The following is a 115343-nucleotide window of genomic DNA, read 5'->3' as shown; positions in this document are numbered from 1 at the left end:
ATTTATATTGTAGTTTATATATTATTCTCTACTTATCAGAATCGACTATTTTGAAATAAGTGAATGACCAGTCATTTCTTCTGGCTTTTCTAACTTCATCATATCTAAAACAGTCGGTGCTATATCAGATAATCTTCCTCCATCCAATAATTTTGCACTTTCAAATTCTTGACCAACTACAATAAATGGTACTGGATTAATAGAGTGAGCTGTTACAGTTTTTCCTGTTTCTGGGTCTAACATATATTCAGCATTTCCGTGGTCAGCAGTTATTATTGCACTTCCACCTAACTCTACTATTTTATCTACCAATTTTCCTACACAAGTGTCTACAGTTTCAACAGCCTTTACAGCCGCTTCTATACTTCCTGTGTGACCTACCATATCAGGATTTGCAAAGTTTAACACTATAAAGTCAAACTTATCTTCTCCTAATTTCTCTAAAGCTTTATCTGTCAATTCATATGCTGACATTTCTGGTTTTAAATCATAAGTTGCAACCTTTGGAGAAGGTATCAATAGTCTTTCTTCACCTTTATTTGGCTCTTCTACTCCACCATTGAAGAAGAAAGTTACATGTGCATACTTTTCAGTTTCAGCAGCTCTAAGTTGAGTTTTTCCATTTTTAGCTAGATACTCACCTAGAGTGTTGCTTAAAGATTGAGGTCCAAATGCTATATGCACGTTTTCTATAGTTATATCGTACTCTGTTAAACATACAAAGAAGTTTTTAATATCTTCTCTTTTAAATCCATCAAACTCTTCACAAACTAAAGCTCTAGTTATTTGTCTAGCTCTATCTGGTCTAAAGTTGAAGAATATAATTGAATCATTTTCCTTTATACTTCCAACTGCTTTATCATCTTTCATAATAACTGTTGGCATTATAAACTCATCATTTTTTCCATTGTCATAAGAGTTTTGAATAGCTTCCTCAATAGAAGTCGCTTTTTCACCAATACCTCTAACCATAGCATTGTATGCAAGCTCTACTCTTTCCCATCTCTTATCTCTATCCATAGCATAGTATCTACCAGAAACTGTAGCAAATTCTCCTACCCCAATTTCATCCATACTAGCTTGTACTTCTTTGGCATATTCTAACGCACTTTGAGGGTCAGTATCTCTACCATCAGTAAATGCATGAACATACACCTTTTCCACACCTTTATCTTTTGCCATTTTGATTATAGCCTTAAGATGGTCTATATGTGAATGTACTCCTCCATCAGACAAAAGTCCCATTACATGAAGAGAATGTTCTTTTGCATTATCCATAGCTTCACATAAAACTTTATTAGTAAAAAAGTCACCATCTTTTATAGATTTTGTTATTCTAGTTAAATCTTGATATACAATTCTACCTGCACCTATATTAGTGTGACCAACTTCTGAATTTCCCATTTGACCATCAGGTAGACCAACATCAAGACCACTAGCATTTATCAATGTGTTTGGATACTCTTTTTTTATTCTATCTAAATTAGGAGTTTTGGACTCAGCAATTGCATTTCCCTTAACACCCTTATTGTATCCAAATCCGTCCATAATAATTAAAGCAACTGGTTTTTTCATCATTTCACTCCTTAGAAATTAACAAGGTCTCGGTAGTCATTACTAGCTAAACTAGCTCCACCTACTAAAGCTCCATCTATATCACTTTGACCCATTATTTCGGCTACATTTGAAGGTTTAACACTTCCACCGTATTGTATTCTAACTTCATTAGCTAATTCTCCATATAATCCTCTTATAACTTCTCTTATATAAGATATAACGTCATTAGCATCTTCAGCAGTTGCAGTTTTACCAGTTCCAATAGCCCAGATTGGCTCATATGCAACAACTACTTTTGCTAAATCATCTTTAAGAACATTTTCTAAAGCTTTTTCAACTTGAACTTTACAAACATCTTTAGTTTTTCCAGCTTCTCTTTGCTCTAAAGTTTCTCCAACACATAGTATTGGGTCTATTTCTACTTCTAAAGCTTTTAAAACTTTTTTATTTACAGTTTCATCAGTTTCATTGAAGTATTGTCTTCTTTCTGAATGTCCTATTACAACATAGTCCATATCTATTTCTTTTAACATAAGAGGTGAAACTTCTCCTGTAAATGCTCCTTTTTCTTCAAAGTGCATATTTTGAGCACCTATCTTTATATTTGTACCCTTAGTAGCTTCTTTTAAATCCTTCAATAAAGTAAATGGGGCACATATAACAGCTTCTACTTTATCAGAGTTTATTTTATCTTTAACCTCATTTACAAATTCTAAAGCTTCTTTTATTGTTTTATGCATTTTCCAGTTTCCTGCAATTATAGGTTTTCTCATTTTACAATCTCCTCTATATATTAGTTTATTTATTATCTAATGCTGCAATACCTGGTAATTCTTTACCTTCTAAAAATTCTAGTGATGCTCCTCCACCTGTTGATACGTGAGTCATCTTATCACCAAATCCTAATTGATTAACTGCTGCTGCACTATCTCCACCACCAATTACAGTAGTTGCATCAGTTAACTCTGCCATAGCTCTAGCTACTGACAATGTACCATTTGCAAAGTTTTCAAATTCAAATACTCCCATTGGTCCATTCCATACTACAGTTTTTGATTCTTTTATAGTTTTTACAAAGTTTGCTATAGTCTTAGGTCCCATATCTAGTCCCATGTAATCTTCTTTTACATTAGCATCTTCTGTTACTATTGGAGTAGCATCTGGTGCAAAGTGGTCTGCCATAACAACGTCTACTGGTAATAATAAGTTAACACCCTTATTCTTAGCTTTTTCCATCATTTCTTTAGCATATTCAACTTTATCTATTTCAAGTAAAGAAGTTCCTACTTCATAACCCTGAGCTTTTAAGAATGTATAAGCCATTCCTCCACCTATTATTAGATTATCAACTTTTTCTAATAATTCGTTTATAACAGCTAATTTATCAGAAACTTTAGCTCCTCCAAGTATAGCTGTAAATGGTCTTACAGGGTTTGCAACAGCTTCTCCTAAGAATTTTAATTCTTTTTGAATTAAGTATCCACAAACTCTCTCTTGTAAGAACTCACCTGCACCAACTGTTGAGCAATGTGCTCTATGAGCAGTTCCAAACGCATCATTTACAAATATTTCAGCAAGTGATGCTAATTCTTTAGAGAAATTCTCTTCGTTTTTAGTTTCTTCTTTTCTATATCTAGTATTTTCTAATAATACTACATCTCCGTTTTCCATTTTTTCAGTTGCTTTCTTTGCATTTTCTCCTACAACATTATCATCTGCTGCAAATACAACTTCTTTTCCTAACATCTCAGATAATCTCTTTGCTACTGGTGCTAAAGATAAATCTGGCTTAGCTTCTCCTTTTGGCTTTCCTAAGTGAGAGCATAATATAACTTTTGCACCTTTAGAAATTAAATATTGAATAGTTGGTAAAGCTCCGTTCAATCTATTTTCATCAGTAATTACACCATCTTGTAATGGCACATTAAAGTCACATCTTACTAATACTTTTTTTCCGCACACATCAATATCTTCTATAGTTTTTTTGTTAAGCATTGACATAAATATCTCTCCTTTTAATAAAGTAATTTTTTATTGCCAAGTATAATATAGTACATACTTTTACCCTATTAAATATATCATATTATCATATTTTTATATATAGTATGTAACATTATTTAGATGTATTTTATATATTTTTTCTTAAAAAAAGTCCTGAGTCCGTAGTATTAAACTACAAACTCGGACTTTGTCAATCTACTTTTCTATTTTCTCAAAGCTGACTATTTTGCTACTTGTGCAAAGTATCCTAAAGTTCTTATTAATTGAGAAGTATAAGACATTTCATTATCATACCAAGAAACAACTTTAACTAATTGTTTTCCATCTACTTCCATAACTTTTGTTTGAGTAGCATCAAATAATGAACCGTAGCTTATTCCGATTATGTCAGAAGATACTAACATTTCTTCAGTATATCCGAAAGATTCGTTTGAAGCTTCTTTCATAGCTGCATTTATTTCTTCAACTGTAACATTTTTTCCTAATGTACAAACTAATTCAGTTATTGAACCAGTTACAACTGGTACTCTTTGTGCTGCCCCATCTAGTTTTCCTTTTAATGAAGGTATTACTAAACCAATTGCTTTTGCAGCTCCTGTAGTGTTTGGAACTATGTTTCCAGCAGCAGCTCTAGCTCTTCTTAAATCACCTTTTGGATGAGGACCATCTAAAGTATTTTGGTCATTAGTGTATGCATGTATAGTAGTCATTAATCCTTTTTCTATACCGTATTTGTCATTTAATACTTTTGCCATTGGAGCTAAACAGTTAGTAGTACAAGAAGCTCCTGATATAACTGTCTCAGAACCATCTAATATATCACTGTTTGTGTTGAATACTATTGTTTTTAAATCTCCAGTAGCTGGTGCAGATATAACAACTTTCTTAGCTCCTGCTTGTATATGAGCTTCAGCTTTATCTTTAGATGTAAAGAATCCTGTACATTCTAATACTATATCCACTCCTAATTCAGCCCATGGTAGGTCAGCAGGATTTCTTTCTGCTGTTACTTTTATTTCTTTTCCGTTTACTACAAAAGCACCTTCTTTAACTTCTATTTCTCCATTAAATCTTCCTTGAGCTGTATCATATTTAAATAAATGAGCTAACATTTTAGCGTCTGTTAAGTCGTTTATTGCAACAACTTCAAACTTATCTTGTTGCTCCATCATTTTTCTTAATGCTAATCTTCCTATTCTTCCAAATCCATTTATAGCTACTTTAACCATTTTCGCTACCTCCTATAAAGTAAATGTATGTTTTCTAGCTCTGTGCTAGTTCTTGACTTTTATAATAATGACAATATCTTATAAGCACTTTCTTCATCTGTTACAAGAACCATGTTTTTATGCATATTTGATATGGCTAATAAGGCTTCTACTTTTTCAGCCCCTGCAAAGATTGCAATAGTCTCTTTTACTTGTTTAACTGTCTCTAAATCAATTCCAACAGTATTTAATTTGTAAACTATTTCTCCATCTTTGTTGAAATAGTATCCAAATGCTTCTCCAACTGCATTTTTAGATAATATCTCATCAACCTTGTCTTCTGGAAGTTTTCTTCTCTTTGCCATGACATCTGCTCTACCTATACTAAAAACTAAAATGTCTGTTCTTTTAATATACTCCAAAGTTGTTTTAATCTCTGGCACTAGACTAAGAGTTTTCATTGCACTCTCATCCAACTCATCTGGTATATGTAAAAGTTTGCAATTAGAATGTAACTTCTTACTTATTGAAGCAACTATGCTATTAGACTGCATCTCTACATCAGTTCCCATACTTCCTCTAGCTGGAACTATTGTAGTATTTGGGTATCTCTTATCAGTTTTAATAACGTTTGAAAACTCCAACATAGTGCTTCCACCTGTTATTGAAACGATATCTCCATCTTTTAAAATACCTAAGAAATACTCGCATCCATATCTAGTTACATCTTTTAGTAAACTTCCATTTTCATCACAGCTTCCAGGAACTAGTATTACCTTTTTTATTCCAAGCTTTTCTCTGACTCTATCTTGTAACTTAGACAATCCCATGATGTCACTCATGATGTCCTTAAGTTTATCTAACAAATCAGAACCTTCTTTGGTGATAGTCATCCCAGATACAGCTACGTCTATAAGTCCTTGTTCTTTTAAAAACTCTGTTTCTGACCTGATTATTCTTTCACTAATTTCTAATACATTTGATAAGGTTCTTCTACCTATTGGTTCACTTAAAGATATTTGTCTTAAAATAGAGTATCTTCTTTCCATAAGTTCAATTGCCTGTGGAATCAATTTCTTTTGAATTTCTAATAAGTTCTTCATAACATACTCCTTATTGCTTTCCTTTCGGGACTTTTTTCGTCCCTAGTGTTTATTTAAGTCCCACAAGATAATTTTATTTTATAGGATTTGCGTATAGATTTCAATAGTTTTTCAAAAACTTTTTTATTTTTTTATTTTATAGAATATTTCTCCACCATTTTCAAATTACAGTATTTTTTCTTTTTATATAAGACTTTTTATATATATTTTTTTATATTTTTATTCTAATATTTTTTACTATAACTAATTCTATTTGTAGTTACTTTTACTTCTACTTACTTTTATTTCCAGCTAAGTATACTTCTATCTAAGATTTTTATTTATATCCTATGTGTTTTCCTTTTGTAATTATTAAATTTAATAATAGTTTATTTATCCAAACATTCTTCTTCTAATATTTAATTATTCTTTGCAAGCATTTATTTAATTATGTCTTCTAGTTTTTTAGCATTTTACAATATTTTAATGTTACCCAGTATTTAAATTCTCTTTAGTATTTTGATACTTTCCAAGTTTTAATGTTCTTTACAGGTCTAATATTCTTCAATATTTTAATGTTCTTTAATTTTTTAATATCTTCTAGCATTTTAATACTTTTCAATATCTTACTATTTTATTTCATAAAATTTTTAGCCCAATTCACATTCATCTTTTAATTAGCCTTTTCCCCTTACAATACTGATATTTGTCTTTTACTTATTAGTATTCTTTTCTCTTACTTGAAGATGGGATTCCTAATTCTTCACGATATTTGGCAACTGTCCTTCTTGCAACATTAATTCCTTTTTCTTTTAGTAACTTAGATATATGGTCATCACTTAAAGGTTTCTTTTTATTTTCGTCTTTTATTGTTTCCTTTATAATTTTTTTTATGCTTGTACTAGATGCCATTTCATTATTCTCAGTTTCAATAGCACTACTAAAAAAGTATCTAAATTCATATACTCCAAAAGGTGTTAGCATATATTTACCATTTACACCTCTACTTATAGTAGATTCATGGAATTCTAATTTTTCTGCTATGTCCTTCATTTTCAAAGGTTTTATATATTTTGTCCCTTTTCTCAAGAATTCATCTTGAGCTTTTACTATTTCTTCTGCAATCTTAAGTACTGTAGTTTTCCTACTCTCTATATTTTTCATAAGTCCTGTTGCTGAATTTAGTCTTTCTTTTATAAATTCTTTTGCACTTTCATCAGACTGTGAATTTTTTAATATGTCTTTATAATAATTATTGATTCTTATCTGATAAGAATCTTTTTCATTTAAATATACAATAAATTCATCATCAATTTTTTCTACAGTTACATCAGGTTGAATGTACACACTTTTTTCTACTGAACAAGTTCTTCCTGGCTTGGGGTCTAATGTCTTAATTATATTTATTAGTTCAACGCATTTTTGTAGTGACATATTGTACTTTTTACTTATCTCTTTGTATTTATTATTTGCAATTAGATTTAAGTCTTTTGTAACGATTTCCTCTAAAATTTCATTATATATTCCCAAACTAGCCATTTGAATCATCAAACATTCTGAAAGACTTCTTGCCCCTACTCCACTAGGTTCTAACTGCTGAACACTAATCAAACATTTTTCAAAAAGCTCTTCATCTATCTTTAAGGTATCAACAATTACTTTTTCCTCAGTTCTTAAATATCCATCCTCATCTAAACTATCAATTATATACTCACAGACTTCCAATTCTTTATCTGTAAGTTTATATAGGCTTATCTGAAATTTTAAATCCTCATATAAATTTGACGAATATTTAACTAAATTTTCTAGATTAACTTCATTATCAGGATTATAACTTATCTCTGTTCTATCTAAACGTCTTGACCTATCCATGTCTTTTATATACTCTTCCCAATTTATCTCCCCACTTTTCTCGACTTCAACTAATGGGTTATTCTCTGCTTCTCTTTTAATCTCTTCTTCTAACTCTAACTTACTCATATTTAATATTGATAATGATTGCTTAAGTTGTGTAGTCATTATTAGCTTCTGAGATTGAGTTAATTCTAGACTATTATTAAAATTCATTCTGCTCACCTCTCAATTTTATTAAACTTATTTTATAAAAGAAAAACCCTCCTGTATATGTATATTCTATCATTTAAAATATACCTTATGCAAAAGGGTTTTTTTTATTTACAATTTAATCTATTTTTTTATTTAATATTTCTTTTTTTTGTTACTTTTTTTTACTATATGGAGTATTTTGTAGTGGTAGTTCAGTTCTAAATTCTTTATCAAATACATAATAAGCATTTTGTACTGCTGGTGCAGTAGGAACTGTACAAATTTCTCCTACACCTTTTGCTCCATAAGCCAATAAATCTTTGTTCTTTTCAACTATTACAGCTTGTATTTCTGGTATATCTGTAGACTTAAATAAACCTAATGTACCAAACTTAGCTGTAGGAGCAGATTTCACTACTGGGTAATCCTCAGTTAGAGCATATCCAAGACCCATAACTACTCCACCTTCTATTTGACCCTCTAAACTGATTGGATTTATGGCTCTTCCAACGTCATGTGCTGCTACTACTTTTTCCAATTTTCCATTTTCATCCAGCATTACAACTTGTGTTGCATATCCATAAGCAACATGACTTACTGGATTTTCTTTGTCACAACCCATTTTATCTGTAATACTTTCATATTCTCCATAAAACTCTTCTCCCTCTAAATCAAGTAAAGTTTTGCCCGAGTCTAAAGCTTCTTTTAACTTATTTGACGCAACCTTAGTAGCTTCTCCCGTAAATACTGTCTGTCTTGAAGCCGTAGTATTACCAGAGTCTGGTGTTAAATGAGTATCTGGAACTTCATGCACTACATTTTCAGGAAGTAGGCTAGCAGTTTCACAAACTACTTGAGTCATAACAGTGCCAAGCCCTTGACCTATACAAGAAGCACTTGTTCTTATGTGAACCTTGCCATCTTTTATCACCAATCTACATCTTCCAACATCAGGTATACCAACTCCAACACCACTATTTTTCATAGCACAAGCTATACCTGCACGTGGATGCTTTTCATATTCTTCTTTCACAGCTTCTAGTGTCTCTGCCATTGCTGTTCCTTCATCTGCAAATTGACCATTTGGTAAAACTTGACCAGGTCTTATTGCATTTTTATATCTTATCTCCCAAGGTGATATTCCAACCATTTCAGCAAGTAAATTTAGATTACATTCTGTTGCAAAACAACTCTGTGTAACCCCAAAACCTCTAAACGCTCCTCCAGGAGGATTATTAGTATATACTGCTGTTCCTGTTATATCAATATCTTGATAGTTGTATGGCCCTGCTGCATGAGTACACAATCTTTGTAGTACTGGACCTCCAAGAGAGGCATATGCACCTGTATCAGATATTATTGTTGCTTTCATACCTGTTAAATATCCATTTTCATCACATGCTGTCGTAAATTCCATTTCTGTGGCATGTCGCTTTGGATGAACAATAATACTTTCTTTTCTTGTTAACTGTACTTTTACAAATCTCTTAGTATGGTATGCAAGTAAGGCTGCATGGTGTTGAACACTCATGTCTTCTTTTCCACCAAATCCTCCCCCTACTATTTTGTTTATAACTCTTACCTTCTCATGTGGTAACCCTAACATATCTGCACATTCATGTTGAGTAGCAAACACCCCTTGGTCTGTTGAATAGATTATCACTCCATCTTCTCCATAAGGACCAGCTACTGCACATTCAGGCTCTAAAAATGCGTGTTCTGTAGCAGGTGTAGTATATCTCTTAGTCACAACATATTTTGAATTTTCTATCTTTTCTTCAGCGTTTCCTCTTACTAAATGTTCCTTAACAAGTATATTACCTGTCTCATGTATTTTTGGAGCATCTTCTCTAAGTGCATCTGCTGTAGTACTTAATGGTGTTAATTCCTCATAATCCATCTTAACTAGCTTTTTTGCTTCTTCTAATGCTTCTCTAGTTTCTGCTGCTACTAAAACTATTCCATCTCCTAAGTATCTAGTTATCTCACCTTCTGGTATTAAAGTGTCCCAATCCTTCTTTAAATGACCTACTTTTATAGTTCCTGGAATATCTTTAGCTGTTAGAACTGCAACAACTCCTGGATAAGCTTTTGCTTCTTCTATATCTATTTTTTTAACTAAAGCTCTAGGATACTTAGCTCTAACTGCTGAACCATAAATCATACCCTCAATTCTCATATCATCTACATATTCAGAATATCCAAGTGCTTTACCTACTGCATCAACTCTAGGAAGATTTTCACCTACTAGACCTTTACAGTTTACTTTTGGTACATCTATATTTTCTCTAAAAATCTTTGCTGCTAAATCGACAGCTTTAATTATTTTTACATACCCTGTACATCTACATATATTACCTTTTAAAGCTTTCTTTATATCATCTTCAGTAGGATTATTATTAACGTCTATAAGTGCTTTTGAACTAATTACCATACCTGGAATACAAAATCCACATTGTACAGCTCCTTGACTAGCAAAAGAATATGCAAAAACATCTCTTTCTCTCTCTGATAATCCCTCTATAGTTGTTATGTTTTTCCCAGCTAATTTATCAGTTTTAAATACACATGCTTTAGTAGCTTTACCATCTATTATAACCATACATGTTCCACAAGCACCTTCTGAACATCCATTTTTAACTGAAGTTATATTCATATCTTCTCTAAGGAAGTCTAAAAGTTTTTTGCCTTCTTTTGCAACAACTTTCTCTCCATTTAATATAAATTCTACCATTCTCTAGCCCCCTTTGTTAGACGCCTATTTATATATCTTCCACTTGGAGTATTACAGATTAATTCTCCCTCTCTAACTACTTCTTTTCCTCTTAAATAAACATGTTCTATTTGACAATCCACTTCATACCCTTCATAAGGTGTATAATCTACATTTTGCAATTGTTTTTTTGCTTCTATTTTAGATTTTTTATTTGGATTTAAAACTAATATATCTGCATCACTACCTATTTCTATAGTTCCTTTATTAGGATACATTCCAAATAACTTTGCTGCATTAGTTGATGTTACTTCTACCATCTTATTGATAGATATTTTATTTTTACAGACTCCATATGTGTATAAAAGACTCATCCTGTGTTCTACACCTGGAGAACCATTTGGTATCTTACTGAAATCGTTTATTCCAAGTTCCTTTTGTCCCCTATAATTAAAAGAGCAATGGTCTGTTCCTATAGTATCTATTTGATTATCCGAAATAGCATTCCATAATATTTCATTATTTTCTTTATTTCTTAAAGGTGGTGACATTACATACTTAGCACTTTCAAATCCATCTAAATCATATAATTCATCATTTAATAGAAGGTATTGAGGACAAGTTTCAACTATTACATCCACACCCCTTTGCTTAGCTTTTAGAACCTCATCCAAAGATTCTTTGCAACTTAGATGAACAACATATACCTTAGAGTTTGCAACTTCGGCTATCTTCATAAGTCTTGAAGTAGCTTCTGCCTCCAGTATGGCTGGTCTAGTTAGTTGATGATATTTTGGAGATAAATTATTTTCTGCCTTTGCTTTATCCACAAGTTCACATATTATATCCCCATTTTCACAATGGAATCCAATAATTCCACCTATCTCCTCTGCTTTTCTCATGGCTTCAAATATTACACCATCATCAACTTGAAGGCTTCCTTTATACGCCATATACAATTTAAATGAAGATACTCCTTCTTTAACCATATCTTCCATTTCATTACAAACTGAGTCATTCCAGTCTGTTATAGCCATATGAAAGCCATAATCTGAATAGGATTTATCCTTAGCTTTTTCATGCCATTCTTCTAATCCTTCTTTTAAAGAGCATCCCTTAGCTTGTGTAGCAAAATCCAATATAGTAGTAGTTCCTCCAACTATAGCAGATTTTGTTCCTGTCTCAAAATTATCTGCTGTCTTAGTAACCCCTGTATCTAAGTCAAAGTGAGTGTGTGTATCTATACCTCCTGGTATAACATAAGAATCACTAACATCGACTATTTTATCATTTTCTTTTGATATATCAAGACCTATATCTACTATTTTTTCATCTTCTATTCTTACATCTGCACAGTAAGTTTTTTCACTTGTTACTACTTTCCCACCTTTTAAAACAATTCCCATATAGACTCCACCTTACTTGTAATGTATCAATTTATTTTATATGAAAAAATTAACTTAAAGTAATCTAGTTAGTTCACTTATACGTAGTAAATCTATATTAAGATTAAACCAATACCTAATTAAATTAATATTCAGCTAAACTAATATTTAGTTAAATCAATATAATAAAATTATTAACTTTAGACTGTATTATTAATGCATAATGTGTGTTTGTTTATCTGATATATTTTATTATCCTAATACCTATTACTCTAAGTTAATTACCAAAATTCTATATAATTATTACTCATTCATAGCTTCTACTTGATTGTAGCAGATGCTTAAAGCTCCTTTTGGACATCTAGTTACACATAATCCACATCCAAAACACTTGTCTGCATCTATGTTCAACTTATCTGTAACTTCTAAAGCTTCGTATACACAGCTTGTTACACATTGCTTACATTTGATACACTTATTATCATCCACAACTGGAGCTACTGAATGAGTTCTAAATCCTCTAGCTGCCATTTTCTTATGAGTTAATCCTTTTATTTCATTAACATCAGCATATCCATTTTCATCTAAAAATTCATTTAATTCTTTAGCAATTTTTCCATAGATAGAAGGCCCTTTAAGGATTGCTTCTGTACATACTTGAACAGCACTTGCTCCAGCCATCATCATTTCAGCTACATCCTTTCCACAAGTGATTCCGCCAACACCGATTATTGGTATATTTACAACTTGAGAAGCTTCGTATATACATCTTATTGCTAGAGGTCTTATTGGTGCACCTGATAACCATCCATATCCAGCTTTACTTCCCATTATAGGGTATCCCGTATTTACATCTATTGCCATACATGGTCCAAATGAGTTTATCATTACAAGCCCATCTGCTCCCGCTTCTTCAACAGCTTTTGCAATAGTTTGAATATCAGTATGAGGACTCATTTTCATAAATACTGGTACGTCTAAAACAGCTTTTGCAGCTTTTAAAGCATTTACTATTGGAGCAACATCTGTACCTACATAATGAGTAGATAATTCAACTGCATCTGCATAAGGTTTTACTAAAGGAGCAACCTCAGCTATTTGCTCTGCTGAATATCCCATACTTACTATTACTGGAAGTCCTGTTTCTTTTACTTTTTTGTATTCTTCCTCTATCCATTGCTCTTTTGGAAGCTCTGACCACAATTCTGTGTTTAAAAAACCACTATTAGTTTTTGCCATACATGGTCTTGGTACATCAGCTGGTAATACAGATATAGTTTTTGTACATATAGCTCCTGCTCCACCTTTTGCTGCCTCTTGACAGAGAGCACCATCTTTTGCTCCAGGACCTGCCGCTGTCATAATTGGGTTTAAAAATTCCATTCCATATAAATTAACTTTTAAATTAGCCATATTATTATTTCTCCCTTAAATTAAATATTTTTAATATTTAGATTGTATTCTTTTATTTGTGTTCATTATTTATTTACTTTTTTATATTATTTAAAATATAAGATAGTTTTGTTGAATTATTAATATCTCTGAATTATTTTTATTAATGTTTAATGACTTTTAATCAATATAGATTTTTACTTGTTTTATTTTTACTTTGCTTCTTCAACTTTATTATTTTTTTCTTTTTTAGAACCTAGTTCATTGAAGAATATGTTTAAAAGCACTGCTGATAAACTACCTGTTGTTATTCCACTATGGAATATTGTTTGTACCCAAGTTGGGAAATTATGATAGAAATCGGGATTTGTTAGTGGTATCATAGATAAACCAACACTAACTGCTACTATAACCCCATTTTTAGTTCCATCAAATTTCACTTTGCTTAAAGTTTTTACTCCTCCAACCATTACCATTCCAAACATTGCAAATCCTACGCCTCCAAGAACAGGCTTAGGTATTGCTCCTATTATTGCTGCAAATTTTGGTAAGAATCCAAGTACTAGCAATATAACCCCTGCATAAACTGCTATAAATCTTGACTTTATACCTGTAAGACCTACTATTCCTGTATTTTGACCGAATGGAGTTATTGGAAATGAATTGAATATTCCAGATAATGCTGTAGATATTCCATCTCCAAATAGACCTCTTTTAATATTTTTACCTGTTACTTCTTTGTCCACCATTTCATGAATAGCTATCATATTACCAACTGATTCTGTCATAAGTACTAACATAATCAAACACAATGATAGTATTGCAGATGGTTCAAATCTAGGCATTCCAAATTTTAAAGGGACATTTAAGTTAAGCCAACCAACTCCATTTACTGCACTAAAATCTGCCATTCCAACTGCCATGGAAAGTAGTGTACCAAGTACTATACCTACCAATATAGCTGTACTATTCCAAATTCCTTTTAAGAATTTAAATGAAAGTAAAGTTATTGCCAATACTGCTAAAGCTAATGCTAACGAGTTTGGTTCAACCGCTTCCAATTTGTTGTCAGTTATCCACTTTATCCCAACTGGAAATAGTGAAATACCTATTACCATAACAACTGTTCCAGTAACTACACTAGGGAAAAATCTTATTAGTTTTTCAAATACTGGAGCAAGTAGTATACAAAACAATCCAGCTACTAATACAGAGCCAAATACTGTCTGTATTGCAACTTGTGAATCACTATATGATGAGGCTATTGCTGTCATACCTGCTACAGCGGCAAAACTAGTTCCTTCTATTACTGGTATTTTAGCACCTACAATATTTCCTATACCAACACTTTGTATGAGTGTTCCTATACCTGCCATAAACAAGCAAGCATTTATTAAAAAAACAATACTAGCATGATCTAGTCGTGCAGCACTTCCTATCATCATAGGAACTGCTACTGCTCCTGCACACATTGCTAAAACGTGCTGTAGTGAAAATACCCAAGATTTGGATACAGGTAACCTTTCATCTACTGGAGCTATTTTAGGGCTTTTATCTTGAGACATTTTGGGTCTCCCTTCTATATTTAATTTAATATTCTATTCCGTATATTTTTTATTTATATACTTCATTTAAATTCCTATTTTTGTTTAAGCTCTGTTTTTAACATCTAAATTCTTGTTTCTTACTTGTATATTAATCTGAACCTCCCATGACTAAAGTCACAGGGTTCCTGCTTCATAGAATTTTGCATACTAAAATATGTCTTACTAATTCTCCACAGGCCATCCCCATAGTTCCTACGGTTCTTACATAAGTTATCTATTTTGAACTGTTATTAGTCTTAATCCTTCTTTTAATATATTTATACTTGCATTTATATCTCTATCGTGAGTTTCATTACAACTAGGACAAATCCATTCTCTTATATTTAAATCCTTAACTTCCTCGTTTTTATACCCACATTTATTGCATATTTGTGAACTTGCAAAGAATTTACCTACCTTTACAATTTGTCTACCATACCAATTAGCCTTGTATTCTAATTGACGAATAAATTCTGACCATGACACATCAGAAATTAAGCGAGATAGTTTACGATTTCTAATCATATTCTTTACTTGTAAATCTTCTATGCAAATAATATCGTTATCTTTTATTAGTTTAGTAGATAGTTTTTGTAGAAAATCATTTCTTTGATTAGCTATATGTTCTTGAAGTCTTGCAACTTTTAATCTTGCTTTATTTCTATTTAAACTACCGATTGTTTTTCTCGATAATTCTCTTTGTAATTTAGCAAGTTTGTTTAATGACTTCTTAAGATACTTAGGATTTTCTATAAATTCTCCACAACTTGAGATACAAAATTCTTTAATTCCTAAATCTAAACCTATCTGATTATTAGTATTTTCAAATGCTTCAATATCTACATCAGTACAGCATAATGATACATAATATCTACCACTTGGCTCTTTAGATATAGTGGCATTAAGTATTCTACCTTGAGGTACTTGTTTATCCCTTATCTTAACCATACCAAGTTTAGGTAGTTTTATATGTTGACCACAATACATAATGTTTCCATTTGTAAAGTTAGTTTTATATGAAAATCTATTAATTTTCTTTGATTTAAATTTAGGAAATCTTACTTTTTCTTTAAAGAATTTTTTATATGCATTATCTAAATCTTTTAAGGCGTTTTGTAGTGAAAATTTGTCAGGTTCTTTAAGCCACTTTAATTCTTTTTTTAAGTTGGTCAAATCAGAACTACACTGTTTATAAGTAAAAGTTTCTTTATCGTTTTTATAAACTTCTATTCTTTTAGCAAGATACTTATTATATACAAATCTACAACATCCAAAAGTTTTGTTAATTAACTCTTGCTGTTTTTTATTTGGATATATTCTAAACTTATAAGCTTTTTCCACTACTGCCACCTCACTTTACTTGTTTTTTCTGATTATTAATATATTTTCTTATATGCTCCTCTGTATTTTCTGATACAGTAGCAACGAAATAACTAGGATTCCAAAGATGTCTCCCCATAATACTGGATGTCTATATTTGACATACTATATGCATATCCTCTACCATGAGTAACTTCCATTTTTCATCACCTATCATAATATTAAAATATGCAATTACTTAAAACAAGTATTTTGAAGGTTTTTTATATTTATTTTTAAATAACATATATAAGAACCGTAAGTCTTAACTTTTATCATTTTTGAGGTTGTCGTTCACATAAGTTCGCTACTACCTATGCAGTTCTCTTATGAACTTCTTACACTTTCACGTAAGCACAGACTATATCTTATCCTTCGGCATTATCCGTTAAGGTCTACCCACTTCCACTACCAATAGCTTGTAGTGTACTTCCCTCAAGAGGAATAGTCGTTGAAGTTTCTCCTATTCGGAGCTTACCTGCTGATTGCCCATTTTAAAGTACTTAGGATTTAACCTTATACCATCTAACCAATTTTTTCTACTTTCGTAACTTTCACACTTAGGTTTATTTCATCCTTATGTTTTAGTTTGGTTAGCTTTAGGGGTTTTTAGCAATTCAAGTAGTATTGGATAGGTTCTATCCTATCTCTACATATAAGTTTCCCTATATGCTGACTATTTTAGCTACTAACTCATGACTAAAGTCACGAGTGTGCGTAGCTATTTTTTAATCAATTATTTAAATTCTATTCCATAGATTTTGACTTAATTCTCTACTTTTTGCTAGAATACTTTCTTCATCTATGTTTATTAACTTTCTATCTTTCATAAGTACTTTTCCATTTATAATAGTTGTATCTACGCTTCTTCCACTCATTCCAAAAATAGTGTGTCCCCCTATTGTATTTTCTGTCAATGGAGTATGTGGTATATAATCAACTACTATAACATCTGCATAAGCACCTTTTTTAAGTACTCCTAGGTCATTTTTATAATAAGCTTTAGCTATTTTTCTATTGTTATCAAATAACATTGTTTGTGATTCTTCAAATCCAACTCTTGGGTCTTTTAAGTGATGTTTGTGAATTATATTGGCAACTTTTAATGATTCAAACATATCGCTAGTATATCCATCAGTTCCTAATCCTACTGTAACTCCCCTTTTTAATAACTCTATTGCAGGAGAACATCCAACTGCATTTCCCATATTAGATTCTGGATTATGAACTACAAATGTATTTGTTTTATTTAAAAGACTGATTTCTTCTGCACTTATATATATACAATGAACTGCTATTGTTTTTTCTTTTAGTACTCCAAAATCATTGAATCTTTCTAAAACCCTTTTTCCATATTTATCTACATTATATTGTAAGTCTGCTAGTCCTTCAGCAACATGTACATGGTAACCTGTATCAAGACCAGCCATCTCTGAAGCACATTTATTTAATGTATCATCAGATAGTGTAAATGCAGCATGAAGCCCAAACATTCCTTTTATCATGTCTGTATCATCTTTTTGAGCGTATTTTATAAAGTTTACGTTTTCATTGATACCTTGTTGGATTGTATTTCCACCATCTCTATCAGACACTTCATAACAAAGACACGTTCTAATTCCCAAATCCTTTGCAACATCTGATATTGTAAACAAACTGCCTTCAATTGCATTTGGACTTGCATGATGGTCATAAACTGTTGTTACACCATTTTTTATACATTCTATATACGTTGCATATGCACTGTATTTTGTATCTTCCAGTGTAAGCTGTTTGTCAAGTCTCCACCATAAATTGTTTAGTATCTCTAAAAAGTTCTCAGAAGGTTTTCCTGGAACTGCCATTCCTCTAGCAAATGAGCTGTATATATGCATATGTGAATTTATTAGACCCGGCATGATTATTTTCTTGCCTGCATCTATAAATTCATGTACTGGATATTTAGCTTTCATTTCTTCTGTAGTACCTATATCTTCAATTAGATTATCATTTATTACTACACATCCATCTTCCATATAGGGATTTAAAGAATCTTGGCTTATTAGCCTCCCATTCCCCACTAAAATCATAAATTTATTCCTCCTTAAAGCTAAGATTTAATTTTTAAGTACTTTTCCTGCTTTAATTTTATTGTATTTTCCTTCTTCAACAACACAATTTCCATTTATAATTACATAATCTATACCTGTAGGGTACTGCATAGAGTTGATAAAATCATCACAACCACTAACTGTATCCTTGTCAAATATAACTATATCTGCAAAATATCCTTCTTTTAATTCGCCTCTATCTTTTATACTAAAGCTTGTAGCTGCCTTTTTAGTCATTTTATAAACAGCTTCTTCGATTGTTAGTACATTTAACTCTCTAACATATCTTCCTAGTATTTTAGGGAAAGAACCATAAGCTCTTGGATGTGGTTTACCTGCTAAAAGACCATCTGTACACACATTTTGCTCGTCTCTTTTCATGAATCCTATTATATGTTCTTCTAATCCATAGAAATCTACCATCCCAACTGCATTTTCTTCTTCTTTTAATAAATCAAACGTTGCATCTAATGGGTCTTTTCCTCTCATTTTTCCAATTTCTAATAAGCTCTTACCAATTGTATCTTTATTCTTTTCTGTTTTTACGCTTGTTACAAATATTTGGTCTATTCCAGCAAACTCTATAAAATTATCCCAGCCTTCTATTCCATTTGCTATATCTTTTTTCATTTTTGCTCTTTCGTTTTCATCACTTAATCTTTCTATTAACTTATCAGTTCCTCCAGAATGTGCCCAAGGAGGTAAAACTACTCCAAGCATTGTACTTCCTGCTGCATATGGATATTGGTCAAAAGATACTCTTATACCTTCTTTTTCTGCTTTTTCTAAAAGCTCTATAACTTGAGGTATATACTTCCAATTTGATTTACCACAAACCTTAAAGTGTGAAAAATGAACTTTTACTCCTGATTGTTTTCCAATTTCTATGATTTCTTCCATTGATGTTAAGATTGTATCTGCTTCACTTCTTTGGTGAACTACAAATACTCCATCGTATTTTGCTACAATCTTACACATTTCTATAATTTCTTCAGTCAATGAGTATGCACAAGGTATATATATAAGTCCAGTAGACAATCCTATAGCTCCTGCTTTTAGCTCTCTCTCTGTGATTTCACACATTTTTTGAATTTCTTCTTTAGTAGCAGGTCTATCTTCAAGTCCCATTGCTTCCATTCTAACGTTTCCATGAGGTACTAAATAAGTTTCATTTAAACCTACCCCATTCTTATCCATCATTTTTAGATAATTCTCTGTAGTTTCATATTTCCAATCAATTTCATCACTTTCACCATCTAGGCCTGCTAAATTTTTTCTCCAAGAAGATATATGTTCTTGAGGTAGAGGGGCCATAGATATACCATCTTGGCCCAACACTTCTGTTGTAATTCCCTGTCTAATCTTTACCTCATTATATGGATTGACTAAAATAACTAGGTCTGAATGGCTATGAGTATCTATGAAACCTGGACATATAACTCTACCTTTTGCATCTATAACTTTGTCAGCTTCTTCGTTTAAATCCTGTGATATTTTTAATATTTTCTCATCTTCTATTAAAATATCTCCTTCATATGCTGGTGTTTTATTTCCATCTACTATAAGCCCATGTTTTATTAAAGTTCTCACAAAACCATCTCCTAATTATTTTTTATAAACTGATTTTAATATACCATAGTATCCTTCTGCACCTTTAAATAATTGGTCTAATTCTATATACTCATCTATTGTATGAGCAAGATTTTCTTTAGAAGGACCAAATCCTATAGTTCTTATTCCGGCCTCACCTGCATAGTGGCTTCCATTTGTACAGAATGAGTATTGAGTTATTTCTGAATCTATTCCAGCTTCTTTTAATCCTTTATATGCTGCTTGAACAAATTCATCTTCTTCATCATATAACCAACCTGGGAAGAATCTTTCACTTTCTATAGTATTTCCTGTGTAACAATCAGCTTTTTCAATTGCATAAGAAACTTTTGCATTTAATTCTTTATCTTCTTTCATCATTTCATCTAACAGTGCTTGTATTGGAGCTAATACTCCTTCTCGTGTTTCTCCAACTAATAATCTTCTATCAAAAGTAGCTTTACAGTAATCTGGCACTACTGAAGCTCCTGGATATGGAGAAGATTTTATATCTGTTAAAACTAGTATTCCATCACCTAAAACTGGATGAGTTGGAGGTACTAATTGTTGTATCTTTTGGATTACATTAGCCATTTTATAAACTGCATTTACACCTTTTTCTGGATTAGCAGAGTGAGCTGGTTTACCAAAAGTCTCTACTACTATTTCTCCTCTACCCCTTTGACCAATTTTTAAATTTAATTCTGAAGATTCACCTATTACAACATAATCAGGTTGAACAGCCTTACTTATTTCTCTAGCTGAAACTCCTTCAAATATTTCTTCGTGAACAACACCTGCTACGTATAATTCACCTTCAAAATCTTTGTTAGTATCTTCTGCAAAGTATGAAACAGCCGCCATCATAGCACTTACTTGACCCTTCATATCAGAAGTTCCTCTACCATATATTTTACCATCTACTATTCTTCCTTCAAAAGGAGGAACGCTCCATTTACTTGCATCTGGAACTGGAACTGTGTCTATATGACCATCAAATAATATTTTTTTACCTGGTTTGTTTCCTTTTATACATCCTACTATATTTCCATATTTATCTCTTGACCAGCTATCAAAACCTAGCAAAGCAAAATTCTCTTCTATTGCTTTTACTACATTTTCTTCTTGACCTGAATAACTAGCATTTCTTATTAAATCTTGGCATACTTCAGTTAATTGTTTTTTTCTTATTTCATTTAACATTTTGATATTCCCCCATATAATTTTTAATTTGTTGACGTTTTACTTTGATATTTCACTTTTTTAATTTATTCATATTTCACTTAATCTATTGATTTTTTACTTCTTTATATTTTATTTATTAAACTTTTATTTAGACTTTATTTTAATTTTATTTAGTTTTTATTTTGAGTTTTTCATTTGCTTAAGTTTTTATTTTACTTATTAAGTTTTTATTTTACTTAAGTCTTTTATTTACTTTGGCACTCACCATTCCAAACTATATCTCTATATTTGTCAGGGTCAGTGTCTCCTTCTGTACTTATTAATAATACTTTAGAGTTCTCATCTAGCTTTAAAGCTTCTCTTAAATCTTTTAAATCTTCACTTTCAAGAATTGAAACTAATGCTCCAGTTGTAACTGCTCCAGATTCTCCAGATATTACTTTCTCATCTCCTCTTAAAGGATTTCCTAGTATTCTCATACCTTTAGCAGACACCCAGTCTGGTGCTGAAACGAATGCTGATGAATAATTTTTTAACACTTCAAACCCTATAGTATTTGGCTCTCCACAAGCAAGCCCTGCCATTATAGTTGGCATATCTCCTCCAACAAATCTTGGCTTTCCATCTCCTGCTTCTGCTGATTTATAGTAACAGTCAGCTTCATCAGCCTCTACTACTACTGTTATTGGGCATTCATCATATATTGAAGCAATATACCCTTGGACTGCACCAGCAAGTGAACCAACTCCTGCTTGCACAAATACGTGTGTTGGTCTATCTACTCCATATTCTTTTAATTGCTCTATAGCTTCTTTAGCCATAGTTCCATATCCTTGCATTATCCATGCTGGTATTTCTTCATATCCGTCCCATGCTGTATCTTGAACCATTACTCCATGGTCATCAGCTTCTGCATAATCATTAGCTAATCTTACTGCATCATCATAGTTTAAGTCTGTTATACTAGCATCTGCTCCTTCTCCTTTGATTTTATTTAATCTAAATTCAGAAGAACCTTTTGGCATTAATACAACAGATTTTTGACCTAATTTATTGGCTGTCCAAGCAACTCCTCTACCGTGATTTCCATCTGTAGCTGTAAAGAAAGTTATTTCTCCTAACTTTTCTTTTATTTCTTTTGAAGTTAATTTATCATATCCTAACTCCGATATATCTGTATCTAATCTTTGAGCTAGGTATCTACCCATAGAGTAAGAACCCCCTAAAACTTTAAATGCGTTTAATCCAAATCTATAAGACTCATCTTTAACATATATTCCGCTTACTCCTAGTGATTTTGCTAAGTTATCTAATCTAACTAAAGGAGTTTTTTCATATTGTGGAAAGCTCTCATGGAAAGCTTTAGCCTTTGCAATTTCTTCATCTTTTAAAAATTCAATCCCTTTTTCTTTTTCTTCTGATTTAGGTAAGTTATTTAATTTCCATTTTATTTCTCTCATTTATTTTATATTCCCCTTTCAAATTTTTCGGTGTCATTTTAATGTTTTATCTTTGTGTTTTAATAGTAAAGCAATTACTATGCCAATATTATTTATTCTAAAAACAATTTTTTTATGTTGGAATTACATATATTTATAAGATTTCTTTAAAATTTATAAATATTAAATATGAAAAGTAAGATTTATAAAAGAAAAAATTCTCATATTGGGAAATTTTTATCAATACGAGAATTATCAATTCGAGAAATCGTTTCTTTATTTTAATTTTTGCTTTGTTATGCTCTTATTCTTTATATGTCTACTATTTTGTCATATATCTTACTACTTTTATTTTCTATAATTGCTATTTCATTTTGTCAACGAATATAACGTCTTTATTTGCAAGTTCAAATTTACCGGATATACTTTGAATAGCTGGAAGAGTGTTTAAATATCCTTTTTCATTTAATACTAGTTCCACTAAATGCTTCTTTTGCATAGAAAAATTATCATTTTAGCTATATTTTAACATATAGTCAAATTTTTTTAAAATATATATAACATTACTTATTTGTATATTTTCATAAAAATACATAATCTTAATTATAAAAAATTCTTTTTATATCGCAATTAGCTTAATTATAATACACAAATAATAAAATAATGTGTTATTTGAAGTAAAAATAGACAACTCAAAGTTAATACCAGCAAATTAATTTAAAAATAAAAAAGGAGTATATTCTCATAAAACTCCTTTTTCTTTTATAGCTTATTTATCCAAGTAAATTGGAGGATATTTTAAACTCTTAAGTTTCTTAACATCCGTCAGTTCATGACCATCACTTGAGTCATATATTTGTAATAAAACCTTGTTTACGCGTAAAGCATAATAATCATCACTATAAAAGTATTGATATTCATATTGAGAATCATCCTTATAAAATACCTTATAAAGGATACCCTCGTAACTTGCCTTTTTTGCTTTTTCTTTTATAATTTTACTTATATTATCTTTTGAAACGCCCTGTTCTACCATGTATTTATTAATACTTTTTTCAGCTTCATTCCAAGGTTTAAAGTATTTATCATATACAAAAAATCCTGTAAATCCTATAATTAATACTAGTAAAACAACTCGATATTTTTTCATATAAACCTCCTTATTTTAATAAAAGTTACCATATTTAAATTCATTATAATGAACTTTAACTATGTTATAAATTTTCTAATACACTAAGACTTTGGAATATCGAAGTCATAGTTACAACTTAATTGTAAAGTTTTAATGTATTTTCCAGATTTATTAACTTGAACAACTTTAATCGGTATATAATTCTTATAAGGAAGTTCTACAATACCATCCTTTTTATTAAATGTTTTTTTAACTACATCAAAGAACTCTGTCTCTGTTAATTTAGTATTAGTTAATGACTTAAATATATTGTATATGGCTTTAACATATTTATCATTTTCAAACAATTCCATATTTTCCGGATATTCTTTAGCACACAGAATATATAGTGTTGCCTTACCTTTTTTATAGTCTTCGGACATAGAGTAATTTAAACTTTGAATAGATTTTGTAGGAGGATTTTCGAAGCCTCCTATAGATACTACAAAACTACCATCTGAAAATGAATTCGCAACTGTAAGACCACTATCTGTTATAGCTTTTGAAAACTTTTTAGATATATCTTGTCTAACCTTATAAACTCCTTCTATGGTGTTAATTTGTTTCGAATAATCTTCAAATAGTTTAGGTTCGTATTCTTCAGTTGCTTTAGTTTCAGTTTCAATTAAGTTTTTTGATGAATTAGGCATACATCCTGCCATTAAACATACACTTATACTCAAAACTAATATCATAGCTAATATAGATTTTTTTACTTTCATATACTTTCTTCCTCCATTATATCTCTACTTATCAAGTATTTATTAATTACTTACCATAGCACCTTCGTTTATGACTAATCATTCTGATAAATATCAGAAAACTTATAAATTCTTATACTATAAAAAATAAGGATGATATCTTCTGTTATTAAAAAGATATCATCCTTATTTTTTAGTATCAATATATATGACCCAACTAGTAGTTCAATCGACCCAACTGTCATTATTTTAGTTTAATGGTATGTATATGTTTAGTCCAAAGTTTCCTTATTTCATCTTTTAACATCTTCACTATTATTTTTAAGACTATCTATAACAAATATAATTATTTATATTATGATAGAACTTTTTTATCTTCTTTCTTACAAGTTAATATACCTTTTAGTATAATAAAACATATAAGTATTAATAAAACCAATAGTAACTTAGATATAAACTTCAGCATATTGTATTGCCAAGAAATTAAAAAAATTTCTTCTTTATTTAAATTATTGTTGATCTTCTTCCAATTTTCTATATAATGTAGCCAAACCTATACCCAAGTCTTTTGCTATTTTCTTCTTCGTCTTTGTATCTCTTCCGTATTTATTCAACAACTTATTTATATAAGTAAACTCTAATTCTTTAATTGAAAGTATCCTTTCTTGATTCTCTACTATCCCTCCAACTATATCATCTTCAAATATTATATTTATATCCTTATTTTTATAAATATTTCCATTAATATTATAATAGTTCAAAATATCTAATGGAAGCATATCTTTGTATATTATTCCATCATCTCCAACTAAATTCATCATATACTCAACTGCATTTTCCAGTTCTCTTATATTTCCCGGCCAATTATAGTTAATCAACATATTCATCACATTTTCTTCTATTTTATTCAATTGAATACCTAATTCTAAAGAATATTTAGAAGCAAACTTCATCATTATTGCTTCAATATCATCTTTTCTTTCCCTAAGAGGTGGCAAATTTATAGGAATTACATTTAATCTATAGTATAAATCATCTCTAAACTTACCCTCATTTACTAATTTCAATAAATTTTTATTTGTAGCAGCAATCACTCTTATATCTAAATCTATAAGTTTATTTGACCCAATTCTAGCAAATTTTCGCTCTTGTAAAACTCTAAGTAACTTTGCTTGTAGAGGCATTGACAAATCGCCCATTTCATCAAGAAATATAACGCCTTCATTTGCAAGTTCAAATTTACCTACTTTACCTCCACTATTAGCTCCACTAAATGCGCCCTTTATATAGCCAAATAATTCACTTTCAAGTAGGTTTTCTGGGATAGCGGCACAGTTTATAGCAATAAATGGCTTATTCCACCTACTACCTTCAGCATGTATGGCTCTAGCAATTAACTCTTTACCAGTCCCACTTTCTCCAGTTATAAGAACAGTTGAATTTGATTTCGCTAATTTCTTAGTTCTCTCTTTTACTTTTACCATTGCTTCTGAATTTCCAATTATAGAATCTATATCACTATTTCCCCATCCACTATTAACTTTTCCATGTCCTTTATGATTGATATATGTCTTATCAAATATTATTATTTTGTCATATTGATTTATATATGGATATACAGGAATTATTTTGGCATTTATATTATAAATCTTGTTATCAATATCAATTTCTAATAGTTCATGTCCATTTGAGGAGGATTCAACAGATACTATATTTACTATATTTTCTCTTATCTCTTTCTCAATATCCAATTTTTTTAAAGCAATATTGTTTATGTAAGATATTTTGCTATTTATGTCCAGTATTATAACGCCTTTTTCAACATTTTCAATTATTTCTATCATCATATCCATTTTTCTACTACTATTTTTTGACGCTTCATGTTCTTCTATCTTCATAGAAATTAAATCACATATATGATTGACAAATTTTAAATAATTATCTATTTTTTCACTTATTTCTATTTTTTTAGTTTTATCTGTACTAATAGCACCAATTACTCCTATAGTTCGATTATTATACTTTATTGGAACTGCTATTATTACTTTATTTAGGCATTTCATGTAATGGGAACATTCTATACAAAGCTGATTGTCGCATATATCCAATACGACTAATTCCTGACCTGTCTGTATAACTTTATCATAAATAAAGCCCTCTGTAACAACGCTTTCATTTATCTTTGATTTATATAGACCTGTGCCACTAATTCTTATTAATCTATCATCAACTATTTCAATATCTACATCTAACACACTAGCTACTGTTTCAGTGTATTTTATCATTTCTTGTTGAAATTCTTTTAATTTACTTAACATAGTCTCCCCCATTAGAATTTAATTTACCAAATTATCAGTTTAGCTATATTTTAACATATAGTCAATTTTAAAAATATATATAAAACATTACTTATTTATATATTTGCATTAAAACACATAATCTTAATTGTAAAAAGTTTGTTTCATATAATTATTACCTTAATTGTAATATACAGATAATAAAATAAATCACAATGCAATAATAAAATACAAAAAAGCTTTCCTCGTATAACAAATATATTTTTGACACAAAAATATACATTACATGAGAAAAGCTCAATAGTTAAATATTTAGATAGATTTTTATATAGACTTTTTAATATAAACTTTTTTAATTGTAGACTTTTTTTTATTAGTTTTTAATTTTCATTAGTTTTGTTATTGGTTTTATTGTTATAATACTTATAGTACTGCCATTGCTTCAATTTCTAAAACTGCATCTTTTGGTAATTGAGCAACTTGTACACATGATCTTGCTGGTGGATTTTCTTTAAAATATGTAGCATACACTTCATTAATATCATTAAAATCCTTTAAATCTTTTACAAATACTGTAGTCTTAAATATTTTATCCATACTTGTACCAGCTTGTTCTAATATTGCTTTTACATTATCTAAAGAAGCTTTTGTTGCTTCTTTTGGGTCAGATACTAACTCACCAGTCTTCATATCTATTGGAAGTTGACCTGATGTAGAAACTATATTTCCAACTTGAATCGCTTGAGAATATGGTCCAATTGCTCCTGGAGCTTTCTCTGTAGCTATTACTACTTTTGACATGACTTCACCTCCTATTATTAAGTTATATTTACAGGAAAATAAAATTTCCTAAACACCAATATCAATACGAACCTTTAGATTAAATTTAAAATCTAAAACTTCAAATAATCAATACTTAGATGATTATATTTATTTGTGCCCATGTTAACTTTTATTAAAGCAATTAACATGCCAAACTTTACCTATATATAAAATTTTGTGAAGTCATTCAAACTAGCCACATCTAAATATTTTTATAAAAAAACGCTTCAAAATTATTTTTCCGTAATGTCAATTTTTTTCTCATATCTAGAAATTTACCAACTTGAGAATTCTTGTTTTGAGAATTTATATGTTAAAACTAGTTTTTTAATCCTAAATTATCAAGTTATTATGTATGAAAGAACTATAGTTGACAATCCAACCACTATAAATAGTAAAACCTTTACCCAAACCTTATTTACTCTAGTTATCATAGAGCCTATTGAAAATATAATAGTTAAATATAATAGTAACCAAAAAATCATCAATACCCATCACCATTGCTGAGAACTCACAAATCCCTCTTTTAATAACCTTACTTCATAGCATTATTCTTCTCATAATAAATTTATAATCTATCAGTAAATTATTATGTTGATTACCTCTCAGCAACTTTCTCCTTTCCTATTTTTTAAATCTTTTATAGAATTGTATCATGTCTGAATGAATTTTCATACTATTAAGTCTCTTTTATAATAAAGTATTAGATCTCATTCTATGTCCAATAATGTAAGATTGTAGTTATTTTATTGATTTTAATAAATTTATTTAATATACTTATATTAATTATTTTTTATTAGGGGGATTTTTTAATATGGGTAAAAGTGAATTAACAGCAGAAACAACAAAGGAAATGTTAAAGATATTAAGTGGTAAAGATTATAATATTGCTTGTGATTTACATGAGCTTGGTAAATCATTAGATTGCAAAATTGAACCAAAGACAGGTGCTCGTTCTTACAAGATAGTATATTCCACTAAGAAACCAAAACGTAGCCTATTTACTATAGAATGTAACGAAAAAAATGGAGAGTTAAAGCAAATCTTTTTCATCTAAATACATATAAAGATGCTGTAGAAGAATGTTCTAAAACTATTAAGGAAAGTATCACTAAAACTCGTACTTGTAAAAAATGTAATTCAAAGTGTATTGGTGGTTCTTCATTTAAATTAGATGGAAAGTCTTACTTGACTTGTATAGGAAGTGGTCATTATTTTGCAAATATGGAAGAAATCGATTGGAAAAACTTAGAAAAATTAATTACTAAAGAAAATAATATTATGCAGGAATCTATATAGTTTTTAGGGTAACTGTTGAAATATATGAGTGATACTAGATATTTAAATAAATATTGTAAAATAAAAGTAGTGTCTCAAAATGAACTTTTTAGTTCTCGAGACACTTTTTTGTATGAAATCAAATATATTTTCATCATTTCAACAATGAAAAAAAGGCTTATCTCTATTTTGAGACAAACCCTTTATCATATACAAACATACTATGCCAACTTGCCCATTTCATATGCCTGTTTCATTGACTCACTTCCCTTAATATCACCTATGTGCCAAGCTCCTACACCATATACTATACCTTTTTCCTTAGAGCCATTTAAACATGATGTAAACCCTCTAAAACCTTCTATTGTTCTTTCCATATCATCCACATTATTGTCTGCTGCTGTGACAATAAAATAGAAATCTTTATCACAAATTTCAGTATATCTAGAACAAGTTCTATCAATCATAGTTTTCATTTGTGCATTCATAGTATAAAAATAAACTGGAGTTGCCAAAACAATCACGTCTGCTTCAATCATTTTTTCAAGAATTTCTCCCATATCATCCTTCTGTGGACAACTTGCTCCTTTTTCATAACAAGCACCACATCCAGTACAATAGTTAACATCTTTATCTTTTAAAAATATTTTCTCTACTTGATTTTTAGATTCTAACACTCCTTGCATAAATTGGTCACACAATAAATCAGAATTACCACCTTTTCTAGGACTAGCGGACACTATTAATACATTTTTACTCATAAGATACTTCCTCCAATTTTTTATTTATACTCTTGCCTAATGTCTTTTCTTTTTCAATAAGACCTTCTTCGTATCTATCAATCTTAAAATTTAATCGTTCCAAAGTTTTTTGCATTTCTTCCATTCTTTTCACTAGTTGATTTCGCTGTTCTATCAAAAGTTCTTTTCTCGCTTGGATAGTACTATTTCCTTGTTGAAACATAGCCACATATTCAATCAATGTCTCAATAGAAAGACCTGCTCTTCTCATACATTTTATAAAATTAATCCACTCACAATCTTTTTCTGTAAAAGACCTAATCCCACTTTTATTTCTACCTACAGGCGGTATCAGACCAATTCGTTCATAATATCGTAAAGTATCTGCTGAAAGTTCGTATTTTTTGCTAACTTCTGAAATCGTCATACATATATACCTCTCTTGATATTGTATAGATTAAAATATCATTAAATAATTTAAATAATATTCTATCGAAAGTGCTTATTTTGTTTATCTATAGTTAGTAACTTATCAAAATTATTGACTCTATTTATCTACAGTTAGTAAGCTATCAAAACTATTTACCTTATTTATCTACATATAATTATTTTTCAAAATTATTTATCCTGCTTATTTACAGCTACTAATTATTTTTCAAAGATTTCTGCCACATTCTTTAAGGCATCTATAATTTTAATATGTTGTGGGCAACTTTCCTCACATTGTTTACATCCAATACAATCTGATGCTTTACCATAAGTCTTAGTATAGTTATTATAGTAAACCATCTGTGTTGAAAATCCAGCATTAATAGCTTGTTTTTCTGAATTATACAATGCAAAATAGTTTGGAATAGCAATATTTTTTGGACATCCTTCTACACAATACTGACATGCAGTACATGGAACTGCAATTGATTCATTGATAATTTCTACAGCTTTGTCTATAACATCATATTCTTCTTTTATGAATGGTTTAAAATTTTGCATATATCCTGTATTATCTAACAATTGTTCCATATTTGACATTCCACTTAATACCATCATAACATTGTCTTTACTTGCTGCAAAACGGATTGCCCAAGATGGTATTGACATATCTTCATTATAGCCACTCAATAACTTCTCTGCCTTTTCTGGTATCTTTGCAAGTGTGCCTCCTTTTACTGGCTCCATAACAATTACAGGTTTATTGTGCTTCTCTGCTATCTCATAGCATTTTCTAGATTGTATACTTTCATTATCCCAGTCTAAATAGTTAATCTGTAATTGGACAAAGTCTACTTCTGGATGCTCAGTCAAGACTTTATCTAATAATTCTGCACTATCATGAAAAGAAAAGCCAATATTCTTTATTTTTCCTTCTTTTTTCTTTTCTTCAATAAATTTAAAGCTATCAAATTTTTTGGCTACCTCATAATGTGATACACCTATATTGTGCAAAAGATAATAATCAAAATAATCTACACCACACTTTTCTAACTGTTCATTAAAAATAGTCTCTTGTTCTTCTTTTTTCTTTAAAACCATTAATGGTAGTTTTGTAGCTACAGTAAAACTATCTCTTTTGTGTCTCTTTACTAAAGATTCTCTCAACGCTATCTCACTTTTTCCCATATGATATACATAAGCTGTATCAAAATATGTAAACCCTCTCTCTAAAAAAGTATCAACCATTTTATTTAAATATTCCATATCAATAGTTGTAACATCATTTTCATCTTTTACTGGTAAACGCATTAATCCAAAACCTAATTTTTTTGCTTCCATTTTCTTACTTCCCCCTTTAAGTATTCTCTATTTTAACTTATGCTTCTAAATACTTATAAATTTTCTATAATTATACTTTACTACTTAGAGTTAACTTTAAGTCAATAGTTTTTTTATTTTTTAGTTAAATACTCTAAAGATTTATCTATTATTCATTAATTATCTAGTTCATAGTCCCTCATATATTTTTGTTAGAGTTTAAAGAATAAGCTATTTGTAATATTTTAACCTTGTAAGATTAGTATATCAATTGAACGTTACTAATTTCAATTAATACACGCTTTTATTTCTTATATATAGCATTCTAAATTAAATATATATAGTAAAAATGCCCTTAAAATCTATTTATTTAGATTTTAAAGACATTCCCTTTATTTTTAGGCTATATTTAGCAACTAATTCACATATAACATAGAGTATAACAACTATTCTTAAGTGAAAAATATTCATTTTTCATAGTATAGATTTAGATGTATGTCATTAATTGGATATAATTTTACCATCATTAATAGTTATAATATTATCAGCACTCTCAGCTATTTCATTATTATGAGTTATCATAACTAATGTCTGTTTATATTCATTAACACAAAACTTTAATACATCCATTACTTCTCTAGTTGTTTTACCATCTAAATTTCCAGTCGGTTCATCCGCTAATATTACTGAAGGCTTATTTGCAAGTGCTCTAGCAATTGCAACCCTTTGCTGTTGTCCCCCTGATAATTCATTGGGGAATTTCTTGATTTGCGACTTAAGACCTAATTTAATTATTAAATTTTCCATATATTCCTTATCTATCTTTTCACCACTAAGTGAAATAGGCAGTATTATATTTTCATAAACATTTATAACTGGTATTAGATTAAAACTTTGAAATATAAACCCAAATTCTTTACTTCTTATCTTCGACAGTTTATCATCATTTAAAGTATATAAATCTAAATTATCCATAAGTACTTTACCTGAAGTAGGTTTATCAAGCCCTGCCATACAATGAAGTAGTGTACTCTTTCCAGAACCGCTTTGACCAACTATAGCTCTGAAACTCCCATGCCTAAAGGCATGGGGTTCTTAGGTACTACATGAATTTCTATAATACTCTCAGTTACAATAAATCATAACCTACAACATATTATCACTAATCATATTCCCTAAGACTTTTATTAACAAAGTATCTGTTGACACCATTAACGTTAATATTAGGCTCGTTTCTCAACCTATATAGTTTTTATATCCCCATACTAGATATTAATTTATAACCATTTAATTTTAATTTCTTTAATCTACTTATTTCTTTATCATGTAATATTTTAAAGTTATCATACGTGTTAATACATAATTCTCTGTTGATTGATTTTAAATCTTCATTAACATTCATTATTAAAAATGCAGAATAACAATCTCTTTGAATATCCATACTATTATTCCATCTATCCCTTAATTCCTTCTTATTGTACTCATCTAAAAAGTGATTATATTGACTAGCTCTACATTTAGCAGTATCTATTTTATATAGTTTTTCACCATTATATTTTAACTTATTGTCTAACATAGTCAAAAACATTGATGGTGCTTTATTTGCTAATGATTTTCCAAAACGTTTCTTCTTATTGATTCTACCAGTCTTTTCATTAATAGTAGTATTCTTTACTCTAGCTTGAAGTCTTTTATAACTCATCGTTTCAACATAAAACTTATTACCTAAATTTAATAATTTGTTAATTAGCACATAATGGTCTTGCTTTCTTATTTCAGTTTGCTTTCTATATAGCTCTTTTCTTAGTGTTTTTAATTTAATATAGTGATTACTAAATATCCACCTATCTCTATTTCCTTGTTTTATAGTACCATTATCATTGAATTTATTAGGATTGGTTGCACGTTTACTTCTATCCATTTTACGTTGAATTAATTTTAATTGCCTATCTATATTATTAACATTAGGAGCTAACTCCAATAGCTTAACATCATATTTACTAGATATGGCTATAGTTTGAGTTCCAATATCTATACCTACATTACCCAAACCAATTTGCCCTTTTATTTTTCCTTGAGTGGTTGTTTTTTTAGGTGGAACTCCTTCTAAGACTAATTGTACATACCATTTAATTTTACCCTTAATTTCTTTTTTAAGTATTCTACAATATTTTATTCTATCTTGAATTGCTCTTTGAGCATAGTTGTCGTTATTCTTTATTATTACTGGAATAGCCATCTTATTAAATTTAATAACACCATCTTTATAACTAATTCCAGTTGAATTTTGTTTTCCTTCTATTGATGTTAATTCATTATATCTAATATAATTAACCTGTTTAGCTTGATGATATATATACTTACTAAAAGCATTAAAACATCTTGTGGATATTTTCTGAGATATAGCAGAATTTAATTTATAATATTTACAAATAGGTTTAACAAAATTATGAAGTGAATACTCTGTCAAATTATATTTCTTAGTAATATCATTAAATATTTTATTTCTATCTTTACCCTTATATTTACAATTTGCTTGATACTCCTTAGATTCTATCATGTGGTTATACCTTTTAAATAGTTCTGATAAACATGAATTATATACTTTTCTATACTTATCAAAAGTATTACATATAATATCTTCTTGAAACTTTTCTGTCTTTAATTGTAATGTTAATATATAATTTGACATAATATTCACCTCACTTTCTAATATCTTGTTTTCTGATTTTCTACATATTTTTTAATAGTTTCACTACATACATTTTCTGCTGTAGATACAAAATAACTTCTAGTCCATAAACTAGGCATTTTTGATAATTCAATAAATTCTTCTCTTAATATTTTACTTGTATAACCTTTTATATTTTGCATTATATCAGAAGGACTTAAAGTTGGAAGACTATTAAAAAACATATGTGTATGGTCTTTATCACATTCTATTGCAATAATTTCAATATCCATCTGCTTACACTTATTTTTAACCAATGTTTTAAATCTATCTTCTAAACCTTCTATATTAAATACTTTTCTTCTATATCTAGGACAGAATACAAAATGATAATTAATTAGACTAACAGTTGTTTGAGTTCTTCTATATTTATTTTCCATATATTTATATTAACATTATATGTGTATGTGTCAATACCTTTTATACACTATTTGTGCTATCCATCCCACACCTAAAGGAGTGGGCTTTCCGCACTATGTTGTAATATATTTAGATTGTCTATAGAATTTATCATTAATATTACACTTGAACTAACAGAATCCACACCTATTAATATCATCCAGTATACTAAACTTATTACTAAACTTTTTAATACTGTCGATTTATAATTATATAAATAAAATATATATCCACCAATCATCCCAATAAACAATTTAATATTTGAATTTACACCTGCAATAGTTAATACTGTTGTAATTACAATAAGAGTAGCAATTAAGCTATTTATAATTGTATTATTTTTTCTATGTTCACTAAATTCATCTAATATAAGCTTATAAACCCCCCATTCTACCGTTGTAGATATTACTGTAACTATATTCCAAAACAAAGCTTTATCTAACATATAATATCTCCTAATACATTAGCTAATTTAATTTTAAAATCCTTAATTTTACTCCTACTAACTGGAATTTCTGCATTATTAACTAAAACTACATTCTGTTTTATGTATTGTATATGATTCATATTAACTAAATAACTTTTATGACATCTATAAAATTTACAATTATGCTCATTTAATTCTTTTTCAATTTTAGATAAACTATTTTTTATATCATAGCTTTGATCTATTGTATGAATAGTTATATCTTTATCTCTAACTTCAATATAAGTGATACTATCTATTGAAATTTTATACACTATACCTTTATTTTGAATAATTAAATTATTTTCGTTTCTTTTAGAGATATCTTCTACACATGAAAGAACATGCTTCTTTAATTCATTAAATTCAATTGGTTTTATTAAATACCTATAAGCTCTGACCTCATAACCGTCTTGTATATAATCTACTACTGCTGTTGTAAATATTATCTCTGAATTACAATCAACTTCTCTAATCCTTCTTGCTATATCCATACCTGAAAGCTTATCCATTTCTATATCTAAAAAAAATATATGTGTATCTTCTGGATAATTTTCAATTAAATCTTCCCCACAATTAAATGTTATAATTTCAAATTGCTTATCTACATCTTTTAATATAACTTCTACATATCCCTTTAGCTTATCTCTAAATATAAAATCATCTTCACAAATAACTATCTTAAGCATAAATACCTCCATCGCAATAATATAAATTTTATTTATTCCTACTAACCTAAAAAATTCCCTATATTTAATAAAGAATAATATACGATTATCGTTATGCTATTATTTATTTTGATAGTGAAAAATATCCAATTTGAATTTTGTGTTATATTGAGTATTGATTAAAAAGCTAAAAACAAGTTGCCGAAATTATAATACTTCCATTTTTTTAATTTAAATTCTATATATATTCTATTCTACCATATATTTACATTATATTCACTTAATAACTCTTTTAGCTAATAAATACTATCATCTTCTATCTATCCTATCATTTTATTTAACAAAGTTAATCGTTTCATGATATATTTATTACTAAAATGTCTATAAATACCCTCTCCTTTATATTCATAATTATCATTTATAATTACCTTCATTCCATCTTAAGATAAACTCTAACTATTGATTCAGTTTTTACTATATAAAGAGTTAATTTTAATTTATTTTATAACACATCCATTTTCTTAATATAAACCTCTATAAAAGCTTTTTCCCAATAAATTATGATATAATATTGATAATAGCTTGACTTTAAGATTATACTTTACTAAGTAACACTAAATAACAAAATTTTAAAGATTGTGAGGTAAAAATATGAATAAGAAAAATTTAGCTATATTAATATCGGGTATGATGTTTTTTTCTAGCTCTTCAGCAATTTTTGCAGACAATACTACAAAACAAGAAAGATTAATAGGTGAAACAAGATATGAAACAGCTGTAGAAGTAAGCAAATTGGGATGGGTTCAATCAAAAACAGCTATTATCGTTAATGGTAACTCTATTCAAAGTGCTCTTTGTGCAAATCCATTTGCTAAACTAAAGAATGCACCTATTCTTTTAGTAAACAGTAATAGTATCGAAAGTTCGACTAAAGCTGAACTTAAAAGACTTAATGTAGACAATGTATACATAGTAGATAGCGGAAATAGTATTTCTTCCAAAGTAGAAAATGAAATAAAGTCACTTAACATAAAAATAAATAAAATAGTAGGAAATAATATATATGAAATGTCTACAAATGTACTTAAAGAAATAGATAAAATAAAAAAAGTAGAAAATGTTGCTGTTGTTAATGGCTTAAAGGGATTATCTGATGCAGTTAGCATAGCTTCTCCAGCAGCAATACACAATATGCCTATAATATTAGTATCAGACGAAAATAGTAATAATAACAGTATAAATTTCTTAAATAATAGGTCTATAAAAAAATCTTACATAGTTGGAGGAAGTAAGGTTTTGTCAGATAATACAGTAAAAAAATATCCAAATAAAGAAAGAATTAGTGGTTCGGATAGAAACAATACTAATGCAAAAATTATAGAACAATTTTATAAGGACAAAAAAATAAATAATATATTTGTAGCCAAAGATGGTATTAATCAAGAAAATGCACTAGTCGATTCATTATCAATAGGAGTACTAGCTGCTAAAGAAAATTCTCCTATAATGATATCTAATGGTAGCCTTGTAAATAGTCAAAAAGAATTTATTAAAAACAAAGACATAAATGAAATAACACAGGTAGGAGGAGGATATAATCAAAAAGCGTTTGAAGATATTTTAAAACTAAAAAATGTCAACATAAGAAATAAAACTAAAAAAATATCTTTAATACAAGCTAAAAAAATATTAAAGCAAGCTCTTCCAGGAAGTAATATTTTAGTTTGTTACTATGATGAAGATGATAATAAATACGACTGCAAAGTTATAAAAGATAATGTCCTATATGAGATAGAAATTGATGCCTACTCTGGTAAAATAATAGAAATTGAAAAAGATGATGACTTAAATGATAATAATTTAGGTACAAAAAATATATCATTGGATAAAGCTAAGTCTATAGCATTAGATGCTGTTCCTAATGGTAATTTAATCTATTGTAAATATGATGCTGAAGATAATGAATATGAAGCTAAGGTAGCAAAAAATAAGAAAACCTATGAATTAGAGATAAGTGCATTTGATGGAAGAATTATAGATATTGATATGGACAAGGATTCTGACGATGACTTTGATGATAATGATAATAATCACAACAATAACTCTAATACTAATGACAACAATTCTATTATTGGTGCTGAAAAAGCTAAATCAATAATGTTAGATAAAGTACCTGGTGGAAAAATAGTAAAATTTAAATATGATGAAGATGACAAAGAATATGAAGGTGAAATAATAAAAGGAAAAACTGAGTATGAAATAACAATTAGTGCAATTACTGGTAAAATATTAGAATTTGAAATAGATAATTAATAAAATATATATTTTATTAATTATCCCAAAGCCATAAATACTGGAATTTTCCGTATCTATGGCTTTTCTTTTATTTTGTTTTTTAATTAGTCCCCCCATTAAATTGTAATAAAATTAACTTACACAGAATTATTGCGTGATTTACTCATGAAAGAACAATAAAGTTAATATATAATTTGACTGTATTAAGATGAAAGGGGACATATACAATGAATACAATATTAAAAGTAAATAACATAACTAAAATTTATAATAAAGGTCAACAACCTAGTTTGGATAAGGTGTCCTTTAATGTATCAGAAGGAGAATTTATAGGAATAATGGGAGCTTCTGGCTCTGGAAAAACAACTCTTCTTAACGTATTATCTACAATTGATAAACCAACAAGTGGAGATGTTTTAATAAACAATATAAATTTGAAATCGCTTAGCGATACTAGTGCTGCTGATTTTCGTAGTGATAATTTAGGTTTTATCTTCCAAGAGTATTTTTTACTAGATAGCCTTACAATTTTTGAGAATATTTCAGTACCTCTTACACTTCAAAAACTACCCCCAGATAAGATAGAAAACATGGTAAGGAGTCTAGCTGAACGATTTGGCATAGCTTCTCAATTAAACAAATACCCAAATGAACTATCTGGTGGGCAAAGACAGAGAGCTTCAGCAGTTAGAGCAATAGTAAAACAACCTAGCATTCTATTTGCAGACGAACCAACAGGTGCTTTAGATTCCAACTCAGCCACTGAACTACTCTACTCACTACAAGAAGCAAATGAGGAATTGAAAACAACAATTTTAATGGTAACACATGATGCCTATGCAGCTAGTTTTGCAAATCGAATTTTGATTTTTAAAGATGGTCATATTATTAAGGAGTTATACAAACAGCAGAACAATAGACATACATTTTATGAATTGATTATTCAAGAAATTGCAAAATTAGATACTAAACGATAGGAGGATAATTTAATGAACATTTTTTACATGGCAATAAAAAATCTTAAAAAGAACTTTTCATTCTATTCTCTATATCTGCTTTCAGTCTCCTTTGTGATTACCGTATTTTTCGCATTTACTTCATTTTCGGTTAATAAAGTAATGTTAGAAAAGATTTCAACTGATGGTAGAGTTGAATCTATGTGTAATGTTATTTCTATATTTTTGATGGCATTTGTCATCTTTTATATGGCATACTCAAATCGCTTCTTCTTGAGACGTCGTACAAAAGAATTAGGCATATATGCTTTACTTGGCTATCGTAAGTTTACAATCTTATCACTACTTACCTTTGAAAACATGTTAATTTGTAGTGGAACTTTTATTACTGGATTGGTATTAGGAGCATTGGTACATAAGGGTATTGTCTTTGGCATTACAGTACTACTTAATTTATCAATCGACAATTCACAGATATCGTTTTTTAATATAAATGCAATAAGCAAAACAATCATTTTTATAGCATTAGTTGTTTTAGTTTTAGCTATATCAAATGGTAAATTTCTTTATAAGACTTCACTTATAAAGTTGATAAGATATGAAAAAAGCGCAGAAAAAAAATTGAAGTTCAGAAAAATTTCAGCCTTTATGGGATTTATTATGATTTTAAGTGGGTATTGTTTATCACTAGATATTCTTCGTGGAACTAAGTCAGTATGGATAAGTATTGGATTTTATCAAATGGGCTTGATAACTATGATTCTCATTGTGATTGGTACAGTTCTCTTTATCAATTCCTTTCTTCCATACATTATGCAAAAGAGTAAAAAAAATAAACGAGCTTTCTACACAGGTACGAAGATAATAACTATTCCAAACTTTATCTATCGTATCCGTTCAAATTCTAAAACTCTAATTATGCTTACATTACTCTCTGCTGCTACTTTGACAGTTTCAAGTGTTATGGCACTTTCTTTATACTACCCTATTGCATCCGTTTCACGTATTACACCTTCAGAAATAGAATTTAGAGTAGAAAAAAATGAACAAATCGACGATGTAAAACAAATTGTCAGTCAATACACGTCTAATACAGACGATATTATTTTTACACAGACAAATATTTATAAGGTAAAATCTTCATCAAAAGACCTTCCACTTGAATATGAAATTGGTACATCTAAGAATGATTTATCTAATAATAGTTCGTCTAAAGAAGTTATTCCAAGAGAAGCAGGATTTGAATGTATATCTTTTTCTGATTATTATACTTTACTAAAGGCACAAAATCGAACAAAACTACTAGAACAACTTAACCCTTTAAGTGATAATGAATGTATTTTGATAAAATATCAACCAAATAATGATGAAAGTAGTGAAAATGGAACGATTTATCAACTACTCATCAATAGTAAAGAAACACCTGTAACTGTAAGAGAAACATCATTAAACAATGCTATTTCTTTTGGAAATAGCGTTGGAACACTTATTGTTAGTGATAGTATATATGAACAAATAGCACAAAATAAATTACTAGTAACAAGCATTTTAAGTATTAATGGTAAATCAATTAAAAATAATGAAAATTTATATAGTAATATTTCAGATTATTTAAATGGAAGCCCTTATTTACAGGGATATTCTCACAGGATAAATGATTTATTATCAATCAATAGTTCTACATTTCTACTAATCGGATTTCTTGTGGTATTATTCTTTATTGCTGCTGGAAGTATTTTATACTTTAACAATATATCAGCAATTTCAGATTCAAAATCCGATTATGATATTTTACAAAAAATGGGTTATACTAATATACAAATAAAAAAAATTATTAAAAAACAAGTATTGCCATTTTTTAATATTCCGTTTTTACTTGGGATATTGAACTGTGTATTTGCTACATTGGTTTATAAGACTGCTTTGATGCAGAATTTACTTGGAAACTCATTTTCACAATATATACCTGTGATTATTGCGATTTTCTTAACTGCTGTAGTATATTTAATATATTATATACTTACTATTAAATCCTGTTGTAAAATTGTATTAAGCTTAATATAGATTCTAATTATCTTTTTATATATTCTTATACTCTCGTAAAGCCTTATTCTATAGGGGTTACGAACATTTTACTTTCGGTATATACTTCACATTTCTTCTTATAAATACTCATGTCTTACCTTTGGAAAGTGGTACAGCAACAGAAGTTTCAGGAAATGATGAACATCTATGACGATTTATACAGTCTTGACCTGTTTGAAGAAACGATTGAGGGATTTAAAGATTTAGATGAGATAAAGTAACCTTTATCCGCTTTTAAGAAGATATAGTAAAATAAAAAGCCCGATTAAGAGTGCTTCGCACCACCTTTTGTGAAAGGCTCTTGATAGGGCTTTTTACCTTTGCTATACGTTATAGAAAGTAGTATAATAGTCATATAAAGCCGAATTTGTAGAGGAGTGGTATGAGATGAGCAAATATGATACTTTATGGAAATATATACAGGAAAATGGAAACCAGTCTTTCAAATTAACTTTCGCTGAAATTGCTGAAATTACAGGGATAGCTATAGACCATTCTTTTTTGAAATACAAAAAGGAACTTACGGAATATGGTTATCAAGTTGGAAAAATATCTATGAAAGAGCAAACAGTTATTTTTAATAAATGTGATTAATAATTCCAGTTTACAGTAGTGATTAAGAGAAATAAAAATTGTAAGTTGTAAGGGTGATGTTATTGTGATTGAAAAGGATGACTGGCGATTATTGAATCATGTTAAATATTTAAAAAAGGCATATATAAATCCGACTGACGGAGAAGAAATTTGAAAACAAGCACTACAGCTAAAATGTTGCGAATTTTGTTCAGACTCTGTACAGGACAACCCTTATGGTGATTTATTCCGGTTGATTTGTCGTGCTACATTTGCGAAGATTGCTATAGTGATTTCAAAGACATGTTCGAGTGGGAAAAACTTGATGGTTGCGATATTAGACTGGGGCGAATAACTCCCAGTTTATAGATAGAAAGAAAAATTAAAACTTGTAGGAGGATAGAAATGTACCAGTATTGTGACTTAGATGATTGTTGTATTAGCCTTCATGATTGCTTTGTAGAAAAAATGGATTTTGATAATGGTATCTTATCCTTCGTTTTTCCTGATGGTTTTTGGATAATAAAAAAACATTCTCAAAACAAGTCAAATACTACTGTTCGCACAAATTCTTCTCAAGTAGATTTTCAAATTATAGATGAAGAAATCGATGGCATTGAGATTTATGTTTTTAAGGGAAATGGAAAAGTAAAAACAATCCGTGAAAATTGGGAACCGATAAATTTTATAACTGCTATTAATAATGGAAAATTTAGGATAGAGTTTATTACGCAATATAAAAACTATCAATCTTTTCTATTCAAATATTGGGCATGTTTCGACAAATCGCCGTATCATTTAGAATGTGAAATAATTTTACATAGTAATAGTGTGGCTTATCGTTGGAATAAGCTACGTTATGATTGTATTTGGTAAATTACAGTTTATCAAGCAGTTAGTCAATAGATTGACTGCTTTTCCTTTACAAAGAAAAAGAACTCCTAAATAAAAGTGCCTATCATTGTTTTAATAATTAAGTCGTATCAAAGCTCACTCATTCGTGGTAAATTCGTGGTAAAATAAATATTTACTAATTGTAAAACTGCTGCTAAATCCAGTGTTTATGTGGATAATCGGCATTTCTATATAAAATTTTGTATAAAAAAATAATATTTACCAAATCGTCAAACTTAAATGCATGACCATTTGATATACTTTATTTATAAGTACTTGATATAATACAAAACTATAGATTCATAAGTTTGATATAGCCATAAAATTGATATAGTACAAAACTATAAATCCATAAGGAGGTGTAGAAAATTGCAAAATTTTAATTTAAAAATACTATTTTTAGGAAACTACATTCTATCAATCCTCTTCATGGGAGTATCTACAAGTATTGAAACTTATATGAGTATCCAAAGCATTATTCCCTTAATAATTTCAACATTATTACTTATAGATATTACATATATAACCTCTTGTAATGTCCGAGAAAATAACATTATCTCATTGTTTTGTGGATTACTGGCACTAGATAGTTGGTATTTGCTCTTATCATTTGTAGCCACACCAATAGGCACTATTATTTTTAAAATTTTAAGCACAATTATAGCGTATGTCTCTATTAAATTTATATTTTTATTTTTGTTTCAATGTAGTGGATACAAGTTTCGTAAGATAACAGATATTTTATTTCTCATCACCTGTACTGCTGCAATTATAGGAGCATTTATCTCTGAAAAAATATATGCTTGTATGTATGGAATTCAGTTTGTTGTTAGTATAATAAGCTTTTTCTATATTATTTTTTATCATTGGAAAAGGGTCGTTTTTGTTATAAGAAGTGAAAAAAAACCTATATCGTTTTCTGTATTTACAACAATTATAGGATTCTTTACTTATTATTTTTTCACACTAAGAATATCAAATCATATTGGTAATTTTGGAATCTATCTAATTGTATTGATATTTTCTATGAGTATTCATGGAATTGTACTTAAAGAAAATGATAGTTTTCCTATTTCAACAGTTTTTAACTTAAAACAAAGGGCTATTTTTCTTTTTACAAGTATTTTAGTAGTTAGTTTGATAGTACTATTTAGTAGTAGTAATTTTTCTATAATATTAATAGCTATAAATGTTTTATTTATGCTTATTTTTCTTTGTAATATTATTTTGGAATTTAACTTAAAACATGAAAAAAATCAAATACCTAAAAATAGTAAGTATACTTTTGCATTAGAAAGATTACAACAAGAGGAACAACTAAAAACAGATTTTTCTAATTTTTTACATGACGAGGTATTACAGGATTTGCTTTCAATAAAAAATATGACAAGTAAGTCATATCGTCCAGAAGTACAAGATATTATATACGGAACACTTAACAACTTAAATACACGTATAAGAAAGCAAATGCAAGACTATCATCCCGTAATCTTAAAAAATTTGACAGTAAAAGAAAATTATCAGAATTTAATTGAAAGTGTTTCTTTATCATTTCCACAAAGAAATATTCTGGTTGCATTTAAGTGCTCTGATACTCTATTCTTGGTTGAGCCGTATGATATATTGATATACCGTCTAATTAAAGAATTATTGACAAATGTATATAAGCACTCAAATGGTAGCCACGCATGGATAACTTTATCACTAGAAAAAGATATAATAAAATTATCTGTTAGTGATAATGGTGTGGCAAATACATCCTTTAAAGCTCATTTAGATATATCTAAAATGCCTTTAGATACAACAAGCCATAAAGGCGTTATCTTAATTAAAGAACAAGTAGAAAACCTAGAAGGAACAATAAATATTTCTGATAATATACCTCATGGAGTTTGCGTACAAATTACAGTTCCTATGAAAGGAGATGGTTCATATAAATATTTTGTTAGTTGATGACCACATGCTTTTTGCTAAGAGCTTGTCCATTGCATTAGAAGAATACGAAGAAATCGAACAATTTTATTCTACACAAGATGTTCATAATTTATCAGAAATAATTATAAATAAAAAAATAGATATTGTATTGATGGATATAAATCTTAGAGACTTAAGTGAATATGATGGATTAGAGATAGCTTATAATCTATTAGAAACTAACCCTACTATTAAAATAATAATGTTAACTGGATATGACCTACCAGTTTATAAATATGAAGCTAAAAAAATAGGTATCTGTGGATTCCTTAATAAGAATATCAGTCCAGATGATTTAATTGATTCATTATTGAAAGTCTATCAAGGTCGAACTTGTTTCCCATCTGAAAATAATGAACTAATTATTGAAGATTTGACAAGTATGGAGAAAAAAATATTACAGCTTGTCTGTAGTGGAAAAAAAAGAAAAGTGATTGCTGATGAATTGTACATAAGTGAAAGAACATTATCAAATCATTTACAGCACATATATGACAAACTCGATGTCTCTTCATCAGTTGAAGCTATTACAAAAACAATTCAAATGGGCTATATTTCTCCAGTATATTAAAAAATAGTGTTCATTTAATTAGTTAATATACATATTTTACACAATGAGGAGGAATAGTTATGACAAACTCTAAAAGTAAAAAAGAATATATAAATCGTATTTGCAAAGTACAAGACTATATAGAAGAACATTTACATGAACCTCTTTCCCTTGATGAGCTTTCCAATATAGCAGGTTTTTCAAAGTTTCATTTTCATAGAATTTTCAAAACTATAGAAAAAGAAACTTTGTCTCAGTATGTAAATAGACTAAAGTTAGAGAACGCAACTTCTTTTCTTATTCATCGTACTGATATGACAATTACTGATATTGCACATTACTTTGGCTTTACTGATTCTGCAGTTTTTTCTAGAGCATTTAAAAATTATTATAAAATAAGCCCTATAAAATATAGAAATAATTATAGCAAGAATTGCAAAGAACCATATAAAATTTCTCAGTACAATAGAAGCATATCAAAACCTAAATGTAAGAATACTAGAGAGGTTAAAGGTGAAATTGAAATTCTAGAACTTGATAATATGAATACTATTTACACTAGATATACTGGTTCATATGGTAATCTAACTAGTACTTTCCCAAAACTTTTAGAACGGTTATTCAAATATGCAAGTGAACAGAATCTAATTGGACTTGAAAACACAAAAATATTAGCCATTTATCATGATAATCCACAATTTACACAGGAGCATCAATTGAGGACTAGTATTTGTATGACCATTCCAGATAACATTGTTGTCAAAGAGAATGACAACCTTGGCAATATGATAATACCTTCTGGAAAATATCTTGTGGGACATTTTGATATTTCAAAATCTGAATATAGTGATGCGTGGGATTTTATGTATAATGAATGGCTATCGAATGGTAATTATAAGTTACGTGCCTCCTTCCCTTTTGAAGTATATCTTAACAACCCACATAATCACCATCAAAATAGACACTTGGTCGATATATATTTACCTATAGAACCTTTTTAACAACCTCATCTAAGCTATTCTTGTATTAAGGATTAACATATTCCTATTTTACGGTTTGATAAAATTGATAAAATGAGGTGAACCAATGAAAGAAATAAAAATTAATGGAGCAAAGATACACAATCTTAAAAATATAGATGTTTCTATTCCCAAAGATAAACTTGTTGTTGCAACAGGTGTCAGTGGCTCAGGTAAATCTAGCCTTATGTTTGATATTGTATTTGAGGAAGGACGTAAACAATACCTGCAATCTTTAGGCATACTTGCAGGTATTGATAATGAGGATAAGTTCGATAATATTCAAGGTTTAGCTCCTACTATAGCTGTTCAACAAAATATTATCCGCCAGAGTAATCCTCGTTCGACAGTTGGCACAAGAACCAATATTCTCAATATGCTTACACTACTGTACTCAGTAGAAGGGCAAATAATGTGTACAATGTGTAATACACCTGTAGAGAATAATCTAATTTGCAATAATTGTGGGAATGAAGAAGAGCGATTGAGACCAAGTTATTTCTCATACAATTCTTCAGATGGAATGTGTATGAAATGTTCTGGACATGGGGCATATTTTGAGATTAATATTGAAAAGTTAATTCTCGATAAACGCGATACTCTAAAACAAGTCTTAGATAGGGCAAAAATTACACCAGGATATTTGAGAGTATTCTCTAAAAAATTCAACGATTATTTAGAGATGCAATTCTTACAATTACCTGAAGAAGTAAAAAATGAAGTACTCTATGGTCATTATGAAAATGGCAAAAAAAGTTCTTGTTTATCAAAGCTATATCACAACCGTTACAAAAGAGGGGAAGATTTGAATGGAGTTTATACTATGACTGCTTGTTCTGATTGCAATGGTTTCAAAATTGGTGAAGAAGCACGTGGAGTACTCTTAAACGGAAAACATATTGGAGAACTTGGGAAAATGACGATTTTAGAAATTGATGAGTTCCTTAAAATCTTATTAAACCAAGGTAATTTAAATACATTTGGTACAAACCTTGTAAATGATATTTTAGCCAAAACTAGACATCTAATAGAATCACGATTAGGTCATCTATCCTTATACAGAGAAATGTCAACTTTGAGTGGTGGTGAAATGCAAAGACTATTTTTAAATTCACATCTGGATTCAGAGATGGATTCATTAATTTATGTGCTTGATGAGCCAACTGCTGGATTACATGAATCAGAAAAAATAGACATCTTAAAATCCATAAAGAAACTTAAAGACTTAGGCAATACAGTTATAGTAGTTGAACATGATAAAAACACAATTGAGATGGCAGAACATATTATTGATATTGGTCCAAAGGCTGGTATTGAAGGTGGTCAATTAGTATATCAAGGAGATTTAGAAGGTCTACTTCAATCTGAAAAATCACTTACTGGACAATATCTATCTGGAAAATATTCAATGCCTAATAGAACAACTACTAAAAATATTACACATACTGATAAAATACCTTGTATAACTATTCAAAATGCAAATACAAATAACCTTAAAAATGTAACAGTATCATTACCTTTAGGTGCTATGGTTGGAATATCTGGTAAATCAGGTAGTGGCAAGAGTTCACTTATATCAGACACTTTACTTCCTCTTCTTAGAAGTCAGTTTAATAACCACACTAGCAATAATCAAACAAATTCTACAGAGAGTGAAATAGGTGATGAAGACGATGATTATGCAGTTGTTGATACTATTGCAGATAGATTGATTGGTACTAGGTATATTTCTGGATATTCAGAGATATCTCAGTCTCCTATTGGCAAAAATATGAACTCAACTCCTGCTTCTTATATTGGTATATGGGATAAGATACGTACACTATTTGCAGGTCAGCCAAAATCATTAGAGCGAGGATTTACATCTGGTCACTTTTCATTTAACTCTAAAGGTGCTTGTCCTAAATGTAGTGGTAGTGGATATGAAAAAGTCTGGTTGGGAAATAACCTAAGTATAGACCATATATGCAGTAAATGTCATGGAAAAAGATTTAATGATGAATCTTTATCTATTAAATACAAAAATAAAAATATCCATGATGTTTTAAATATGAGTGTCTCTGAAGCTGTAAATTTCTTTGAAGATATGCCAAGTATTGTTTCACACTTAAATGTACTGGAACAAATAGGTATGGGATATATAAAATTGGGTCAACCTACACCGACTTTAAGTGGAGGTGAATCTCAAAGGGTCAAGCTTGCAAAGGAAATTGGTAAAAAACGAAATGGTAATATCCTTTATGTATTGGATGAGCCAACTACTGGTCTAAGTCTGTATGATACTGCCAAACTAATTCAACTGTTGGATGAGTTGGTAGCAAATGGAAACTCTGTAATTGTTGTTGAACATGATATAGATGTTTTAAATGTTTGCGACTGGATTGTTGAGCTTGGTCCAGAAGGTGGTGACAAAGGAGGTTATATAATTGCAGAAGGCTCTCCAAAAGCTCTAAAAGAAAATCCAAAGTCTATAACAGGAAGGTATCTATAATGAATAAAAACAACTGCTCAGACTTAATTTTTGAAAAAGTAGACCCTTCAAGTGTTGGCATGAGTTTAGAAAAGCTTTCACAACTCGAACCTTTAATAATCTCACAATATGGCAATATAAATGGAATAATTATCGCAAAAAATGGGAAAATTGTCTTTGAAAAGTACTATAATGGATATAGTGCCGATGATACTTTCCATGTTGCATCAGTTACAAAAAGTATTATATCAGCCTTAATAGGTATTGCAATAGATAAAGGATATATAAAAGATGTTGACCAAAAGGTTGTTGATTTTTTCCCTGAATATACTTGTAGTCCTTCTGAAATATGTAAAAAAGCAGTAACTATACGTCACCTACTTACAATGACTGCACCATACCCTTTTAAAAATATGACTGAGTCTTTAGAGAGACTTTGCAAACAAAAAGATTGGATAAAATATACCTTGAATCAGCTTGGTCAAAAAGGTGAAATTGGTACTTTCAAATATTCTTCAGCTGGAACGCACCTACTTTCAGCTATTATAACAAAAACTACTGGAAAATCTGCTCGTGAATTTGCTAATGAGTACTTATTTAAACCTATTGGTATGAAAGTTATACTAGATTATGATATGAAAGATTTTGGTTTTGAAGATTTCTTTGGAAAAAATCTTAAGGGTTGGGCGAAAGATAGACAGGGCTATTCTATAGGTGGCTGGGGACTTACATTGAGTGCTAGAGATATGTTGCGATTTGGTTTTCTGTATTTAAATGATGGTATTTGGAATAATAAACATATTATATCTAAATCGTGGATTGAAGAATCAGTTAAAATGAATAGTAATTACTCTTAAATAGACTAATTACTCTTAGATAACCAAACCCTCCACTATAACACCAGACTTTTGTTTGGTGTTATTATGACTAGTACTATATATCTAAAAGGAGTTGAATACTAATGGAGACTTACACGACATCAGAGGTAGCAGATTTAATTGGTGTACATCCTAATACTGTACGTTTATATGAGGAACTCAACTTAATACCTAAGCCCGAGCGTAACACTAATGGTTATCGTATCTTTAATGATTTTCATATAGAACAATTTAGATTTGCCCGTACAGCCTTAAAAATTGAGGTTCTACAAAGAGGATTGAGAAAAAATGCTCTTGAGATTATCAAAACATCAGCAAATAAAGATTTTGACAAGGCTATTTGTCTTGTAAATCACTACTTGCAACAATTAGAAATAGAAAAATCTAATGCTGAAGAAGCACTTGCCATTGTTACACAGATTTTAAATGGAAATACTCAGGAAACAGATAAACTCTTTTTAACTAGAAAAGAAACTGCTGAACACTTAAATGTTACAATAGATACTTTAAGAAACTGGGAAATGAATGGTTTGCTAAAAGTAAAAAGAAAACAGAATGGTTATCGTGTATATACTGACGAAGATATAAAACGACTTAAAATTATCAATTCACTTCGTTTAGCAAACTATTCTCTTTCAGCGATTTTACGAATGCTAAATGCTTTATCTTCTAACCCTGATACTAATATTAAAACTGTCCTTGACACTCCAAATGATGATGATGAAATTATCTCAGTATGTGACAAATTGATAACTTCATTGAAAGAAGCTGAACATAACGCAAAAACCATGAAATCTCATCTTCAAACTATGAAAAAACAATTTTCCTAACCCTCCACCCTAACTCCAGACTTTGATTTGTGTGTTATCCTTAAGAGCGAGAAAAATTCAACACATAAATCAAAGGAGGAATAGGATGGAAAATAAAAATACTCATTCTACATGGAAGAAAAAAGTCATTATTTTTTTAGCAAGCCAATATATTTCCTTATTTGGCTCATCACTTGTACAGATGGCAATGATATGGTATGTCACACTTCAAACATCATCAGGTGTCTGGGTAACAGTTTTAACTGTATGTTCCTTTATACCTCAAATGATAATTTCTTTTTTTGCTGGTGTATGGGCAGATTACTACAATCGAAAATTACTCATAATTATATCAGATGCAATAATTGCTATATCTACATTAGTTCTAATTCTATTTATGATGTCATCAAATGGAACAACAAGCGAACTAATAGCCATAGCAGTAATATCTGTTATACGTTCACTAGGAAGTGGTGTACAAACACCTGCTGTAAATGCAATGATTCCTCAACTTGTACCAGAAGAACATTTAATGCGTTTTAATGGTATAAATGGTAGCCTACAGTCTATAGTACAATTTATAGTTCCTATTGTGGCTGCGGCAATCCTTGGCTTTGGTAATAAAATAAATCAAGTTCTTTTAATCGATGTATTTACTGCAATTATTGCTATTGTATTGTTGATATTCATCAAAATTCCTAAACATGACATACCAAAACAAACTGAAAAAGTCTCATTTTTTGCAGATATGGTATCAGGAATAAAGTACTGTTTTTCAGATAAGTTCATTAGAAAAGTACTTTTCACTTATGGGGCATTCATGCTTCTTTGTGTTCCATCAGGATTTCTTATAGGGCTTTTGATTGAACGAACATTTGGCAAGGGCTATATATATTTGTCTATTATTGAAATGATTGGATTTTTAGGTATGGTTTTAGGTGGATTGATTATAGGTGTTTTTGGTGGCTTTAAAAATAGAAATAAGACCTTTTTTATAGCGATATTATCTTATGCTATTTTTTCAATTATTCTAGGTCTTGTAACACAAGCTTGGCAATTTTTTATATTTATGTTTTTTACGAATTTTTCAATTCCAATCATTCAAGCATCAGCTATGACTATGTTGCAAGAGCATGTAGCACCACAAATGCAAGGTCGAGTTCTTAGCTTACCTATTATTATATATACTGGTTTTATACCTCTTGGTATGGTGATTTTTGGTCCAATGGCAGATGTAATATCTATTAATAATTTAATAATTGTAGCAGGTATTATACTCTTATTTTTTGCCTTGGCTATTCCCTACTCAAAACAGTTTTACAAACAAGGAATATTTAATTCAGAAAAATCCGAATGATATACTTAAATAGTTCAACTTGATTTATCTGATTAAAAATAATTATGTAATTTAAAATATATATTTTAAATTACATAATTTCTATATCAAATAACATTTTGATACTATCTTATATTAATTTTATATAATAATACCTCCGTTTCACTTCATATCAACAATTAAATTTATGATAGAAACGGAGGAAAACAAAGTTATTTGCATAATTTAAGTACATACTAAATTTTCTACTAAGTGGCTTTAATTATATTGAACTTCTTACTAAATTACATTAAGTAACTATAAAATAAAATTAACTATTACACTATACAAAATATCTGCTTGTCTTTTCCATAAGAAAATGTTAACTCTTCGACTTTTATCGTCTATCACAACCTCCTTCATCATTTTTTTCTTTTTGTCGTCTACCCCACCACTTTCAAACTTAATTTTAAGTGAATAGAAACCAAGACTATCAATATAATAGTCCACCATGTATACCATTTCATAGGTACTCCACCTTCTAAGTTTATTTAACTACCCTTCGATTTTTTTAATTTATTTAAACTTATTTTATTTCTATTCGGTGAAATCAAAATATCTCTCTTGTGAAATCGAAGTGAAATATATAGTAATGACTAAATAAACAAATTGAATCAAATACTTACTTGTGTTAAAGGTAACTTTAACGTGTATAATAAATTTGAGGTGATAAAATGAAAAAGGTTTTATATTTAATTCGTCTACAAGGTTGGCGTGATTCTCCATTAACAGCAACAGTAATTCAACAAGCTAAAATTCCTAGAGAATACTTTACAAGTAATGAGATTTTTTGATGATACTTACTTCCAAACTTTTTAAAGTACTTAGGATACGTTGAAATATATTGGATATATACATCTCATGGTACTCCTTATCGTCATTTTATATGTTATTGGAGTCATTAGTAAAATTGATTCCAATAAAATTAGCAATTGGTGTATTTTAAAATTTACCTACTATGAAGATGAAACTCCCGAGCTATTATTAATTATTAATCATGATTTTTCTGAAATAAACAATTAAAACCCTTTAAAAAATATGAAGGAGGTTGGCGTAAATGGAAATTAGAATGTTAAAATACTTCCTTACAGTAGCAGAAGAACAGAATATTACCCAAGCTGCAAAAAAACTTCATATCACTCAACCTACATTAAGTAGACAAATTAGAGAATTTGAAGAAAGTTTACATATTGACTTATTCATACGACAAAACAAAAAACTTTATTTAACCGAACCAGGAATGTTCTTGAAAAAAAGAGCAGAAGAAATTTTGGAATTGAATGAAAAGACTGAACAGGAATTTGCTAACTATCAAAATGCAATCTTGAAGGGTCAAATTTCAATAGGTTGTGTAGAAGCAAATAGCTCTCATTTTTTGTCACAAATGTTAGAGGAAATGATTGCAGACCATCCACAAGTAACCTTCAGTATCTTTAGTGGAACAAGCAATGATATAGTTGAAAAATTGGATAAAGGTCTTTTAGATGTAGCACTGTTAATAGAACCAGCTCCTGTAGATAAGTATAATAAGTTGGTTTTACCAGATAAAGAAATATGGGGGTTGTTGGTATCTACTGAACATTTTTTAACGAATCAACACAGTGTTTCTGCAAAAGAAATTTTGGGTGTACCATTAATTTGTTCAAGTCGAAAAGAAGTACAGAATATGCTTTGTTCATGGGGAAATTTTACAGAAGATGATTTAAACATTATTGGAAAATACAATTTAATTTTTAATGTAATCTCTTTAGTTGAAAACAAAGTTGGTGTAGCTCTGGCAATTAAAGGTGCAGTTGATAATCGAAAAGACAACACAAAATTTCTTCCTTTTACTCCTTCTATGGAAACTAATTGTGTTCTTGTATGGAAAAAAGATGCAATACGTAGTTCAACAGTTCTAACATTCATAAAAAAAATGAAACATGCTTTGAAAGCATAAAACTAAGCCTAATAGGTATTGGACGATATGTAAATAAAGCTGTAACATTAACTTGTAAGCTATTCGAGTTTATGTTATAGCTTTTTTGAGGTGATAAAGCTGATAATGCTGTTTCAAATTGGCTTACTCAATATCCAGTAACGGAGGAGATATAAATGGCAAAATCTGAAGAAGTAAAAAATAAGAAAGAAGGAATAAAACATGAAAAAACAAACAGCTGGAAGAGATAACTTAGGTGAATTTGCTCCACAATTTGCTACATTAAATGATGATATATTATTTGGAGAAATATGGGCACGTGAAAAAGAACTGTCTCCTAGAGATCGTAGCTTAATTACTATAGCAAGTCTTTTAACACAAGGTGTCCCACAATTAGAAGCACATCTAAATATTGCTAAAGAAAACGGTGTAACTAAAGAAGAAATCGTAGAATTAATTACACATCTTTCTTTTTATGCTGGATGGCCAAAAGCATGGTCAGCATTTAATTTAGCAAAAGAAATTTTTGATGATAAAGAATAATTTGTTTTACTCTAGCAATCAATTGACTGCTTGCTAAAGTAAAACTGTCGATAAAGGAGATAAAATGACATTTTTTTCAATGAAATTAATTGCCTTATTATCAGTTGCTCTGATTGTTAATTCCGCACCGGCCATTTCTGCAAATAACCCAGCAATTATACAAAGCTTCCCCTATGTAAGCCCAGTATACGTTGGACTTCTAACCACGATTCCATCACTATTTTTAGTGATTGGTGTCTTTTTAACTAGTTTAATTGAAAATAGGATAGGTAAGAAATATACCATCATTACAGGATTAATCATAGTAGGTATCTTTGGAACATTACCTGCTTGGTATCAAGGTAGTTTTTTTATTCTATTTCTTTCAAGATGTTTATTGGGACTAGGTATTGGTTTATTTAATCGCTTATTAATTCAAATGATTAGCAGTTTGTACCAAAAAGATACTAGAAATAAAGCAAAAGCATTGGGATTAGAAAGTGCTTGTGAAGGTTTGGGCGGTATTATTATGACAATAAGTGTTGGACAACTAATAAAAATAAACTGGTCAATTTCCTTCATAGTTTATGGCTTTGCTATTGTTAGTTTAATTTTTGTTGCTATTTTTATTCCGAATCAAAGATTGAATCTTGTAAATACGGAAGAAATTGATACACAAGTTTCGGTTTCAAAAGAACGGAGAACGAAATCTATTCTTTTAGGTTTTATTTTATTTTGTATCGTTCTTTTGTTCATTAATTACAATTTGCAAATCACACCACTATTAATTGAACGAAGTATTGGTAATGCGACAAATGGTAGTAATATGATTGCAGCCATTGCAGCAGGAGCTTTTATTGCAGGAAATTTATTTGGAGTAACGTATATGTATTTGAAACGATGGCTGTTACCTATTGCAGCATTCATTGCGGGTATAAGTATCTTTTTAACTAATTTGTCTTCCTCTATTATATTTATTTTAATTTGTTCATTGATTTTAGGTTTTGCTTTTCGTAATATTATGCCTTACTTTATGCATACGTTTACTACCGGCGGAGAGGAAGTAGCAAAATTTGGAACGACTGTTGTCTTAGTTGCTTATAACTTGGGGGCAACTCTCGCTCCATATGCTTCTCAAGCTATTTCCTTTTTCAGTTCAAACACAAGCGCAAGCAATCAAATAATTATCACTGGATTGTTATTATGTTGTATTGGTTTTATTACATTGATTTTTAATAAGTATATGACTGTTTAGAAAAATACTAAGGAGGAATATAAATGGAATACGTTAAATTAGGAAATACAGGGATGGATGTTTCAAGAATTTGTCTAGGAACAATGAGTTTTGGTAATCCAAATAACTGGATTCACAAGTGGGTATTAGAGGAAGAAGAAAGTCGTCCAATTATTAAACGTGCACTAGATTTAGGAATCAATTTTTTTGATACAGCAAATGTTTATTCTCTAGGACGTAGCGAAGAGATTTTAGGAAAAGTTTTAAAGGATTATGCAAATCGAGATGAAATTATTCTAGCAACAAAAGTTCATCAAAAAATGTTTGATGGACCAAATGGTCAAGGTCTATCTAGAAAAGCAATTATGTCACAAATCAATGATAATGTATTTAGACTAGGTAAAAAAATTACAAATTATGAATCTAAAATAATTGTGAAATGAGAAGACTTAGTAAATGATTGTTTGAATTTTAGGAGTGTGACTTATTATGTATCTTTTTCAAAAAATCAAAGAAACTGTTTTTAAACAAAATGATGCAAGACGTACAATCGGAGAATTTCTTTTAACAAATAGAACGAAATTAGCAAGCTATTCGATGGATGAAATTGCACGAATGACCCATACTTCTAAACCAACATTGGTTCGCTTTGCAAAATACTTTGATTATTCTGGTTGGAAAGAGTTCGTTTATGCTTTTACACATGAGCTTGCTCACTTTGATGATAGTCATCTTGATGTAGATATTAATATACCATTTAATAGTTCATCAGATACATTGGAAATCATTGAAAATATTGCGAATCTTCGTATTCAAACAATAAAAGAAACAACTTCTTTAATGTCAGTTTTAGATATAAACAAGGCAGCTCAAATTCTTAATGATGCACAAACCATTATGATTTATGGAAGAAGTCCAAATTCGTATTTTGGAGAATTGTTTAAAAGAAATTTGAATACAATTCATAAAAAAGCGTTTGTTACAGATGCAGATGAATCTGGTCTTGTTTCGAATATGCTGACTCACAAGGATTGCGCAGTAATTATATCTTATTCTGGAAATAATTCTGATTCCTATCCAATGAAAAACGTAAAGTTACTTTTGAATAATAGTGTCCCTATAATTAGTATTACAAGTTGTGGAGATAATTATTTACGAGACTATTCTACAATTGTTCTGAATATATCAAGTAGAGAGAAATTGTATTCAAAGATTGCGAATTTCTCTACTGAAGAATCGATTCAATTCATTTTGAACATTCTATATGCAAAAATATTTTCATTGAATTATAATCAGAACATGCAGACGAAAATTGAAAACTCTCGTACGTTGGAATCGAGCAGAAAAGCCACCTTTAAAGATATATCTGAAGATTTTTAACCGAAAAGGAATTCACTAAAAATAGTGAGTTCCTTTTTTTTACTAAATTACCTCTTAAAAAGCTAATCTTTCAAATGAATGTAATAGTTAGTTTATATAGAATTATTGTTCAATACCTCGTTCCGTTAATGTGGAATCACAAACTCCTTGAAGTTTCTTTAATTAATTAAAAAAATTTTGTTATCATGCTCTCTTTTTACGAAAAGTATATCAGTTAAAGTAAACATTATATCAATATGATTTTTTTAAATCATAAAATAAATTTCACAAAAAATAGTGTATTTGAAAATAATATGGAATCTATTTCGAGTTTGGTTAAAACTATTGGAAAAGCTATCTATAAATGATAAATTGTATCCAGAAGGAACATTATGTCTTACCGGTGACAGCATAAATTTTCTTTAAATTTATTTAGGAGTGGTTTGTATGAGTAAAAAATATGAACAGTTGGCAAAAGATATTATTCAACAATTAGGTGGCAAAGAAAACATTACTGATGCATATCATTGTCAAACTAGATTACGCTTTAAATTAGCAGATGAATCGAAGTTAAACAAAGATAAGCTAGAGAATTTAGATGGTGTTACTAAATATATCAATAATGCTGGTGTCCACCAAGTAGTAATTGGAACACATATAAAAGATGTATTTGAAGAAATTGAAAAGAATATTGATGTTCAAAGTTCAAGTGATAGCAGTTCATCAGAAAAAAAAGGTCCTGTTGCCATAGTAATTGATTTTGTTGCAGGAACTTTCCAACCAGTTATTCCAGCATTATCTGGTGCCGGAATGGTTAAAGCAGTTTTAGCACTTTTAATTGTATTTAATGTTATCACACCTGGTTCTCAAACATATTACATGCTAAATCTATTTGCTGATGGAGTATTCTTATTCCTACCAATGATTTTAGCATTTACTGTTGCACAAAAATTGAGATGTAATCCAATTCTTGCAGTTTCTGTTGCAGCAATGATGATGCATCCAAACTGGGGAGCACTTGTAACTGCGGGTAATCCAGTAAACTTTTTCGGATTTATACCATTTACTTTAGTTAATTATACTGGTTCTGTTATCCCTATTTTAATTGTTATTTTTTCCCAATCATATGTAGAAAAATTCTTAAGAAGAGTTATTCCTAAATCAATAGAGTTAGTGTTTGTTCCAATGTTGACATTCCTTATTATGGGAACATTAGCCTTTTCACTGTTAGGTCCAATTGGAAGTATTCTTGGTGGCTACTTAGCAACATTCTTTACTTACTTAAGTGTGAATGTAAGTTGGTTACCAGCTGTTCTTATCGGTGGTTTACTACCAGTCATGGTTATGTTTGGTTTACACAATGGAGTGGCTCCACTTGGAGTTATGCAAATGGCTGAATTAGGTTATGACAGTATCTTTGGACCAGGTGCTTTGGTTTCAAATATTGCTCAAGCAACTGCATCTGCTGTAGTTGCTTTCCGCACAAAAAATAAGAAATTAAAACAAGTAGCAATTTCTGGTTCGATTACGGCTTATATGGGAATTACTGAACCAACACTTTATGGAGTTAACTTACCTAAAAGATATCCATTGATTGCCGCAATGATTGGTGGAGCATCTGGTGGTCTTTATGCTGGATTGACAAATACACACCGTTTTGCAACTGGTTCATCTGGATTACCAGCAGTGTTACTCTATATTGGTGATGATACAATGAAATTCTTCTGGAACATCATCATTGCTTTGATTATTTCAGCAGCTGTTACTGCAACATTTACATATATTTTAAGCTTTAAATATGAAAAAGAAGAGGAAGTAGAAGAAGTTCCAGAAATCAAACCAGTTGTTTTAGATGATACTCGTCTAATTAGTCCAATTCCTGGTACCGTGATTCCATTAAATCAGGTTCAAGATGAAGCTTTCGCATCAGAAGCATTAGGTAAAGGATTTGCAGTTGAGCCATCTGAAGGAGAAGTTTTTGCACCATTCAATGGAAAAGTTGTAGCAGTTTTCCCTACAAAGCATGCTATTGGTCTAGTTTCTGATACTGGTGTTGAAATTTTAATCCATGTTGGCTTGAACACAGTCGAATTGAATGGTCAATATTTTGATGCATTAGTTGAAGTAAATCAAAAGGTAACAAAAGGTCAATTACTACTAACTTTTGATGTAAATAAAATTAAAGAAGCTGGCTACCCAACTCAAGTTCCAGTTGTGGTAACCAATACACCTCAGTATTCGTCAATTGAAACAATTAAACAAGGAAATATAAATAAAGATGAAGATGTATTAGCAATCAGAGTTTAGGAGTGATTTAATATGGCATTAAGTAAAAATTTTTTATGGGGTGGCGCAACAGCTGCTAACCAAGCTGAAGGTGGCGCGTTAGAAAGTGGAAGGGGTTTATCAAATGTAGACCTTCTTCCAACAGGACCAGATAGGAAGAAAGTAGCATCTGGTGATTTAGAAATGTTGGAGTGGCAAGAAGGATATTATTATCCAGCAAAAGTTGCGATTGATATGTATCATAGATATATGGAAGATATACAGTTATTCGCAGAAATGGGTTTTAAAGTCTATAGGATGTCTCTTTCATGGTCTCGTATCTTTCCAAATGGCAATGATAAAGAACCTAACGAAGAAGGTCTAATCTTTTACGAAAATATTTTTAGGGAATTAAGAAAACATAATATTGAACCATTAGTAACAATTGCCCATTTTGATGTTCCTGTTCATTTAATCAAAGAATATGGTGGCTGGAAAAACCGCAAGTTAATTGATTTTTATGCTAACTATGCAGAAACGGTAATTAAACGTTATAAAGGACTAGTTAAATACTGGTTAACAATCAACGAAATCAATATTTTACTTCACCAACCCTTTGTAGGTGGAGGAATCGTCTTTAAAGAAGGCGATAACAAGCAAGAAATTAAATATCAGGCAGCGCATCATCAATTAGTTGCGAGTGCATTAGCAACGAAAATTGCTCATGAGGTAGATAGCGAAAATATGGTTGGATGTATGTTAGCTGGTGGAAGCCATTATCCATACACTTGCCAACCAGAAGACTACCAAGAAGCAATTAATCGTGATAGAGAAGGTTATTTTTTTATTGATGTACAAGCACGTGGTAAATATCCAAACTATGCCTTGAAAAAATTTGAACGTGAAGGTTTGAATATTCAAATGAAAAATGGCGATAAAGAAATTCTCGTGGCTTCACCAGTAGATTTCGTCACATTTTCTTATTATTGTTCACGAACGGTTAGTGCGTATCCAGAGGATTATGCACAGGCAACAGGAAATTTGTTCCCATCAATCAAAAATGAATACCTTCCTTCTACTGAATGGGGATGGCAGATTGATCCTCTTGGTTTAAGAAATTCCTTAAATCAAATGTATGACCGTTATCAAAAACCCTTATTTATTGTTGAAAATGGCTTAGGTTCAATTGATACACCAGATAAAAATGGTTATGTTGAAGACGATTATCGTATTGATTATTTGAAAAAACATATTCAAGCATTCAAGGATGCAGTAGAAATCGACGGTGTAGAACTACTCGGTTATACGACTTGGGGTTGTATTGATTTAGTTGCAGCCAGCACCGGACAAATGAGTAAACGTTATGGATTTATCTATGTTGATTGTGATGATGAAGGTAATGGCACTTTGAAACGAACGAAGAAAAAATCATTTGAATGGTACAAAAAAGTTATCGCTTCAAATGGTGAAGAATTATAATAGATACTTGCCTTAAAGTTAACTTTAATTGAGAATATTATAATGAACAACAAAAGAATGGTGCTAAGCTCTATTCTTTTGTTATTTAGAAGTAAAAAATTTAGAAAAATCTTTCCTAAACTCAATGAATTTTTTGGAATATCAATAGTGTATCTAAGTAATAAGGAATTAACTTTTGTTAAAAGTACTTTGAGCTAAATGGTTTTGTTATATAATCATCTGCACCATATTCATAACCCTTTAATTTGTCTTCCTCTTCACCTTTAGTTGTCAATATAATAATAGGTATACTAGTCATTTCACGTGAAACTCTACACACTGAAAATCCATCTAAATATAGCATCATAATATCCAATATCACTAAATCTATATTATTGTTGTTTAATATTGTAAGTTCCTCTACTCCATCATCAGCAATTATACAAGTATATCCTCCTTTTTGCATATATTCTACAATAATACCTTGCATTTTTTCATCTTTTACAACTAGTATTTTAGCATTTTTATTTTTTAACTATTTTTTGTAGACTTTATTTTAGCTTATATTAATTTATTTATCAACTATTTTTTCATAGTATTTTGATAGTATTTTTTTATACTCTTATTAATAGCGTTGATATTATTGATAAAAATAGCCTGCTAACTTTATCTCCTGTTAACAGGCTAAAATATTTCTAGAATAATAATTATATTACTTTATTACTGTTCCATTTTTTCGATTAAAATATATTCTAAAACAAATATCTTCAACTAATGAATAAATTGCACTTGTTATAAAATACAGACCTATGGCTACTGGAGTTCTAACAGTCAATATAAGACTTGTTATAGTAGTTACTATAGCCATTTGTTTATTAAACTTTGCCTGAGAATTTATCCTAAAATATGGTATATAATTCACTAAGTTTGAAGCTAACATAATTAATGTATATATACAAGGTAATATAAATAAGTTATCAAATGCACCTAAATTAGCAATCCACGGAATTATAATTGTTGTAAATCCCTTTGTCATATCTAAACATACATGATATAAAGCATATACTACTGGCATTTGTACTAAAACTATAAGGCACCCCAGCATACTCTTCATACTTTCTACAGAATTTACTTGTATTTGTTTTTCCAGTTCCTTAGTATCATTCTTATACTTTTCTTTTATATGTTCCATTTTTTCTGCTAATTCTTGCTGTTTTTTCACAGAAAACCTTTGTTTTAATGATAGTGGCATTAGTACTAACTTCACTATTAAAGTTATAAGTACAATAGAAATTCCAAAATCTCCTGTAAAGTTAAATAATATACTTAATAATCCTTGCAATATACTTGAAATGAAATCCATTTTATTCTCTCCTTTTATTTTTAATCTTTAGAATTATAACAGATCCATTTCAAATTAAAATAAACTACAATACCTCCAAATATCATATTTCTGAAAAACTATATATTGTTTAGGCAATCTTTCTTCAGAATATGCAGTTCTATTTGCAAATAAGTTTCTCATTAAAACATATTTAATTTTATGATTTAAGAGGTCTTTGCAAAAATAAAATATACTTCCAATAATGGATACCAATAATGTCATATAAATTAGTATATATAACATACTATCCATATCTAATCTCACTACATCACCACCTCAATACTTATATTTATTTTTATACAATTTCAAGGCTTAAATAATTCCAGTATTCATATTTAGTTTTAAATAATTATATTATAAAAAGCTCCTAATGTAAATATACAGATTATCATATTTATTATTCTTATTTATCATACTTACATTTATAAGTATCCAATCTTAACTCTTTTAATCTTTAATACAAACCACCTAAAGTATTCTTTTTTATGTCTAAAAAAACAATATTGAGTTTTTATAGTTTATTTTTCAATTATAAACCTTAATTCAATATAATCCTAATATAATACTAAATACAACCTTTGATACCGTCAGTATTAAATATTATACCTAATACAATCCATTAGTATAATCATATAATCTTTGATACAATTCTTAATATAATCATTAATAATCTGATACTAAAATCAATGACTTTTTTCCAGATTAATGCTAAAATAATTAAAAATAGAAAATAAAACTCAAAGGAATTTTCCCCAAAAATAAACGGAGGTTACTTAAGATGATAAGTGATTCTATATCAAAAAGACGCAGCATTAGAAAATATAAAAATCAAAGCATTTCACATGAAACTATAGAGAAAATAATTGAAGCTGGAATAAATGCACCTTCATCTAAAAACAGACAACCATGGCGTTTTGTTGTTGTCACTGAAAAGGAAAAAGAATCTATGCTTAAAGCTATGACTAAAGGCATTCAAAATGAAATTGATGACAATGGACTTCTTCCAGAAAGTCGTCAACATATTGCTGGTGCAAATTACACAGTTAAAATTATGGAACAAGCTCCAGTAACAATCTTTATTTTAAACATATTAGGTAAATCACCTTTAGAAAGCTTATCTGCTGAAGAACGCTTTTATGAAATGGCAAATATACAATCAATTGGAGCTGCAATTCAAAACATGTCACTTGAGGCTGTAGAATTAGGTCTAGGTAGTCTTTGGATTTGTGATGTATATTTTGCATATCGTGAATTATGTGAGTGGCTAGATACAGAAAGTCAATTGGTCGCAGCAATATCTTTGGGTTATCCTGATGAAGAACCATCAAGAAGACCTAGATTACAATTAAGTGATGTAACTGAGTGGAGATAAACAATTATATTAGGTAAACAAGACTAACAGAATTTATATTAGGCAAGGTATTTTCGAAGTATTTTAATGAAAAAAAATAGTTAAATCTTTTACATTTTGGTTTCTTTTAATAGCATTATTTGAGATTTATATGCATCAAATTGGTCAAGACTCAAAAATTATTGTTCTAATAAGCTTAAATCCTATCTTATCTATTATTTCTCGCACTGATAGTTTTCTTGTTTTTATGGATTCAGGTATGCAAATACCATGTAGAACGATTATGGGGTCAATTTCGATTTATTGGTACATAGCATCTATATTTTCTTTTCTTATTTATGGCATAATCTTAGATTTGATTAGAGTAATTATTTCTAAAATTGTACACAAAACAAAATAAACATTGTAAATAGTGCATTTTCTTGAGCTATTATGAAAATTTGATTGTTTTTTAAACAACCTTCTCAAGCAAGGCAGAGTATCTACACTCTACAATCTAACTGTAGCTCCTGAAAATGCACCCTAAAGTTACACATGAATATTATTTTAGTGTTAATTAATAAAAATTAATTTAATATATTTATCAATAGCTAGAAAGGCCACCTTTTCTAACATTGATATAAATAACTCTTTCTCTTCTTTCTCAAACGAACTCAACAATTCTTCTACATATCCATTTGTTATTCTTAATATTTCATCATAACATTCTAAAGATTTCTCTGTAGGGTATAAATGCCATGTTCTTTTTTCCTTTACACTTGGCTTTCTAGTGATGAATCCTTCTTTTTCTAAATTTGCCAAAGCTCTTGTTATATTGCTAGGATTCACAAGGATTTTTTTAAATATAGTATCTTGTGTAATACATAGTAATATGAGTAAACTTATAAATGACTCTGATGAACTTATTATAATAAATTTACTACACAATAGATAGCATAAAATACTCCTAATTTCTATATGTTGCAATTCATTTCTTTTCTTTATGAGCTGTAATGATTGTGTAGCTATAAGCATTTACTGTTATAATACAATTATCTACACTTATATACCAGTTCTTTCCCTTTCTATTAATAACAGCACTTGAAGATTCTATTTTAGTTTTACACCAGTTCACTACATCATTTGTCTCCAAAGAAAGGTTTTTCTTAATTCTTACCACACCTAATTCTGTTGTATGTAATTTATCTAGATTTCTAAGTAATTCATTTTCTGGATTCATTCGTATCAGAACACCTCACCCTTTATAAGATTTAATATTTCAACTCTTATAGAAACATACTTGTAACATTCCTTATTTCCAAAGCTTTATAGACTTATCTGTTAACTACGCTTACAACTTATTAGCTTTTTATTTAAGTTTACTATAATCTTCATCAGATACAGGCTCCAACCATTCATTGAAGGCACCCTCAGCAGGCACCTCTACAGCTAGATGCTGAAACCAACTATCATGTGCAGCTCCATGCCAGTGTTTTACATCTGGTGGTATATTTACTACATCACCTGCATGTAATTCCTGAGCTGGCTTTCCAAATTCTTGATAATATCCTCTACCTCCAGTTACAAGTAAAATTTGCCCTCCCTTATGGTGTATATGCCATGAATTTATTGTAGAAGGTGCAAATGTTACATTTCCAATTGATACTCCATTCGTGCTAAGCATATTTAAATAACATTCTCCTGTAAAATACTGTGCAAATGCCTTATTTTCCTCACCAATAGGAAAAACTGCTCCTACACCTAAATCTTCTTCTCTACTCATTTCTAATTCCCCCTATGCCTTAATCTAACTTTTTTACACTTCAAGTATACAACTTGAAGTTAACTCTAAGGCAATAGATTTTACTATAATAATTTAATTTTTAATTTAGATTTATTTTTTAATCTATTCCTTTAAATCCTCATCCTCTATTATAGATTTTCTTATATTCAATAATTGGTCTACAAATTGATTAGCAGGAGAATTTAAAATATTCTTAGGAGTATCATACTGTTGAATAATCCCATGATTTAATACCAAAGTTTTTGTACCTAAAATCAAAGCTTCATAAATATCATGTGTAATAAATATAATTGTAACTCCTGTTTTTTTATGAATTTCTTTTATCTCTTTTTGTAATTGCTTTCGTGTAATCTCATCGACTGCACCAAAAGGTTCATCCATTAGTAAAATTTCTGGTGAAGAAGCTAAAGCTCTTGCAATACCTACACGTTGTTGTTGCCCACCCGATAATTCTGATGGATAGCGGACTTTCATATCATTCGGTAATCCCACTATCTCCATCCACTTGTCTACAGCATTTTTCACTTCTGATTTATTTTTTTTATTGAAAAGATTTGGTACATATGAAATGTTTTCTTCAACAGTCATATGAGGAAAAAGAACACTTCCCTGCACACAATATCCTATTTTTCTTCTTAACTTAATTAAGTCCTCATTTTTAATATCTGTTTGATTTATCAAGATATTGCCACCATCTGGCAAAATTAAACCATTAATCATTTTTAAAAGTGTTGTTTTACCAGAACCAGATGAACCAATAACAGTTAAAAATTCTCCTTTTTCTATATCTAAATTAAGATTATTTATGATAGTTTTATCATCATATTGTTTTTCAATATTTTTAAATTGTATAATAGGTGTCATTATATTTCCTCCAATTATAAAAGACCTTTTTTACTCAAAAACTCATGTGCAACTTCTCTAGGCTCTAAATTGTTGTTTTCTACACCATAATTCATTTTAGCCATTTCCTTGTCAGTCAAAGTATTTTCAACCATTTTAAATACTTTTGATAACTCTGGATGTTCCTCTAATACTTCTGAACGAACAACATTTCCACATTGATAAGATGGATAGAAGTTTTTATCATCCTTTAAAACTACAACGTCTGAAACACTATACTGACCATCAGTTGTAAATATAGGCATTACATCAATTTTACCCTCATTGATAGCTTGATATTTTAATCCAATATCTAAGTCAACTGTGTTTTTAAAGTTTAATCCATATGTATTACACAATGGAGTATATCCATCCTCTCTCTCATAAAAATCATATTCTGCTCCAAATGTTAATTTAAAAGATGCATCCTTTAAATCTGATATATTTTTTAAATTATATTTATCTGCAACTTCTCTTCTAACTGCCAATGCATAGCTATTAGAAAAACCATACATACCAGTCCATTGCATTTTAAGTTTATTTTTATATTCTGATTGTAGTTTGCTAAACATATCTTCAGTATATAATTCATTTTTCTTAAGTACCATATTCCAACCTGTCCCTGTATACTCTGGATAAATATCAAATTCTCCATTTTCCATAGCTGGCTGAATATTAGATGTTCCTCCACCTACACCTTGTGTAATTTCTACTTTTAGACCAGTATTCTTTTCAATTAAAATATCCAACATCTCACCAAGGATATATTGTTCAGTCATAGGTTTTGTAGCAATATGAATAGTTTGAGTCTTCGAAGAATTAAAGAAATATGATGTAAAGATAGCTAATATGAGAATAAAACTTCCTAGAATGTAAAAAACTTTTTTTCTATTTTTCTTTTTTCTTTTTATTTGAAAAAATCTCTCTACTAATCCTAAAATAAAATCAAATACTAAAGCTAATAAAGCGATAAGTATACTTCCAGTAATTGTCATTACTGTATTATTTGTCGTGATTCCTCTATATATGGCTACACCTAATCCTCCAGCACCTATAAACGAGGCAATACCAGCTAATGCAATTGTCATAATGACCATGTTTCTAATACCAGACATAATAACTGGTAAAGCTAGTGGAAGCTTTATTTTATATAGTATCTGAAAATCTGTACTTCCCATCCCTCTAGCCGCTTCAAGAATATTTTTATCTACATTAGTAATTCCAGTATATGTATTTCTAACCATAGGCAATAATGCATAGATAGTAAGAGCAATAACAGCAGTAGTATTTCCAATTCCAGAAAATGGTATTAAAAATCCTAGCATAGAAATCGACGGAATGGTATATAGAAAATTAATAGTTCCCAATATGGGTTTAGATGAACTATGAAATTCACTTACAATGATACCAATTATACCACCTAAAACTATTGCGATTATTATAGAAATAGTAGAAATAGTCAAATGCTCTATAGATAATTTTATGAAAAAATCACTTCTCTCAGATAATAATGTCAAAATATCGTTTATCATTTATCTCACTCCTTTTTATGAGTTTTACTTAACAAGATTTAAATTTTAATTTAGTAATAGTACTCATTTTAATACATCAACAAATTATTCCATAAATTACATGTTAAAGTTATAATATTAAACTTGCAAGTAGGCACAAAAAAGTAACTATTAGAGAATATTTTCTTATATATTATCTATAAAAATAAGAAAAAATGCCAGAATCGTTAAAATCTTGATATTTAAACGAATTTCTGACACTATATTTATTTAAATTTGAATATTTCTCATATTATTTAATATTGTTAAGTTTAAGTATCATTTTACATACCCATTATATTTATTAATATATCATTTATTTATTATATTTTATTCATTATACTATATACTTTGCTGTTAATGATACTTTATTATTACATAATTGTTTTGGAGTACCTTCAAAGATTACTTTTCCACCTTTTGTTCCTCCTTCAGGTCCCATATCAATAATCCAATCAGCTCTTTTAATTACATCTATATTGTGTTCAATTATTATAACAGTATTTCCATTATCTACAATTTCTTCAATTATATCTATAAAATTCTCAATATCAGCCATATGAAGACCTGTTGTAGGCTCATCCAATATATACACTGAACTTTCCTTATTCAATTCACTAGCAAGCTTTAATCTTTGACATTCTCCTCCAGATAAGGTATCAAGAGTTTGCCCTAAAGTAAGGTATCCTATTCCCATTTTTTCAATACATTGTAATTTTGTTTTAATCTGCTTTAGACTAAAAAATTCAATCGCATCTGATACAGACATTTCAAGAACTTCTATTATATTCTTCCCTTGAAACTTATATTCTAAAACTTCTTTTTTAAATTTTTTACCTTCACAAATATTACAAACGCTCTTTATACTATCCATAAAGGCAAGATTCACCTCTACTATTCCAGACCCTTTACAATTATCACAAGCTCCTTCTGAATTTGAGCTAAATAAAGAAGAATTCACTCCATTTGTTTTTGAAAATATACTTCTTATATTGTTCATAATGCCACTGTATGTTGCTAAACTTGACCTTGAATTTGCTGACACAGGGCTTTGGTCTATAAGCACAGCATTAGGATTTTGATTTAAGAATTCATCCTTAATTAAGGTACTTTTACCTGCTCCTGCTACTCCAGTAACTAAAGTCAGTACACCTTTAGGTATATTAATAGATACATTTTTTAAATTGTTTTTATTGCAATTTTTAATTTCTAAATATCCTCTATGTTCTCTTACATTTTCTTTAATAGGAAGAAATTTATTTAAAGCATTTCCTGTTACTGTCCCACTTGTAAGTAAATTTTCATAACTTCCTTCATACACAACTTCTCCACCATACTTACCAGCTTTTGGACCTACATCTACAATATGGTCTGCAATCTTAATGACATCTGGGTCATGTTCAACAACTATAATTGTATTTCCTTTATCACGTAATTGTTTTAAAAGTTTATTTAATTTATATACATCTTTAGGATGAAGACCTACACTTGGTTCATCAAATATATACATTAAATCTACAAGATTACTATTCAGATATTTAACCATCTTTATACGCTGAGATTCACCCCCTGATAGAGAAGATGTCTCTCTATCTAAACTTAAATACCCAAGACCTATATCTATTATACTATTTAATTTTTCTATTATTCCCTTAAGTATAGGTTGGGCTTCTGGTTCATCTATATTTTTAATAATTTCAACTAATTCATCAATTTGCATACTAGTTAAATCTGCTATGTTATAGCCATTAATTAAAGACTTGTACACCCTTTCATGAAGTCTCCTTCCATTACAAACAGGGCATTTATCTTCTATAAGAAGTTTACTCATTTTTTTCTTCGTAGCTTCAGAGATTTCTACTTGTTTACTTAAATATAGACGATTAAACTTAATTAACAATCCTTCATATGTCATATTAGTTTGACCAGCATTTTCTCCTTTAATCTTTTCTGCTTCACCATATAAGAATTTTTCTAACTCTTTTTCTGAATAATCACAGATTTTTTTATCAAGGTCAAAGTATCTTGATTCAGCAAATATATTCCAGTGCCAAGAACCCACTCCAAACCCTGAAAGCAATATAGCTCCCTCATTTAGAGATTTATTCATATCAAGAATATTATTCATATTAGGCATTAGCTTTTTTCCAAGTCCATGGCAGTCTGGACACATACCATCGACATTGTTAAAAGAAAACATGTTAGCATTACCTATACGTTCACTTCCAAATCTTGAATATAAGGTTCTTAAAAATGAGTTTACATCTGTAATAGTCCCTAGAGTTGACCTTGAATTGCCACCAAGTCTACTTTGGTCTACAATAATTGGAGTTGATAGATTCTCTATACAATCAGCTTTAACTTCTCCATACTTAGGTAAAAAACTTCTTATAAAAGTACTAAATCTTTCATTTAACTGGCGTTGGGATTCTTTTGCAATTGTCTCGAATACAATAGATGATTTTCCGGAACCTGATACACCTGTGAATATAGTTATTTTTCTTTTAGGTATTTTTAAAGATACATTTTTTAAATTGTTCTCTTTGCATCCTTTTAAAATTATAAATTCATTATTCATATTTTCCCTCCTACATTGTTTCTATTTAGATTTCTTGAAGTAAATAATAGTAGTGATTATGCCTAAATAAAATACTATTTTATTAGATTACCCATTATTTTTCATAAACACAGGTCAAATTATAGCATGTAGGTTTTATCTGGTAGTATAATGTAGGGTTTAATTTTTATAGAAAATATAAAAAAGTATCTCATCTATGATTTTAAAATCATAAATAAGATACTATATTTCTTAAAAAATTATATATTACTTTTAATAAATAAAAAAAATGAGTATTTTAAATAAGATTAGATACTTTTTAAATAATTATTATTACCCATTATTACTAGAATCAAATACGCCAATAAAAATTATAAATTCGTTAGATTGTAAATTATTTAATAAAAAATATTCCTAGTTATAATTTTATTTTTATAACTAGGAATATTTTTTACTTATCAATACTAATTGTTCTGCTACAAATATTTGCAACAATATCATCATGAGTTACAATTACGATTGTTTTGCCTCTATCATTCAATAACTTTAATGTTGACAATATTTTTTCTCTTGCTTTAGAATCTAATGAACCAGTAGGTTCATCTGCTAATATGAGTTCACTAGGTTTTAAAAGAATCCTTGCTAAAGCAATTCTTTGTTGTTCTCCACCAGATAAAGAATATATTTTTTTATTTAATGAAATTTCTAAATCCAAGTCTTTCAAAACCCTTAACTTTAGCAATTCCTTATCTTTTTTGTTCATTTTAGAGTAATATAATGCTACATCTAGATTTTTACCAATAGTATAATTATCAATAAGAGCAAAGTTTTGAAATAGATACGATATTTTATTTCTTAATAATATTTCCTTATTTCTTCTTGACAAATTAGTAACATCTTTTCCAAATAGCTCAATATTTCCACTATCAACTTTATCTAACAATCCAATTATATTCAAAATTGTACTCTTTCCAGTGCCACTTTTCCCAGTTATAGCAAGCATTTCGCCCTTTTTAATTTCTAAATTTATATTATTAAAAACTTCCTTATCTTTATAAAATTTTGTTATATTCGTAAGCTTACATATATTATTCATAAAGTTTATTCTCCTTTTAATATATTTATCTTATTCTTTCTTTTTAATATGGAAATAGATAAAAATGTAAATAAAAATTCAATAATAAAAAATGCTATATATATTAACATTACATTGGACTTTATTGATTTTGATAACAAGTACTCTATGGCTAGTTGAATAATCCATGTTGATGCTAATATTAGTAAAATATTTCCATATATTTTTAAAAATCCAGCACCATGAATACTTTTTACAATAATCTTTTTCTTAAGTATTTGAAATATTATCAAAGAATTTTGAAATATTATTATAGCAAAGACTATAATTATTACTATAATCTGAGTAAGTATATTTTTAATATTATATTTTAAAGTATGTATATAATTTAATATTAATTCATTACTGTTTATCAATGTAGTATAGTTATCACTTAGACTCCATTTATTTAGATATGGCAATAATGATTTATATGTTTTTTCTGCATCATTATCTTTTAATTTTATTTTAAGGGGATCTGTATTTCCTCCTCCCCAAATACCATACTTCTCATTAGGATAAGAATTTTTTTCGGTCATTACTTCTATAATTTCATTCTTTAATATATTATTATTCTGCTTTTTTACATCTGGATTAAATGAGAAAATATTTTGGTCATTTTTAGTCCAAATAATTTTAATTTTTTGAGAAAGAATGCTGTCATACTTTTTCCCTGTAAAATTATCTATTTCATAATCGTATATAGATTTTCTACTATCAATTATATATTTCATAATTTTTTCTTTTTCATATTTATACTTTTCAGGAATTAATACAATCCAATTAGTATCATTTTCATCAACATTTATTTTTTCATTACTAATGTTGTAAATCGGAAATTTTTCTAGATAATTTGGATTAACTACTAAAGTAAAATATCCATCAAAATCCTTATCTTTTTCCCTATCATCTTCATAAAGATTAGATTTTATATATATAGACCCTTTTTTATTTAACAAATTATACAGTTTTTCCGTTGCATTAATCTCTGTTTCTGATTTCTCTAATCCATCATTTCCAACTAAAACTGGATAAATTGCACCATAATCTTTTACCTTATTCCAATTTTTTAGATTTTCTAGTTTATAGTTCAAAGTATCTATATTACTTATCAAAGAGATACAATTTGTAACCAATATAAAAACTACCACTATTTTAAAAGTATAATTGAATATTACTATAATAATATCAGAATTTTTATTTTTCAGATTCATATTGATATTACACCCGCTCATATACATATAAAAAACAAATGATATTATACTGAAAAGTATAAAATAAAGTATTTGTTTAAATAATACAATAGATATAAAATCTCTAGGAAGACCAAAAAACAGAGATATTAATACTGAAAATAATATAAATAAAAAACAGGACACATTAATGTATTTTTGAAATAAATCATTCCAAATAGATTTATCCTTTATTCCATGAAGCTTATATATTGATATTTGTTTAGAATTATTAAATATTATAAAAATAATTAATAAAATACTAACTATTGCTGATATAAAAGTACACAATTGAAATAAAAAATTTGCTTTTTTATTCTGAATTTCATCAGTTTCTTCCGCTATTAAATCGCTTCGTTTTAAGTTAGTATTTAAGTTTTTATTTATTTCAGTAGATAAATTAGATAAAAAATCAGACATACTTATTCCATCACTAAGTTCTACTGAATATGTACCTGCAACAGGAAAATTTTCATACAATTTATTAAAATCATATATTGATATTTTGTCATTATTTCCAAAGTCCTTTATCAATCCAATTTGATTTTTAGATTTTGTATTCTCTGTATCATAAAATTTATTACCTTCTAAATTACTTCTTTTAGAAAAGTTATCAATATCTATAGACTTAAAAAAGTCAGTTGATTTATTGTTTATTAATATATACTTTACATATTCAAATTCTCCGTTTTTATTTGCTTTAATACATGTTCTGTATATATTTACATTCATATTATTTGATACTTTTTTTATTATTTGATACATTTCTTTTCCAGAGGATAATACACCATCATTAGGGATACTAAAAGGACTAGCTATAGTTGATTCTAAATTATTTAACTCATTTGCTTTTTCTGAATCGTATTGACTAAAATTAACAGCATATAAAAATACAGAAAATATAAAAAGAAATAATACTAAAATTTTCTTCATAATATCACCTTTCTTTGTACAATAGATATTGTTTTATTTACATAAAAAGAGGCACTTAATTAGCCTCTTTTTATGTAAATGGTTTATATTTACTAACGATTACTCCAGTATGCTTTTGCCTTTTCATATACCTTTCCAACAGCTCTTGCATGTGATGTTAATTTAGCTGGAACTTCATCATAATCTTTTGCACTTCCAACACGTGCAGTTGATGAATGTCTTTTGCTTTTTTGATAAAAATTAGATTTACACTCTTTCAAATATGACCCTGTTCCATTATTACGTATAGTTGTAGATGAATATTCCCATACGCCTCCACCTACATTTTCCTTCCCACTTGAATCTCTAGTTTGATTATCAGCAAATACATGAACGCCACCTTCAGTTTCATTACTCTCAGCAAATACCACTCCAGTTATACCTAGGCATATTACTGCTGTACAAGTTAAAGACATTAGTTTTTTCATCATTCGAAAATCCCCCTTTATTTATTTTTTCATAAATATATAACGAACAACTATGCCTTTTTTGGACAATTTAACTAAATAATTATATATAAATAGAATATTAAAATTTTTTTAAATTATATAAATATATGAAGAGGATTCATTATAATTATATACACATTAATAAAAAATACATTATATTATTATATTCAATAAGAAATCTTTAAAAGAACTATTTATAAAGTAGACTAAAATAAAAAAGCCTTCTAACTGTAACATTGCAAATATTACAGCCAGAAAGCTTCTTAATTCTTAAAATTTATTAAGCTTAAAAATTTATTGAGCTTATTTTTTAATACAAATATGTCTATTGTTGATAAACTATACTTTAATTACTATATCAATATGACATTACTACATCAATATGGCTATTCCCATACTCTACATTTCCTTTAAAATCTCAAGCAACTCTTCTTCACTATACATATACTTCTTATTACAGAACTGACAACCAACTTCTGCTTTTTTATCTTCTTCTATTATTTCAGCTAATGACTTTTTACCGATTGCAACCAACGCAGTTTTTACTCTTTCTTTTGAACATTCGCACATAAAACCAACTTCACAAGTATCAAGTATTTTAGGCTCCAAACCATCTAAAACAATATTTAATATATCTTCTGGTGATTTTCCTTCCTTTAGCATATTAGTTATTGAAGGTAAGTTTGCTACATTTTCCTCTAACTTCGCTATAGTCTCTTCTTTTACATCTGGCATCAATTGCACTATAAATCCTCCAGCAAACTCTACTTCATCTTCTTTTGTAAGCACACCTAAAGCTACTACTGATGGAGTTTGCTCTGATACAGCAAAATAATAAGTAAAGTCTTCTGCAATTTCTCCACTTACCAATGGATAAGTCCCGTTATATGGTTCTCTAAGACCTAAGTCTTTGATAACTTTTACAACACCTTCTGTACCTACCGCTGCTGCTACATTTAACTTTCCATTTGGATAGTCTTCAACCTCTACTTGTGGATTTCCCACATATCCTTTTACTATTCCCTTAGAATCTGCAGTTGCGATAATAGTTCCAATTGGACCTCCACCCTTTATTATTACAGTCAATTTATCACTATCATTTTTCATCATTAGTCCCATTATAGATGTCGCTGTTAACGTTCTTCCAAGTGCTGCTGTTGCTACTTTTGTAGTTTCATGTAATCTTCTAGCTTCTTCTACTGTGTTTCTAGTAGTTGCAACAAATGCTCTAACTTGACCATTTCCTGATGTTGCTCTTAGTACATAATCTCTCATTTATATTCCTCCATATTTCGTTAATTATCTCATTTCACTATATTATTATTTTAATTTTAATATATAAATACTTACCTATTTTAACCTTAGATAATAGCTCTTCTATATTAGATTTACTCTCAATCTATAAAACTTTATAATTATCAAAAAGTAACAGTTTATAAAGCATCATCACTTTGTTTTAATATATAAACCTGTATTTGTTGTATTTTTATATGACATTTATCTTCTATACACAAAATTTTTTTACATATAAAAATATCCTATTTTTTACACACAAAAAATATCCTTTGACTTTCTTCATTAGGTTTATCAAAAGTAAAATCTCCATAAGATTTTATATCTTTAAAACCAGATTTTTTAAGCATATCAACTATCTCATCTTCAGTGTACGCCCTCTGTTGGTGTACTTCTTCAAATCTTTCAAACTTTCCACATTCATCTTTAATAAAAAAGGTCAGTTCCATTTCAATTAGATTCTCTTCTTCATCAAAGTAATTTTGCCACATATACGCTATATCTTCTCTATTCTCTCCATACATATTATTTCCCAATACATTAGCTAATTTATAAAATGAACTTATATCAAATATAAATATTCCATCTTTCTTTAACAATTTATATGTCTTTGAAAATACATTTTCTAAATCATCATCATAAGTTATATAGTTAAATCCATCACAAGCACAAAGCACACAATCCAAATCAGATATTTCAAAATCAAGCTCTGATATATCTTGTTGAAGTAAAACTAATTCTACTCCTTCTTTTTCCGCCTTTTCTCTTGCTACACTAAGCATCTCATCAGATATATCGATACCAGCTATATCGTAATTCTTTTTAGTCAATGGAATTGTAAGATTACCTGTACCACATGCCAATTCCAATATATTTTTTACTTTTACACCTTCATAATCTATTATATCTTCTATATACTTAACCCATCCTTCATAATCAACTTCATTCATAAGTTCATCATATACAAACGCAAAATCACTATATTGACTCATCCTTTTTATTTAGCCCCTCTACAATCTTTTTTAGCCTCTTTTTGCGTGATGTAAGCATACCTCCAATTCTTCCAGCTTCCTTAGCTGTAAGTCCTGCCCATCCACGTTCACCAACTTTGTCCATAAGACCTAGTTCTGAGGCTATCTCATATTTCATTATATCATCATTTGTCAATATTTTAGTATTCTTGCCATTAGTTATCTTCTTTTCTCTCTGCATATTTTCTTTCAAAAAAATCACCCCTTCATATTTGTATTTTTGTCAATTAAAAGAAATTTATACAAATATGTAAGGGGTATTTATCAATTCACATCTTTTTAAATTTAGGCATTTTAACTTTTTAATCTTTATAATTTATTTCTCTAATCTATAGCCTTTTTATATTTTAATAACTTTGAATAAACATTCAATGCATTTACACATATCTTTTCATCAAAATTAAAGTTTATATTATGAAGACCATTTACAAATCCTTTTTCTTCGTTTCTTGAGCCTAACATAAAAAATAATCCTGGAACTTCTTTTTGATAATAAGAAAAATCTTCTGATATCATAAGTGGCTCTAGCTCTACAACAGTATCATTTCCAACAGCTTCTACAAACTCTTGATACAATCCCTTGTCATTTTTAACAGCAATATAATCATCTATAATATTTATATTAACCTTACAGTTATAAGCTAATTCAAACCCTCTAGCAAGTTCCCTAACTCTAAGCTTCATTCTCTCATACACTTCTGGGCTAAAACATCTCATAGTACCTTCCATCTTTATATTTTCAGCTATTATATTTCTTCTAGCTCCACCTTCAATTCTACCAATAGTCAACACTGCATTGTCTATTGGACTTATATTTCTAGATACTATAGTTTGAAGTGAGCTTACAAAGTTTGAAGCTATCACTATACCATCAATTCCATTTTGTGGCATAGCCCCATGTCCACTTTTAGACACTATTTCTATGTCAATATCTCCTATTTGAGCCATAAAATAGCCTTCTCTTGTACCTACATAACCTTCTGGTAACTCTGGATATATATGAAGCCCATATATTTCATCAATATTGTATTTTCTAAGCACTCCTTCATCTATTAAAGCTTTTGCTCCCCCAGGACCTTCTTCTGCTGGTTGGAATATAAATACTATATTATCATTTAAGTCTTCTTTATTATCATTTAAATACTCAATTAATCCAAGTAATATAGTAGCATGTCCATCATGACCACATAAATGTTTTACCCCTTCTTCACTATGAAGACCATCTATGTCAGCTCTAAAAGCAATATCTTTTTTAGGTCTTTTCCCTTCTATTACACCTACTATACCTGTTTCTAAATAAACTTCATACTCAATTCCTAATTTATCAAGATAATCTCTTATGTATTTTGAAGTCTTATACTCTCTTCTCCCAATCTCTGCAATAGGATTTAATAACTTCCTATGCTTATAAAGTTGCTCTTGTAAATATGATGCCTCTCTCATGTAATCTCCTCCAAATTCTATTTTATTAAAAAAATATTTCTATATCTCTTATAGTTAAAATATTATATAACATACTATATTAATTAAAAATAAAAAACTAAATTGAATATAAAAATATTTTGCATTATTAAATAATTCACCATTAATAATAATTCCCCTGTTTCATAAATCAAAACAGGGGAATTATTATTAAAAAATTTTATTTTTTAGCAAGAGAAGAAATGTTTAGCAAGTCCACCCTTAGCAGTTTCCTTATACTTATCCAGCATATCGATACCAGTTTCTTTCATTGTTTCAACGACTTGGTCCAAGGAGACAGAATGTGAGCCATCAGTTAATAATGCATAATTAGCTGCATCATAAGCTCTTTGAGCTGCCATAGCATTTCTCTCTATACATGGAATTTGAACATATCCATGTACAGGGTCACAAGTCATTCCTAGATGATGTTCAAGTGCTATTTCTGCCGCATATTCAATATGGTCTATTGTACCACCTTTTAAATATGCTACTGCCGCTGCTGCCATAGAACAAGCTGCGCCAACTTCACCTTGACATCCTACCTCTGCCCCAGATATTGAAGCATTAGTTTTTATTATATTACCTATTATTCCAGCTACAAGTAGTGCTTCAATTATTTTTTCATCATCATAATTATAGAAATCCTGCATTGCAAAGAATATTCCTGGTATTACACCAGCAGAACCACAAGTTGGAGCTGTAACTATTATATTACCAGAAGCATTTTGCTCTGAAGTTGCTAGTGCATATGCATATATAAGTGTTGAGAAATTCTTATCTTTTTGATATGCATTATAAAATGTACTTGCTCTTCTTTTTAATAATAGTTTACCTGGTATTGTTTCATCCGTACTTAGCCCATCATCAATAGATTTTCTCATAGCATCTTTTATAGTTTTTATATAATCTTTTATGTCTTCTGGTTCACATTCCAACACAAAATCTACTAAAGTCTTATCATTTTCTTTACACCATTTTACTATTTCATCCATTGTATCTAAGTGATATATGCTCTTACTTTTACTGTTTCTTTGACCTTCTTCTGCTATAGTCCCTCCACCTATAGAATATACAGTCCATTCAGCTGTTACATTTCCATCTTTATCTAAAGCTTCAAACTTCATTCCATTTGGATGAAAATCTTTTATAATATCTTCTTTCCAAACAATTTCAACTTTTTTAGGTGCTATGGTTTTTTCAATTATATAGTCAGTTAAGTGACCTTTCCCTGTAGCTGCCAAACTACCATATAATATTGCTCTAAAACTTTCTGCATCTGGATTTTCATTCTTAAATCTTTCTGCTGCTCTTTGTGGTCCCATAGTATGAGAACTTGAAGGTCCACTTCCTATTTTAAAAAGTTCCTTTAAAGTATCCATATTATTCCTCCTGAATCTTCGGTATTATTACTTATTATTAGATTTTACGCACATATTTATTATAACCTAAATATATTAATTATTAGTTATTAAATTCGCATAAAATTTATTTTTTATTTCCATTTTGGTATATTTTATTAAATTAATATGCATATTTTGAGAATAAAACATTTATTTCAAATTTTTATAATATTAATATAATATAAATATCTTATTTAAACAGTTAAGATATTAACTATACCTATTAAAATTAATTAATTTGTACTATAATTATTATTGTACTTAAAAAATTAAATTTAGATAAAAAGGAGATTTGATTATATGTTATTTAAAGGTTCTGCTGTTGCTTTAGTTACTCCATTTACAGAGGATAATAATGTCAACTTTGAAAAATTAGGTGAATTAATCGAATACCATATTGAGAATGACACAGATGCACTAGTTGTTTGTGGAACAACAGGTGAGGCGACTACTATGAGTGAATCTGAAATTTTTGCTGTAATAAAATATACAGTTGAAAAAGTTAATAAAAGAATACCTGTTATAGCAGGTACTGGTTCAAACAATACTATGTTGTCTGTTCATATGAGTCAAGAAGCTGAAAAATTGGGAGTGGACGGTCTTTTAATAATAACTCCTTACTATAATAAGACTAATGAAAGAGGTCTTAAACTTCATTTTGAAACAATAGCAAATAGCGTTAAGTTACCAATTATTTTATACAATGTACCAGGAAGAACTAAAGTAAATATAAAGCCAACTGTTGTGGCTGAACTTGCTAAAATAGATAATATAGTTGCTGTGAAGGAAGCTAGTGGAGATTTAGCTCAAGTTGCAGAAATAGCTAAATTAGTGCCTGAAGATTTTGCTATATATTCCGGTAATGATGATACCATACTACCACTATTATCATTAGGTGGAAGTGGTGTTATCTCTGTACTTGCTAACATCTGTCCTAAAGAAACGCATGATTTAGTAGCTAAATTCTTTGAAGGTGATATTGAAGGCTCAAAAAGATTACAACTTGATATGGATGCTTTAATTGCTGCCTTATTTATAGAAGTAAATCCAGTTCCAGTTAAAACTGCCATGAATATTTTAGGTTTTAATGTTGGAGATTTAAGACTTCCTCTAGCTGAAATGGAAGAATCTAATCTTAATGTGTTAAAACAAGAGTTGACAAATTTTGGATTTAAATTTTAGCAATATATATATAAATAAGTTGATTTTTTCTTAAATATGTATTATTATTAGAATAATCAAATTTTAATATCCTATTAACCTAGGGTAGAGGTAGCTGTAACTAAGAGTATCCAATAGTAGCTGGCAGGTGTTAATGATTGGAAAAAGGATTTACAGCCGAAGAAAATATTTCTTGCAATAATATTTTCTGGGATTGCACATAACATGTGTAATACTGTCACTTATTTTTATAGGTGATGAGCTACAGGGTTTACTTTGAGTGATAAATTAGACGTACAAAGTATACCTTTGTGCGTTTTTTGTATATAATTAAAGTTGTTAATATAATATTAAAGTTTTTGGATATATAAAAATATTAACATATCTTACTTGTATAACTAAAATCAAATAAAACAATGTTTTAATAATTTAAAATTGGGGTGAATTTATATGAAAAAAGTAAATGTGGCAATAGTTGGTGCTACTGGAATGGTAGGTAGAACATTTTTAAAAGTATTAGAAGAAAGAAATTTTCCAATAGAAAATCTATTTTTATTCTCTTCTTCTAAATCAGCTGGTTCTAAAGTAATGTTTTGTGGTAAAGAATATATAGTAGAAGAATTAAAGGAAACTTCATTTACTGATAGAGGCATACAAATAGCATTATTCTCTGCTGGAGGAAGTATTAGTGAAAAGTATGCTCCAATAGCTGCTTCAAATGGAATCTTAGTAGTAGATAACTCTAGTCAATGGAGAATGAATCCAGATGTACCTTTAGTAGTTCCTGAAGTTAACCCAGAAGCCATAAAAAATCATAAGGGTATAATAGCTAATCCTAACTGCTCTACTATACAAGCTATGGTTCCTCTTAAAGCACTTGATGACAAATACAAAATTAAGAGAGTCGTTTACTCTACTTACCAAGCTGTATCTGGTTCTGGTGTTAAAGGTGTTGAAGATTTAGAGAAAGGAATGAATGGCAATCCTACTGGATTCTACCCTCATCAAATCTCTTACAACTGTCTTCCTCATATAGATTCATTCACTGAAAATGGATACACTAAAGAAGAAATGAAAATGGTAAATGAAACTATGAAAATACTTGATAACTACGACTTAAAAATAACTGCAACTACTGTAAGAGTTCCAGTAAAAAATGGTCATAGTGAATCTATAAACGTTGAATTTAACAATCCATTTGAATTAGAGGATTTAGTAAAAACACTTGAAGAGGCTCCAGGTGTTGTAGTAGTTGATAATCCTGCTAAAAATGAATATCCAACTGCTGTAGAATTTGATGATAGAGATGAAGTATTTATTGGAAGAATAAGAAGAGATTTTAGTGTTGATAATGGTGTAAATCTTTGGGTTGTTGCTGATAATATAAGAAAAGGTGCTGCAACTAACGCAATTCAAATAGCTGAAATGGCTTTATCATACGATTTAGTATAATGTACAAACTTGTATAAATATATGATTTTGTAAAATATTAATAGTAACTCAAAAACAAGCATTAGAAGTAACTGTAATATAAAACACAAAAATAAAAAAGAGGGGATTGATTTTATATGATATTTAGAGGTTCTGCTGTTGCTCTAGTTACACCATTTACAAAGGATAATAAGGTTGATTTTGACAAATTAGGTGAATTAGTTGAATACCAAATAGCTAATGGTACTGATGCTATAGTATCTTGTGGTACTACTGGTGAAGCTAATACTATGACTGATGAAGAACAACTTGCTACTATTAAGTATGTCGTAGAAAAAGTTAATAAAAGAGTTCCTGTTATCGCTGGAAGTGGTTCTAATGATACTATGCACTCAGTTAATTTAAGTCAAGAAGCTGAAAAATTAGGAGTAGATGCTCTATTAATAATAACTCCTTATTACAATAAAGCCAATAAAGCTGGGCTTAAACGTCATTTTGAAACAATAGCTAATAGTGTCAAACTTCCAATTATACTTTACAATGTCCCTGGAAGAACTTGTGTAAATATAAGTCCTAGCCTTATAGTTGAACTTGCTAAAATAGATAATATAGTTGCTGTAAAAGAAGCTAGTGGAGACCTAGGACAAGTTGCAGAAATAGCTAGCTTGGTACCAGATGACTTTGCTATCTACTCTGGTAATGATGATACTATACTTCCTTTGTTATCTTTAGGAGGTCAAGGAGTTATATCAGTACTTGCTAATGTTTGCCCTCAAGAAACTCACGATTTAGTAGCCAAATTCTTTGAAGGCGATATCGAAGGTTCTAGAAAATTACAACTTGGTATGGATGCTCTGATTGCAGCTTTATTTATAGAAGTAAATCCTATACCAGTTAAGACTGCAATGAATTTATTAGGATTCAATGTTGGAGATTTAAGATTACCTCTAGCAGAAATGGACCCAGCAAATTTAGAAGTATTAAAGAAAGAGTTAGTTAACTTTGGACTAAAAGTTAATGCATAGTAAAAATTAATGCATAGTAAAAGGATAAGTTTGGTCAAAAGTTAGCCCTTAATCATAGGAGGAAATTATGTTAAAAGTTATAGCAACTGGTTATGATGGAAAAATGGGTAAGATTTTAGCCGACACTATAAGAGAAGATAGTGAATTAGAATTGGTTTGTGTTGCAGCTAGAGGTATGGATAGCTGTGAAGGTGACCTCAAAATCTATGAAGATATGAGCACTATAGTTGAAGAAGTTGATGTAGTTATAGATTTTTCTCATCACTCTAATTTAGATAATATCTTATCTTATGTTTTAAAAACGAAGACTCCTTTAGTAATTGCTACTACTGGATATAATGATGAAGAAATGAACAAAATACATGAAGCGGCTAAAGTTATTCCTATATTCCAATCATATAATATGTCTCTTGGTGTAAATGTATTAGTGAAATTGGTTAAAGATGCATCTAAATTATTAGAAGGATTTGATATAGAAATAATAGAAAAACATCACAACAGAAAAGTAGATGCCCCAAGTGGCACAGCTGTTATGATTGCTAACGCTATAAAAGAGGTTTTGCCAAACGTTGAAAATAATTATGGTAGATATGGTCGCAGTGCAAAAAGGCAACCAAATGAAGTTGGTATTCACGCTATAAGAGGTGGAAACATTGTTGGTGAACATGATGCTCTATTTGCTGGAGATAATGAAGTCCTTACAATAAGCCATCAAGCCCAATCTCGTGGTATTTTTGCAAGTGGTTCTATAGCTGCTGCCAAATACTTAGTTAAGCAAAAACCAGGATTTTATAATATGGACAGCATGTTGGGATAATAGTATAAATATAATAATACACAATATAAATTAAATATATACAATATAGATATAATAATACGCAATACAAATCAAACATATATAATAAATTTATTTAATACTATGTCTATACAATAAAAACTAACTAAAATATAAATAATAAGAAGTAAGTATATACTAAAATTAATAAATAAGTATATAATAAAAGAAATATAATGAAATACAAGGAGAATTAACAAATGGTAAATTTAAACGATGCTTATGAAATAGCAAGATATATAAAAGAAGTAAAAAAGAAAACACCTGTTAAGGTATATGTAAATACTAATTCTTTACATTTCCAATCAACTGATAAATTTAAAGTATTTGGAAGTAATGGTTCTTATATATTTGTAGGTGACTATGAAGATATAATGGAAGTATTAGATAAACATGGTAAAGATATAACAGATACTCATGTAGAATACGATAGAAGAAATTCTGCTATTCCTCTAAAAAATACTTTAAGTGAACATGCAAGAATAGAGCCAGGTGCAATAATAAGAGACATGGTTACTATAGAAAAAAATGCTGTTGTAATGATGGGAGCTGTTATAAATATAGGAGCTGTTATTGGTGAAGGTTCTATGGTAGATATGAATGCTGTTATTGGAGCTAGAGGTACTCTTGGTAAAAATGTTCACTTAGGTGCTGGTGCTGTTGTTGCTGGTGTTTTAGAGCCACCTTCTGCTACTCCTGTTATAGTTGAAGATGATGTTTTAATAGGAGCTAATGCAGTCATTCTTGAAGGTGTTAGAATCGGTAAAGGCGCTGTTGTTGCAGCTGGTGCTGTTGTAACTACTGACGTAGAAGCTGGTGCTGTTGTTGCTGGTTCTCCTGCTAAAGTTATAAAAATGAAAGATGAAAAAACGGCTGACAAGACTAAACTTATGGATGACCTTAGAAGTTTAGACTAATTAAATAGTAATGTATTAACTAAGAACGAGGCTATCTCAAAATAGAGATATGCCTCTTTTTTATAATTTATCTTATTCCTCACTTGTAATGTTTTTATTATTATTATATATTTTTAATTCCTTCAATTTTGATTTTTAAGTAAATTTTATGATATATGAACCTATATTTAATATAGATTAAATCTAAGTTCAATTTTTTAATATCTAGTAAATTATACTCTTATTATTTTTAATATTGTTTTATATAAATTATATTAGTGATAAAATAAACTTACAACAATATAACAAATTTTTATTAATTTCATAGGAGGAATTTATGTTGAAAGTTATAATTAGTGGTTATAATGGTACAATGGGAAGAGTGTTGGCAGAATGTGTAAAAAAAGATAGTGAATTAGAGCTAGTTTGTGGTGTAGCTAGGTCTGCTGGCAAAAAAATGTATCATGGTGATACAAGGCTTTATAAAACAATTACTGATGTAAATGAAAATGCTGATGTCATAATAGACTTTTCACATCACGAAACTTTAGAACCTATCTTATCATATGCACTAAAGAATAATACACCTATAGTATTAGCTACTACTGGATATGATGAGAGTGATTTAAACAAAATAGAAGAAGCATCAAAAAATATTCCTATATTATTATCATCAAATACATCTCTTGGAGTAAATATTTTAATAAAATTAGTTAAGGATGCTTCAAAGATGTTAGAAGGCTTTGATATTGAAATCATAGAAAGGCATCACAATAGAAAAGAAGATGCTCCTAGTGGAACTGCTACTATGATAGCCAATGCAATTAAAGAATCCTTACCTGAAAGTGTAAATACACATGGAAGATATGGTAGAGATTGTAAAAGAAAACCAAATGAAATTGGAATACACTCTATAAGAGGTGGCAATATAATCAGTGACCATGACATTATATTTGCAGGTGATAATGAAGTTCTTACACTTAGTCATCATTCTCAATCTGATGAAGTGTTTGCAAACGGTTCTATAGTTGCAGCTAAATTTTTAGTTGGTAAGCAATCTGGACTTTATAAAATGTCAGATATATTAGGATAAGTTTTGTACATAATAAATCTCAATCTATTTAGATATTCATATTTAATAATTTGAATACTCAATTGATTGAGATTTTAATATATATTCTAAGAGTTTACAACTTGTATACCTTCCTTTTGTCTATAAAGATTCGCCTTTCTATGATTTTATCTATTACTATATAGAATCATATCATTTGCTATTTTGTAGTTTTCCTTATTTATCATATTAATTATTGTATTCTATAGACTGATACATACCCAGCTGGAGAAGTACCTGTCGTACCTGAGCCAAATGTAAAACTTAAAGTAACAGCTGCTGCTCTAGCATCAACCAAAAAGCTTAAACTTACACTTACATCTGATGAGGTAAGTGTATTTACTGCTTTTGCAACAAAGTTGTTTTGAGCTACTCCATTAAAATTAGTAGTAATTGACATAAATCCCGCAAGCGAAAGTATAGCACGTATACCAAAAGATACATTATATATGCCTCCAACTGCAAGATTTATAGTACTACTTGTTGGAAAAGTTATATTAGTTCCATTTATAAATGATGAGTTAAATGTTATTAGTGAATTATTCCCAAGGCTTGAAGATGTACAGTAAATTGTGCATTGTTTGATGCTAATACCCCTGTTGCTCCTGTTGGACCTACATCTTGATACAAGCTTGAACCTAAATTGTCATTGTAATCACTCATACAATAAATCCTCCCTTTTTTAAAATTAGAGCAATACTCTATGACTATTGAGTATTGCTCTAATTAATTATATGAATCGACAATTTCTTATGTTAGAATATATCTATTCACTTATATCAATATCTATACTTTGATTATTAAATGTTGTTACATTGTTGCCTTTCTTACCCCAGTCTTCTATTATTGGAGTCACACTTATTTTTTTAACATCTTTTTTAATTTCGTATTCTAAATAAGATTCAACATAATTACCTTTAGAATATCCTAAATCATAACCTTCAGAACCACTAAGAAGCTCTAAATTTTTTCCTCTTCCACCTTTAAGTGCAAACTTTAATATCTTTGGTGCATTATCATCCTTATCAAAATTATATTTATTAGTCTTAAATCCATACATTATCCTAATCTTTGTAGGAGAAACTCTTACTTCTTTCAATATTAAATCAACATCAATATTTTTATTTTTTAGTCTTACATTCTTATCTACATTATAAATCCTTGTATCTTTAACTATATTTGAACCATTTATGTTTGTATTAAATGACCAATTCCCACTAAGATACCCATTTAGGTGTTCTCCTTCTACTCCACCCATATTTCCTATTTCTATTTCTTTTGATGTTTTTATATCCTTATTTAACTCATACTCTACTTTATTTATACTTATCTTTATATCGTAGTTCTTATTTAAATCTATGTTTTTTAATAAATCAAAATTTTCTACATCACTTTTTCCATCTTCATTCTTATCCAAATTATCAAGTTTACAAGTCATAAGCATATTAGTAGTGCCATCTTTATTTTTTTCTGATGTAGAAGGACCTGTTATTGAGACAAAGTTCATATTTCCAACTTTAATTTTAATATCATCAATTCCTAAGAATCCATTTTCTTTCTTTAATCCCAAAGCATCTTTATCAAGCTTACCATCATCAACACTTATATTGAGGAATAGTTCTCCATCTCCAAGCATAATCTCATTTAACTTTATACTGATTCCTTTATCTGTAGCAACACTATCCACAATCTTTTTATAAGGTTTAAGTTCTTCAGTATCCTTATTAAAGAAATATTCTATTTGTTTTCCTAGATGTTGCATATATGCTAGAGTAGTTTTATTAGTAAATGCAGATGTACCTAAAATAACTACTGATAATCCCCCTACTAGAGCATACCTCTTAAAATTATTATTCTTATTATATTGAATCTTAGATTTCATTCTCTTTTTCATCTCACCTTTTTCTTCACTACTCAATACAACATCATCATATTCTCCTATATCTATATTTGTCTCATTAAATAAATCAAATTTATCTCTCATAAAATTCTCCTTTTCTTCTATATTTTCTATATTTAAACCATTTACTATTTTTAATTCTATACTTAGGCTTTCTTCTTACTTAAACTAAGTCTCATTTTTTTCCTTCCTCTTGAGAGTCTATTATGTAGATTCTCAACAGTAGTTTCATTTTGAATAGCTATGTCTTTTAGAGATACATCCTCTAAATAATACTTTCTAAAAAGCTCTGCATCTTTATAACTTAATGTACTTATAAGATTATCTACTTCTTCTTCAATTTCCCTTTTATCTAAGTCCTTGTCTATATAGATTATTTCTTTAGCTTCTGAATCTAAATAGACATTGCTATTTGCATACTTTTTTCTATAATTAATTGCTCTGTACTTAGAAATAGAACCTATCCAGTTTTTAAAAGAATTTTTTTCACTATCAAATTTTTCTATGTTATTCCATATTGATAAAAGTACATCGTCTATACATTCTTCTTCATAAATCCTAGCATTAGCAAGGGTTCTTCTGACTATAGATGTTATAAAACTCCCATACTCATCAATAAGCATTTCCATTCCTTTTTCTTTTTGTTTTTTTATATTTTTGATTATCAGTTTATCTTCCAAGTTAATACCTCCTTTGTAAAAGCCTTTACAATTACTAATACAATTAAAAATCTTATTTCCTATCAATTATTTAAAATTTTTTTATTAAATTATAAAAATAAAACCAGTTAATCTGTATAAAATTAAACTAATCCTACTTTAGATTTCTTTTTAAATAAAAAAACCTCAACACGATTAATAAAAATCATATTAAGGCATACACAAAATTATATAATTGCTTATCTATCTTCATCTGTAACATTAAATATATAAGGAACATTTCTATAGTAATCACCAAAATCAAATCCATATCCAACCACAAACTTATCCTCTATCTCAAATCCACAATAATCTGGTATTAAATCGACTTTTCTTCTACTTGGTTTGTCCAAAAGAACACAGCATTTTAAACTAGCTGGGTTTTTAGATTTTAAATGTTTTAATACAAAATCCATAGTAAGTGCAGAATCAGTAATATCATCTACAACTAACACATCATATCCTTCTATATCAGTAGTCACATCTGAAACCACTTTAACCTTTCCAGTACTTTCTTCACTGTTTCCATAACTAGATGTAGTCATAAAATTAACTCTAAGTGGTAAATTTATATTTCTAACTAAGTCTGCACAAAATATAAAGCTACCTTTTAATAGAGAAACCACCATAAGATTTTTATCTTTATAATCTTTTTCTATAATTGCTCCTAATTCTTTTAATTTATCTTTAATTTTTTCTTCTGAATACAACACTTCCCATTTTTTTGTTTCTATATCCATAAAAAGACCTCCAATTGTAATAATCCTTCTTAATTTTATAAGAGATTGCTCACTTTTTCAATACTCTTATTCAATATTAGCCAATATTATTGAGTTTTTAATTTCATTCAACAATTATTAACAATGTATCTTATATTTTAAGTAATTAATATATTCATACTAAATTACATACTATATATTTTAGACAAAAAAAGAAAAAACTTGCACTAACAAGTTTTTTCTATTATACATAAACTTATACATAATCGTATTTTATTAGATGGTACTAATTAAATTTATTTATGCTATTTTTGTTATACCTCATACTACAAAACATATTTTAAAATACTAGTCAACTTTATTCATATCATTCATTACATTTAGGATTATCTCATCTGTTATAGACATACCTTTATCACTTACTATACCTAAGTTTTGTATACTTTGCTCAACACTTGAACCAACTATACCATTTAGTGGTGGTACAAAACAATCTTGCTTAGCTATTATGGCACTTTGTATAGCCGCAGATGCAGCAGAAGATAATTTTAATGCACAACCAGCTTTTGCACCATCACATATCATTCCACTTAAGTCAGCTATCATATTTTCTATAGCCCCTTCTATTTGCTTTTCAGTACCATTCATAAGCCACGAGATACCAGCAGTTGCTCCAGTAGATGCAGCAACACCGCATCCACATACAGCAGATAATCTTCCTGTATAGTTCTTAATATAACCAGTTACTAGATGAGATATAGCTAAAGCTTTTGCTAGTCTTTCATCAGATTGTGGAAACTTTTTATTGTAAGCAACGATTGGAAGAATTGCTGTTAATCCATGGTTTCCACTTCCATTTGAGCTCATAACAGGCATTTTTACCCCTGCCATTCTTGCATCTGAAGCTCCAGCAGTTAACATCATTGCATAATTTATAACATCATTACCTAAAAGACCTTCTTCCATAGACTTTTTAATTCCGTATCCGACACCAATACCAGTTTTTTGCTTTAATCCATATTCAGCCATTTCTTCATTCATTTTTACTCCATCTAGTAAAAATTCTATATCTTTAAAATCAATTTCTTCTACATTTTTTATTAATTCTTGTATAGTTACAGTATCCATTAAGCTCTCAACTTTTTCTGTTGCATCATTTGAAACTGATACTTTTGGTTCATTGTCTAATAATACTTCTCCATCTTTTTCTAAGAACGTAAAATTATCATGCTTAGTTCTTATTCTAACTTTAGCAACATGATTTTCTCCTTTTAACACAACTTCTATAAACACTTTCTCTCTTGTATCAGCAGGAGTTATTGATAGAGGAGTATTATCCATATAATCCTCAGCTATTTTAACTTCTTCTTTTGTTAGGGTCTCTAAAACACTTAATCCGTTTTCAGAATGTCCACCTACTATACCTAGAGCTGCTGCTATTTTTAGTCCTAATCTTTCAGTACCTGGTATACCTACGCACATACCATTTTTATAGATACTAGGACTAACTAACATACAATTTTCAACTATTTCTTCTCCTAATAATTCCTTTGCCTTTGCACATGCTAAAGCTAAAGCTACTGGTTCAGTACATCCTACTGCTGGCTTAACTTCTGCCTTTAACATTTCTACTAATTCTTTTCTTATATCTCTCATTATATATAAACCTCCCAATTAAGTTTAGATTTAGTACTTAAATAATTCTTTTAAATAATTTCTTATCTTCATCTATATTTATAGCAAAATACATGCCATATTTCTTATTTCTGTTCATATTTTTAATTTGATATTCTATAATTATTGAGACGACTGGTTTTATTTATATATTTTTTTTATTTGGATAGAGGTTTTATATTTTTTAAAATGGGGAAATATGTGACAATTTCGCAAAAAGACAAAAAAAAATCTCAAAATGAGATTCTATATCATTTTGAGACGACTCAAACGTATTACTTTTTAACTTATAAAAACCATTTTTTAATTCATAAAAAAGATTATGCAAAATACTTATAGTAGAAGTTTAAAGCTTTCTTTAAAGTTATGAATTTAGAAAATTTAAATTTTATATAGCTTTTTATTATATTACTATGAAATTATATTGTATTTTTCAATTTTTCTATATAATGTAGCTCTTGATATTCCAAGTGCTTTAGCTGTTAATTCTTTATCTTTTTTATAATCTTTGTATTTATTTAAAGCTTTTATTATCTCGATTTTCTCTAGTTCATCAAGTGGAATTATCCTGTCACTTTTAACTTCTAACTCCTCTACAAATGTATTCTTAATTTTTCGAGGAATTACATTCATTGTAATTATTGGAGATGAAGACATATTCACACTATATTCAATAATATTCTGTAGTTCTCTTATATTACCTGGCCACTTATATTCAATCATAGCATCAACAACCATGCTATCTATATCGATAACATTTTTATCTAATTTTTTTGAATACTCCTTAACCATATGCTTGATTATAAGTGGTATATCTTCTTTTCTTTCTCTTAGACTTGGTAATTTTATAGGTATAACATTTAGTCTATAATATAAATCTTCTCTAAAGGTACCATTTTGAACCATTTTTTCTAAATCTTTATTTGTAGCAGCGATAATTCTTACATCTATCAAAACATTTGATTTACTTCCAATTTTATTAAGTTCTTTTTCTTGTAATACCCTCAATAATTTTGATTGTAAATGCAAACTCATATCTCCTATTTCATCTAAAAATATACTTCCTTTATGTGCTACTTCAAACATTCCAAGCTTTCCACCTTTTTTAGCTCCAGTAAAAGCACCCTCTTCATATCCAAATAATTCACTCTCTAATAAATTATCTGGTATCGCTGCACAGTTTACAGCTATAAAAGGATTATCTACCCTATTACTATGGTTGTGTATAGCTCTTGCAAAGAGCTCTTTACCCGTTCCACTTTCCCCAGTAATAAGTACTGTTGATGTTGATTTAGAAGCTATTAAGGCTTCTTTTTTAGAATTTCTTATAGCTACACTTTCTCCAATTATGTTTTCCAATTTTATCTTATAATCTTTATTCATCTTATTGTAGTTTTTTATAGCATCTCTTTTATCTATAAAGTCAATAACATATCCTTTTAATTCATTTTTTAGCACTATTTTGTTTATGTTATATATGCCCTTTGAGTCATATCCGTATCTCTTGTAAAAAAAGCTACATGATTTGTCCTTCTTAAAATTATTTATAGAAGGCTTCTTTATAAAATCTAATTCGATAAATATGTTTTTGCCAGTTATATTATCTTTTATATTAAAAAGTTCTTTAAATTTTGAATTATACTTATCAATCTTACCGTCCACATCAATAGACACAACAGCTTTATCCATATTATTTAATAAAGTCTCTAGTTTTTTCTTTTCTAACTCCAATTCATATGTCTTAATTTGAGCTTTTAGCTTATTAGATATTAAATCTGCCATCTTTCCTAAAAAGTTTATAAGACCATTTTTATTATTTTCTATAATCTGTGCTTGCTCTTTTGTAAAGGCTATAAGACCTATAACACCATGAGAATCTCCATCACATATAATAGGACAACATACCTCTGCAAACTCTACACAATCGCCATTCTTATAGCATTCTTTACATATATCACTACTCTTTGGGTCATCAATTAGTATTGTAATCTGTTCTGTAAGTGATTTTTTAAAAGCCGTATATTTATCTACTTTCTCACCTATTTTATCCACATATATTCCTGTACCTGCAATCCTAAATAACTCCTTATTTACTATAGTTACATCTATATTGAGTACTGACACTATAGCCTCAGCTATATTTTGAATGTCCGATTTTATATATTCTAAACCTATCATAATCATCATTCCTTATTTTTCTTTAACATAAGTATTTGTCTTATTTCTTTAAGAATCAAGTATATCTTATTTAAAGTAAATTGTATTGACATTAGGATTACAAAGAGCATAACAATTATTATTAATTCATAATTTATTTCCATTTAAACATCTCCTTATAATAAAAGACTAGGCTTAACCTAGTCTTTTATATTATATCCATATTTATATTTTAACTCATTTATCTTCTTTTTCCCACATAAATATATTTTAATTTATTTGACTCTTTAATCATACCATCAAAGTTTAATCTTGAAAATATATTGAATACTTCATGTGGATAGTGAATCTTTGCAACAGAACCACAAAACTTATGTTTAAGATAGTTTAACTTAACTTTTAAATTTTTTAAATTTAAATCCTCTAATATAACCTCTCCATTGCCCTTTAATACTCTTTGTATTTCAGATGAAGCTTTTTCACAATCTGTAATAACATTAAATTGGTCAACTATTATTATCTTGTTGAACTGATTATCATCAAATGGTAGAAACTCTAACTTACCTTTAACTACATTGCAATTTTCATTATACACTAAAGAATAACAGACATCTTCATAGTTACTATTCTCCAGTATAGTTACAGAAGTCCCAAGACCTCTCAATCTCTTGCCTAGGTTTCCTATATGACCAACAAGCAATATTTTATCACCTACATTATACTCAATTGTATCCAAAAAACATTCTAATTCATCAGATGTATATTTAGCTTTAACCGGCTGTTTATTTATCTGACATAATATGCTTTTCACAACGCTTCACCTCTTCATTTCCTCAATTATAAATTATGTACAGATTACATTATAATAAATGGCGAGCAACTATTCAAGAGATATTTCATTAGTATTTTTTTAAACAATCTTTATACATTTTAATATGATATTATACCAAATTTATTAGTATTTTATTCATAAAAAACAGTCTATTTTTATGTTTATTCATTGTTATTTTCATCCAATTTTTTTATTTTCGATATGGATACTTCATATGCCATTTTTTTAACCACATTATTTTCATCTATTTTTTTCTCATATTCTCTACTTTGAACTCTACCCCAAAGCTGTATTCTATCACCAACATTTAGATTCTTTGCAAATTTAGCATTTCTCCCCCAAACTATTGATGGGATATAATCAGATTTGTTATAAGGTCTGTTTATAGCAACTAATAAATCGGTTATTTCTCTCCCTAAAGGTGTCTTCCTATACACAGGTTCCTTACACACATATCCATCTAAAAATATACTATTAGGATCTTTATTTTCCTCGTCCATACTTTTTATTTCTCTGACAAACACTGTAAGCACTAATCTATTTTTATTATTTAATGTTTTATTATATGATCTTAATTGACCTATGACATTGACTAAATTTTGTTTATCAAGGTCAATATCTTGGAGAAGTCTTTCTGATACAGTCATTGGAAGTATATCAAAAGAATCGCTTAGTCTATTTATTTTTATTTTCATATTATAAAATTTTTCTCCAAATATTTCATGGCTAAATTCTAGCTTATTGTCTAACTCCCCTCTTAAGTTTACTACGTTATTCTCATCTTTAACAGCTATCATATTTTATCCCTCCACAATTGTTAATTCTTATATTTCTGGTATCAGCTTATATAATAAATATATTTATAAGGGATGTATTTTATTACAAATCTTTGATTGCTGTTTAAAAGTTTTTATTTAGTTATAAATTTTATTTAATCTTTTACTTTTATAATGATACAATTATTATATTTTTATGCCATATATACTAATTAAGCTATCTATTTCAGTGTTGAATTAATTATAAAATTCTTATTACACAATTATTAAGTCATATATAACTTAAATTTAACTACTATAATATAAGCAATTTCAACGAATTAAATTTATTCAAACAATTCAGATAATTATTAAGTTATTATAAACTTATTTTCTCAATTATAAGTTGTATTCGACTTATAATAACTCATACTTTTATTAATCTGTATTAATATATGAATATTTATTAAACTTATTGATTATAAAATTTAAATATTTAGCTTTAAATTGTGCTTTAATCTTTAGAAATGCAACAATTTTTACATCAAATCTACTAAATTACTATATGTATTACATAATTGGCATGTTAATTGCTTTATAATTTAATAAATAAAAACTGCCCTAAAATATTAATTCAATATTTTAAAACAGTTTGTAATTTTTGTTATTAGCTGTAATGCTTAATAAACACTAAGTAGTCTTTAATTAAGCAACCTTTTTGTTTTTATTTGCAGCCATTATCATTGTAGCAGAAGTGTAAGCTATAACAATTATTACTAATGCTTTTAATATATCCATTGGTAAAGTTTTTACTATATATGCAGCTACAAAAACTCCTATTAAACCACATATAGCTATTATAACTGATGCTTTTTTAGTATATGCATCTTCTTTTATGAATTTCATACTTGCAACTGGCATTAATAATGCACAAGAACCCATAACTATTGGGAATGCAACTTTTGCAGACATTCCTAAGAAATAAACCATTGCCATGCCTGGAGCATATAGACCTATACCAGCTGTCATTAAAGCTCCTAGTATAAAGTTTCCTACTACACCTATTACTAATTTAATATCAGTAAGACCTAATTCATTTCCTCCACCTGGTAATAAGTTAATCCAAGGATGACCTAATAACATTAATACTGCTGTTAATGCTAGAGTTACACCCATAACAAGTTGTATTTTTCTCTCGTCCATCTTAGCTATTATTCCTGCACCTATGTATGAACCAACAGCTGCTGCCACAACCATAGATACTAGAGTACCACCATCAACTGGTATAATTGATGTAAATATGAATGCTTCTGTAACAACTGGAATAGTATGTGCTACGTTTAATGTACCAGGCATTTTTTTATCTGGTATATTTAATTTTAAAGCTTTTGACATTGCTATTGTTGGAGCAAATGAGCCTATTCCTAATGTATCAAAGAAGTCTGTTATAAATCCTGTTACAGCAACTTTTGGAGTACTTTGTTCTTCTAGTTTCCCCTCTTTGTTTGCCTTAGCTACGTCTTTACCAAACACAACTGCAAAGATTGCTGCGAATACTACGTATAATGCCTTTAAGATTGCTACCATAATCTGTCCTCCTATTTTTTCACTTTTTCATATATTCTGAATCTTATAGCCTAAAAGCTATAGAATAGTAGCCGATAAGTGACTACTATTCTATTTTAATTTCCCAATTTATTTATTACTTATTTAAGAATAAATCCATGTTTAAGTGGATCTTCTTCATCTATTACAAAGTGATTAAATCCAGTTATATAAGCAGAACCAGTTATTTTAGGTACTACAGCATTAAAGTCTGCAACTTTAGTTTCTTCAACTATTTCACCTTTGAATAAAGTTCCTAATATACTTTCATATACGAATTTTTCTCCCACTTTTAATTCACCTTTAGCATGTAAAGTAGCTAGTTTAGCACTTGTTCCAGTTCCACATGGAGATCTATCAACTTGACCCTGACCAAATATAACTACATTTTTGTAAGTAGCTTCTGGATGAGTTGGCTCATCATATATTTCAACTAAGTCTACAGTTTTTATGTGAGCTAAAGTTGGATGTTGTATTTCTATTTTCTCGTTTATTATATCTCTAAGTTTCATTGCTAGTTCAGTTAATTTACCAGCATTTTGAGGTTCTATTTTTAAACCTAATTGACTTGCATGTATTATAGCAAAGAAGCTTCCACCAAATGATATGTCAAATTTAACAGTTCCAACACCTGGTAAGTCAACTTCAACATCTTCTTTATATAAGAAAGCTGGTACGTTTAAGAATGATACTTCTTTAGCTTTTCCATCTACAACTGTAACGTCTCCTCTTATTATTCCTGCTGGAGCTTCCATAACTACATGAGTTATAGGCTCTACTGCTGGAACTACACCTGTTTCTATAGCTGCTGTCATAGCTCCTATTGTACCATGGCCACACATATTAAGGTATCCGCCACCGTCCATGAAGATTATTCCAAAGTCAGCATCTGGACAACAAGGTTGAGTCATTACAGAACCAAACATATCATTATGTCCTCTTGGCTCTAACATTATAGCAGTTCTTAAATAATCTAGATTTTCTTCTAAATATGCTTTCTTTTCAGGCATAGAATTTCCTTTTATGTTAGGTATTCCACCTACAACTATTCTAGTTGCTTCACCTGCTGTATGAGAGTCTATAGCTTGTATACTTCTGCTAAATTTCATATCAAATTCCCCCTTAGGTTTATTTTGCGTCTTTACGCATTTTTAATTTTAGGAAAGCCAATGATTTTTTTACATCAGCTTCATCCATGTGATTGTCTCCAACTACTTCTGTTTCTATGTAGCCTGTTGTCTTTTTATAATCAATTATGATAGCTTTATCCAAATGTGGATTGGTAATTACTAGTCCATCTGCTCCCATAATAGTAAGACCTACTGTAGGTATATCTGATTTTACAAACTCTGCTATAACATTTATAAAATCAATCTGCTGGTTTCCTGCCATATCTAAAGTTATAATCACTCCATCAGGTAGAAATGATTCAATCCATCTTCCAAGTTTAGTTGCTAAGTCTATGTCAGAATCATTATCCTTGTTTTCTCATTTTAAGTTTTAAAAATGCCAAAGCTTTTTTAGCATCTATTTCATTTGTGTTGTTTTCTCCAACTACTTCTGTCTCAATACCTTCTTTTGATTTGTTCATATCAACTATGGTATCCATATATTGATTGCTTACAACAAACTTAGCTTGAGTACCATTAAACGTCACTCCAACTACAGGTATATCTCTTTTTCCTATTTCCTCAAATGTGTTAGCGTAGTCAACATGTGAGTTTCCCCAACCATCTGATGAAACTATAGCTCCATCTACTCTCATCGCTTCCAGCCAAGCGGCCGTTCTTTGTCCCACAAAAGTTTTATTTTCATTTCCATCTGGAGTTCCTACTACTATTACTCCTAGTAAATCTACATCCTTATCACTTTCAACTATGTCTAAAAGTGGGTCTCTAAAGTGATGAAGAGATGTTTCTTTTGTTGAAGGTCCTATTCCCATAATATCCACCTCTCTTAAGTCATAGCTCTAAGAGCACCATCTCTGTATTCATTAGGAGATATAATCATAGGTACGTTTCCCATATCTATAATTGATTTTCCTCCTTCAAATCCACTAGGTTCCTTTGAGAATAACTGATTGTCATACATAGCACCTTGACCTGCTATTTGTTTCACTATGACAACCTTTTTTGCATTTGGTCGAATTTTGTCAAAATATTCACGAGCTTGAGTTGCATTTCTTCCGTCTTCCATTTTCAAAGACGTTCTTATTTCTTGTATAAAATCATCACATGCTCTAAATGCTGCAAGTGGAAGCGTTCTTTCAAAAGGTAAGCCTCCCTTTAGAGTTACATCTACATGAATTATATAATCTTCAACTGATGGAGTTCCATATCTCCCAAATACCATTTGTTCTCTCAAAATACCTTCTGAAGAACCAAATTCATGCATTTGATTTCCATCTTCATCTGCACCAGTTAACATTACATATACACCAGTTAAAGTATGTGTAATTCCCTCTCCCAATCTGCCTAAAACTTTGGTTGATATTGGTATAATGTCCATAATAGTATTAATTTCTCTGTCATAATCTCCAGGTTTTATAATATCTACTTTTATGTCCGTTATTAACTCTTCTCTTTCTTTTATTTCATTTATACTTGATAAATTTATTGTAAGTACATCTTTCTTTATAGAAGTTTTTGAACCGAAATTAACTTCATTCATATGAAACGGTTTTATAACAAGTCTTCTCATTATTTTTTCTTCCATAATATCCACCTTTGTTCTTAAAACCCCTCTCCTAACTGTGTAGAAGAAGGGTTCTATATTTTCAAATATAAATTACATTTTAAACGTGAGCTTTATATTCGTATGGTAATGGAACTATCTTACCAGCAGATGGTATTGCAACTAATTGCTCTAATGTATCTCTTAATATATGTGTTTGCATTTCTATGTTATGTGGTTCACCAGCATTAGCACCCATTGGAACTAATGGAGCAACTGCTCTAGGAGTTCCGTTTTGTCTAACTACTGGAGGAAGAGCTGCGATTATTATTGTAGGTATTCCAGCTTCCTCTATTGCTCTCTGCACGATCACGGCAGTTCTATGGCAAGTACCTCAGCCAGCTGTCATAACTACACCGTCTACTCCCTCTTCCTTAAGTTTAGCAGCGATAGCAGGACCAGTTTCTTCAGTGAAGACATGTTGGTTTCCTCCACCACCCATGAATGCATAATGCATAGGAGCTACTCCTTTGATAAATCCTTCTGCAGCTAATTCATGTAATCTATCTATAGGGAACATACAGTTTATATCTTTGTTTACATCTCCATTGTCATATCCACCATGTGATACCATCATTTCATCAACTGTAGCTGTATTAGGTATAGCTCTAAATGTAGTATCTCCTGCTAGATTAAATCTCTTGTCAGATTTTAAATGAACACCAGCTGCTGTAGCTAAAGCTATAGTCATATCTTTTAATTCTTTAGTTACAGGAGTCCAAACTGGAGGAGGTGTTATTGGAACGAATATTTCAGATTGAAGTCCTTGTACTGTTGTAAGGCTCATATATTTCCTCTCCCTTCTATTTTCAAACGATTATTTATTATTTTTATTCTTGTTTTGATTGCATTTCTGCTTGTTTTTCTTTTTCTCTCCTAATATTTTCTACATACTCTTGATTAGGCTCTGGACTTAATACCTCAGGATAGCTTAGCATGAATCCAACTTCTTGACCTATCTTAAGTTCGTAGTCAGTTATAAGCATTCTATTAGGTATTTTAAATTGTCCAAGTCTACCTTTTAGGTCTATAGTCACTCCACCACCTTTGATGTCAACTATAATACCTTCATAAAAAGTCTCTGATGAGATATATTTTAACCTATCCATTATAATTCTACCTCTCTATACTGTTTTAAACTTGGATCTAAATTTATGTTATTATCTAAATCTTAGTTGTTATCTAAATTTTAGTTTTCGTCTTTTTCGTATATTTCTCTTCTTTTCTTACTCATTGGTAGAGATTGCTCATTCTCTTCTAATACTATTTTTTCTCCTGTAACTTTTTCTATAGCCTCTATGTTATTTAATTTAACATTTGGATTCCATTTTCTTTCAGGAGCTTTAACTTCTACACCTGCTATAGCATTTTTAAGCATAGCCATTATTCTAACTGCATCTTCTGGAGCTAAAGTATTGTTAGATAATATTTCATTCTCTATACCTTGCTTAGACTTATTGTTGTCTACCATGTGAGTCATGTATTTATTACCAACAACTAAAGCACCTTGAACAGCTGAGAAACTTACACCAACTACTGGTATACCTCTCATACCTATTTGTTCTATGTGAGATGCGAAATCTATATGGTTGTTTCCGAAACCTTCAGTAGTTACTACAGCTCCATCAACTTCCATAGCTTCAACTAACATACCTAATCTCTTAGATACATAGAATTTCTCAGCATTTACTTGTGGAGAACCAACAAATACAACACCTACTAAATCTATTTCTTCGTCTTCCATAGCTCTTATTACTAATGGCTCTCTCCAGTAATGTCTTGACATTTCTTTTGATGCAGGTCCTATACAAGTTAATGCATGGATACCACCATCTAATACTTCAAGTGGAGATAATACAACTGGCATGTTTCCTAAGTCAACGTTTGGTTGAGCTCCTAATGTACCAACTGGCTCAACTGGTAATATTAGGTTGTCATGCATTGCACCTTGTCCCATTATTTCTTTTATAACAACAACTTTCTTTTTACCTTCTCTTCTGTATTGCTCTATTACTTCTTCATCAACTACTAAAGAGTTGTCAACTTTCTTTAATGCTTCTCTTATTTCTTGAGTTATATAGTCAAATGCACGGTGAGCAGCTAGAGGTCCTGGTCTTTCCATGTTAGTTCCTGCTTTTATTGTTACTTGACCTTTGATGAATATTTCACCTTTGTCAGCAGCACCTGGTCTACCCCACATTATAGTAGTATTTAACTCACCCTCTGAAGAACCGAATTCACCTATTTGAACTCCATTTTCATCTGTACCAGTTAATACCATTACAGCTCCATCTATAACTCTTGTTATACCTGAACCTAATTCGCCTTCTTCTTTAGTAGCGATTGGTTGTATATCTAATATAGCTTCACTGTAAGTTTCATATTTATCAGGAGTTATTATTTCTAACTTCATATCTACAACTAACTCTTGAGTTTCATTAGCTTCTTTACATATTTCTTCTGCATTTCTGATGTATAAAGTAGTTCCTTCTATTTTAGTCTCATCAGCAAATTCAACTTTATCTATTTTAAAATGTTTTTTAGTTAAGCTTCTTAAAAGTTTCTTTTCTCCAACTTTTGGAGTTACTTCTTCTGATGCACTTGTCACTGGAGTAGCAACGTTTGCTACTGGAGCAGTAACTCCTGCTTGACCAGCTACTGATAAAGGTATCTCTAAGCTTATGTTCTTACCTTCACCTATGTGTATTTTAACTGTTTCACCTACAACTCCTGTGCTTACTGGAACTACTGCTGCCTCTGATACTGTAGCTGATTCTACTACTGTTTCTTTTACTACTTCTTCTTTAGCCTCTCCTGCTTTGTATCCTTCTACGTTATCTGTAGTCATTGGAGAAAGAGCGTCTAAAGTTTCTTTTAACTTAGCTCCTAGTACTTGACCTATAGTTAATCCATTTTCTGGTATTGTTAATAATCCAGAATCCTCTAAGTCTGCAAATATTGCTGGATCTTCTAAGTTTTCTGGCGCTATAATTGTTCCCGCTTCAAATCTACAACAACAAACTGCTGGGTCATTTGCATGGGCTTGAGCTGTTTCTAAAGTTATTGACATAGTATAAAATACCTCCTTACATTATTTTCTTATTTATTATTTTAAATCTCAACTCCTCAATAGGAAACCCCTTAACTGAGAAATTAAGTAAATTAAAACCTACGTAATTTCTTATGATTAATATTATTTTTTCTCACTTAAAGTCACTTTATATTTATAAGCAATTCCTATGCCAACTTATTAACAAAAAGATTTTTTCTATAATAGATTCTTTATCTATCGCTATTTTTAGCCAAATATTCTATAAATATTTATTTAAAATATGTTATTTTTTGTATTTGTAAACATTTTCTCAAACAAAAAAAGTGTCAATTAATCAACACTTTTTTGTTTTTTTTAACATACCCATATATATAACGTTGTTATAAGCATTGGTTTTACTAGCTTTCAAATTAAAGTTTATCATTTTGTCAAAATTTAGTCATGTGTCATATTTTAGACACATCTATCTTGTATTGGTCTATCTTATAATACAATGTTGTTCTTGGTATATTTAATATCTTAGCTGCTTTAGCCTTATTCCCATTAGACATTTTAAGTGCCTTCGTTATGTTCTTTATTTCAATCTTTTGAGTTGCCTTAGTCAAATCTAAAGGATACTCTTCTTCTTCAGCACTATTATTTGTAGACTCCATCATATAACTTGGTACATCGTCCACATCTATTTTAGAATTTTGGGACAATACAACAATATTTTCAATTGTATTTTTTAATTCTCTAATATTGCCTTTCCATCTATAATTTTGAAATATATCTATTACATCTTTGCTAATTGTAAGGACAGGTTTATTATTTTGTTTGCATATCTCTTCTAAAAAGCTATGAACCAATAATCCTATATCCTCTTTTCTCTCTCTAAGTGGAGGAATCTTTATCTCCACAACATTTAATCTATAGTATAAATCTTCTCTAAATTTTTCTGCCTTTACCATTTTCCCTAAATCTTTATTGGTCGCTGATATTATCCTAGGATTTATTTTTATTGTAGTATCTCCACCAACTCTTCTTATTTCTTTTTCTTGTAATACTCTAAGCAATTTAGCCTGCATGCTAAGAGGTAAATCAGCAATTTCATCTAAAAATACAGTTCCATCTTTTGCAAGTTCAAATATACCTATTCGACCTTTTTTACTTGCTCCAGTAAATGCACCTGATTCATACCCAAAAAACTCGCTTTCAAATAACTCATTTGGTATGGCACTACAGTTAACAGGTATAAATTGACCTTTTCTCTCACTATAATCATGAATAGCTCTTGCAAATACTTCTTTACCTGTACCACTTTCACCCCAGATAAATATACTACTATTTGTTCTAGCTACTTGTTTTGCAATCGCTTTCGATTTTTCTAATTTATAGCTTTTACCTAAAATCTTGTCAAAACTACCTTTAGATAAATTTTTGACTTCGTTCTTTAGATATTTTAATGTATCATTTACTTTTTCAAGTTCAAGAGCTAATATCTTAGCTTCTGTAACATCAACTTCTGTACATACAACACCGATAAATTCTTCTTTATAAAATATAGGATTTGCATGAACTAATGCATACATATTTTCTTTTTTATCTGTAAAATACAAGTCACTCATTCCAACTTTACTATTTAGTACTTTTTCTGAAATAGTATTTTCCAAAAATTCATTCATCGGTCGACCAACTATGTCTTCAGACTTTATATCATACCTTTCCTCCATAAACTTATTCCACAAGATAACAACACCTTCGTTATTTATAGCACAAATTCCTTCTTTAATTTGACCTATAATATATTTCAAAGTCAATCCATAGTCTTCTAAATGCATATATAGATAATCCCTAATATGCTCTTGTTTTAGAACTCCAATAATTTTACTATCTCTAAGAACAGGAAGAATCCCTATATTTTTTAATATCATTATATCTCTACATTCATCTAAGGTTAAACCTTCGCTGACATATATTACATCCTTTTTCATTATAAGTTTTACTGGTTGGCTTTCATATTTTTTATGCATCTTATAAAGATTATGTATATCCGTCATGGATATAATTCCTTTTAATTTGCCAGATGAATCTATTACCATTAGAGTTTTTGTGTTGCTTTTTATCATTTCTTTTATTGCATCTTCAATTCTTGTGTCTTCGTCTATAGTTGTAAATTTTGTATCCATTACCTCTTCTACTTTTTTTACTTCTGGTATCGAAAACATAAAGTCCCCCCTTTATAGTAGTACATCATCAAAACTTATTTATATATATTTATTCTAGCATATTATAATAATTATTTAATAAATAATTATTATTAAAATTTCTTAAGTAATTAGTATCTAAATTTATGTAATCACTTTAAAATTTATAGTTAAATTTATACAAATGAAATCAAATGAATTATACCCTTAGTCTATTATTTTTTCAATACTATTTTCACCTTCAAAACATTTTTCTATTCATCAAACAATCAATGAGTGCCTATATCTAAGCATAAATTTAAGAACATAATTAAAATAGATATTTTTAAACAAATTATACTTACATAAAAAAGTCTCAAAATGATTTCTAAATCAATTTGAGACTTTTTATTTTAAGCTTAATAATAAATACTAATCTAGTTTAATTTCTTTTTATTTTACATTGATACGCTAATCCACAAATTGCAATGACACTAATAAATACATATGACATTAGCTGAGTTTCATCACCTGTTTTTGGTGATTTTATTATTGTATAATTAGTTTTTATACTAAAAAAGATACTATAGAGTATCTTAAAATATCACAAAAACCTTTTACTATAATTTGATAGTTGACTTAATATAATATACATATCAACACAAATCACATATTTGAGTATTATTATTTTTGTCTAATATTAATTATAATAGCTATTGCTATTATTATATAATATCCAACACATTTTGTCTATTTTTTCCAGTTATTTCATGAAGTATACATTACCTTCAAAGTACATTAAAAAACATCTTTAGAAGTAACTTTCAAATTTTACTTCTAAAGATGTTTATCTTATATAAATCTATTATTTTATTTTTAATCTTACGTCACCTTTTATTCTTCTTATTAATGGGTGATTAACTGTTCTCATTACATGGTCAGTAATATGATATACACCTAATTTTAATTTTGGTGCAGAGCCCATTACTGTATTACTACAGTCAGTACAGTTTCCTATTAATATAACTTCTGCTCCAGCTTTTTTAAATTCTATACATTTTTGAGCTTGTCCTGGACAGTGTCCTGGATTTTCGCATTTTAATGCACCTTTAATTTCTTGAGCTTGTTTACATTTTTGAACTGATACTATATCAGTAACACCCATTTTAGTTGCTATGTCTCTCATTCTTTCCTCATTAGGTCCACATGCACAGACTAAAAGACCCATTTTTCTCTTTTCATTAACAAATGGCATAGTAACTATTATACCACCACTAGTTTTAGTTATTGGAGTATCTAAAGTAGTAGCTTTACCAGTGAAAGGTCCTCCTAAGATTATCTCACCATATTCACCTTTTATTCCACCCGCTCTTTCAATTAATTCTCCAACAGTAGTTCCAATTGGCACATCTTCAAATACTATAGATTCTTTTCCACTGTTTAATTGACCAACTACAGTTATATTTTTAGATATAACTGGTCTTTTTTGCTCAACAGCCTCTACTATTCTAGTTAATGTTTCTACATTTATTACTACTGCATTAGCCTCTGAAGGTAATTGAATTGGCTCAAGTAATTTTCCTAGAACATCTCTTACTATTGCTCTCTCTTCTCCCATTGGGTACATATCAACTAGTTCTGCAACTTCTATGTTGTCTCCTGGCTTTATTACTTTTTTGAAAGCTTCTATTGCTTTTGGATGTTTGCTTTTTATTGCTAGCATACCTTTTCCAGCATTAGTAACTTCCATAGCATATTTTATACCTTGATAAACTATTTCTGGTCTTTCTTCTATTTCTTTTATATTATGAGCTAATAAAGGTTCACATTCAGCTGCATTTGCTAATATTGTTCCACCATTTAAATCTATGTTTAATTTTACATGAGTAGGGAATCCTGCTCCACCCATTCCTACGATTCCAGCTTCTTTAATTAAGTCAAGTATACCTTCTCCTTTTAATGGTTCAAAAGTATCTTCTTGTACTTCATCAGCTTCAATTACTATAGCTTGGTCATTTATTTCACTTATTTTTCCACTAACACTGGCATAAATATTTGCCCCTAATCCAGTTGGTTCTGCAATTAGAGTTCCTTTTTTTACTACATCTCCAACACTTACTACTGGTTTATCTGGACCACCAACGTGTTGTTTTAATAAAATAGAATATAGTTTGTTCAACTAGTACGCCCCCTTAAGTATATTAATTTTTTATAAGCTGTTCAAATAATGTTAATGCTATTTTTCTATTATAAGATCTTAACATATCGTTTATTTCTATAGAACATATCGTTTATTAACAAAGCAATTTCTATGCCAACTTTTAAACAAACTTATACCCTTTGGAAATACTGTCTTACAGAATTTATTAGTTCTTCTAAATTTTTAAAGACATCAAAAAAAAGTCAATTATTAGACACTTTTTCAATCAATTTAATCTATAATTATTGATATTGCATACATGCATAAAAAGTGTCAAAAAATAGACACCGTCTTTTTATCGACACTTTTCTAACATATACTATATAATTTACCACAACTTTACTTAAAATATACATTTATTACTTACTAATTCTTAAGTTTCTGCACTCCTTTGGAATCAACTATGTAATTATCTTTATACAATAAGTCGGACATTTTTACTAGACTGTATCCATCTTTTTTTAGTCGACTTATTATAGTATCCAAATAGTTATCTACATCGTTTATATTAGCATGAAATAAGACTATTGAGCCAGGTTCAGATTCTTTTATTACTTTTTCAATTACGTGATTTGGACCAAGCTCCTTCCAGTCTATCGAATCTACATCCCACTTAATTACTTTATAACCTAAATCACTACAAATGTCCATAGCTTTATTGTTTACATCTCCAAAAGGAGGTCTAAATAAAGTAGTCTTTTTCCCTGTTATATTATATATTTTTTCTGATGTAGTTTCTATTTCTTTTGTTATGTCTTCTTTTGATATTTCTTTCAAATTGGCATGGGTATTCGAATGATTTCCAATTTCATGTCCTTTTTCATCTATAGCTTTTACAATTTCTTCATTATCATCCACCCAACTACCAACTAGAAAAAAGGTAGCTTTTATATTATGTTTATCTAAAATTTTTAAAATATCATCCATATTATCAGTTCCCCATGCTACATCAAAACTTAAAGCTATTTTTTTCTCATTCGTATCAACTTTATATATAGGCATTTTTGAATTATCAGATTTAGAGCATATGTATTTTATCCCATAGACAAAAGTAAATATTAATACTAATAATAAGGAAAAAAATAAAACACTATATATCAAAGCTTTAGTTCTTTTAACTTCTCTTTTCATACAATTCCCCCTTTTAAATAATTTCTTCTATATTTAAAATTTATTTTTTTTTAGCTCAAAAAAGTACTGTAATATTTAATTTGTAAGACAACAGCTAAAAAAACAAATCCTATATTGACCCAATTAAACGCTATAAAATACTCGTTTATTTAATTTTTTTATATTTTTTACATTTTTACCTTTATTTTTCTGTATATATTATTTTTATTTTGGAGAAATTAGTATTAACATCACATAAATAAAAGTGTTGTTAGACATCATAAACTAATTATTTGAGGAGGAAATTTACTATGTCAAATTCAAACAGAACAGTAGTTCCAGAAGCAAAAGCTGCTTTAAACCAAATGAAATTAGAAATAGCTAATGAAATGGGTTTATCTAACTATGAAAACATAGACAAAGGTAACTTAACAGCTAGAGAAAATGGATATGTTGGTGGATATATGACTAAGAAATTAGTTGAAATGGCTGAAAGACAAATGGCTGGAAAATAAATAGTAAATTTTGACACCTGGGTATCAACAGGGCTGCTAATTAGCAGCCCTGTTTCTCTGTATTTATTTATAAAATTGTTTTTATATTAATTGTTAAAGATTAATAATACTATACAAATTGTTCTTTTAATTTTGTATAAATTAGTTTAATATATTATATATAGAAATAGTTTGACGGAGGATGATATTTATGTTTGAAAACTCGTCTGAAGAATTAGCGTATCACAAACTTTTAATTTTATATATATTAGAAAAAATTAAAATGGATTTAACTAATTCTCAAATAACTCAAGTAGTATTAGAGACTGAAATGATGAACTATTTTTCATTACAACAGCTTTTATCTCAGCTTATGGAATCTAAGTTTTTGACTACATATAAAGACTCTGACAGAGAATATTATGCTCTTACTCAAAGAGGCGTAGAAAGTCTAGAATACTTCTTTAATCGAATACCTACTAGTGTTACTGAAAAAATAGACAAGTATATAGATTCTAACAAAGAAAATCTACTAGCAGATACTCAAGTAAAGTCTAGCTTCGTAAAACAAAGTGATAATGAATTTATTGTCAACCTTAGAGTCATAGAAAATCAGTCTAACTTAATAGATTTAAATCTAAATGTTTCATCAGAGAAACAAGCAAAGCTTATTTGCAATAACTGGAAAAATAATGCATCTTATATGTATGCCGAAGTTATCGACTTACTTATAAGAGACATACATTAAAGCCTACAAACAAACTATAGTTGTAGGCTCTTTTCCTACCTTGATTTCTTTTATTAATTTGTTATTTGCAGTTTCATAAACTTTCACTGAATTTTCTTGTGTATCTGATACAAATAGTAATTTTTCATCTTTAGATATTTCTAATCCCTGAGGAATTCCATTTATCTCAATATTTCCAATGTATCTACTTGTTGTATAATCTAAAATTCTCACATTATTATAACCCAAATCAGCAACATAAACTTTTTTGCCACTATAATTAAATCTTATTTCTACTGGTAATAAGAATTCATATAATACCTTTTTTATATCCATGCTTACTTCATCTATTATTATAAGCTTTCCATCAAGTGTTGATATATACATTTCTTTCTTTTGTTTATCAAGTTCTATATGCCATGCTCTAAAGTCCATATTTATTTTCTTTTGTATATTTTTATTAATTGTATCTATACATACTATCGAATTTATACACGGTACATATAATTTTTTACTTTCTCTATCAAAGTCAAATCCATGTGGCATGTTATCAACACCAATAATTCCTATTGGATTTAATGTGTTTTTATCTAGTACATATATACTATTAGAGTCTTCATTTGCTACAAATAATTCATTATCGCTAAGTACAACTTGACTAAGACTTCCTCCTATAGAAACAGTATCGATTATTTTATCATTACTTAAATCTAAGACATAGAGTATTCCATTACTTGAACTAGGTATGTATATTAAATTTTTTTCTTTTTCTATGCAAAAATGGTGTGGATATATATTATCTTCTAATACTATTTCTTTTTCTAGCTCAAGTGTAGAATAATCAACTATGCTAATGCTCTTTGATAGATAGTTAGAAATATAGATTTTCATATAGCCCCTCCTCTCTACAATACATATACTACAATAATATATTATTTCATTAGCTTGTATTATGCTTTATAGTTGCATTATTACGCATATATTTGGTATTATTATAAATGTTAAAAAAAGAAATAATATTTAATGGAGGTCTTCTTAATGAAAGTAACATTTAATCCAAGTGGTGTCTGTTGTAGAGAAATGATTTTTGAAGTTGATGAAAATAATGTGATTGTTGATGCTGAATTTATAGGGGGATGTAATGGTAATTTATCAGGACTTAGAAGCTTAATAATTGGTCAAAATGCTCTTGAAGTTGCTGATAAATTAAATGGTATTGACTGTGGTGGAAAAGGTACTTCTTGCCCAGACCAGTTATCTAAAGCAATCCGTCAATCTATATAATTACTACTATACAAACATCAATAAAATTATTAAAAACTTACTATATAAAAAGAGTTGTCCATTTTTTAGACAACTCTTTTTATACTTTTATTTATATTCATATATTTGTTTTATAAAATTATAATTTATTTACTAAAGTTCTTACTGTACCAATCATATATAATGAACCTGCACTTATTATAACATCATCTTTACTTGATGTTTCTAATGTATAATTTACTGCATCTTCTATCTCATGTTTTGATGTTACATCATCCACATATTTTAATACTTTTTCTCTTAATGTATCTGAATTTATGGCTCTTGGGTTACTTGGTGTTGTTGTTATTACCTTATTAAAATGTGGCAACAATATCTCTAAAACACTATCAATGTCCTTATCTTCTAACATACCTATTAATAATGTCAATTTTCTATCTTTAAAATTTTTATTAAGTGCTTTTGCTAAAGATTTTGCTCCATCTTCATTATGTGCACCATCTATTATAAAAATTGGATTTTCTTTTATCTTTTCTATTCTTCCTGGCCATTTAGTAGTTATAAGTCCTTTTCTTATAGATTCTTCACTTATATTTGCTAATTTATTTATATCTTTTAGATATTTTATTACACTAATTGCCAATATAGAATTGTTTATTTGATGTTCACCTATCAACTTTATTTCAAGGTCTCTATAAATTTCTTTCATTACAGTACAATCGTATATTTGAGAATTTATATCTGATTTTTTTATATTTAAATCATCAAAATTAACTTCTATATATTTAGCTTTTTTCTCCTCACAAACTGATTTTATAACATCTTTTGCTTCATCAGTCTGGTCGTATACTAGTACTACTCCATTTTCCTTTATTATTCCTGCCTTTTCATATGCTATTTTTTCTATTGTATCTCCAAGTATGCCTGTATGATCCAAGCTTATAGATACTATCACACTTACAAGTGATTTTGTTATTATATTTGTAGCATCATATCTGCCACCTAAACCAACTTCTAAAGCCACAAAATCTACCTTTTGTTCTGAATAGTAATAAAATGCCATTGCAGTAACTACTTCAAACTCTGTTGGATATGTATAGCCTTCTCTCACCATAATCTCTATTTTTTCTTTTATTAAATCAATTATCCTAGCAACATCATCTTGTGGTATATTTTTTCCATTTACTCTTATACGCTCAGTAAAAGTTTCTAAATATGGAGATGTATATAAACCAACTTTATATCCACACTCTCTTAGTATATTAGAAACAAAAGAACACACAGAACCTTTTCCATTAGTTCCAGCTACATGTATTATATTTAAAGTTTCTTGTGGATTTCCTAATAATTCTAATAATTTTCCGATATTCTCTAGACCTAATCTTATACCAAATTTATTAGTTTGTGATATGTACTCTAATGCTTCTTCATATTTCATTATCTAATTCCCCCTGTATTGGCATTTTCTTTTATGTTATCTAATTATAGTATATTTTTTACTTTTAATCTACTGACAAAGAATACATATAATTTAATACCTTCTACATTAAATTTAGTTACAAATCTTTATTTATAAGTTTTTACTTTTATACCTTTCCACTAATCCAGTTAGTGTATATATCGAAACTAAATCATATTTTGAAATGTCCATATAATTAAACTTTATGTCAAATCTATGTTCTAGCTTTTTCAACAGATTAAAACAATTATCATAAACTAAACCTATCTCCTTATTAAAAAGGCTACATTGAAATAATTTCTCATTATCATCTTCAATATTTAGACAATCCCTAACAACATCAGCGACTTTCATAAGAAGGGCATTATCTTTGTCATACAAATCCAATTTAAAGTTTAGAATTCCACTATATTCATCAAAATCACAACTATTCCAATGATTTCTAGTTGCTAATGATTCAAGCTTATCATCTAAATCAGATATTGTTGTGTCTGGTTTTTCTGATAATATCTTAGCTATTTTACCAGTAAGCTTTGCTGACAAATAACTATTACATTTTGGTGGCAATCTATAGGAATTATTTATATCACAACTTATATACGAATTGCTATCCATAACACATTGAACATCATATTTTTTATTGTACCAAAATGAATCATCTACATCTAAAGTAAATCCCCTCACTCCTATAACATTGTTAAACATAGCTGGATAACTTAAGTCAAAGTCATTAGCTAGTGAACATACTATTATTTTTCCTTTTCTAAATAATTCATAGCAAACTTCAAATAATCCCTTGACACTTTCTACGCCTATTACTGATAAACTTAAATTAATTAATCTTATGTTAGTGTCTAAAAGATATCTTAATGCTTCTTCAAGAACTTTTATATTTGTAATACCCTCTTTTCCTAAAACTTTTATTACAAACAACTCTACATCTTCATACTCCTTCTTTATTATTGATGCACAAGCAGTTCCATGACCATCTTCATCATCAAATTTATCTGATATAAAGATATAATCATGTATACATTCAAAAGCAATTCCTCCAACTAAGTTATCTTTTAAGTAATCATGATTTTTATCTATTCCTGTATCTAATACTGCAACCTTAACTTTATTATTCATATCACATACATTCTCCATTACACAAGTTTTTAATATATCTATGTTAATAGTTCATCTTAAACTTTGATTTAAGTTGCACAATTTATCCTTTAAATGCTATATTTCTTGCTAAAAACCTAAAATAAGTACACTATATATTTAATTTATATTTATTATATCAATTATTATCATTAAATGGTTAAATATTATGATAAAATTTTTAGATTTATATCACAATTTAGAATTATTTGTAAAAAGGAGATTATCTTTCTCATTAGACAATCCCCTTGTATGCTTTATTAATATTTATCTATGATTAACCATCAATTGTATCTTATTCTTTTTAATCTAAATACCATACATCTTAATTTTATTTAAGGGAATAATTATTTATATGCTATGGGAACATTAATTTGAACAAACTTGTCTTATAAGCAAATTTACAAAATGCACTATTCTACAAAGTATGAATCAAAAGGCAAAAAAAATACTAAAAACAACGAATGAACATCAATTTTAGTCAATATATAAAAAACTTATACCAAGTATACTATAAAAACTCATATAAGTATTGTCCTAAAAAACAATACCTACACCCTTATATATTATATCATATTTCAATAAATAAATTGTATAAAAGGAAATCTTTTAATAGAATTAAACTATTTATAAATTCATTACTATAAGTTTTACAAATTGTAAATAATTACTTTTATATCTATTCGATATTTCCTTAAATATTGATATAACTAATTAGAATAGATATTATAATAAATAAAACAAATATGTATAAATTTTATAAATATTCATTATATATCCTAATGATGTCGCTCATGGTATTAAAGACGAGACATTTGATATATATAAAAATCAATTATAATATATTAATAATTAAGTTATTATAACGATTACTCTACATATGAAACAACATTAAAAATCTATAATCTACTATTTTACATAATAAAACTGTCTTAATATACATAATTTTTTATATATTAAAACAGTTTTAATCAATAGCCCTGTGATGACATTAAATATTTTTTACAATATTTTCGTTTACCTTTTTAAAATTAATACATTATATCACATAACAAGCTTGTTAATGCTACTTTTAAATCTTTAAGCCTATACTTACTTATAGGTATAAATTGTTCGTTAATAGTAATCATATTATCCCCAATATCTTCTATTCTTCTTAAATTAACAATAAAACTTGTGTGACATCTAAAAAATCCATTTTCACACAGTAATTTTTCTGCTTGTTTCATGCTCATATTAGCTTTATAATCTCTACCTAATGTATGTACAACTAAATCTCTCTTTACAGTTTCAACGTATAAAATAGAATCTATCAGTATCCTGTTAAATCCTTTTTTACTATTTAAAACTATATAACGCTCCTTCTTTCTTTGAAGGTTGTCAATACAAAGATTTACACCCATTGAAAAGTTACTATACTCTATAGGTTTTACTAAATACCTATAAGCACGAACTTCATAACCTTGGGGGGCATACTCTGAAAAAGCTGTTGTAAATATAATTTCTACTTTTTCATCAAACTTTCTTATTTTTTTAGCCACCTCAATTCCATTAATATCTTTCATTTGGATGTCTAAAAATATAATGTCAATTTTTTCTGGGTATTTAGATATTAAGTCTTCTCCACAGGAGAATTCCAGTATTTGATAATTTAGACATCTTTCAGACAAAAGTTTTTCTGTAAATTCTTTTAGTATACTTCTTTGTATTTTTTCGTCATCACATATAACTACCCTAAACATAATATCACCTCCAAATCTAAAATATCATTTAGTTTACTTTATTTCAATTTTCAAAATGCACTTACTAGCTTTTATATTTAAATTCCTTGACGAATTTAAATTGTCGATTAAACTACTTATAGTAATTATCTTTAATATTTAAACTTAAATTATGATAAATTCATATACTTTTATAGCTATATTATGTAAAAAAATATAGGAAAATAAACGTAACATGTATTTATTATCCTATATCAAATATCATAATATATCAAATTTTTATTGCTTATAAATTTTAAAATATAAAATTGATACATTCATAAAATAAGATAAAAATATAATATATCTGTAAAGCATTATAACATCATATTTATCTATATAGAAAGAAAAACATACAAAAAGTAGATATTCTCTACTTTTTGTATGTTTCTATTCATTCTTATATTTATTTTATTTTTGATTCTAAATTTATTAGTCTTTCCTCAACAGATTTAATCATCTCTTCAAATTTTTCTTTTTTGGCTTTTTCTTCCTCAATTAGACTTTCAGGAGCTTTTGCTAAGAAACCTTGATTTGCAAGTTTTCCATTAACTCTCTTTATTTCTCCTTCTAATTTTTTCTTTTCTTTAGATAATCTCTCAATTTCTTTTTCAAAATCAACTAACTCATTAAGAGGTATAAATATTTCAACACCATCAATAACTACTCCAACTGCATCTTCTGGTACATTAGATTTGTCTTTTGCTATCTCAACATTTGAAGCAGATGCTAAAGTTATGAAATAATCTTTTCCAAGCTCAATAACTTCTATTTTTTCTTCACTTGGTATTATTATCAATTTAGCTTTCTTAGAAGGTGGTACATTCATTTCTGCTCTCACATTTCTTATACTTCTTATACCTTCCATCAATAAGCTCATCATCTCTTCTTCTTCAGCCATATTATCTTGTTCATTGTATTTTGGCCATTCAGATACTATTATACATCCTTCAACAGTAGGAAGATAAGTGTATATTTCCTCTGTTATAAATGGCATATATGGATGTAATAATTTTAATATTTTTTCAAGAACATAAGTTAATGTATATAATGCTGCAGACTTAGCATTTGTATCTTCTCCATATAATCTAGGTTTAACCATTTCAATATACCAGTCACAGTATTCTGACCAAGTAAAATCGTATATCTTCTGAAGTGCTATTCCTAAATCAAACTTATCCATGTTATTAGTTGCTTCTTTTACAATATTATTTGCTCTTGATATTATCCATTTATCTGCTAAAGTTAAGTTATCTTTAACACTTTCTCTAGTTATGTTTTTAATTATATCTTCATCAACATTCATAAATACAAATCTTGATGCATTCCACAACTTATTGGCAAAGTTTCTAGCAAATTCTACTCTTTCCATATAGAATCTCATATCATTTCCTGGGGAATTTCCAGTTGTTAATGTAAATCTTAGTGCATCAGCTCCATATTGCTCGATTATCTCCAATGGGTCGATACCATTTCCTAATGATTTACTCATCTTTCTACCTTGAGAATCTCTTACTAATCCATGAACCAAAACATGTTCAAATGGCTTTTCATTCATACAGAACATACCTGCAAATGCCATTCTAACTACCCAGAAGAATATTATATCATATCCTGTAACAAGTACACTTGTCGGATAATAGTAGTCTAAAGCTTCAGTCTTATTTGGCCATCCTAGAGT

101 protein-coding genes, 3 pseudogenes and 1 riboswitch (1 of these 105 cut by a window edge) are annotated in these 115343 nt (G+C 29.0%); of the genes and pseudogenes, 31 read left to right on the top strand and 73 right to left on the bottom strand.

What is annotated here, in order from left to right:
• Window positions 1-45: 45 nt before the first annotated feature.
• From gpmI to IR152_RS06070, 21 genes and pseudogenes are all read right to left on the bottom strand, one after another.
• Window positions 46-1575 carry a 2,3-bisphosphoglycerate-independent phosphoglycerate mutase gene (gpmI, locus tag IR152_RS06165; protein WP_413927474.1) on the bottom strand — a complete coding sequence of 510 codons (1530 nt, stop codon included), beginning with the start codon at window positions 1573-1575 and terminating at the stop codon, window positions 46-48.
• Window positions 1576-1586: 11 nt separating this feature from the next.
• Window positions 1587-2330 (bottom strand): triose-phosphate isomerase, encoded by a 744-nt coding sequence (gene tpiA / locus IR152_RS06160; protein ID WP_227450915.1) that lies wholly within the window; start codon window positions 2328-2330, stop codon window positions 1587-1589.
• A 25-nt stretch (window positions 2331-2355) separates the two neighbouring features.
• Window positions 2356-3558, bottom strand: a complete 1203-nt coding sequence (locus IR152_RS06155) for a phosphoglycerate kinase (protein ID WP_227450914.1) — start codon at window positions 3556-3558, stop codon at window positions 2356-2358.
• 221 nt (window positions 3559-3779) lie between these two features.
• The gene (gap, locus tag IR152_RS06150) at window positions 3780-4787 is read right to left on the bottom strand and encodes a type I glyceraldehyde-3-phosphate dehydrogenase (RefSeq protein WP_227450913.1); all 1008 of its coding nucleotides are present in this window, start codon (window positions 4785-4787) and stop codon (window positions 3780-3782) included.
• A 59-nt stretch (window positions 4788-4846) separates the two neighbouring features.
• Entirely contained in the window at window positions 4847-5869 is a 1023-nt protein-coding gene (locus IR152_RS06145; protein WP_227450912.1) for a sugar-binding transcriptional regulator, read from the bottom strand.
• Between the two features lie 699 nt (window positions 5870-6568).
• Window positions 6569-7915 carry an RNA polymerase factor sigma-54 gene (gene rpoN / locus IR152_RS06140; RefSeq protein WP_227450911.1) on the bottom strand — a complete coding sequence of 449 codons (1347 nt, stop codon included), beginning with the start codon at window positions 7913-7915 and terminating at the stop codon, window positions 6569-6571.
• Window positions 7916-8066: 151 nt separating this feature from the next.
• Window positions 8067-10628 (bottom strand): selenium-dependent xanthine dehydrogenase, encoded by a 2562-nt coding sequence (gene xdh, locus IR152_RS06135; protein ID WP_227450910.1) that lies wholly within the window; start codon window positions 10626-10628, stop codon window positions 8067-8069.
• Window positions 10622-12013: a dihydropyrimidinase gene (hydA, locus tag IR152_RS06130; protein WP_227450909.1), complete on the bottom strand. Its 1392-nt coding sequence runs from the start codon at window positions 12011-12013 to the stop codon at window positions 10622-10624. Before hydA ends, xdh begins: the two co-directional genes overlap by 7 nt.
• Before the next feature lie 282 nt (window positions 12014-12295).
• Window positions 12296-13405 (bottom strand): 4Fe-4S binding protein, encoded by a 1110-nt coding sequence (locus IR152_RS06125; protein WP_009891591.1) that lies wholly within the window; start codon window positions 13403-13405, stop codon window positions 12296-12298.
• Between the two features lie 191 nt (window positions 13406-13596).
• Complete coding sequence (locus IR152_RS06120) at window positions 13597-14949, bottom strand: nucleobase:cation symporter-2 family protein (RefSeq protein ID WP_227450908.1); 1353 nt, start codon at window positions 14947-14949, stop codon at window positions 13597-13599.
• A gap of 252 nt (window positions 14950-15201) precedes the next feature.
• Window positions 15202-16320, bottom strand: a complete 1119-nt coding sequence (gene tnpB, locus IR152_RS06115; protein ID WP_227450907.1) for an IS200/IS605 family element RNA-guided endonuclease TnpB — start codon at window positions 16318-16320, stop codon at window positions 15202-15204.
• A gap of 1 nt (window position 16321) precedes the next feature.
• Window positions 16322-16420: pseudogene (locus tag IR152_RS06110) on the bottom strand (transposase); the annotation flags it as partial.
• Between the two features lie 649 nt (window positions 16421-17069).
• Complete coding sequence (gene ssnA / locus IR152_RS06105; RefSeq protein ID WP_009891595.1) at window positions 17070-18398, bottom strand: putative aminohydrolase SsnA; 1329 nt, start codon at window positions 18396-18398, stop codon at window positions 17070-17072.
• Between the two features lie 27 nt (window positions 18399-18425).
• The gene (locus IR152_RS06100) at window positions 18426-20009 is read right to left on the bottom strand and encodes an N-acyl-D-amino-acid deacylase family protein (protein ID WP_227450906.1); all 1584 of its coding nucleotides are present in this window, start codon (window positions 20007-20009) and stop codon (window positions 18426-18428) included.
• A gap of 15 nt (window positions 20010-20024) precedes the next feature.
• On the bottom strand, window positions 20025-21212 hold the full coding sequence (locus IR152_RS06095) for a YgeY family selenium metabolism-linked hydrolase (RefSeq protein WP_227450905.1): 1188 nt from the start codon (window positions 21210-21212) through the stop codon (window positions 20025-20027).
• A gap of 227 nt (window positions 21213-21439) precedes the next feature.
• The gene (gene dpaL, locus IR152_RS06090; protein ID WP_227450904.1) at window positions 21440-22654 is read right to left on the bottom strand and encodes a diaminopropionate ammonia-lyase; all 1215 of its coding nucleotides are present in this window, start codon (window positions 22652-22654) and stop codon (window positions 21440-21442) included.
• 343 nt (window positions 22655-22997) lie between these two features.
• Window positions 22998-23132: a hypothetical protein gene (locus IR152_RS19970; RefSeq protein WP_255624514.1), complete on the bottom strand. Its 135-nt coding sequence runs from the start codon at window positions 23130-23132 to the stop codon at window positions 22998-23000.
• A 270-nt stretch (window positions 23133-23402) separates the two neighbouring features.
• Entirely contained in the window at window positions 23403-23783 is a 381-nt protein-coding gene (locus IR152_RS06085; protein WP_227450903.1) for a DUF3139 domain-containing protein, read from the bottom strand.
• Between the two features lie 83 nt (window positions 23784-23866).
• Window positions 23867-24526, bottom strand: coding sequence for a hypothetical protein (locus IR152_RS06080; RefSeq protein WP_227450902.1), 660 nt, complete (start codon window positions 24524-24526; stop codon window positions 23867-23869).
• Window positions 24527-25014: 488 nt separating this feature from the next.
• Entirely contained in the window at window positions 25015-26823 is a 1809-nt protein-coding gene (locus tag IR152_RS06075; protein ID WP_227450901.1) for a sigma 54-interacting transcriptional regulator, read from the bottom strand.
• A gap of 402 nt (window positions 26824-27225) precedes the next feature.
• A complete protein-coding gene (locus tag IR152_RS06070) occupies window positions 27226-27603 on the bottom strand; it encodes a RidA family protein (RefSeq protein ID WP_003421988.1) in 378 nt (125 codons plus the stop codon).
• 835 nt (window positions 27604-28438) lie between these two features.
• Between IR152_RS06070 and IR152_RS06065 the strand changes: the two genes are divergently transcribed.
• Window positions 28439-28681 carry a hypothetical protein gene (locus tag IR152_RS06065; RefSeq protein ID WP_227450900.1) on the top strand — a complete coding sequence of 81 codons (243 nt, stop codon included), beginning with the start codon at window positions 28439-28441 and terminating at the stop codon, window positions 28679-28681.
• 442 nt (window positions 28682-29123) lie between these two features.
• Here IR152_RS06065 and IR152_RS06060 read toward each other — a convergent pair whose 3' ends face one another.
• The 8 genes and pseudogenes from IR152_RS06060 to IR152_RS06025 form a co-directional block, all read right to left on the bottom strand.
• Complete coding sequence (locus IR152_RS06060; RefSeq protein WP_227450899.1) at window positions 29124-29663, bottom strand: flavodoxin family protein; 540 nt, start codon at window positions 29661-29663, stop codon at window positions 29124-29126.
• On the bottom strand, window positions 29656-30069 hold the full coding sequence (locus tag IR152_RS06055) for a MerR family transcriptional regulator (RefSeq protein ID WP_227450898.1): 414 nt from the start codon (window positions 30067-30069) through the stop codon (window positions 29656-29658). Before IR152_RS06055 ends, IR152_RS06060 begins: the two co-directional genes overlap by 8 nt.
• A gap of 221 nt (window positions 30070-30290) precedes the next feature.
• A complete protein-coding gene (locus IR152_RS06050) occupies window positions 30291-31412 on the bottom strand; it encodes an aldo/keto reductase (protein ID WP_227450897.1) in 1122 nt (373 codons plus the stop codon).
• Between the two features lie 480 nt (window positions 31413-31892).
• Window positions 31893-32465 (bottom strand): annotated as a pseudogene (locus IR152_RS06045) (ABC transporter ATP-binding protein); the annotation flags it as partial.
• A 178-nt stretch (window positions 32466-32643) separates the two neighbouring features.
• Window positions 32644-34083, bottom strand: coding sequence for a transposase (locus IR152_RS06040; RefSeq protein WP_227450896.1), 1440 nt, complete (start codon window positions 34081-34083; stop codon window positions 32644-32646).
• Between the two features lie 17 nt (window positions 34084-34100).
• Window positions 34101-34502: an IS200/IS605 family transposase gene (tnpA, locus tag IR152_RS06035; protein WP_227450895.1), complete on the bottom strand. Its 402-nt coding sequence runs from the start codon at window positions 34500-34502 to the stop codon at window positions 34101-34103.
• Window positions 34503-34573: 71 nt separating this feature from the next.
• Window positions 34574-34966, bottom strand: a complete 393-nt coding sequence (locus IR152_RS06030) for a hypothetical protein (protein WP_227450894.1) — start codon at window positions 34964-34966, stop codon at window positions 34574-34576.
• Window positions 34960-35676 (bottom strand): LytR/AlgR family response regulator transcription factor, encoded by a 717-nt coding sequence (locus IR152_RS06025; RefSeq protein ID WP_227450893.1) that lies wholly within the window; start codon window positions 35674-35676, stop codon window positions 34960-34962. The genes IR152_RS06030 and IR152_RS06025 overlap by 7 nt, the downstream gene beginning before the upstream one ends.
• Before the next feature lie 630 nt (window positions 35677-36306).
• Here IR152_RS06025 and IR152_RS06020 point away from each other — a divergent pair.
• The 6 genes from IR152_RS06020 to IR152_RS06000 all read left to right on the top strand — a co-directional run bounded on the left by IR152_RS06020 (window position 36307) and on the right by IR152_RS06000 (window position 42440).
• Window positions 36307-37968, top strand: coding sequence for a cell wall-binding protein Cwp21 (locus tag IR152_RS06020; protein WP_227450892.1), 1662 nt, complete (start codon window positions 36307-36309; stop codon window positions 37966-37968).
• A 209-nt stretch (window positions 37969-38177) separates the two neighbouring features.
• Window positions 38178-38927, top strand: a complete 750-nt coding sequence (locus IR152_RS06015) for an ABC transporter ATP-binding protein (protein WP_227450891.1) — start codon at window positions 38178-38180, stop codon at window positions 38925-38927.
• Window positions 38928-38939: 12 nt separating this feature from the next.
• Window positions 38940-40970 (top strand): ABC transporter permease, encoded by a 2031-nt coding sequence (locus IR152_RS06010; RefSeq protein ID WP_227450890.1) that lies wholly within the window; start codon window positions 38940-38942, stop codon window positions 40968-40970.
• Between the two features lie 110 nt (window positions 40971-41080).
• On the top strand, window positions 41081-41212 hold the full coding sequence (locus IR152_RS19965) for a hypothetical protein (RefSeq protein ID WP_255612378.1): 132 nt from the start codon (window positions 41081-41083) through the stop codon (window positions 41210-41212).
• A 166-nt stretch (window positions 41213-41378) separates the two neighbouring features.
• Window positions 41379-41585, top strand: coding sequence for a hypothetical protein (locus IR152_RS06005; RefSeq protein ID WP_227450889.1), 207 nt, complete (start codon window positions 41379-41381; stop codon window positions 41583-41585).
• A 384-nt stretch (window positions 41586-41969) separates the two neighbouring features.
• Window positions 41970-42440, top strand: a complete 471-nt coding sequence (locus IR152_RS06000; RefSeq protein WP_227450888.1) for a hypothetical protein — start codon at window positions 41970-41972, stop codon at window positions 42438-42440.
• A gap of 473 nt (window positions 42441-42913) precedes the next feature.
• Here the strand turns inward: IR152_RS06000 and IR152_RS05995 are convergent, their stop codons facing one another.
• Window positions 42914-43114: a hypothetical protein gene (locus IR152_RS05995; protein ID WP_227450887.1), complete on the bottom strand. Its 201-nt coding sequence runs from the start codon at window positions 43112-43114 to the stop codon at window positions 42914-42916.
• 151 nt (window positions 43115-43265) lie between these two features.
• Between IR152_RS05995 and IR152_RS05990 the strand changes: the two genes are divergently transcribed.
• The 7 genes from IR152_RS05990 to cme all read left to right on the top strand — a co-directional run bounded on the left by IR152_RS05990 (window position 43266) and on the right by cme (window position 51515).
• Window positions 43266-44411, top strand: a complete 1146-nt coding sequence (locus IR152_RS05990) for an ATP-binding protein (protein ID WP_227450886.1) — start codon at window positions 43266-43268, stop codon at window positions 44409-44411.
• Window positions 44401-45003: a response regulator gene (locus IR152_RS05985; protein WP_413927473.1), complete on the top strand. Its 603-nt coding sequence runs from the start codon at window positions 44401-44403 to the stop codon at window positions 45001-45003. The genes IR152_RS05990 and IR152_RS05985 overlap by 11 nt, the downstream gene beginning before the upstream one ends.
• Before the next feature lie 59 nt (window positions 45004-45062).
• The gene (locus IR152_RS05980) at window positions 45063-45983 is read left to right on the top strand and encodes an AraC family transcriptional regulator (protein WP_227450884.1); all 921 of its coding nucleotides are present in this window, start codon (window positions 45063-45065) and stop codon (window positions 45981-45983) included.
• An 85-nt stretch (window positions 45984-46068) separates the two neighbouring features.
• Window positions 46069-48492, top strand: coding sequence for an excinuclease ABC subunit UvrA (locus IR152_RS05975; RefSeq protein ID WP_227450883.1), 2424 nt, complete (start codon window positions 46069-46071; stop codon window positions 48490-48492).
• On the top strand, window positions 48492-49328 hold the full coding sequence (locus tag IR152_RS05970) for a serine hydrolase domain-containing protein (protein WP_227450882.1): 837 nt from the start codon (window positions 48492-48494) through the stop codon (window positions 49326-49328). The genes IR152_RS05975 and IR152_RS05970 overlap by 1 nt, the downstream gene beginning before the upstream one ends.
• Before the next feature lie 104 nt (window positions 49329-49432).
• Complete coding sequence (locus IR152_RS05965; RefSeq protein WP_227450881.1) at window positions 49433-50179, top strand: MerR family transcriptional regulator; 747 nt, start codon at window positions 49433-49435, stop codon at window positions 50177-50179.
• An 85-nt stretch (window positions 50180-50264) separates the two neighbouring features.
• Window positions 50265-51515: a multidrug efflux MFS transporter Cme gene (gene cme, locus IR152_RS05960; RefSeq protein WP_227450940.1), complete on the top strand. Its 1251-nt coding sequence runs from the start codon at window positions 50265-50267 to the stop codon at window positions 51513-51515.
• A gap of 276 nt (window positions 51516-51791) precedes the next feature.
• Here the strand turns inward: cme and IR152_RS05955 are convergent, their stop codons facing one another.
• Window positions 51792-51995: a hypothetical protein gene (locus IR152_RS05955; RefSeq protein ID WP_227450880.1), complete on the bottom strand. Its 204-nt coding sequence runs from the start codon at window positions 51993-51995 to the stop codon at window positions 51792-51794.
• A gap of 595 nt (window positions 51996-52590) precedes the next feature.
• Here IR152_RS05955 and IR152_RS05950 point away from each other — a divergent pair.
• The 7 genes from IR152_RS05950 (at window position 52591) to IR152_RS05920 (ending at window position 60310) form a co-directional block, all read left to right on the top strand.
• On the top strand, window positions 52591-53472 hold the full coding sequence (locus IR152_RS05950; RefSeq protein ID WP_227450879.1) for a LysR family transcriptional regulator: 882 nt from the start codon (window positions 52591-52593) through the stop codon (window positions 53470-53472).
• A gap of 201 nt (window positions 53473-53673) precedes the next feature.
• Window positions 53674-53994: a carboxymuconolactone decarboxylase family protein gene (locus tag IR152_RS05945; protein WP_227450878.1), complete on the top strand. Its 321-nt coding sequence runs from the start codon at window positions 53674-53676 to the stop codon at window positions 53992-53994.
• A 79-nt stretch (window positions 53995-54073) separates the two neighbouring features.
• Window positions 54074-55228 (top strand): MFS transporter, encoded by a 1155-nt coding sequence (locus IR152_RS05940; RefSeq protein ID WP_227450877.1) that lies wholly within the window; start codon window positions 54074-54076, stop codon window positions 55226-55228.
• A 23-nt stretch (window positions 55229-55251) separates the two neighbouring features.
• Window positions 55252-55650: an aldo/keto reductase gene (locus IR152_RS05935; protein ID WP_227450876.1), complete on the top strand. Its 399-nt coding sequence runs from the start codon at window positions 55252-55254 to the stop codon at window positions 55648-55650.
• A gap of 46 nt (window positions 55651-55696) precedes the next feature.
• A complete protein-coding gene (locus tag IR152_RS05930) occupies window positions 55697-56587 on the top strand; it encodes a MurR/RpiR family transcriptional regulator (protein WP_227450875.1) in 891 nt (296 codons plus the stop codon).
• Between the two features lie 426 nt (window positions 56588-57013).
• Window positions 57014-58873 carry a beta-glucoside-specific PTS transporter subunit IIABC gene (locus IR152_RS05925; RefSeq protein WP_227450874.1) on the top strand — a complete coding sequence of 620 codons (1860 nt, stop codon included), beginning with the start codon at window positions 57014-57016 and terminating at the stop codon, window positions 58871-58873.
• A 12-nt stretch (window positions 58874-58885) separates the two neighbouring features.
• Window positions 58886-60310 carry a 6-phospho-beta-glucosidase gene (locus IR152_RS05920; RefSeq protein WP_227450873.1) on the top strand — a complete coding sequence of 475 codons (1425 nt, stop codon included), beginning with the start codon at window positions 58886-58888 and terminating at the stop codon, window positions 60308-60310.
• A 178-nt stretch (window positions 60311-60488) separates the two neighbouring features.
• Here IR152_RS05920 and IR152_RS05915 read toward each other — a convergent pair whose 3' ends face one another.
• The 3 genes from IR152_RS05915 to IR152_RS05905 all read right to left on the bottom strand — a co-directional run bounded on the left by IR152_RS05915 (window position 60489) and on the right by IR152_RS05905 (window position 61937).
• On the bottom strand, window positions 60489-60779 hold the full coding sequence (locus IR152_RS05915) for a response regulator (RefSeq protein ID WP_413927472.1): 291 nt from the start codon (window positions 60777-60779) through the stop codon (window positions 60489-60491).
• A 222-nt stretch (window positions 60780-61001) separates the two neighbouring features.
• Window positions 61002-61652, bottom strand: coding sequence for a YidC/Oxa1 family membrane protein insertase (locus tag IR152_RS05910; RefSeq protein WP_227450872.1), 651 nt, complete (start codon window positions 61650-61652; stop codon window positions 61002-61004).
• A 54-nt stretch (window positions 61653-61706) separates the two neighbouring features.
• Window positions 61707-61937: a hypothetical protein gene (locus IR152_RS05905; RefSeq protein WP_227450871.1), complete on the bottom strand. Its 231-nt coding sequence runs from the start codon at window positions 61935-61937 to the stop codon at window positions 61707-61709.
• Between the two features lie 514 nt (window positions 61938-62451).
• Here IR152_RS05905 and IR152_RS05900 point away from each other — a divergent pair.
• Window positions 62452-63045: a nitroreductase family protein gene (locus IR152_RS05900; RefSeq protein ID WP_227450870.1), complete on the top strand. Its 594-nt coding sequence runs from the start codon at window positions 62452-62454 to the stop codon at window positions 63043-63045.
• A 531-nt stretch (window positions 63046-63576) separates the two neighbouring features.
• Here the strand turns inward: IR152_RS05900 and IR152_RS05895 are convergent.
• The 14 genes from IR152_RS05895 to IR152_RS05830 all read right to left on the bottom strand — a co-directional run bounded on the left by IR152_RS05895 (window position 63577) and on the right by IR152_RS05830 (window position 78730).
• Window positions 63577-64038: a MarR family transcriptional regulator gene (locus tag IR152_RS05895; RefSeq protein ID WP_227450869.1), complete on the bottom strand. Its 462-nt coding sequence runs from the start codon at window positions 64036-64038 to the stop codon at window positions 63577-63579.
• Window positions 63992-64243, bottom strand: coding sequence for a DUF3781 domain-containing protein (locus IR152_RS05890; RefSeq protein WP_227450868.1), 252 nt, complete (start codon window positions 64241-64243; stop codon window positions 63992-63994). Before IR152_RS05890 ends, IR152_RS05895 begins: the two co-directional genes overlap by 47 nt.
• Window positions 64244-64372: 129 nt before the next feature.
• On the bottom strand, window positions 64373-64786 hold the full coding sequence (locus tag IR152_RS05885; protein WP_227450867.1) for a cupin domain-containing protein: 414 nt from the start codon (window positions 64784-64786) through the stop codon (window positions 64373-64375).
• A gap of 123 nt (window positions 64787-64909) precedes the next feature.
• The gene (locus IR152_RS05880; protein ID WP_227450866.1) at window positions 64910-65671 is read right to left on the bottom strand and encodes an ABC transporter ATP-binding protein; all 762 of its coding nucleotides are present in this window, start codon (window positions 65669-65671) and stop codon (window positions 64910-64912) included.
• A gap of 14 nt (window positions 65672-65685) precedes the next feature.
• Window positions 65686-67221: a glycine betaine ABC transporter substrate-binding protein gene (locus IR152_RS05875; protein WP_227450865.1), complete on the bottom strand. Its 1536-nt coding sequence runs from the start codon at window positions 67219-67221 to the stop codon at window positions 65686-65688.
• 355 nt (window positions 67222-67576) lie between these two features.
• Window positions 67577-69817, bottom strand: a complete 2241-nt coding sequence (locus IR152_RS05870; protein WP_227450864.1) for an ATP-binding cassette domain-containing protein — start codon at window positions 69815-69817, stop codon at window positions 67577-67579.
• A 430-nt stretch (window positions 69818-70247) separates the two neighbouring features.
• Complete coding sequence (locus IR152_RS05865; RefSeq protein WP_227450863.1) at window positions 70248-70892, bottom strand: putative bacteriocin export ABC transporter; 645 nt, start codon at window positions 70890-70892, stop codon at window positions 70248-70250.
• Between the two features lie 5 nt (window positions 70893-70897).
• Window positions 70898-73075 (bottom strand): DUF1430 domain-containing protein, encoded by a 2178-nt coding sequence (locus tag IR152_RS05860; protein ID WP_227450862.1) that lies wholly within the window; start codon window positions 73073-73075, stop codon window positions 70898-70900.
• A 92-nt stretch (window positions 73076-73167) separates the two neighbouring features.
• Complete coding sequence (locus IR152_RS05855; protein WP_227450861.1) at window positions 73168-73545, bottom strand: lactococcin 972 family bacteriocin; 378 nt, start codon at window positions 73543-73545, stop codon at window positions 73168-73170.
• A 417-nt stretch (window positions 73546-73962) separates the two neighbouring features.
• On the bottom strand, window positions 73963-74838 hold the full coding sequence (gene hslO / locus IR152_RS05850; protein WP_227450860.1) for an Hsp33 family molecular chaperone HslO: 876 nt from the start codon (window positions 74836-74838) through the stop codon (window positions 73963-73965).
• 263 nt (window positions 74839-75101) lie between these two features.
• Window positions 75102-75848 (bottom strand): class I SAM-dependent methyltransferase, encoded by a 747-nt coding sequence (locus tag IR152_RS05845; RefSeq protein ID WP_227450859.1) that lies wholly within the window; start codon window positions 75846-75848, stop codon window positions 75102-75104.
• On the bottom strand, window positions 75835-76080 hold the full coding sequence (locus IR152_RS05840) for a small, acid-soluble spore protein, alpha/beta type (RefSeq protein ID WP_395970704.1): 246 nt from the start codon (window positions 76078-76080) through the stop codon (window positions 75835-75837). Before IR152_RS05840 ends, IR152_RS05845 begins: the two co-directional genes overlap by 14 nt.
• A 131-nt stretch (window positions 76081-76211) precedes the next feature.
• Window positions 76212-77330, bottom strand: coding sequence for an N-acetyldiaminopimelate deacetylase (locus IR152_RS05835; protein WP_227450858.1), 1119 nt, complete (start codon window positions 77328-77330; stop codon window positions 76212-76214).
• A 206-nt stretch (window positions 77331-77536) separates the two neighbouring features.
• Entirely contained in the window at window positions 77537-78730 is a 1194-nt protein-coding gene (locus IR152_RS05830; protein WP_227450857.1) for an L-serine ammonia-lyase, read from the bottom strand.
• 321 nt (window positions 78731-79051) lie between these two features.
• Here IR152_RS05830 and dapA (IR152_RS05825) point away from each other — a divergent pair, with 321 nt between their 5' ends.
• The 6 genes from dapA (IR152_RS05825) to dapB (IR152_RS05800) all read left to right on the top strand — a co-directional run bounded on the left by dapA (IR152_RS05825) (window position 79052) and on the right by dapB (IR152_RS05800) (window position 85192).
• Entirely contained in the window at window positions 79052-79933 is an 882-nt protein-coding gene (gene dapA / locus IR152_RS05825) for a 4-hydroxy-tetrahydrodipicolinate synthase (protein WP_227450856.1), read from the top strand.
• A 77-nt stretch (window positions 79934-80010) separates the two neighbouring features.
• Window positions 80011-80185: riboswitch (Lysine riboswitch) on the top strand.
• A 177-nt stretch (window positions 80186-80362) separates the two neighbouring features.
• Window positions 80363-81364, top strand: coding sequence for an aspartate-semialdehyde dehydrogenase (locus IR152_RS05820; protein ID WP_227450855.1), 1002 nt, complete (start codon window positions 80363-80365; stop codon window positions 81362-81364).
• Between the two features lie 116 nt (window positions 81365-81480).
• Window positions 81481-82368 (top strand): 4-hydroxy-tetrahydrodipicolinate synthase, encoded by an 888-nt coding sequence (gene dapA / locus IR152_RS05815; protein ID WP_227450854.1) that lies wholly within the window; start codon window positions 81481-81483, stop codon window positions 82366-82368.
• Window positions 82369-82435: 67 nt separating this feature from the next.
• Entirely contained in the window at window positions 82436-83185 is a 750-nt protein-coding gene (dapB, locus tag IR152_RS05810; protein WP_227450853.1) for a 4-hydroxy-tetrahydrodipicolinate reductase, read from the top strand.
• Window positions 83186-83403: 218 nt separating this feature from the next.
• The gene (gene dapD, locus IR152_RS05805; protein WP_227450852.1) at window positions 83404-84120 is read left to right on the top strand and encodes a 2,3,4,5-tetrahydropyridine-2,6-dicarboxylate N-acetyltransferase; all 717 of its coding nucleotides are present in this window, start codon (window positions 83404-83406) and stop codon (window positions 84118-84120) included.
• 316 nt (window positions 84121-84436) lie between these two features.
• On the top strand, window positions 84437-85192 hold the full coding sequence (dapB, locus tag IR152_RS05800) for a 4-hydroxy-tetrahydrodipicolinate reductase (RefSeq protein ID WP_227450851.1): 756 nt from the start codon (window positions 84437-84439) through the stop codon (window positions 85190-85192).
• A gap of 211 nt (window positions 85193-85403) precedes the next feature.
• Here the strand turns inward: dapB (IR152_RS05800) and bclA2 are convergent.
• From bclA2 to IR152_RS05705, 20 genes and pseudogenes are all read right to left on the bottom strand, one after another.
• Window positions 85404-85825 (bottom strand): annotated as a pseudogene (bclA2, locus tag IR152_RS05795) (collagen-like exosporium glycoprotein BclA2); the annotation flags it as partial.
• Window positions 85826-85976: 151 nt separating this feature from the next.
• Window positions 85977-87194, bottom strand: coding sequence for a DUF4179 domain-containing protein (locus IR152_RS05790; protein ID WP_227450850.1), 1218 nt, complete (start codon window positions 87192-87194; stop codon window positions 85977-85979).
• Window positions 87195-87256: 62 nt separating this feature from the next.
• Window positions 87257-87790, bottom strand: a complete 534-nt coding sequence (locus IR152_RS05785; protein WP_227450849.1) for a sigma-70 family RNA polymerase sigma factor — start codon at window positions 87788-87790, stop codon at window positions 87257-87259.
• A gap of 218 nt (window positions 87791-88008) precedes the next feature.
• Window positions 88009-88548 carry a hypoxanthine phosphoribosyltransferase gene (gene hpt, locus IR152_RS05780; RefSeq protein WP_227450848.1) on the bottom strand — a complete coding sequence of 180 codons (540 nt, stop codon included), beginning with the start codon at window positions 88546-88548 and terminating at the stop codon, window positions 88009-88011.
• Window positions 88549-88875: 327 nt separating this feature from the next.
• On the bottom strand, window positions 88876-90183 hold the full coding sequence (locus IR152_RS05775) for a serine dehydratase subunit alpha family protein (RefSeq protein ID WP_227450847.1): 1308 nt from the start codon (window positions 90181-90183) through the stop codon (window positions 88876-88878).
• A 429-nt stretch (window positions 90184-90612) separates the two neighbouring features.
• Window positions 90613-92388, bottom strand: a complete 1776-nt coding sequence (locus IR152_RS05770; protein ID WP_227450846.1) for a sigma-54 interaction domain-containing protein — start codon at window positions 92386-92388, stop codon at window positions 90613-90615.
• The gene (locus tag IR152_RS05765; protein ID WP_003422082.1) at window positions 92385-92522 is read right to left on the bottom strand and encodes a hypothetical protein; all 138 of its coding nucleotides are present in this window, start codon (window positions 92520-92522) and stop codon (window positions 92385-92387) included. The genes IR152_RS05770 and IR152_RS05765 overlap by 4 nt, the downstream gene beginning before the upstream one ends.
• Window positions 92523-92599: 77 nt before the next feature.
• Window positions 92600-93169 carry a class I SAM-dependent methyltransferase gene (locus IR152_RS05760; protein WP_003422084.1) on the bottom strand — a complete coding sequence of 190 codons (570 nt, stop codon included), beginning with the start codon at window positions 93167-93169 and terminating at the stop codon, window positions 92600-92602.
• Window positions 93170-93351: 182 nt separating this feature from the next.
• Window positions 93352-93987, bottom strand: a complete 636-nt coding sequence (locus tag IR152_RS05755) for a single-stranded DNA-binding protein (protein WP_227450845.1) — start codon at window positions 93985-93987, stop codon at window positions 93352-93354.
• Window positions 93988-94650: 663 nt separating this feature from the next.
• The gene (locus IR152_RS05750; RefSeq protein ID WP_227450844.1) at window positions 94651-95532 is read right to left on the bottom strand and encodes a sulfite exporter TauE/SafE family protein; all 882 of its coding nucleotides are present in this window, start codon (window positions 95530-95532) and stop codon (window positions 94651-94653) included.
• A 119-nt stretch (window positions 95533-95651) separates the two neighbouring features.
• A complete protein-coding gene (locus IR152_RS05745; RefSeq protein WP_227450843.1) occupies window positions 95652-96659 on the bottom strand; it encodes a proline racemase in 1008 nt (335 codons plus the stop codon).
• A gap of 19 nt (window positions 96660-96678) precedes the next feature.
• On the bottom strand, window positions 96679-96960 hold the full coding sequence (locus tag IR152_RS05740) for a hypothetical protein (protein ID WP_227450842.1): 282 nt from the start codon (window positions 96958-96960) through the stop codon (window positions 96679-96681).
• Window positions 96961-97024: 64 nt separating this feature from the next.
• Window positions 97025-97492: a glycine/sarcosine/betaine reductase component B subunit gene (locus IR152_RS19960; protein ID WP_255612379.1), complete on the bottom strand. Its 468-nt coding sequence runs from the start codon at window positions 97490-97492 to the stop codon at window positions 97025-97027.
• A 14-nt stretch (window positions 97493-97506) separates the two neighbouring features.
• On the bottom strand, window positions 97507-98265 hold the full coding sequence (prdD, locus tag IR152_RS19955; protein WP_077709715.1) for a proline reductase cluster protein PrdD: 759 nt from the start codon (window positions 98263-98265) through the stop codon (window positions 97507-97509).
• A gap of 79 nt (window positions 98266-98344) precedes the next feature.
• Window positions 98345-99070: a D-proline reductase (dithiol) protein PrdB gene (prdB, locus tag IR152_RS05730; protein ID WP_011861888.1), complete on the bottom strand. Its 726-nt coding sequence runs from the start codon at window positions 99068-99070 to the stop codon at window positions 98345-98347.
• A 43-nt stretch (window positions 99071-99113) separates the two neighbouring features.
• The gene (locus tag IR152_RS05725; RefSeq protein ID WP_227450841.1) at window positions 99114-99392 is read right to left on the bottom strand and encodes a CBO2463/CBO2479 domain-containing protein; all 279 of its coding nucleotides are present in this window, start codon (window positions 99390-99392) and stop codon (window positions 99114-99116) included.
• 80 nt (window positions 99393-99472) lie between these two features.
• Window positions 99473-101353 carry a D-proline reductase (dithiol) proprotein PrdA gene (prdA, locus tag IR152_RS05720; RefSeq protein ID WP_227450840.1) on the bottom strand — a complete coding sequence of 627 codons (1881 nt, stop codon included), beginning with the start codon at window positions 101351-101353 and terminating at the stop codon, window positions 99473-99475.
• A 428-nt stretch (window positions 101354-101781) separates the two neighbouring features.
• Complete coding sequence (prdR, locus tag IR152_RS05715; RefSeq protein ID WP_227450839.1) at window positions 101782-103542, bottom strand: sigma-54 dependent transcriptional regulator PrdR; 1761 nt, start codon at window positions 103540-103542, stop codon at window positions 101782-101784.
• 823 nt (window positions 103543-104365) lie between these two features.
• The gene (prdC, locus tag IR152_RS05710) at window positions 104366-105679 is read right to left on the bottom strand and encodes a proline reductase-associated electron transfer protein PrdC (protein WP_227450838.1); all 1314 of its coding nucleotides are present in this window, start codon (window positions 105677-105679) and stop codon (window positions 104366-104368) included.
• A 387-nt stretch (window positions 105680-106066) separates the two neighbouring features.
• Window positions 106067-106831, bottom strand: coding sequence for a polysaccharide deacetylase family protein (locus tag IR152_RS05705; protein WP_227450837.1), 765 nt, complete (start codon window positions 106829-106831; stop codon window positions 106067-106069).
• A 290-nt stretch (window positions 106832-107121) separates the two neighbouring features.
• On the opposite strand from IR152_RS05705, the gene IR152_RS05700 reads away from it, so the two are divergent.
• A complete protein-coding gene (locus tag IR152_RS05700; RefSeq protein WP_227450836.1) occupies window positions 107122-107325 on the top strand; it encodes an alpha/beta-type small acid-soluble spore protein in 204 nt (67 codons plus the stop codon).
• 190 nt (window positions 107326-107515) lie between these two features.
• Window positions 107516-108052 carry a DUF4364 family protein gene (locus IR152_RS05695; protein ID WP_009891708.1) on the top strand — a complete coding sequence of 179 codons (537 nt, stop codon included), beginning with the start codon at window positions 107516-107518 and terminating at the stop codon, window positions 108050-108052.
• Window positions 108053-108055: 3 nt separating this feature from the next.
• On the opposite strand, the gene IR152_RS05690 is transcribed toward IR152_RS05695, so the two are convergent.
• On the bottom strand, window positions 108056-108922 hold the full coding sequence (locus IR152_RS05690) for a YncE family protein (RefSeq protein WP_227450835.1): 867 nt from the start codon (window positions 108920-108922) through the stop codon (window positions 108056-108058).
• 147 nt (window positions 108923-109069) lie between these two features.
• Here IR152_RS05690 and IR152_RS05685 point away from each other — a divergent pair, with 147 nt between their 5' ends.
• Window positions 109070-109315, top strand: a complete 246-nt coding sequence (locus IR152_RS05685) for a TIGR03905 family TSCPD domain-containing protein (protein ID WP_009891710.1) — start codon at window positions 109070-109072, stop codon at window positions 109313-109315.
• A gap of 118 nt (window positions 109316-109433) precedes the next feature.
• Here IR152_RS05685 and IR152_RS05680 read toward each other — a convergent pair whose 3' ends face one another.
• From IR152_RS05680 to IR152_RS05665, 4 genes are all read right to left on the bottom strand, one after another.
• Window positions 109434-110732 carry a bifunctional folylpolyglutamate synthase/dihydrofolate synthase gene (locus tag IR152_RS05680; RefSeq protein ID WP_227450834.1) on the bottom strand — a complete coding sequence of 433 codons (1299 nt, stop codon included), beginning with the start codon at window positions 110730-110732 and terminating at the stop codon, window positions 109434-109436.
• Window positions 110733-110864: 132 nt separating this feature from the next.
• A complete protein-coding gene (locus tag IR152_RS05675; protein WP_227450833.1) occupies window positions 110865-111884 on the bottom strand; it encodes a S8 family peptidase in 1020 nt (339 codons plus the stop codon).
• 1049 nt (window positions 111885-112933) lie between these two features.
• Window positions 112934-113644: a two-component system response regulator RgaR gene (rgaR, locus tag IR152_RS05670; RefSeq protein ID WP_227450832.1), complete on the bottom strand. Its 711-nt coding sequence runs from the start codon at window positions 113642-113644 to the stop codon at window positions 112934-112936.
• Between the two features lie 424 nt (window positions 113645-114068).
• On the bottom strand, window positions 114069-115343 hold the 3' end of the coding sequence (locus IR152_RS05665) for a valine--tRNA ligase (RefSeq protein ID WP_227450831.1). The gene runs 1392 nt beyond the window's last position; 1275 of the gene's 2667 nt are visible here — the last part of the coding sequence; its start codon lies beyond the right edge, outside the window; its stop codon occupies window positions 114069-114071.

This window comes from Clostridioides sp. ES-S-0108-01 (assembly GCF_020662285.1).
Classification (GTDB): domain Bacteria; phylum Bacillota; class Clostridia; order Peptostreptococcales; family Peptostreptococcaceae; genus Clostridioides.
This window is presented reverse-complemented; position numbering and strand designations above follow the sequence as displayed.

What these genes read in the sequence shown, in the direction of transcription:
- IR152_RS05790 (WP_227450850.1), bottom strand. Translation starts at nt 87,194, where the DNA reads ATGAGAGATAAATTTGATTTATTTAATGAGACAAATATAGATATAGGA.
- IR152_RS06015 (WP_227450891.1), top strand. Translation starts at nt 38,178, where the DNA reads ATGAATACAATATTAAAAGTAAATAACATAACTAAAATTTATAATAAA.
- IR152_RS19965 (WP_255612378.1), top strand. Translation starts at nt 41,081, where the DNA reads ATGTCTTACCTTTGGAAAGTGGTACAGCAACAGAAGTTTCAGGAAATG.
- gap (WP_227450913.1), bottom strand. Translation starts at nt 4,787, where the DNA reads ATGGTTAAAGTAGCTATAAATGGATTTGGAAGAATAGGAAGATTAGCA.
- IR152_RS05915 (WP_413927472.1), bottom strand. Translation starts at nt 60,779, where the DNA reads ATGCAAGGTATTATTGTAGAATATATGCAAAAAGGAGGATATACTTGT.
- IR152_RS06120 (WP_227450908.1), bottom strand. Translation starts at nt 14,949, where the DNA reads ATGTCTCAAGATAAAAGCCCTAAAATAGCTCCAGTAGATGAAAGGTTA.
- dapA (WP_227450856.1), top strand. Translation starts at nt 79,052, where the DNA reads ATGTTATTTAAAGGTTCTGCTGTTGCTTTAGTTACTCCATTTACAGAG.
- IR152_RS05955 (WP_227450880.1), bottom strand. Translation starts at nt 51,995, where the DNA reads ATGGTATACATGGTGGACTATTATATTGATAGTCTTGGTTTCTATTCA.
- IR152_RS06155 (WP_227450914.1), bottom strand. Translation starts at nt 3,558, where the DNA reads ATGTCAATGCTTAACAAAAAAACTATAGAAGATATTGATGTGTGCGGA.
- rpoN (WP_227450911.1), bottom strand. Translation starts at nt 7,915, where the DNA reads ATGAATTTTAATAATAGTCTAGAATTAACTCAATCTCAGAAGCTAATA.
- IR152_RS05980 (WP_227450884.1), top strand. Translation starts at nt 45,063, where the DNA reads ATGACAAACTCTAAAAGTAAAAAAGAATATATAAATCGTATTTGCAAA.
- IR152_RS05835 (WP_227450858.1), bottom strand. Translation starts at nt 77,330, where the DNA reads ATGAGAGAGGCATCATATTTACAAGAGCAACTTTATAAGCATAGGAAG.
- IR152_RS06075 (WP_227450901.1), bottom strand. Translation starts at nt 26,823, where the DNA reads ATGTTAAGTAAATTAAAAGAATTTCAACAAGAAATGATAAAATACACT.
- prdA (WP_227450840.1), bottom strand. Translation starts at nt 101,353, where the DNA reads ATGTCAATAACTTTAGAAACAGCTCAAGCCCATGCAAATGACCCAGCA.
- IR152_RS05920 (WP_227450873.1), top strand. Translation starts at nt 58,886, where the DNA reads ATGGCATTAAGTAAAAATTTTTTATGGGGTGGCGCAACAGCTGCTAAC.
- IR152_RS05770 (WP_227450846.1), bottom strand. Translation starts at nt 92,388, where the DNA reads ATGATGATTATGATAGGTTTAGAATATATAAAATCGGACATTCAAAAT.
- IR152_RS05705 (WP_227450837.1), bottom strand. Translation starts at nt 106,831, where the DNA reads ATGAAAAGAGAAGTTAAAAGAACTAAAGCTTTGATATATAGTGTTTTA.
- IR152_RS05865 (WP_227450863.1), bottom strand. Translation starts at nt 70,892, where the DNA reads ATGAATAATATATGTAAGCTTACGAATATAACAAAATTTTATAAAGAT.
- IR152_RS06025 (WP_227450893.1), bottom strand. Translation starts at nt 35,676, where the DNA reads ATGCTTAAGATAGTTATTTGTGAAGATGATTTTATATTTAGAGATAAG.
- IR152_RS05990 (WP_227450886.1), top strand. Translation starts at nt 43,266, where the DNA reads ATGTATGGAATTCAGTTTGTTGTTAGTATAATAAGCTTTTTCTATATT.
- IR152_RS06125 (WP_009891591.1), bottom strand. Translation starts at nt 13,405, where the DNA reads ATGGCTAATTTAAAAGTTAATTTATATGGAATGGAATTTTTAAACCCA.
- IR152_RS05950 (WP_227450879.1), top strand. Translation starts at nt 52,591, where the DNA reads ATGGAAATTAGAATGTTAAAATACTTCCTTACAGTAGCAGAAGAACAG.
- IR152_RS05775 (WP_227450847.1), bottom strand. Translation starts at nt 90,183, where the DNA reads ATGAGAGATATAAGAAAAGAATTAGTAGAAATGTTAAAGGCAGAAGTT.
- IR152_RS05890 (WP_227450868.1), bottom strand. Translation starts at nt 64,243, where the DNA reads ATGAATCCAGAAAATGAATTACTTAGAAATCTAGATAAATTACATACA.
- IR152_RS05685 (WP_009891710.1), top strand. Translation starts at nt 109,070, where the DNA reads ATGAAAGTAACATTTAATCCAAGTGGTGTCTGTTGTAGAGAAATGATT.
- IR152_RS06010 (WP_227450890.1), top strand. Translation starts at nt 38,940, where the DNA reads ATGAACATTTTTTACATGGCAATAAAAAATCTTAAAAAGAACTTTTCA.
- IR152_RS05855 (WP_227450861.1), bottom strand. Translation starts at nt 73,545, where the DNA reads ATGATGAAAAAACTAATGTCTTTAACTTGTACAGCAGTAATATGCCTA.
- hydA (WP_227450909.1), bottom strand. Translation starts at nt 12,013, where the DNA reads ATGGGAATTGTTTTAAAAGGTGGGAAAGTAGTAACAAGTGAAAAAACT.
- IR152_RS05945 (WP_227450878.1), top strand. Translation starts at nt 53,674, where the DNA reads ATGAAAAAACAAACAGCTGGAAGAGATAACTTAGGTGAATTTGCTCCA.
- IR152_RS05675 (WP_227450833.1), bottom strand. Translation starts at nt 111,884, where the DNA reads ATGAATAATAAAGTTAAGGTTGCAGTATTAGATACAGGAATAGATAAA.
- IR152_RS19960 (WP_255612379.1), bottom strand. Translation starts at nt 97,492, where the DNA reads ATGGGAATAGGACCTTCAACAAAAGAAACATCTCTTCATCACTTTAGA.
- tpiA (WP_227450915.1), bottom strand. Translation starts at nt 2,330, where the DNA reads ATGAGAAAACCTATAATTGCAGGAAACTGGAAAATGCATAAAACAATA.
- IR152_RS06145 (WP_227450912.1), bottom strand. Translation starts at nt 5,869, where the DNA reads ATGAAGAACTTATTAGAAATTCAAAAGAAATTGATTCCACAGGCAATT.
- IR152_RS05680 (WP_227450834.1), bottom strand. Translation starts at nt 110,732, where the DNA reads ATGAAATATGAAGAAGCATTAGAGTACATATCACAAACTAATAAATTT.
- IR152_RS05860 (WP_227450862.1), bottom strand. Translation starts at nt 73,075, where the DNA reads ATGAAGAAAATTTTAGTATTATTTCTTTTTATATTTTCTGTATTTTTA.
- IR152_RS06005 (WP_227450889.1), top strand. Translation starts at nt 41,379, where the DNA reads ATGAGCAAATATGATACTTTATGGAAATATATACAGGAAAATGGAAAC.
- IR152_RS06020 (WP_227450892.1), top strand. Translation starts at nt 36,307, where the DNA reads ATGAATAAGAAAAATTTAGCTATATTAATATCGGGTATGATGTTTTTT.
- dapB (WP_227450851.1), top strand. Translation starts at nt 84,437, where the DNA reads ATGTTGAAAGTTATAATTAGTGGTTATAATGGTACAATGGGAAGAGTG.
- IR152_RS06070 (WP_003421988.1), bottom strand. Translation starts at nt 27,603, where the DNA reads ATGTCAAAAGTAGTAATAGCTACAGAGAAAGCTCCAGGAGCAATTGGA.
- dapB (WP_227450853.1), top strand. Translation starts at nt 82,436, where the DNA reads ATGTTAAAAGTTATAGCAACTGGTTATGATGGAAAAATGGGTAAGATT.
- IR152_RS05975 (WP_227450883.1), top strand. Translation starts at nt 46,069, where the DNA reads ATGAAAGAAATAAAAATTAATGGAGCAAAGATACACAATCTTAAAAAT.
- IR152_RS06085 (WP_227450903.1), bottom strand. Translation starts at nt 23,783, where the DNA reads ATGAAAAAATATCGAGTTGTTTTACTAGTATTAATTATAGGATTTACA.
- IR152_RS05700 (WP_227450836.1), top strand. Translation starts at nt 107,122, where the DNA reads ATGTCAAATTCAAACAGAACAGTAGTTCCAGAAGCAAAAGCTGCTTTA.
- IR152_RS06055 (WP_227450898.1), bottom strand. Translation starts at nt 30,069, where the DNA reads ATGACGATTTCAGAAGTTAGCAAAAAATACGAACTTTCAGCAGATACT.
- IR152_RS05870 (WP_227450864.1), bottom strand. Translation starts at nt 69,817, where the DNA reads ATGAATAATGAATTTATAATTTTAAAAGGATGCAAAGAGAACAATTTA.
- IR152_RS06065 (WP_227450900.1), top strand. Translation starts at nt 28,439, where the DNA reads ATGGGTAAAAGTGAATTAACAGCAGAAACAACAAAGGAAATGTTAAAG.
- IR152_RS05880 (WP_227450866.1), bottom strand. Translation starts at nt 65,671, where the DNA reads ATGACACCTATTATACAATTTAAAAATATTGAAAAACAATATGATGAT.
- IR152_RS05930 (WP_227450875.1), top strand. Translation starts at nt 55,697, where the DNA reads ATGTATCTTTTTCAAAAAATCAAAGAAACTGTTTTTAAACAAAATGAT.
- dapA (WP_227450854.1), top strand. Translation starts at nt 81,481, where the DNA reads ATGATATTTAGAGGTTCTGCTGTTGCTCTAGTTACACCATTTACAAAG.
- IR152_RS06080 (WP_227450902.1), bottom strand. Translation starts at nt 24,526, where the DNA reads ATGAAAGTAAAAAAATCTATATTAGCTATGATATTAGTTTTGAGTATA.
- IR152_RS05875 (WP_227450865.1), bottom strand. Translation starts at nt 67,221, where the DNA reads ATGATAAACGATATTTTGACATTATTATCTGAGAGAAGTGATTTTTTC.
- IR152_RS05750 (WP_227450844.1), bottom strand. Translation starts at nt 95,532, where the DNA reads ATGGTAGCAATCTTAAAGGCATTATACGTAGTATTCGCAGCAATCTTT.
- prdD (WP_077709715.1), bottom strand. Translation starts at nt 98,265, where the DNA reads ATGGAAGAAAAAATAATGAGAAGACTTGTTATAAAACCGTTTCATATG.
- IR152_RS05970 (WP_227450882.1), top strand. Translation starts at nt 48,492, where the DNA reads ATGAATAAAAACAACTGCTCAGACTTAATTTTTGAAAAAGTAGACCCT.
- cme (WP_227450940.1), top strand. Translation starts at nt 50,265, where the DNA reads ATGGAAAATAAAAATACTCATTCTACATGGAAGAAAAAAGTCATTATT.
- IR152_RS05900 (WP_227450870.1), top strand. Translation starts at nt 62,452, where the DNA reads ATGATAAGTGATTCTATATCAAAAAGACGCAGCATTAGAAAATATAAA.
- IR152_RS05940 (WP_227450877.1), top strand. Translation starts at nt 54,074, where the DNA reads ATGAAATTAATTGCCTTATTATCAGTTGCTCTGATTGTTAATTCCGCA.
- IR152_RS05820 (WP_227450855.1), top strand. Translation starts at nt 80,363, where the DNA reads ATGAAAAAAGTAAATGTGGCAATAGTTGGTGCTACTGGAATGGTAGGT.
- ssnA (WP_009891595.1), bottom strand. Translation starts at nt 18,398, where the DNA reads ATGATTTTAGTGGGGAATGGGAGGCTAATAAGCCAAGATTCTTTAAAT.
- xdh (WP_227450910.1), bottom strand. Translation starts at nt 10,628, where the DNA reads ATGGTAGAATTTATATTAAATGGAGAGAAAGTTGTTGCAAAAGAAGGC.
- rgaR (WP_227450832.1), bottom strand. Translation starts at nt 113,644, where the DNA reads ATGTTTAGGGTAGTTATATGTGATGACGAAAAAATACAAAGAAGTATA.
- IR152_RS05725 (WP_227450841.1), bottom strand. Translation starts at nt 99,392, where the DNA reads ATGGATAGGTTAAAATATATCTCATCAGAGACTTTTTATGAAGGTATT.
- IR152_RS06095 (WP_227450905.1), bottom strand. Translation starts at nt 21,212, where the DNA reads ATGTTAAATGAAATAAGAAAAAAACAATTAACTGAAGTATGCCAAGAT.
- IR152_RS05745 (WP_227450843.1), bottom strand. Translation starts at nt 96,659, where the DNA reads ATGAAATTTAGCAGAAGTATACAAGCTATAGACTCTCATACAGCAGGT.
- IR152_RS05885 (WP_227450867.1), bottom strand. Translation starts at nt 64,786, where the DNA reads ATGAGTAGAGAAGAAGATTTAGGTGTAGGAGCAGTTTTTCCTATTGGT.
- IR152_RS05755 (WP_227450845.1), bottom strand. Translation starts at nt 93,987, where the DNA reads ATGATAGCTGTTAAAGATGAGAATAACGTAGTAAACTTAAGAGGGGAG.
- hslO (WP_227450860.1), bottom strand. Translation starts at nt 74,838, where the DNA reads ATGAGAGATTATGTACTAAGAGCAACATCAGGAAATGGTCAAGTTAGA.
- tnpA (WP_227450895.1), bottom strand. Translation starts at nt 34,502, where the DNA reads ATGGAAAATAAATATAGAAGAACTCAAACAACTGTTAGTCTAATTAAT.
- dapD (WP_227450852.1), top strand. Translation starts at nt 83,404, where the DNA reads ATGGTAAATTTAAACGATGCTTATGAAATAGCAAGATATATAAAAGAA.
- IR152_RS05965 (WP_227450881.1), top strand. Translation starts at nt 49,433, where the DNA reads ATGGAGACTTACACGACATCAGAGGTAGCAGATTTAATTGGTGTACAT.
- prdR (WP_227450839.1), bottom strand. Translation starts at nt 103,542, where the DNA reads ATGTTTTCGATACCAGAAGTAAAAAAAGTAGAAGAGGTAATGGATACA.
- IR152_RS06030 (WP_227450894.1), bottom strand. Translation starts at nt 34,966, where the DNA reads ATGTTAGATAAAGCTTTGTTTTGGAATATAGTTACAGTAATATCTACA.
- IR152_RS06050 (WP_227450897.1), bottom strand. Translation starts at nt 31,412, where the DNA reads ATGGAAGCAAAAAAATTAGGTTTTGGATTAATGCGTTTACCAGTAAAA.
- IR152_RS05765 (WP_003422082.1), bottom strand. Translation starts at nt 92,522, where the DNA reads ATGGAAATAAATTATGAATTAATAATAATTGTTATGCTCTTTGTAATC.
- IR152_RS05695 (WP_009891708.1), top strand. Translation starts at nt 107,516, where the DNA reads ATGTTTGAAAACTCGTCTGAAGAATTAGCGTATCACAAACTTTTAATT.
- IR152_RS06040 (WP_227450896.1), bottom strand. Translation starts at nt 34,083, where the DNA reads ATGTCAAATTATATATTAACATTACAATTAAAGACAGAAAAGTTTCAA.
- IR152_RS19970 (WP_255624514.1), bottom strand. Translation starts at nt 23,132, where the DNA reads ATGCAAAAGAAGCATTTAGTGGAACTAGTATTAAATGAAAAAGGATAT.
- IR152_RS05935 (WP_227450876.1), top strand. Translation starts at nt 55,252, where the DNA reads ATGGAATACGTTAAATTAGGAAATACAGGGATGGATGTTTCAAGAATT.
- IR152_RS05690 (WP_227450835.1), bottom strand. Translation starts at nt 108,922, where the DNA reads ATGAAAATCTATATTTCTAACTATCTATCAAAGAGCATTAGCATAGTT.
- gpmI (WP_413927474.1), bottom strand. Translation starts at nt 1,575, where the DNA reads ATGAAAAAACCAGTTGCTTTAATTATTATGGACGGATTTGGATACAAT.
- IR152_RS05845 (WP_227450859.1), bottom strand. Translation starts at nt 75,848, where the DNA reads ATGAGTCAATATAGTGATTTTGCGTTTGTATATGATGAACTTATGAAT.
- dpaL (WP_227450904.1), bottom strand. Translation starts at nt 22,654, where the DNA reads ATGAGAGAAATAAAATGGAAATTAAATAACTTACCTAAATCAGAAGAA.
- hpt (WP_227450848.1), bottom strand. Translation starts at nt 88,548, where the DNA reads ATGGATATAGAAACAAAAAAATGGGAAGTGTTGTATTCAGAAGAAAAA.
- IR152_RS06060 (WP_227450899.1), bottom strand. Translation starts at nt 29,663, where the DNA reads ATGAGTAAAAATGTATTAATAGTGTCCGCTAGTCCTAGAAAAGGTGGT.
- IR152_RS05925 (WP_227450874.1), top strand. Translation starts at nt 57,014, where the DNA reads ATGAGTAAAAAATATGAACAGTTGGCAAAAGATATTATTCAACAATTA.
- IR152_RS05895 (WP_227450869.1), bottom strand. Translation starts at nt 64,038, where the DNA reads ATGCTTATAGCTACACAATCATTACAGCTCATAAAGAAAAGAAATGAA.
- IR152_RS05830 (WP_227450857.1), bottom strand. Translation starts at nt 78,730, where the DNA reads ATGGATACTTTAAAGGAACTTTTTAAAATAGGAAGTGGACCTTCAAGT.
- IR152_RS06000 (WP_227450888.1), top strand. Translation starts at nt 41,970, where the DNA reads ATGTACCAGTATTGTGACTTAGATGATTGTTGTATTAGCCTTCATGAT.
- IR152_RS05910 (WP_227450872.1), bottom strand. Translation starts at nt 61,652, where the DNA reads ATGGATTTCATTTCAAGTATATTGCAAGGATTATTAAGTATATTATTT.